104 protein-coding genes and 1 tRNA gene are annotated in these 113,225 nt (G+C 44.1%); 22 read left to right on the forward strand and 83 right to left on the reverse strand.

Going from position 1 to position 113,225, the window contains the following annotated elements; all coding sequences use genetic code 11:
- Positions 1–335 precede the first annotated feature (335 nt).
- Positions 336–719 (reverse strand): CvfD/Ygs/GSP13 family RNA-binding post-transcriptional regulator, encoded by a 384-nt coding sequence (locus CES82_RS09220; protein ID WP_098825640.1) that lies wholly within the window; start codon positions 717–719, stop codon positions 336–338.
- Between the two features lie 77 nt (positions 720–796).
- Complete coding sequence (locus tag CES82_RS09225; protein WP_098825642.1) at positions 797–1,381, reverse strand: peptidylprolyl isomerase; 585 nt, start codon at positions 1,379–1,381, stop codon at positions 797–799.
- Positions 1,382–1,678: 297 nt separating this feature from the next.
- Between CES82_RS09225 and CES82_RS09230 the strand changes: the two genes are divergently transcribed.
- Entirely contained in the window at positions 1,679–2,326 is a 648-nt protein-coding gene (locus tag CES82_RS09230) for a VTT domain-containing protein (RefSeq protein ID WP_098825644.1), read from the forward strand.
- 45 nt (positions 2,327–2,371) lie between these two features.
- Here the strand turns inward: CES82_RS09230 and CES82_RS09235 are convergent, their stop codons facing one another.
- From CES82_RS09235 to ccpA, 18 genes are all read right to left on the reverse strand, one after another.
- The gene (locus CES82_RS09235) at positions 2,372–3,007 is read right to left on the reverse strand and encodes a TIGR01906 family membrane protein (RefSeq protein ID WP_098825646.1); all 636 of its coding nucleotides are present in this window, start codon (positions 3,005–3,007) and stop codon (positions 2,372–2,374) included.
- A complete protein-coding gene (locus CES82_RS09240) occupies positions 3,000–3,785 on the reverse strand; it encodes a TIGR01457 family HAD-type hydrolase (protein ID WP_098825648.1) in 786 nt (261 codons plus the stop codon). The genes CES82_RS09235 and CES82_RS09240 overlap by 8 nt, the downstream gene beginning before the upstream one ends.
- Before the next feature lie 6 nt (positions 3,786–3,791).
- Positions 3,792–4,514: a YutD family protein gene (locus tag CES82_RS09245; protein ID WP_180245716.1), complete on the reverse strand. Its 723-nt coding sequence runs from the start codon at positions 4,512–4,514 to the stop codon at positions 3,792–3,794.
- Positions 4,507–5,907: a bifunctional metallophosphatase/5'-nucleotidase gene (locus tag CES82_RS09250; protein ID WP_098825652.1), complete on the reverse strand. Its 1,401-nt coding sequence runs from the start codon at positions 5,905–5,907 to the stop codon at positions 4,507–4,509. The genes CES82_RS09245 and CES82_RS09250 overlap by 8 nt, the downstream gene beginning before the upstream one ends.
- 20 nt (positions 5,908–5,927) lie before the next feature.
- Positions 5,928–6,560: a metallophosphoesterase gene (locus tag CES82_RS09255; RefSeq protein ID WP_225364885.1), complete on the reverse strand. Its 633-nt coding sequence runs from the start codon at positions 6,558–6,560 to the stop codon at positions 5,928–5,930.
- Positions 6,561–6,702: 142 nt separating this feature from the next.
- Positions 6,703–8,091, reverse strand: coding sequence for an amino acid permease (locus CES82_RS09260; protein ID WP_098825654.1), 1,389 nt, complete (start codon positions 8,089–8,091; stop codon positions 6,703–6,705).
- Between the two features lie 278 nt (positions 8,092–8,369).
- On the reverse strand, positions 8,370–9,560 hold the full coding sequence (locus tag CES82_RS09265) for an acetate kinase (RefSeq protein ID WP_098825656.1): 1,191 nt from the start codon (positions 9,558–9,560) through the stop codon (positions 8,370–8,372).
- 17 nt (positions 9,561–9,577) lie between these two features.
- Entirely contained in the window at positions 9,578–10,600 is a 1,023-nt protein-coding gene (locus CES82_RS09270; protein WP_225364886.1) for a class I SAM-dependent methyltransferase, read from the reverse strand.
- 94 nt (positions 10,601–10,694) lie between these two features.
- Positions 10,695–10,853 (reverse strand): hypothetical protein, encoded by a 159-nt coding sequence (locus tag CES82_RS12505; protein WP_180245717.1) that lies wholly within the window; start codon positions 10,851–10,853, stop codon positions 10,695–10,697.
- Positions 10,843–11,265, reverse strand: coding sequence for a prepilin-type N-terminal cleavage/methylation domain-containing protein (locus CES82_RS09275; RefSeq protein ID WP_098825658.1), 423 nt, complete (start codon positions 11,263–11,265; stop codon positions 10,843–10,845). The genes CES82_RS12505 and CES82_RS09275 overlap by 11 nt, the downstream gene beginning before the upstream one ends.
- The gene (locus CES82_RS09280) at positions 11,262–11,465 is read right to left on the reverse strand and encodes a hypothetical protein (protein ID WP_098825660.1); all 204 of its coding nucleotides are present in this window, start codon (positions 11,463–11,465) and stop codon (positions 11,262–11,264) included. Before CES82_RS09280 ends, CES82_RS09275 begins: the two co-directional genes overlap by 4 nt.
- The gene (locus tag CES82_RS09285) at positions 11,443–11,889 is read right to left on the reverse strand and encodes a type II secretion system protein (protein WP_098825662.1); all 447 of its coding nucleotides are present in this window, start codon (positions 11,887–11,889) and stop codon (positions 11,443–11,445) included. Before CES82_RS09285 ends, CES82_RS09280 begins: the two co-directional genes overlap by 23 nt.
- Complete coding sequence (comGC, locus tag CES82_RS09290) at positions 11,861–12,166, reverse strand: competence type IV pilus major pilin ComGC (protein WP_098825664.1); 306 nt, start codon at positions 12,164–12,166, stop codon at positions 11,861–11,863. Before comGC ends, CES82_RS09285 begins: the two co-directional genes overlap by 29 nt.
- The gene (locus tag CES82_RS09295) at positions 12,166–13,200 is read right to left on the reverse strand and encodes a type II secretion system F family protein (protein WP_098825666.1); all 1,035 of its coding nucleotides are present in this window, start codon (positions 13,198–13,200) and stop codon (positions 12,166–12,168) included. The genes comGC and CES82_RS09295 overlap by 1 nt, the downstream gene beginning before the upstream one ends.
- Positions 13,142–14,113 (reverse strand): competence type IV pilus ATPase ComGA, encoded by a 972-nt coding sequence (comGA, locus tag CES82_RS09300; protein WP_098825668.1) that lies wholly within the window; start codon positions 14,111–14,113, stop codon positions 13,142–13,144. The genes CES82_RS09295 and comGA overlap by 59 nt, the downstream gene beginning before the upstream one ends.
- Before the next feature lie 106 nt (positions 14,114–14,219).
- Positions 14,220–14,954, reverse strand: a complete 735-nt coding sequence (locus CES82_RS09305) for a YebC/PmpR family DNA-binding transcriptional regulator (RefSeq protein ID WP_098825670.1) — start codon at positions 14,952–14,954, stop codon at positions 14,220–14,222.
- 107 nt (positions 14,955–15,061) lie between these two features.
- A complete protein-coding gene (locus tag CES82_RS09310; protein WP_098825672.1) occupies positions 15,062–16,543 on the reverse strand; it encodes a CPBP family intramembrane glutamic endopeptidase in 1,482 nt (493 codons plus the stop codon).
- A gap of 98 nt (positions 16,544–16,641) precedes the next feature.
- Entirely contained in the window at positions 16,642–17,643 is a 1,002-nt protein-coding gene (gene ccpA / locus CES82_RS09315; RefSeq protein ID WP_098825674.1) for a catabolite control protein A, read from the reverse strand.
- A gap of 464 nt (positions 17,644–18,107) precedes the next feature.
- Between ccpA and CES82_RS09320 the strand changes: the two genes are divergently transcribed.
- Positions 18,108–19,208 carry a M24 family metallopeptidase gene (locus CES82_RS09320; protein ID WP_098825676.1) on the forward strand — a complete coding sequence of 367 codons (1,101 nt, stop codon included), beginning with the start codon at positions 18,108–18,110 and terminating at the stop codon, positions 19,206–19,208.
- An 88-nt stretch (positions 19,209–19,296) separates the two neighbouring features.
- Here CES82_RS09320 and CES82_RS09325 read toward each other — a convergent pair whose 3' ends face one another.
- Both CES82_RS09325 and CES82_RS09330 read right to left on the reverse strand, forming a co-directional pair.
- Positions 19,297–19,785, reverse strand: a complete 489-nt coding sequence (locus tag CES82_RS09325) for a YtxH domain-containing protein (RefSeq protein ID WP_098825678.1) — start codon at positions 19,783–19,785, stop codon at positions 19,297–19,299.
- 23 nt (positions 19,786–19,808) lie between these two features.
- Complete coding sequence (locus CES82_RS09330; protein WP_098825680.1) at positions 19,809–20,213, reverse strand: DUF948 domain-containing protein; 405 nt, start codon at positions 20,211–20,213, stop codon at positions 19,809–19,811.
- A gap of 142 nt (positions 20,214–20,355) precedes the next feature.
- Here CES82_RS09330 and CES82_RS09335 point away from each other — a divergent pair, with 142 nt between their 5' ends.
- On the forward strand, positions 20,356–21,207 hold the full coding sequence (locus tag CES82_RS09335) for a mechanosensitive ion channel family protein (protein ID WP_225364887.1): 852 nt from the start codon (positions 20,356–20,358) through the stop codon (positions 21,205–21,207).
- 134 nt (positions 21,208–21,341) lie between these two features.
- On the opposite strand, the gene cbpB is transcribed toward CES82_RS09335, so the two are convergent.
- Genes cbpB through racE form a run of 4 tightly spaced genes read right to left on the reverse strand, consistent with a single transcriptional unit; the run spans position 21,342 to position 23,822 of the window.
- Positions 21,342–21,836 (reverse strand): cyclic-di-AMP-binding protein CbpB, encoded by a 495-nt coding sequence (cbpB, locus tag CES82_RS09340; protein WP_098825682.1) that lies wholly within the window; start codon positions 21,834–21,836, stop codon positions 21,342–21,344.
- A 22-nt stretch (positions 21,837–21,858) separates the two neighbouring features.
- On the reverse strand, positions 21,859–22,377 hold the full coding sequence (locus CES82_RS09345; RefSeq protein ID WP_098825684.1) for a metallophosphoesterase: 519 nt from the start codon (positions 22,375–22,377) through the stop codon (positions 21,859–21,861).
- A 1-nt stretch (position 22,378) separates the two neighbouring features.
- A complete protein-coding gene (locus CES82_RS09350; RefSeq protein WP_098825686.1) occupies positions 22,379–22,981 on the reverse strand; it encodes an XTP/dITP diphosphatase in 603 nt (200 codons plus the stop codon).
- Complete coding sequence (racE, locus tag CES82_RS09355; RefSeq protein ID WP_098825687.1) at positions 22,971–23,822, reverse strand: glutamate racemase; 852 nt, start codon at positions 23,820–23,822, stop codon at positions 22,971–22,973. Before racE ends, CES82_RS09350 begins: the two co-directional genes overlap by 11 nt.
- Before the next feature lie 161 nt (positions 23,823–23,983).
- Between racE and CES82_RS09360 the strand changes: the two genes are divergently transcribed.
- Entirely contained in the window at positions 23,984–24,469 is a 486-nt protein-coding gene (locus tag CES82_RS09360) for a DUF2507 domain-containing protein (RefSeq protein WP_098825689.1), read from the forward strand.
- Between the two features lie 81 nt (positions 24,470–24,550).
- On the opposite strand, the gene trxA is transcribed toward CES82_RS09360, so the two are convergent.
- From trxA to ykzS, 20 genes are all read right to left on the reverse strand, one after another.
- Entirely contained in the window at positions 24,551–24,868 is a 318-nt protein-coding gene (gene trxA / locus CES82_RS09365) for a thioredoxin (RefSeq protein ID WP_098825691.1), read from the reverse strand.
- A 74-nt stretch (positions 24,869–24,942) separates the two neighbouring features.
- Positions 24,943–27,300: an endonuclease MutS2 gene (locus tag CES82_RS09370; RefSeq protein WP_098825693.1), complete on the reverse strand. Its 2,358-nt coding sequence runs from the start codon at positions 27,298–27,300 to the stop codon at positions 24,943–24,945.
- A 71-nt stretch (positions 27,301–27,371) separates the two neighbouring features.
- Positions 27,372–27,665: a cell division protein ZapA gene (zapA, locus tag CES82_RS09375; RefSeq protein ID WP_225364888.1), complete on the reverse strand. Its 294-nt coding sequence runs from the start codon at positions 27,663–27,665 to the stop codon at positions 27,372–27,374.
- A gap of 120 nt (positions 27,666–27,785) precedes the next feature.
- Positions 27,786–28,118 (reverse strand): DUF1292 domain-containing protein, encoded by a 333-nt coding sequence (locus tag CES82_RS09380; protein ID WP_098825697.1) that lies wholly within the window; start codon positions 28,116–28,118, stop codon positions 27,786–27,788.
- 11 nt (positions 28,119–28,129) lie between these two features.
- Positions 28,130–28,567 (reverse strand): Holliday junction resolvase RuvX, encoded by a 438-nt coding sequence (ruvX, locus tag CES82_RS09385; protein ID WP_098825823.1) that lies wholly within the window; start codon positions 28,565–28,567, stop codon positions 28,130–28,132.
- Positions 28,567–28,836: an IreB family regulatory phosphoprotein gene (locus CES82_RS09390; protein ID WP_089088721.1), complete on the reverse strand. Its 270-nt coding sequence runs from the start codon at positions 28,834–28,836 to the stop codon at positions 28,567–28,569. Before CES82_RS09390 ends, ruvX begins: the two co-directional genes overlap by 1 nt.
- A 144-nt stretch (positions 28,837–28,980) precedes the next feature.
- Positions 28,981–31,626 carry an alanine--tRNA ligase gene (alaS, locus tag CES82_RS09395; protein WP_098825699.1) on the reverse strand — a complete coding sequence of 882 codons (2,646 nt, stop codon included), beginning with the start codon at positions 31,624–31,626 and terminating at the stop codon, positions 28,981–28,983.
- A gap of 301 nt (positions 31,627–31,927) precedes the next feature.
- Entirely contained in the window at positions 31,928–33,289 is a 1,362-nt protein-coding gene (locus tag CES82_RS09400; protein WP_098825701.1) for a DEAD/DEAH box helicase, read from the reverse strand.
- Position 33,290: 1 nt separating this feature from the next.
- Positions 33,291–34,250, reverse strand: coding sequence for a DHH family phosphoesterase (locus tag CES82_RS09405; protein WP_098825702.1), 960 nt, complete (start codon positions 34,248–34,250; stop codon positions 33,291–33,293).
- Positions 34,251–34,382: 132 nt separating this feature from the next.
- On the reverse strand, positions 34,383–35,516 hold the full coding sequence (dinB, locus tag CES82_RS09410) for a DNA polymerase IV (protein ID WP_098825704.1): 1,134 nt from the start codon (positions 35,514–35,516) through the stop codon (positions 34,383–34,385).
- Between the two features lie 58 nt (positions 35,517–35,574).
- Positions 35,575–35,964, reverse strand: a complete 390-nt coding sequence (yajC, locus tag CES82_RS09415) for a preprotein translocase subunit YajC (RefSeq protein ID WP_180245719.1) — start codon at positions 35,962–35,964, stop codon at positions 35,575–35,577.
- Between the two features lie 107 nt (positions 35,965–36,071).
- The gene (tgt, locus tag CES82_RS09420) at positions 36,072–37,214 is read right to left on the reverse strand and encodes a tRNA guanosine(34) transglycosylase Tgt (RefSeq protein ID WP_098825706.1); all 1,143 of its coding nucleotides are present in this window, start codon (positions 37,212–37,214) and stop codon (positions 36,072–36,074) included.
- Positions 37,215–37,285: 71 nt separating this feature from the next.
- Positions 37,286–38,320 carry a tRNA preQ1(34) S-adenosylmethionine ribosyltransferase-isomerase QueA gene (gene queA, locus CES82_RS09425; protein WP_098825708.1) on the reverse strand — a complete coding sequence of 345 codons (1,035 nt, stop codon included), beginning with the start codon at positions 38,318–38,320 and terminating at the stop codon, positions 37,286–37,288.
- Positions 38,321–38,333: 13 nt separating this feature from the next.
- Entirely contained in the window at positions 38,334–39,347 is a 1,014-nt protein-coding gene (ruvB, locus tag CES82_RS09430) for a Holliday junction branch migration DNA helicase RuvB (protein ID WP_098825710.1), read from the reverse strand.
- Positions 39,348–39,377: 30 nt separating this feature from the next.
- A complete protein-coding gene (gene ruvA, locus CES82_RS09435) occupies positions 39,378–39,977 on the reverse strand; it encodes a Holliday junction branch migration protein RuvA (protein ID WP_098825711.1) in 600 nt (199 codons plus the stop codon).
- A 180-nt stretch (positions 39,978–40,157) separates the two neighbouring features.
- Positions 40,158–41,177 carry a lysylphosphatidylglycerol synthase transmembrane domain-containing protein gene (locus CES82_RS09440; RefSeq protein WP_098825713.1) on the reverse strand — a complete coding sequence of 340 codons (1,020 nt, stop codon included), beginning with the start codon at positions 41,175–41,177 and terminating at the stop codon, positions 40,158–40,160.
- Positions 41,178–41,183: 6 nt separating this feature from the next.
- Positions 41,184–42,203 (reverse strand): glycosyltransferase family 4 protein, encoded by a 1,020-nt coding sequence (locus tag CES82_RS09445; RefSeq protein WP_098825715.1) that lies wholly within the window; start codon positions 42,201–42,203, stop codon positions 41,184–41,186.
- Between the two features lie 29 nt (positions 42,204–42,232).
- The gene (locus tag CES82_RS09450; RefSeq protein ID WP_098825717.1) at positions 42,233–43,411 is read right to left on the reverse strand and encodes a glycosyltransferase family 4 protein; all 1,179 of its coding nucleotides are present in this window, start codon (positions 43,409–43,411) and stop codon (positions 42,233–42,235) included.
- A 304-nt stretch (positions 43,412–43,715) separates the two neighbouring features.
- Positions 43,716–43,982: a phosphocarrier protein HPr gene (locus CES82_RS09455; protein WP_098825719.1), complete on the reverse strand. Its 267-nt coding sequence runs from the start codon at positions 43,980–43,982 to the stop codon at positions 43,716–43,718.
- A 170-nt stretch (positions 43,983–44,152) separates the two neighbouring features.
- A complete protein-coding gene (ykzS, locus tag CES82_RS09460) occupies positions 44,153–44,344 on the reverse strand; it encodes a protein YkzS (RefSeq protein WP_098825721.1) in 192 nt (63 codons plus the stop codon).
- A gap of 329 nt (positions 44,345–44,673) precedes the next feature.
- Here ykzS and CES82_RS09465 point away from each other — a divergent pair, with 329 nt between their 5' ends.
- Positions 44,674–46,926, forward strand: coding sequence for an ATP-dependent Clp protease ATP-binding subunit (locus tag CES82_RS09465; protein ID WP_098825723.1), 2,253 nt, complete (start codon positions 44,674–44,676; stop codon positions 46,924–46,926).
- Positions 46,927–47,069: 143 nt separating this feature from the next.
- Positions 47,070–48,164 (forward strand): MucBP domain-containing protein, encoded by a 1,095-nt coding sequence (locus tag CES82_RS09470; RefSeq protein ID WP_098825725.1) that lies wholly within the window; start codon positions 47,070–47,072, stop codon positions 48,162–48,164.
- 53 nt (positions 48,165–48,217) lie between these two features.
- Here CES82_RS09470 and CES82_RS09475 read toward each other — a convergent pair whose 3' ends face one another.
- The gene (locus CES82_RS09475) at positions 48,218–50,857 is read right to left on the reverse strand and encodes a cation-translocating P-type ATPase (protein WP_180245723.1); all 2,640 of its coding nucleotides are present in this window, start codon (positions 50,855–50,857) and stop codon (positions 48,218–48,220) included.
- 363 nt (positions 50,858–51,220) lie between these two features.
- The gene (locus CES82_RS09480) at positions 51,221–52,642 is read right to left on the reverse strand and encodes a C69 family dipeptidase (protein WP_098825729.1); all 1,422 of its coding nucleotides are present in this window, start codon (positions 52,640–52,642) and stop codon (positions 51,221–51,223) included.
- A 175-nt stretch (positions 52,643–52,817) separates the two neighbouring features.
- On the opposite strand from CES82_RS09480, the gene CES82_RS09485 reads away from it, so the two are divergent.
- Complete coding sequence (locus CES82_RS09485) at positions 52,818–54,167, forward strand: FAD-dependent oxidoreductase (protein ID WP_098825731.1); 1,350 nt, start codon at positions 52,818–52,820, stop codon at positions 54,165–54,167.
- A gap of 71 nt (positions 54,168–54,238) precedes the next feature.
- On the opposite strand, the gene CES82_RS09490 is transcribed toward CES82_RS09485, so the two are convergent.
- The 7 genes from CES82_RS09490 to recX form a co-directional block, all read right to left on the reverse strand.
- A complete protein-coding gene (locus CES82_RS09490; RefSeq protein ID WP_098825827.1) occupies positions 54,239–55,807 on the reverse strand; it encodes a peptide chain release factor 3 in 1,569 nt (522 codons plus the stop codon).
- Positions 55,808–55,833: 26 nt separating this feature from the next.
- Positions 55,834–57,858: a CDP-glycerol glycerophosphotransferase family protein gene (locus CES82_RS09495; protein ID WP_098825733.1), complete on the reverse strand. Its 2,025-nt coding sequence runs from the start codon at positions 57,856–57,858 to the stop codon at positions 55,834–55,836.
- 15 nt (positions 57,859–57,873) lie between these two features.
- The gene (locus CES82_RS09500; protein WP_098825735.1) at positions 57,874–58,710 is read right to left on the reverse strand and encodes a hypothetical protein; all 837 of its coding nucleotides are present in this window, start codon (positions 58,708–58,710) and stop codon (positions 57,874–57,876) included.
- Positions 58,711–58,789: 79 nt separating this feature from the next.
- Entirely contained in the window at positions 58,790–59,200 is a 411-nt protein-coding gene (gene tagD, locus CES82_RS09505) for a glycerol-3-phosphate cytidylyltransferase (RefSeq protein ID WP_098825736.1), read from the reverse strand.
- Between the two features lie 119 nt (positions 59,201–59,319).
- On the reverse strand, positions 59,320–60,471 hold the full coding sequence (locus CES82_RS09510; protein ID WP_098825738.1) for an AI-2E family transporter: 1,152 nt from the start codon (positions 60,469–60,471) through the stop codon (positions 59,320–59,322).
- 84 nt (positions 60,472–60,555) lie between these two features.
- Positions 60,556–61,104, reverse strand: coding sequence for a nucleoside tri-diphosphate phosphatase (gene ntdP / locus CES82_RS09515; protein WP_098825740.1), 549 nt, complete (start codon positions 61,102–61,104; stop codon positions 60,556–60,558).
- 93 nt (positions 61,105–61,197) lie between these two features.
- Positions 61,198–62,022 (reverse strand): recombination regulator RecX, encoded by an 825-nt coding sequence (gene recX, locus CES82_RS09520; protein ID WP_225364889.1) that lies wholly within the window; start codon positions 62,020–62,022, stop codon positions 61,198–61,200.
- A gap of 70 nt (positions 62,023–62,092) precedes the next feature.
- On the opposite strand from recX, the gene CES82_RS09525 reads away from it, so the two are divergent.
- Positions 62,093–62,539 carry a flavodoxin gene (locus CES82_RS09525; protein ID WP_098825742.1) on the forward strand — a complete coding sequence of 149 codons (447 nt, stop codon included), beginning with the start codon at positions 62,093–62,095 and terminating at the stop codon, positions 62,537–62,539.
- On the opposite strand, the gene CES82_RS09530 is transcribed toward CES82_RS09525, so the two are convergent.
- Together CES82_RS09530 and wecB are read right to left on the reverse strand one after the other, a co-directional pair.
- Positions 62,540–63,496, reverse strand: coding sequence for a YihY/virulence factor BrkB family protein (locus CES82_RS09530; RefSeq protein ID WP_098825743.1), 957 nt, complete (start codon positions 63,494–63,496; stop codon positions 62,540–62,542).
- 10 nt (positions 63,497–63,506) lie between these two features.
- Positions 63,507–64,628: a non-hydrolyzing UDP-N-acetylglucosamine 2-epimerase gene (gene wecB / locus CES82_RS09535; protein WP_098825745.1), complete on the reverse strand. Its 1,122-nt coding sequence runs from the start codon at positions 64,626–64,628 to the stop codon at positions 63,507–63,509.
- Positions 64,629–64,849: 221 nt separating this feature from the next.
- Between wecB and CES82_RS09540 the strand changes: the two genes are divergently transcribed.
- Both CES82_RS09540 and CES82_RS09545 read left to right on the forward strand, forming a co-directional pair.
- On the forward strand, positions 64,850–65,791 hold the full coding sequence (locus CES82_RS09540) for a glycosyltransferase family 2 protein (protein WP_098825747.1): 942 nt from the start codon (positions 64,850–64,852) through the stop codon (positions 65,789–65,791).
- Positions 65,792–65,806: 15 nt separating this feature from the next.
- Complete coding sequence (locus CES82_RS09545) at positions 65,807–66,211, forward strand: GtrA family protein (RefSeq protein WP_098825749.1); 405 nt, start codon at positions 65,807–65,809, stop codon at positions 66,209–66,211.
- 57 nt (positions 66,212–66,268) lie between these two features.
- Here the strand turns inward: CES82_RS09545 and CES82_RS09550 are convergent, their stop codons facing one another.
- The gene (locus CES82_RS09550) at positions 66,269–66,742 is read right to left on the reverse strand and encodes a hypothetical protein (protein WP_098825751.1); all 474 of its coding nucleotides are present in this window, start codon (positions 66,740–66,742) and stop codon (positions 66,269–66,271) included.
- A 194-nt stretch (positions 66,743–66,936) separates the two neighbouring features.
- Here CES82_RS09550 and CES82_RS09555 point away from each other — a divergent pair, with 194 nt between their 5' ends.
- The 3 genes from CES82_RS09555 to CES82_RS09565 all read left to right on the forward strand — a co-directional run bounded on the left by CES82_RS09555 (position 66,937) and on the right by CES82_RS09565 (position 68,104).
- Entirely contained in the window at positions 66,937–67,389 is a 453-nt protein-coding gene (locus tag CES82_RS09555; RefSeq protein ID WP_098825753.1) for a universal stress protein, read from the forward strand.
- A 57-nt stretch (positions 67,390–67,446) separates the two neighbouring features.
- Positions 67,447–67,519, forward strand: a tRNA-Arg gene (locus tag CES82_RS09560).
- Positions 67,520–67,693: 174 nt separating this feature from the next.
- Positions 67,694–68,104, forward strand: coding sequence for a hypothetical protein (locus CES82_RS09565; protein ID WP_098825755.1), 411 nt, complete (start codon positions 67,694–67,696; stop codon positions 68,102–68,104).
- A 156-nt stretch (positions 68,105–68,260) separates the two neighbouring features.
- Here CES82_RS09565 and CES82_RS09570 read toward each other — a convergent pair whose 3' ends face one another.
- Both CES82_RS09570 and CES82_RS09575 read right to left on the reverse strand, forming a co-directional pair.
- The gene (locus CES82_RS09570; RefSeq protein WP_098825757.1) at positions 68,261–69,577 is read right to left on the reverse strand and encodes a DEAD/DEAH box helicase; all 1,317 of its coding nucleotides are present in this window, start codon (positions 69,575–69,577) and stop codon (positions 68,261–68,263) included.
- Positions 69,578–69,599: 22 nt separating this feature from the next.
- Positions 69,600–70,604 carry a Gfo/Idh/MocA family protein gene (locus CES82_RS09575; protein ID WP_098825759.1) on the reverse strand — a complete coding sequence of 335 codons (1,005 nt, stop codon included), beginning with the start codon at positions 70,602–70,604 and terminating at the stop codon, positions 69,600–69,602.
- 157 nt (positions 70,605–70,761) lie between these two features.
- On the opposite strand from CES82_RS09575, the gene CES82_RS09580 reads away from it, so the two are divergent.
- The gene (locus CES82_RS09580; protein ID WP_180245720.1) at positions 70,762–71,130 is read left to right on the forward strand and encodes a DUF4828 domain-containing protein; all 369 of its coding nucleotides are present in this window, start codon (positions 70,762–70,764) and stop codon (positions 71,128–71,130) included.
- 68 nt (positions 71,131–71,198) lie between these two features.
- Here the strand turns inward: CES82_RS09580 and CES82_RS09585 are convergent, their stop codons facing one another.
- Together CES82_RS09585 and CES82_RS09590 are read right to left on the reverse strand one after the other, a co-directional pair.
- Positions 71,199–71,966 (reverse strand): GH25 family lysozyme, encoded by a 768-nt coding sequence (locus tag CES82_RS09585; RefSeq protein ID WP_098825763.1) that lies wholly within the window; start codon positions 71,964–71,966, stop codon positions 71,199–71,201.
- Positions 71,967–72,047: 81 nt separating this feature from the next.
- A complete protein-coding gene (locus tag CES82_RS09590; protein WP_225364890.1) occupies positions 72,048–72,896 on the reverse strand; it encodes a MurR/RpiR family transcriptional regulator in 849 nt (282 codons plus the stop codon).
- Between the two features lie 354 nt (positions 72,897–73,250).
- Here CES82_RS09590 and gntK point away from each other — a divergent pair, with 354 nt between their 5' ends.
- The 4 genes from gntK (at position 73,251) to CES82_RS09610 (ending at position 78,447) form a co-directional block, all read left to right on the forward strand.
- The gene (gene gntK, locus CES82_RS09595) at positions 73,251–74,813 is read left to right on the forward strand and encodes a gluconokinase (RefSeq protein ID WP_098825765.1); all 1,563 of its coding nucleotides are present in this window, start codon (positions 73,251–73,253) and stop codon (positions 74,811–74,813) included.
- Between the two features lie 111 nt (positions 74,814–74,924).
- The gene (locus CES82_RS09600) at positions 74,925–76,283 is read left to right on the forward strand and encodes a gluconate:H+ symporter (RefSeq protein ID WP_098825767.1); all 1,359 of its coding nucleotides are present in this window, start codon (positions 74,925–74,927) and stop codon (positions 76,281–76,283) included.
- 120 nt (positions 76,284–76,403) lie between these two features.
- Positions 76,404–77,738: an APC family permease gene (locus tag CES82_RS09605; protein WP_098825769.1), complete on the forward strand. Its 1,335-nt coding sequence runs from the start codon at positions 76,404–76,406 to the stop codon at positions 77,736–77,738.
- 115 nt (positions 77,739–77,853) lie between these two features.
- Positions 77,854–78,447: a sugar O-acetyltransferase gene (locus CES82_RS09610; protein ID WP_098825771.1), complete on the forward strand. Its 594-nt coding sequence runs from the start codon at positions 77,854–77,856 to the stop codon at positions 78,445–78,447.
- A gap of 58 nt (positions 78,448–78,505) precedes the next feature.
- Here the strand turns inward: CES82_RS09610 and CES82_RS09615 are convergent, their stop codons facing one another.
- The 13 genes from CES82_RS09615 to CES82_RS09675 form a co-directional block, all read right to left on the reverse strand.
- Positions 78,506–80,044 carry a gamma-glutamylcysteine synthetase gene (locus CES82_RS09615; protein WP_098825773.1) on the reverse strand — a complete coding sequence of 513 codons (1,539 nt, stop codon included), beginning with the start codon at positions 80,042–80,044 and terminating at the stop codon, positions 78,506–78,508.
- 134 nt (positions 80,045–80,178) lie between these two features.
- Positions 80,179–81,552, reverse strand: coding sequence for a 23S rRNA (uracil(1939)-C(5))-methyltransferase RlmD (rlmD, locus tag CES82_RS09620; protein ID WP_098825775.1), 1,374 nt, complete (start codon positions 81,550–81,552; stop codon positions 80,179–80,181).
- Positions 81,553–81,637: 85 nt separating this feature from the next.
- Positions 81,638–82,651: a diacylglycerol kinase gene (locus CES82_RS09625; protein ID WP_098825776.1), complete on the reverse strand. Its 1,014-nt coding sequence runs from the start codon at positions 82,649–82,651 to the stop codon at positions 81,638–81,640.
- A gap of 33 nt (positions 82,652–82,684) precedes the next feature.
- A complete protein-coding gene (gene gatB / locus CES82_RS09630) occupies positions 82,685–84,106 on the reverse strand; it encodes an Asp-tRNA(Asn)/Glu-tRNA(Gln) amidotransferase subunit GatB (RefSeq protein WP_098825778.1) in 1,422 nt (473 codons plus the stop codon).
- Entirely contained in the window at positions 84,106–85,575 is a 1,470-nt protein-coding gene (gatA, locus tag CES82_RS09635) for an Asp-tRNA(Asn)/Glu-tRNA(Gln) amidotransferase subunit GatA (RefSeq protein WP_098825780.1), read from the reverse strand. The genes gatB and gatA overlap by 1 nt, the downstream gene beginning before the upstream one ends.
- 5 nt (positions 85,576–85,580) lie before the next feature.
- On the reverse strand, positions 85,581–85,889 hold the full coding sequence (gatC, locus tag CES82_RS09640; RefSeq protein WP_098825781.1) for an Asp-tRNA(Asn)/Glu-tRNA(Gln) amidotransferase subunit GatC: 309 nt from the start codon (positions 85,887–85,889) through the stop codon (positions 85,581–85,583).
- Between the two features lie 131 nt (positions 85,890–86,020).
- Complete coding sequence (locus tag CES82_RS09645; protein ID WP_098825783.1) at positions 86,021–87,181, reverse strand: CamS family sex pheromone protein; 1,161 nt, start codon at positions 87,179–87,181, stop codon at positions 86,021–86,023.
- Positions 87,181–89,223, reverse strand: a complete 2,043-nt coding sequence (gene ligA, locus CES82_RS09650) for an NAD-dependent DNA ligase LigA (protein ID WP_098825784.1) — start codon at positions 89,221–89,223, stop codon at positions 87,181–87,183. The genes CES82_RS09645 and ligA overlap by 1 nt, the downstream gene beginning before the upstream one ends.
- A 13-nt stretch (positions 89,224–89,236) precedes the next feature.
- A complete protein-coding gene (pcrA, locus tag CES82_RS09655; protein ID WP_098825786.1) occupies positions 89,237–91,489 on the reverse strand; it encodes a DNA helicase PcrA in 2,253 nt (750 codons plus the stop codon).
- A gap of 181 nt (positions 91,490–91,670) precedes the next feature.
- On the reverse strand, positions 91,671–92,828 hold the full coding sequence (locus tag CES82_RS09660) for an ATP-grasp domain-containing protein (RefSeq protein ID WP_098825788.1): 1,158 nt from the start codon (positions 92,826–92,828) through the stop codon (positions 91,671–91,673).
- A 112-nt stretch (positions 92,829–92,940) separates the two neighbouring features.
- On the reverse strand, positions 92,941–93,468 hold the full coding sequence (locus CES82_RS09665) for a DUF2179 domain-containing protein (RefSeq protein ID WP_098825790.1): 528 nt from the start codon (positions 93,466–93,468) through the stop codon (positions 92,941–92,943).
- A 57-nt stretch (positions 93,469–93,525) separates the two neighbouring features.
- A complete protein-coding gene (locus CES82_RS09670; protein WP_098825792.1) occupies positions 93,526–94,110 on the reverse strand; it encodes a xanthine phosphoribosyltransferase in 585 nt (194 codons plus the stop codon).
- A gap of 93 nt (positions 94,111–94,203) precedes the next feature.
- Complete coding sequence (locus CES82_RS09675) at positions 94,204–95,115, reverse strand: 1,4-dihydroxy-2-naphthoate polyprenyltransferase (protein ID WP_098825794.1); 912 nt, start codon at positions 95,113–95,115, stop codon at positions 94,204–94,206.
- A 91-nt stretch (positions 95,116–95,206) separates the two neighbouring features.
- Here CES82_RS09675 and CES82_RS09680 point away from each other — a divergent pair, with 91 nt between their 5' ends.
- Complete coding sequence (locus CES82_RS09680) at positions 95,207–96,130, forward strand: polyprenyl synthetase family protein (protein WP_098825796.1); 924 nt, start codon at positions 95,207–95,209, stop codon at positions 96,128–96,130.
- Positions 96,131–96,380: 250 nt separating this feature from the next.
- On the opposite strand, the gene cydC is transcribed toward CES82_RS09680, so the two are convergent.
- From cydC to CES82_RS09700, 4 genes are all read right to left on the reverse strand, one after another.
- Positions 96,381–98,123 (reverse strand): thiol reductant ABC exporter subunit CydC, encoded by a 1,743-nt coding sequence (gene cydC, locus CES82_RS09685; protein ID WP_098825798.1) that lies wholly within the window; start codon positions 98,121–98,123, stop codon positions 96,381–96,383.
- Positions 98,110–99,846, reverse strand: a complete 1,737-nt coding sequence (gene cydD / locus CES82_RS09690) for a thiol reductant ABC exporter subunit CydD (RefSeq protein WP_098825800.1) — start codon at positions 99,844–99,846, stop codon at positions 98,110–98,112. Before cydD ends, cydC begins: the two co-directional genes overlap by 14 nt.
- A gap of 161 nt (positions 99,847–100,007) precedes the next feature.
- Complete coding sequence (gene cydB / locus CES82_RS09695; protein ID WP_098825801.1) at positions 100,008–101,015, reverse strand: cytochrome d ubiquinol oxidase subunit II; 1,008 nt, start codon at positions 101,013–101,015, stop codon at positions 100,008–100,010.
- A complete protein-coding gene (locus CES82_RS09700; RefSeq protein WP_098825803.1) occupies positions 101,008–102,468 on the reverse strand; it encodes a cytochrome ubiquinol oxidase subunit I in 1,461 nt (486 codons plus the stop codon). The genes cydB and CES82_RS09700 overlap by 8 nt, the downstream gene beginning before the upstream one ends.
- Positions 102,469–102,742: 274 nt before the next feature.
- Here CES82_RS09700 and CES82_RS09705 point away from each other — a divergent pair, with 274 nt between their 5' ends.
- Complete coding sequence (locus CES82_RS09705; RefSeq protein ID WP_098825805.1) at positions 102,743–102,961, forward strand: DUF2187 family protein; 219 nt, start codon at positions 102,743–102,745, stop codon at positions 102,959–102,961.
- Between the two features lie 221 nt (positions 102,962–103,182).
- Complete coding sequence (locus tag CES82_RS09710) at positions 103,183–104,286, forward strand: GGDEF domain-containing protein (protein WP_180245721.1); 1,104 nt, start codon at positions 103,183–103,185, stop codon at positions 104,284–104,286.
- Between the two features lie 79 nt (positions 104,287–104,365).
- On the opposite strand, the gene CES82_RS09715 is transcribed toward CES82_RS09710, so the two are convergent.
- From CES82_RS09715 to CES82_RS09725, 3 genes are all read right to left on the reverse strand, one after another.
- The gene (locus tag CES82_RS09715) at positions 104,366–105,418 is read right to left on the reverse strand and encodes a D-alanine--D-alanine ligase family protein (protein ID WP_098825809.1); all 1,053 of its coding nucleotides are present in this window, start codon (positions 105,416–105,418) and stop codon (positions 104,366–104,368) included.
- A 90-nt stretch (positions 105,419–105,508) separates the two neighbouring features.
- Positions 105,509–106,024, reverse strand: coding sequence for an ECF transporter S component (locus CES82_RS09720; protein WP_439959062.1), 516 nt, complete (start codon positions 106,022–106,024; stop codon positions 105,509–105,511).
- Positions 106,025–106,297: 273 nt separating this feature from the next.
- A complete protein-coding gene (locus CES82_RS09725; protein WP_098825813.1) occupies positions 106,298–107,404 on the reverse strand; it encodes a glycerol dehydrogenase in 1,107 nt (368 codons plus the stop codon).
- A 185-nt stretch (positions 107,405–107,589) separates the two neighbouring features.
- On the opposite strand from CES82_RS09725, the gene CES82_RS09730 reads away from it, so the two are divergent.
- A complete protein-coding gene (locus CES82_RS09730; RefSeq protein ID WP_098825815.1) occupies positions 107,590–108,342 on the forward strand; it encodes an NUDIX domain-containing protein in 753 nt (250 codons plus the stop codon).
- Positions 108,343–108,669: 327 nt separating this feature from the next.
- Here CES82_RS09730 and CES82_RS09735 read toward each other — a convergent pair.
- Positions 108,670–113,225, reverse strand: a 4,556-nt coding sequence (locus CES82_RS09735; protein WP_143466304.1) for an LPXTG cell wall anchor domain-containing protein, incomplete at its 5' end; no start/stop codon positions are given.

The following is a 113,225-nucleotide window of genomic DNA, read 5'->3' on the forward strand; positions in this document are numbered from 1 at the left end:
TAGCGAAATTGACTTCGCAAATTACATTTGATATCAACCGAAATTGATATACCCTGCACATTTGTGAAACAAAACTTTGTTCAGTTTTCAAAGGTCTACTTCTTTACTCGACTTAATTAGTATAACCAAGTTGTAAATCAATGTCAACGATTTTTTGAATCTTTATTCATTCACATCAACGACTCAATTATGATACCAATTGCCGAATGTTAGAACGATTGAATATTAAATGTCTGAATATAAATTCAAATAATTAATAATGTGTTCTTTAACAACAGGTAAAATAATACCAGCTATTGGCGACAGGGTCAAGCACAAATAATAAAATATCCAAATTATTTTGCAACAAACTCTTTTAGAGCTTCCTGAGCCCATGCCTGTCTTCTCTTTTGAATAGGCTTAAATCCCTCATGAACATTACGACTTGTCCAATAATGCCGGTGTCGATTCTCATTCTGTGGTGCTACCGGTGCAAGGGGCACCTGAGTTTCTTCCAAACATCTCAACGATAGCGAAATTTTGCCAGTGAATTCATCAATATCTAAGACAACAACATCAATCTCATCACCAACTGATAAGTAATCATGGATATCTTTGACAAAGCCATAATGGCATTCAGAAATATGAATCAACCCTTGAACATCATTGCCAAGATTAACAAACGCACCATAGGGTTGAATGCCAGTAACCGTACCATGTACGTGATCACCTATACGCATTACTAAAACCTCTTTTCTACATATAGTATACAAAAAGCTTGAGGCTAACCTGCCCCAAGCCCTATTATCAGTCCAGCCTAATCTTCGATGGAGACAGATTCAATCACGATATCTTCCAAAGGTTTGTCAGACTCATCCGTTTTCACCGTAGCCATTTGATCAACGACATCCATGCCATCGACTACCTGACCAAAAACAGTATGTCTAAAATCAAGCCAAGGTGTACCGCCATTCTGGTAAGCGGTCACGATCTCTTCTGGAAAATGAGCATCCTTCATCTGCTGTGTCAGCTGCTGAGACATATGCTGATTCTGAACAATAAAGAACTGACTGCCATTAGTATTAGGACCACTGTTAGCCATTGAAACTGCGCCACGAAGATTATAAAGTTCCTTTGAAAACTCATCTTCGAACGGTTCATCCCAAATGCTTGAGCCACCCATACCTGTACCTGTTGGGTCACCGCCCTGAACCATAAAATCGTTAATTACACGGTGGAAAATAACTTCATCATAATATTTTTTCTTGGCAAGTGTCACAAAATTTTCCACTGCTTTAGGTGCTTGCTCTGGGAACAATTGAATCACGACATCACCCATTGACGTATGGATGGTTGCCCGGGGGCCTTCAGCCTTATCGGGTTGTAACTGTGGATAGTTCACATTTATACCTCCAAGTTTTCTTTCATATCTATTATCCATGAAATAAGACGAAAAGCAAGCCTCAGACACTGGATAGTATCGGGCTTGCTCCCGTCTAAACCGGTTATTGAGTCATAAGGAATTGTAACACAATCCCAGTACTATTACAGATAACTACCCTAAATAAGTTGTTCAAAGCGCCCTAATTAAGCACATCTAAAGTTATGATTCACTTAAATCCGTCAGATGGGCTTTTACAAGCACGAATTCTCTGATACAATATCAGCAACTTACATGTGAAAGGAAACATTCTAAATTATGGGCCAATTGATTGATTTTGTGCTCCACATTGACAGCCACATGATCACTATTGTAAACACATTCGGTGGCTGGTCGTATGGCATACTTTTTCTCATTATCTTTGTTGAAACCGGAGTTGTAATTCTACCATTCTTACCTGGTGATTCTCTCCTCTTCGCAGCTGCTGCCTTAGCAGCTAATCCTGACTACCATCTCAGTATCGTTGCATTCACAGCCATCTTCCTAGTGGCTTCCATCGGTGGTGATTCATCGAACTTCTTTATTGGGCGTCGCGCGGGTATTGCAATTACACATCACCCATTCTTCAGCCGATTCATTAAAGAAGAAAATTTAACTTCAGCCAGAAAATTCTTTGAAAAACATGGTAAAATTGCTATCTTCTTAGCTCGCTTCATGCCAATCATCCGTACCTTTGTCCCGTTTGTGGCTGCAACCTCAGACTACAAATACCGTTCATTCTTACGCTATAACATTCCTGCCTGCATTTGCTGGGTACTGTTATGTTGCGGTGGTGGCTACTTCTTCGGTAATATCGATTTTGTTAAAGCCCACTTCTCGCTGGTTGTCATCGGCATCATCGTCGTTTCAATGATTCCAGCATTTGTTGGCCTACTTAAGAGTCGTGGTCAAGTCAGCAAAGATTAACAAATAAAAAACTCTAGTCGGTTATCAAACCGCACTAGAGTTTTTTTATTTGCCTAGAAAGCTACGTCTACCCCGCCAGACCCCCCACAGCATGATTAGTTCAAACAAGCCAAACGCTAATAAGAAACACTGCGAAAAGAAGCTTTCAGGTAAAACGAGGATCACCGGGTCAAACCGGGGATCAAATAACCAATCAGAATTACGGAACAGCACTTTGTGAAAATCAATAAAAAACTGGTTAAAGTTGACCAACATCAGCAGTGCTGCTAACACTGGTACAACAGCTGCTATCTGAAATGGCCGGATCAGCTTCCAGAGCATTTTCTTCACGGACAATGACCGTAAGAAGTGAATTGCTGGCCATATGGTCACAATCAGTACGCCATTATTCAATAAAAACAAGTGTTTAACATCAATAAAATGTTGCAATCCACTAGGGGAAGTTGGAAAGTCCATCATATCCAGCCTGGTAATCCAGGGTAACTGCAAATATCCCAGTAACTGTAAATAATTTTGAACAATTCGACCCGTGGATACTTGAACAATTTTTGATAGATGCCCTAATTTAACGTTCAGCCAATAAAGCCACACACTATTGATCGTCAAGAATATAACCAGCGAAATAATCGCTAAAAAAAGGGCTATCCATTCAAGTGTCACTTTTAATCTTGTTTTAAGCATCCTCAACCGACCATTCATCTAAATTATTGATTTCGTACGTGGGTGCGATCTTTTGCTGTGCTACCTGCTCGCGTGTAGATAAGCCAGTGTACACCAACAACGTATCCATACCGAAGCGAATACCCGCAGTAATGTCAGTCTTGTAGTTATCACCAACCATCACAACCTGCGATTTTTTTAAGCCAATCTTTTTCAAAGCATTTGCCATGATAATCGTTTCCGGCTTGCCAATATAAATCGGTCGCTGCTGAGTTGTGTAGGCTACCATCTCAACCAACGACCCTGCGCCAGGCAGCATTCCCCGTTCGTTTGGAATGTTAGAATCCGGATTGGTCCCAATAAACTTAGCCCCAGCACGAATGGCCAACGTTGCAATTTCAAACTTATGGTAAGTCACATCTGAGTCTAGACCCACGACCACAAAATCCGGCTGTCGTTCGCTCAGCTCAAATCCCTTATCCAAAAAGGCCTGAATAAGCCCAATTTCGCCAATAATATAAACCTTATTTTGCCCTGCTTTGGCAATTCCAGCAACGTAGTCAGCAGTGGCTAAACCGGCCGTATAGACGTTGTCTGGCTGAACATGAATATCGTGATTAGTTGCTAAATTGTCGACCACGTCAACGGGTAATTTGGTGGTGTTATTAGTCACAAATAAAAAATCCTTATCCGCTGCTTGTAACCGTTCAACAAATCGCTTTGCGGCGGGAATTCGACGTTTACCAGCGTAAACCGTTCCGTCGAGATCGATAAAGTAACCATCATAATGTTTTTGCATGAAACCCTAGTCCTCTTTTTCTCGAATTGTGAATTTGCGGTGCTGACTGTGTCCAACCGTCTTGATAGCGCCATGCCGTTGACTGACAGGCGTCTTCTTGATGGGTTTAACTTTTTCCACCGTATAGGCCTTTTGCTGTCCATTATTTGATCGACTTGGCCGCTTGGTGTGTTGTCGTCGGGTTGCGTTTGGCCGTTCAGACTTATTTTCAGTCTGCTGTACATTCTTTGCCCGGTTAGCGTTACGATTGCGGTTTTGCTGTTTACCACTATTAGTTTGATTTTTATTAGTTTGGTTCTTATTAGCCTGATTTCTATTCGAACGATGGCTACTTTCGCGAGGCTTAGAACTGCGCTTAGGTGTTACCACCTTGGCATCGGCATTATGCATAACAAAATAAGGGCAGCCTGTATTGCAGGCTTCGTCCAGATAATCTTGCAGCGCGCTAATCTTCAGCTCGCCAGCCACGTTTCGCTTATCATCATAAAAACCGCGTAAACGTAACTGACCAAAACCCCAGTCGCCAACTAAATAATCGTATCGAGAAAAATACGTGTTAAACCGGTCACTCAATTCAACCCGGTCAAAAGCATCGCGGTAGTTTACTACCAGCTCATAAGGGTGCTCATTGATCTGGTAATGCGTTTCATCAACAGCTACGATAACGCCACCCGGTTCTCTACTGGCACGTGCGTCATCAATTAAAGTTTGCATTGATTTCTTATCCATGGTCATCCTCCTTTCTAATCGGATATTGTTTAGCGAGATAGTCGCCATAAACTGTTCTTAAAAGCTTACCATATAAAATTTCATTTTGCCCAACAATTGAAATTGTGGGGAAAAACGGAATGAAGAGGTAGTGGTCTGGCATGGCCACGGTATAAGTGCGCAACGGTGACAACGGCTCACCACGAAAAAGAACCGAACCATCATGATCATTGTAGGTAATCCCGGAATAATTCAGTGCACCGAACACCTTACCGCGAAAACCCATTCCCTTAATTGGGAAACGCAACAAAAAACGCCGATTCTTCTCCATTTCTTGGATCAGCCGCCACAGGTTATCCCCACTTAAGGTCACCCTCATCACGTGCATAGCGTGCGGTAACATCTGATGCAGATGATTTCGAGAAATAATTCCTGCAGGCAAGTCTTGCAAGAACAAGCCGCCATTTAAGATAGCAGCATCCGTCCCCGCGTAATCTTCCAACGCAGCTAATCCTTCACTGATCAGCCGTGAATGTCCCTGCCAATTCTTTTCCATCTTTACCGGTAAATCAGCCACTTTCTGCGCGCCTAACAGTTGTTCACCGTGATTTTCGTAACCTTCGATTTCTTGTCGGTCACTTGTGGCTGCCTGAAGATTAGCCGTTTGCACGACTGAAGCCGACGACTTTACAATCTGATGATTGGACAATTCCAACTGAATCGTACCAACATACTCACCATATTTTCCAGCCGCTCCCAGTAAAGCTGATTGATCATGCTCACCGTGTGGCAGTAAATGATGCGTATGCGCACCTAAAATCACGTCAATATCAGGAAAACGTTTAGCAATGGCACGATCCACATCCAGCCCAAGGTGTGACAGTAAAATGGTGCAGTCATACTGGCCTTTAAATCGCTTCAGCAAATATGGCAGCATCCGCTCCACCGAAATGGGTTCCCAACCCAGCAAAGGATATGTCAGCGTATAGGGAGCAGTTAATCCTAATACTAGTACTCTGGTCCCCGCCTTTGTCTTGATCACTTTTCCGGGCAACGCCCACTTAGGTTGCATAATCTTCGGTGCGTTCAGTAAATTACCCAAAATAATGTCAAAATTGGCGTGGTCGTACAAATGTACCAGTTGTTCTTTAGAATTACCTAAACCTTCATTGTTGCCAATTGTCACACCATCATAATGAATCTGATTCATCAGGGTAACGTTAAACTGACCATCAGTCGCTTCCGTTAACGGATGTGCGCGATCCATTGCATCACCAATATCAAAAGTCAGTACTTGATTGCCAGCTGCTTCGTAGCGCTGCCGTTCTTCAAGTAAATAACGACGAATCTTAGGCCAATTTTCAAAGTGCGAATGCAGGTCGTTAGTGTGTAAAATTGTAATTTTCTCAGTCATACCCCACTCCTCTGCCAATCTTATCTTCTTTTCTGAAAATCGTTATATTTACCGGCGACCATTTCTTCAATCTCAGCCATGGAAAATGGCGTTCCAAACGGTGGCTTTTCCTTTAAGTAATCCGTTTCAGGGGTATCAACACCAACGTTGATATCCTCTTTAATATTGACTGAATAATGATGAATATGACCGTGTAAATTAATGATCTGCTTAACGATGCCCATCATCATCGGATAATGCGTCATATAATACTGCCGATGATTAACTTTGATAATGGCGCCAACATCGTGAAATTCAAATTTAGGTTTACCACCGTAAGTATAATTATGCTGAGCCAAATATTTAAACAATGCACGATTATCGTGATTGCCTTTAATGAGCACCAAATGGCCATTTAACTGATTCAGAACATCCAAAATAGCGGCCTCAGCTGCCCGTTCTGGTCGAATGAAGTACAACGCGATATCGCCTAGGTGATACACCGTATCTTCCGGTGTTACCCGAGCATTCCAATGATCAATAATCGTCTGATTCATTTCTGCTACCGATTTAAATGGCCTTGGCGCAAAATCTGAATTACCGAGTAAGTCTTTATGAAAAAAATGCGTATCTGCGGTGAAATACAGTTGCACGCTGACCCCTTCTTTGTTCAAAATGATTTTAATTTTAAAAAAACACCATGCTTTAAGTCTACCATGTTACCCCTCGGATAGGAAAGTAACTAAGTTGAATCTGCCAGCTGAAATGTGAAACGTAGCCACAAAAAAACCGGAACTCCAAGTCCCGGTTTTAAACCTATTTCAAACGGTGCGACTTATCTGCTTCTGCTCGATTGATTCCACTCTTAAACAGCCAGAGGGCAAAGAGCCAAATCACGGAGCCAATCAGAGCAACCAATGTTTCAAACCTAAACATTAGAACGACTGCAACCATGATCAGAAACAGCAACACGAAATAGTCTGAATACGGTGCAAACGGCATTTTAAAGCTGACTTCTTTTTGCTTTCCAGCAGTAGCTTCCCGCTTATATTTAATATGAGCTAGAATAATGGAACCCCAGATGAACAGGAAACAAGTCGTGGCGATACTGGAAATCAAGGTGAATACCTTACCAGGAATAAAGAAGTTCAGTAATACCACAACAGCAATGATTACTGCCGAAAAGAGCATTGCGTTAACGGGTACTTGCGCTTTTGACCGTTTAGTTAACCGTTTTGACAACTTGGTTTTACCACCATACGAAAGTGAAAATAACATTCGTCCGGTCGTAAACAAAGCACTGTTACATGCTGAAGCCGCAGCAGTTAGCACCACAAAGTTAATAATTGCGGCCGCCGATTTGATTCCAATTGCCGCAAAAACTTCCACGAAGGGACTCTGATTTGGTGAAATATAGTGCCAAGGATAAATACACATCAAGGCCATCAAGGAACCTAAATAAAACAAGATCACTCGCATAGGAATTTCATTAATCGCTTTAGGAATAATAATTTTCGGATCATTAGTTTCAGATGCGGTCATCCCAACCATTTCAATACCAATAAAACCAAATAAAACCATCTGAAATGATAGGAAGAACCCTTTCGCACCGTGGGCAAAGAAACTGCCACGCGCTAAATTCATCACTGAAGCATGGCCTACAGGTGTTTTAAATTGAATCACCACTAAAACAACGCCAACTGCAATCAACGCAATAATCGCTGCCACCTTCACGATTGCAAACCAAAATTCAGTTTCTCCAAAAGCTTCCACGGTGACGGCATTAATCAAAACTAGGATCAGTAAAAACGTTAAACCGGTCACCCACTGCGGCAAGTGTGGAAACCAAAATTTCATGTATAGCCCTGATGCAGTTAAGTCAGCCATGGCAATGCTCAACCAACAGACCCAATAAGTCCAACCGGCGATAAAGCTCCAGCGTTCACCAAGATATTTTCTAATAAAATCAATGAAAGAATGGGCACTTAAATCAGTTAATAAAAGCTCACCAAGTGCTCGCATGAGTAAAAAGCACGCGATACCGGCAATTAAATACGCCAATAAAATTGAAGGTCCTGTTAAATGAATTGATTGTCCGGCACCTAGAAATAGCCCAGTACCAATCGTACCGCCCAAAGCAATCATTTGAACGTGACGATTTTTTAAACCTCTTGACTGCTGTTTGACGGGTTGTGTTTTTGCCATAATACTCTCATCACTCCTTCATAGAAGTTCATTATACACGTGAAAAGTATTGGTTTGTTGACGAATCAACTCAAAAACCAGAATTATGGCAATTATTACCCCACGTATTCGCGGTATTATCCTTATTATCGCCTTGATGATGTTTCTTCACTTATAGGTGAACAAAATGCACGTTTATGACTTATGGTTGAAGAAAAGTGAAACATCTTGATTTTTCAATGCGACAAAAAGGACTCGATTCAAATAAATCGAGTCCTTTTTTGCAAAATCAATGAGCTTTATTTAGTTAAACGTTCAACGTCACGAACGATCATCAATTCCTCATCAGTAGGAATCAACAACGTCTTAACCGTTGCATCCGCTGTTGATAAATCACGTTCAACACCGCGAATATGATTCTTTTCAGGATCAACTGCAATGCCAAAGTAGCTTAATTTATCCGCAACTTCTTGGCGAATTGGAATATCGTTTTCACCAACACCGGCCGTAAAGACAATAGCATCAACACCGTTCATCTCAGCGATGTATTGACCAATGTAACGAACGATCCGGTTGATGTACATGTCACGAGCTAAGTGAGCTTTGTCGTTGTGATCCTGAACCTTTTCCAAGTCACGCATGTCAGCTGAGTATTCTGAAACACCCAGTAAACCTGACTTTTTGTTCAAGATGTTGATCATGTCGTTAGGATCCTTAATGTTTAATTTCTCCATTAAGAAGGTTACCAATGAAACATCAATATCTCCTGAACGAGTAGCCATCATGATACCAGCTAAAGGCGTGAAGCCCATAGAAGTATCAAAAGACTTGCCGTTCTTAACAGCTGTAATCGAAGCACCAGCACCAATATGCAAGGTGATCAACTTCAAGTCTTCTAGAGGCTTACCTAACATGTCAGCAGCGCGGCTGGCAACGTAACGGTGACTAGTCCCATGGGCGCCGTACTTACGAGCACCATACTTTTCGTAGTATTCGTAAGGAATCGCGTACATGTAGTTAGTCTTTGGCATCGTGGTATGGAATGATGTATCAAATACCGCCACGTTAGGAACATCTGGTAAAATCTTTCTGAATGCCCGAATACCCATAGCTTCAGATGGGTTGTGCAATGGTGCGTATTCAGCTAGATCTTCAATCTTCTTCAAAACGTCATCGTCCACTAAGACTGAATCCGTGAAGAATTCACCACCAGCAACGACCCGGTGACCAACACCGGTAATTTCGTTATAGTTAGCAATGATCTTTAATTCGATCAATTTATCAAGCATCAAGTTGATAGCTTGTTCGTGATCATCAACGTCTTGGACGTTTTCAAACTTCTTCCCATCACCGTATTTGATGGTAACGATTGAATCCTTCAAACCGATTCGTTCAATCACACCACTGGTGATGACCTTTTCTGATGGTACTTCGAATAATTTAAACTTTAATGTTGAGCTTCCTGCATTGACGGCAAGTGTTTTTCCCATGTGATAATCTCCTTATGTTAACGCTTTAGTAAATCATTAAGTTCCCAATCAACCATTTCTGCAATGAACTTTGAAAATGCGGTTTGATCTTTAAATGACGGAAATTCGCCGATCATTACCTTATCAGCTTGCTTGACATCCTTACCATGCCGCTGCAACAGCATAATTGATTTTGCTGATTGCTGAGCAGTAAAGAGATCCTTTGGCAAGGCCAACAATCCTTGCAGATAAGCAGCATCTTGAAGCCACGATAAAAGACCCTTAGATTCTGTGGTTGAAAACAACTGACTCGGAACTAAAAAGACACCATAGCCACCCGGCTTTACATAGCGCATTGCTTGTTCCAACAGTAGATGATGGACGAAGGAATGGCCTGACTGGGCATGTGTCTTAAAATTTGTTACCTTTTCATCGAGTGGATAATAACCAATCGGCAAATCAGACACGACCAAATCAGCCTCTGGAATCTGCAATTCGCCCAGTGCGTCTTGGTGCATCAACGTCACTGAAGCATGCTGTAAAGTCGTACTAATATCGGCCACTGACAGTAGTGATTCGTCGTTGTCGATTCCAATTGCGGCAACCTTTTCATGGGTCGCATCTTTCAACTGATTAATAATCGTCGTCAATAAATTGGCGGTGCCAACGGCTGGATCAAGGATCGTCAGTTGGTTTTGCTTTTCAACCAGCCGAATGACTAAATAACCCATGACCATCCCGATACTATCAGGGGTCATTTGATGATTACCCTGAATGTCATCTTCACGCATGGCCTTCAACATTGATAACTGAATGCCCTGACGTACCGTTTCTGGATTCAGTTGACCGCGATCAACAGAGTCATAAAGACCCTGAAGCTGCTGCACAACCTTATCGTCCGGTCGACCGTCTTCGACCTGAACGTGTCCGTCAATCAGATTATCACCAGATTCAATAAAGGCGTCTAAATACGACGTCGAGAGCGCATCTTTCAGTAACTCACTCGATTCATCGAGCACTTTAAAAAACGCCTCTGTTTCTTTAATAGCCAGAATTGTCAACCTCCTGTCCTATTGGTTTTTCCGCACAAATATAAGTTTACAAATATTCGTCCGTTAATTCAAGCGAACAGAAGAAATTTAACTGCGTCTTCAGTTATTTAGCTCGTAATTGCTGTTCATAATACTGAATTAAAATATGATAGGCTTCCGCTTGATGCTGATAACCTTGTAACTGGAAGAGTAAAATACCACTCAAAAAAATTAAAAACAGCAAAGCAAGAATGGTAACGAATCCCTGGCGACTATTCATCATGTTCTCCAATGGCAGTGGTTGCCGAAAAATGTTGCAATTTGGTATTGACCTCGATTTTTAAGTGACGATGGTCGACCCCGAGCTGATAATCGGTCATCCCTGTGAAAAGTGGCATATATCCCCCCTTATCCGTCGTCAAGATAAGATTGTCATCATGCCCCCTCAACAAATAAGCGCGTTCCTTATTCGTATGAGGTTCAAGATGTGCTTCATACGAATTAACCTTGTCTAAAGTAAACCGGTACTGATTGCCTTCCAATTCTCCCAGCATATGGTACCAAGCCAATTGCTCATCATGTTTTTGCTGAGAACGCACTGCTAACATTTGAAAGCCGAATTGCAAGCTTAATAGGGCTAATGCCGTTACTACCAATGCGATTAGCGTTTCAATCAATGTAAAGCCAGCTTTCATTTCATCACCCGTTTTTCTTGCTTTAACTGAGCCTCATATTGATGTCGCAACTGTTGAACACGCTCCTGCCGCTGCTCCAATTGGTTTTCCATGGTTGTTTGAGCCTGAACGTAAAGAATCAACCCAGCACTAATCAATACTAATCCCATTAAAGCATCACTCAGGACAAACGCCCGCTTATGCTTTTTCGCGATCAACATGATAGACCCCCCAACCCATTTGAATCACTAGCCGGTAAATCCGCTGATCAATATCCGATTTAAAGATGACCGTTCGTGGTGAAGTGGTCCCGTCAGAACGAATCGATAACTTTTCAGACTGGTCCGGATGTATGCTTCTCGGTAGTGCCAACGATTTCTCTTTTTGTGCCGTTCGAAAAACGATTGGTGACCCCTTTTCAATACTAATATCAGTGCTACGACCATGGTATTGAGCCTCATAAAGCGCCTGCTTCCAATAACCATCAAAGCTTTCCCAGAACGCGCGCTCGGTTTGCAATGACGACCGGGAAAATCGCTGGCTACCAACCATAACGAGGACCAAAATACTGCTCACAATTAGTAAGGTTATCAGCATCTCAATCATTGTGAACCCTTCACGAACCGGCTTTAACTTCGTCGCCATTGATTTTGATCCCCTCTTTAACCGCGATTTTAACTTGCTTATCGGTTAGGTAACCAGCTTTTTGCAACTCATCCAAGCTCGCTGTCTTCTTTTCGGTTGTGTCTAGATAGGTGTCCAATTGGGTCTGAACCACAGTCGTCATTGCGCCAGTGTGAACCGTGTTCGCCCGGTTCTTTTGGTGGCTAATATTAGGAACGATGATTAAGATAAGCAGGCCTATGATAAAAAGTACGATTGTCATTTCAATTAAAGTAAAGCCCTTCTTTTTTCGCTGCATTATAGTCCTCCAATGGTATGGTACATGGGCAAGAATAAGCTGGCATAAGCACCAATGATAACTCCGCCAATCAAAATAAATGATAATGGCTGAATCCAGGTCATCATGACTTCTAAACGATTAGTAAGCCGCTGATAATAAAGTTCGGTCAGTGCGGTGAGTTCTTTAACCAACTCTGCCTGTGGTTTACCGCTTTGAAATAGTAACTGCAGTTCGTTTGGTAAGAAATGAAATTGCATTAAGACTTCAGAAAGTGGTAAACCAGCAGCTAGCGCAGTTTCTAATTTACCGCCTAGCTGATATAAAAGCGTCGTCGTCTTAGCTTTACGAAGTGTCAGTAAAATCTCTTGAAATCCCAGTCCACCCTGAAACATAATCGTCAGAGTTGCCAGAAAATAATACCCATAATAGCCTTTAACAATTGGTCCAAGGATTGGTAGCCGGGCGGTTTGTTCCACCCGTTTTAAGATGGGCTGTTGTTTGATTGCTTGGTATGCACAGAAAAGAAGCAGTATCACCGGCAAGATCACAATACCCCACCACCAGTTTGTCGGATGCGCCTGATCAGAAGCTGCTAGCGCCTCAATTTGAGGTAGGATAACTAACTTCATCCCGGTGATGATGATCACTAATACGACTGCCAAGATCAGTGGGTACTGCAGCAACCGTTTAATTTTTTGATGACGCTGATGAGCTGTCTGCAGTAAACGACTTACCTGCCCCAAACTCCGTGTTAACTGACCATGTTCTTCCGCCAGACGCAACTGCAACCCGATTTGATCATCCACGAAGGGTTCAAAGGTTTGACTCACGGTATAGCCGGCATGGAGGTGTTCGTTGATCCAACGTAAATCGGCCATTTGCGGTTTATACAAGACTTCACAAAACCGAATTGCGTGTCTAACAGAAAAGCCCACCCGTAATAGGTCACTGATTGTTTGAAAAATTTTGGCCTGAGTACTGATTGACCAAGGTTTAACCTGCTTTAAATCGTCGATAGACTGCTGTGGAAATTTGGTCGTTATCTCTTGCATGTCTTAGATTCTCCTCCCACTGAGGTGTCATTGCGGTGGTTTGCTCCCATTTATCTACTGGGCCACTAGCGAGATCAAGTAGCGCGCTCATTTCACCAGTATTAGTCGGTAATAGCCGTTGATAAGCCACACCCACCACTGCCTGAGTAATGGCCGCTGAATCGATTCCTAACTGTCTCAAACGCGTAACGATGCCCTTGGCTGTCTGGGCATGGACGCTGCTTAACACTAGGTGACCGCTTAATGCAGCGTCAATCGCAGCTTGAGCCGTTTCATGATCCCGAATCTCGCCGATGATCAATACCTCTGGTCGGTGTCTTAACGCCACTTTGATCAAGGCCTGATAACTCATATCGGCTGCCGGATTTACCTGTAACTGCAAGAAATCCGGTGCGACGATTTCAGTGGGATCTTCAACTGAAAGCACAGACAGTGATTCACTCAACTTTTTGGCTAAATGGTAGATCGTACTGGTTTTCCCTGAACCTGTGGGACCAGCAAATAGTAGCAATCCCCGCAACAAACTCCATTCGTGTAAGGTTGCCAACTGTTCTGGCATTAAGTAGGCTAAGCGCTGCTCTTCCAGAGGAAGTAACAGCCGAATCACAAGTGACTCTTGATTGATAAAATTACCGACACTGGATAATCTTAAATGAACCGTTTGACCAGCTACCGTCAGGGTTAATGCTCCTAACTGCGGTCGCCTAGTTTCAGTGATTGCCATGTTTGCTCGGTACTTAAAGTGAGCAATCAATTGCTGACCCTCATTAATTGTTAATTCTCTGACCAACGACAACCCATTACCCTGATGTTCAAACACCTTATAAGTATCATGAACGGGTTGAATGTAGAGATCTGAACTACCGGATGCAACTGCAGCGCTCAACAGCGTTTGGCCTAATTGTTCTATCATTGCTTTTATCCTCCTGTGCCTAACTACGCTGATTGCATAACAGTAGTTTGGTGAGAGAACAAAAAAAGCCGTCCCTTTTACAGGAACGACTTTTTAAGCAGTTTAATTATTCAACGCCTTCAGGCAACGTAGCTGCTTCATAAACATCAGAAACATCATCGTTTGCTTCAAGTTCATCAATTAAACCTTGGTATTGAGAAACTTTATCTTCAGGAACTTCAGTAGTGTTCTCTGGGAACATCCGAACTTCTGCAGTATCCAAGTTGTACTTTTCCTGCAGGGCATCACGAGCTGCAGTCAAACTCGATGGATCTGTGAAGATTTCAAATTGATCATCGCTGGTCTTCATGTCATCCGCACCAGCGTCAAGTGCATCCATCAAAACCGTATCTTCATCGGCATCTAGGCCATCACGTAAGATAACGATGTAGCCCTTACGATCAAACATATAAGAAACTGAACCAGCAGCACCTAAGGCTCCACCATGATGTGTAAAGGCGGAACGAACAGCGGCGGCAGTTCGGTTCTTGTTATCGGTCAAAGCGGCCACCATGATAGCAGTCCCACCAGGACCGTAGCCTTCATAAGTGATTTCTTCGAACTTGGCACCGCCAACACCAGATGCCTTATCGATAGCACGTTGAACGTTATCCTTAGGCATGTTAGCAGCACGAGCCTTATCCATCACCAAACGAAGTTGAGGGTTGTTTGCTGGATCAGGATCACCTGCTTTAGCGGCTTGATATAAGTCACGTGAGATTTTTTGGAAAATTTTTCCACGCTTAGCATCTTGGGCGTTTTTACGTCCTTGGATGTTATGCCATTTTGAATGTCCTGACATTTCACGACTCCTCTTTTCTTATAATATATTCGTTTACACAGACCTTATTATAATATCACGCGGTGAATTTCAATACAACCTGTCTGCAATGAAACCGGTAAAGTTTTCTATCCCCGTTGAACGATTGCTACAATAAACATTGCAACAACGGCAATCACCTGAATAATATCAAATAAGAAATGGGTCAAAATGACTTGCCAAATATTTCTTGAAAAATAATAAATCAAACCAAACAAAGCGCCAACACACATGTACGGAATCATTTGAATCAGCTGACCATGAAAATTATTCCAGTGCACCAGACCAAATGCAACGGAAGAAACGATCAGCATCAGCCAAGTCAATACGCCACGCCCACGCCACTGATAAAACAGCGCATGGCGAAAAACAATCTCTTCCGCAAATGGTGCCATCAGCGTGGTCAAACTAGCCACCAGTGCCATTCCAGCCGATTGAATACTCAAAACGTTCATAGCGCCAGAACTAGCAACACCCATATATTGTAACGTTTGCCGAACAGCCGCCAAAACAAGGTAAGCCAGCAAAACACCACCAATTGCAACGAGTAGCCCCATCCCTACGTGAGTCTTAAATCGCTGCCAATGACTGACTAATACGTCACGGTATAAATACACAGCAAGGCACAGGCCCGCGAAGAAGATGACATCGACTAAAATAACTCGTACCCATTTATTAGTAACGTTATCCGCGACAACTGCACCCAATCCGAGTTCTGCTAACGGAATGGCAATTGCAACTAGGGTTTTAACGCTTGAAATAGACTGCCGCTGAATTGCTGGGCGTGTTTCAGTTGGCCGGCGCTTAAAGTCTAAGTTGGAATGACCATTGGTTGAAATGACAACGTTAAACCGTTTCGTATTAAGCAACCAGTATGCTGCCACACCGAAAACCACCGTGTACACCAGACTGGTCCAAATACTCATTCCTGCAGTGTTGCTTAACGTACCAAAGGCCAACGCATCAAACCCATCAATTATGCCATGCGCAATAATTGGTAACCAAAGGCTGCCTGTCACTAAGTAAACCGCCGCAAAAAACGAGCCCAGTCCAATGGCTTCAAGCATTTGGACCAGTGTCATGGTTAAACTGCCGCCAGTGGCATTAACCAAATGAACCAAACTAAACATCAGACCACTTAAAAAGACGGTCATTAACGGTCCCACGTGGTAGCGCTGGCGCAGCGTAGTGACTAAAATACCTCGAAAAACGTACTCTTCAAACAGACCAACTGACAGCCCTACAAAAACAGCCATGATAACGTAGCCCAACGTAAATTGAAATTGCGGATTCAGCGTTGAATCCCCCAATAAAACAACGATTACGGGTAAAACTAGCAGCCATTGATGATGTTCGCTGCTACGCCACCAGCTAACCTTAGCCTTGGGATACCAGTGGTTGAGTCCCCACCAGCAACCTAGAGCCAGTACTTCAGTAATTACCTGTGTCCCCATTTGAGAAATTACCGGCAATCCTGCTGATATCAGTCGCGCAACGATTGACGTCAGCGTCAAAATGACAATCGTTGCCAAAACTGACTCGACCGATAATAGCGCTGCTCCTCGCTTCATATGTCACCCCTCCAGTAAATTTGACAAAAATAAGCAGGCCTACGCTACCTTCATTTAGAAGATCGTGTCAAGCCTGCCTATTCAGCATCCACCAATGACTAGTGAGTTGATGCGCGTTTCATTAAGCCATATGGCAATAAGACAGTCTTATTTTCCACTGGTTCGTTATTCATCAATTTAGTCAGTAACCGCATAGCAACGGCCCCAATATCATACAGCGGTTGAGTAATTGACGACATCTTTGGCCGAACCATTTCGGTTAGCTTAGTATCGTTACTCGTGATAATCTCAAAGTCTTCAGGAACGTTCAAGCCCGCGTCCGTCACACCATTCATCACACCAGCAGCTAATTCATCGTCACCAATGACTGCAGCCGTTGCGTTAACTGATTGCAGTGCTGGTTGCAATAGTTGGCCGGCTTTATAAGAATAATCGGTTTCAAAAACCAGTTTCTCATCATACCGTAAGCCCGCTTTTTTCAGCGCCTGCTTGTAACCTTTCAGCCGATAGTCCCGGTTAATTGGGTAATCTAAGCTACCAGAAACAAAAGCAACCCGTTCATTACCATGATCGATCAGGTTCTTAGTGGCTTCCTCTACGGCAGCTGTATAGTCGATGTTAACACTCGGCATTTTATCCTGATCATCGACACAACCTGCAAGGACGATTGGCGTTTTAGAGCGTTCAAATTCTTTACGAACTTCATCGCTGATGTCGTTGCCCATAAAGACAATGCCATCAACTTGTTTTGCCATTAAAGTGTTAAGTACCTGCACTTCTTTACGGCCATTTTCATCAGAATTGGTTAAAATAATATTGTATTTATACATCATGGCAATATCATCAATTCCCCGTGCCAGTGCTGAAAAGTAGATGTTCGTCACATCCGGGATGATGACACCGACAGTCGTGGTCTTCTTACTGGCTAATCCACGTGCTACAGCGTTCGGACGATAATCCAAACGTTCAATTACATCTAAGACTTTTTTCCGAGTCGCCGGTTTGACGTTGGGATTCCCGTTAACCACTCTTGATACAGTGGCCATCGACACATCGGCTTCACGGGCGACGTCATAAATTGTTACGGTCTGTTTATCCATTGCGATAGCCCTTTCTTTATTGGTTTAATTTGTTTTCATTGATTTTCAGTAACTCGTTAAATATATCAGATATATTTTCAGAAATCAAATTGAAAACGTTTTCAACTCGATAATACACTCTTCTAAATGACTTTTCAAGACCATAGTGGGAGTTCTAACTCTACTAGCAATGACCAAAAATCAAGTCAATCACACCTTGACTACTCAATTAGTTTCTGAAAGTGCTTGTTATAACTGGTTTCATACCCATTTTATGTATCAATAAGAATCACCCATTTTCGTGACTTAGATTAGAATAATTCTGTTTTGCAAAATATTTAGTCACCTAGACCATTCTTCTTTTTTTGCGTGTTTCAGGGTAAATAGCGTCCACTTCCGTTCAATAACTGATGCCCTACAATGATTTCACCGAATGGTTTCCTAAACATGCTATAATAATTGCATCCTAATTCGAGGTGATTTCTTTGTCAAAATTACAACAGGTCCAACAATGGACTGAGCAGCATCACGCTGATTTTACCTATATCAGTGATCCAAGAACCATTCAGTACCTCACCGGCTTTTACAGTGACCCCATCGAACGGGTCCTGGCACTGATCGTGTTTCCCGATCAGGATTCCTTTATGTTTGCACCTGCCTTAGAGGTTGAAGCCATCAAAGACACCGGTTTTTCATTTCCTGTATACGGTTACTTAGATCATGAAAATCCTTGGCAGATGATTGCAGACAACGTGAAAAAGCGTGTGACGCGCCCCACTGAAATTGCTTTAGAAAAAACGCAACTTTCAGTAGACCGACTTGAACATCTGCAGCAAGTCTTTCCCGACGCCCATTTTAATCAGGATATGACACCTTTCATCAATCAGTTGCGAGTGATTAAAACGGCTGATGAAATTGAAAAATTAAAGATTGCTGGCAAGTGGGCCGACTTTGCTTTTGAGAAGGGCTTTGCCGCTGTTAAAGCAGGACGCACCGAACAACAGGTCGTAGCTGAATTACAGTACGCCTTAATGAAAGAAGGTATCATGCAAATGAGTTTTGATACCCTAGTTCAAGCCGGTGCACACGCAGCCGAACCACATGGGGCTACTAACGCCACTAAGTTTAAAAACAATGAATTGATTTTGTTCGATCTAGGCACAATTTGGCAAGGTTACATTTCTGATGCATCCAGAACCGTTGCGCTCGGCAAACCAACCGCAAAACAACTTGACATCTATCAAGTCTGCCTAGAAGCACAATTAACTGCACAGGCAGCTGCTAAGCCCGGTATTACAGCTGCTGAACTAGATAAAGTTGCCCGAGATATTATTACTAAAGCCGGCTATGGCGAGTACTTCATTCATCGTCTCGGCCACGGTATGGGGATGAGCGAACACGAATTCCCATCTATCATGGAGGGTAACGACATGGTCCTTCAGCCTGGCATGTGCTTCTCAATTGAACCCGGTATTTACATTCCTGGTGTGGCTGGCGTTCGAATTGAGGATTGTGTCCATATCACTGCAGATGGTTGCGAGCCATTCACGCACACCTCAAAAGAATTAACCTATGTTGGTGAATAATGAAAACATCACTGAATAACTAGTAAAAGACAGCCTACCATCAATTTAATGGTTAGGCTGTCTTTTTTGATCAATCATATTTGTTAAATTACTCTTGGTTAGTATCATCAGTACTATCTTTGGCGTTATCGTCATTCTGTTGGTCATCTACTGGTGTCGTCGGTTCATCAGCAACATCAGCACCGCCAAAGGTATCTTCACTGTTTAAGACAATATCATCCGAATCATCATCCGCAGAGGTGGAAACATCCGCCAATTCATCACGTAATGAATCATCTGAGTCTTCATCTGAATCCGTCTTTGGCTTTAGCTGTGGATCGGCAGCAAACCTGCTGGCAGCGTCCTTTACCCGATCACTAACAGTCTGAGTTTGATCAGAGAAAGTTTCCTTAAAGTCGTCCCAAGCATCACTGGCATAAAAAGCGTAGTCCACAGCCCGATCTTTAGCAACGTCCATTTTTTCTTGCAAATCTGCTTTTAGTTCTGCTTTATCCTCGTCACTCAAACGATGGTAGGCAACGTGTGCTGCAGCAGCCCCAGCAGCTAACCCAACTAAAAAGCCAAACTTCTTTCCCATAAGTCAAAAACTCCTTTCAATCATCAATCCTTATTTTTTCGGCCACGATAAGCGTTAAAAATCGACTCACCAAGTTTAGCAAATAAACTGGTTGTTGCGGTCTTCTTAGCCGTTGACTTGACTTTACCCGTTAAATCATGCGTAGCTGAATTTAATTCAGAAACACTCGTCCCCAAATCTGCAGCCGCTTTAAACACCGGATCAATTGTTGCTACTTTATGGTTCACATCATCCAATAAACTATTGGCATTCGCTAAAATATCTTCAGCGTGCTTACTGATCACGTCCAAATCTTCAGTCATCGTTTTCACACTCTTGTTGACCTCACTGAGGGTTCGCACCATCTTCATTAAGAAGGTCCCGATAAATAATACCAAAATTAAAAATGCGATGGCCGCAATCAAACCTGCCACTTGTCCTGCTGTCACTGTACCCCTCCTTACTTTTTACTGTTAGGTTAAGAATAGCATTGCGAATACTTCGACGCAATATAAACCCACCGGAACAACTGCTTTTTTTGAGCCGAATCTGTTACACTAATTGATGAAACTATTTCAAGGAGCGATCGTTATGATATTGACCAGCAACCTCACCCGCTTCATCCAGCACTTCAACTGGCAGCACATTGGCGAACAGATTGCCACAACAGTCTTTCAGCTTTTGCTTGTCACCATCGGACTACTGCTGGTTGACTGGATTGGTAAAAAAATTATTCGGCATTTATTTAAACGTTACCGAAAAAACAAGTTCGTTGAAGGTTCATCAAACCGTGTAGATACTATGTTTACCTTAGTGATGAACATTTTCCAATATACGATTATTTTCTTTTGGATTTATGCGCTGCTATCATTCATGGGCGTCCCCGTTGGTACGTTGATTGCCGGGGCTGGTATCTTTAGTCTAGCTTTAGGTCTTGGCGCACAGGGCTTTGTTTCGGATATTGTCACCGGTGCGTTTATTTTGATGGAAGACCAAATCAACGTTGGTGATTCAGTCAAAATTGGTACGGTGGAAGGTACCGTATCCGCCGTTGGTATCCGGACTACCCAAGTCATCAGTGCGGACGGTACTTTAAACTTCATTCCCAACCGTAATATTACCATCGTCAGCAATAAATCCCGTCATGAGATGCGAGCCATGGTGCAGATCCCCATTTTTCCTGACTCGCCCATTGACCAGATCAACGACATCATTGAAAAAGTGAACCAAACCGTACCAGCACAGTTTCCAACAATCACTCAAGCACCCACAAATATGGGGACGGTGCCCTTAACAAACGGTCAAGTGGTCATTCAAGTTGTCACCTTTACGCAGCCGGGTGAACAGTTTGACGTTCAGCACAAACTGCTGTCTGCTTACTTAAAGGCCATCAATGACGCCAATATTGAACTGCCAACAATTTACCATAACGATGCCAAGTAATGAACAATTTAACTCGACAAATCACAAAAAACAGTAACGACGAATATCCCTAAACTAAGGGGATATCCATCGCTACTGTTTTTGTATACCTATAATGATTAAGCACAATTCATAGCGTAAACTCGTGCATGATCTTAACGGCCACTATTATTTTCCACCGACTTCAGTAACGGTTGAACATCATACTGTTCGGAAAAATTATGGGCTAAATAATTCATCCGCTTCAATAGCTCACGACGGGTAATAATGCCAGTAAAGGTTTTTTCATCTGAAACTACTGGTACAAAATTATCGTCGATCAGTAAATGCATAATCTCTTCTAAATCAGTTGGATCCTCAATCGAACGAAAATCAGTTTGCATCACGTCGGCCACTGTCAGTCGACGTAAGTTTTCTGACGCCACGTGATCCGTGTCCAGCATGTGCTCCGTAATCATTGACAGCGAAACTAACCCGCAGAGGTGCTGGTCATTGTCTAAAACTGGTACTTTAGAGTAACCGACCTTCGTCAGCACCAAAAAGGCGTGGTAACAATCATTTTTTACCATGACATTGGCAACGAGATTAGCTGGAATAATTAAATGATCATGGTCAGCCATAATCATTTTTTTAATTGGTTCATCAATCATTCTTGGAATTCACTTTACCTTTCTAGCGTTGGAATTGCTGATGAAGCTGAGCAACTTTCTTCAATTCACGATCATAAAAATCAACGCGCATTTGATCAGGCAAAACCTCGATGATGGCAAAAGTACCGCCAATCGATGCATATTCACCCCGTGGCAGGGAAATACTGCCGGGATTAACATAGAGACGCCCTTGCGACATTTCAGCTGCTAACCGATGAGTATGCCCGAACAGCACTACCGATGCGCCGATCTCGCGAGCTTTAAGATCTAATCTGGTCAAACTCATGCTAACGTCGTATAAATGCCCATGCGTCATAAAAATCTTTGTGCCGTCAACCATCTGCTGAACTTCATTGGGAAAATCCGTACCGAAATCGTTATTGCCTTTAACAACCTGGACACCCTTGAACAGTGGATCATCCTGCGTCATTTCCGAATCACCGCAATGGAAAATAGCATCCACTTGATGACCATAAGCTTCAAAAATGGTCTGCAGAATTTCCCGGTCACCATGATTATCACTAACAGCTAACAGTTTCATGCTACTTCTCCCACCAATCATCAAACTGAATCATCATTTTTTGCGTAGCCCGGCCTCGATGACTGATGGCATTTTTTTCAGCGTCACTCATTTCTGCCATGGTTTTTCCTTTTGACGGAACGTAAAACAACGGATCATAGCCAAAGCCGTTCTCACCGCGAGACGCAATTAAAATTTCACCATGTACTTCACCGTCTACTACTAACTTTAAACCATTGGGCTTAAGCAAAACTAAAGTGGTGTGGAAAGTTGCCTGTCGTTTATCAGCAGGTACGTTCTTCAGGTTATTCAATAATTTAGCATTGTTAGCAGCATCATCGTGATCACCGGCATATCGTGCTGAGTATATCCCAGGTTCGCCATTTAAAGCAGCCACTTCTAGTCCTGAATCATCAGCTAGAACTGGCAACTGTGTGTGATCAGCAATAGCTTTGGCTTTGATGGTGGCATTCTCTTCAAAAGTAGCCCCGGTTTCTGCAATCTCACCCACGTCGGGATAATCCGCTAAGGTTTTAATCGTAATTCCCTTCGGTGCAAGCATCTCGGAGAATTCCCGTGCTTTACCTTGATTACGAGTAGCAATCACTAATGTATTAGGCTTCATGACTGGACTCCTTTAGTTTCAAATCGCCGTATTCCTCCAGCTGTTCAACTGGAACGTGGCTAACATTCAGTTCAGATAGTTGTAACCAGTCCTTAGCAATGGCACTGAAACTGTTAACATCACCCGTAGTATAAAACTTAGGACGCTCAGACTGGCTGCTAGTATTCAACAGGCCTTCATCAGCCAAAAGTTGTTTGACAACGCCTACCGTCTCCATCCCAGAATCAACTAACGTCACATCTGCCCCCATCGCTGAACGAATTGAGTCGATAAGTAACGGAAAATGCGTGCACCCTAAAATCAAAGTATCTACTGGATGCGCTTTAAAATACTGTAATTGATCAGCAACAAGCTGATTTGTTTGTGGATCATGATACTTATCTGCTTCCACCGCTGTCACGAAGTCGGGACAAGCTAGACCCTCAATCGAAGCATTTGGGGCTAAGTGACTAATGGCGCTCTGATAAGCGTGGCTCTTGATCGTTCCCTCAGTAGCAATCACACCAATGTGCTGGCCAGTTGAAACCTTAACTGCGGTCTGACTGCCAGAATCGATGACGCCAACTACGGGAATCGATAGCTTAGCCTGTAAAATCGGTAACGCTGCTGCGGTAGCAGTATTACAAGCAAGTACCAGCGCCTTAATGTGCTGGTCTAATAAGAAGCCCGCAATTTGCTGAACAAAGTGGGCAACTTCTTCAGTTGGGCGAGGGCCATAAGGTAACCGTGCCTGATCGCCTAAAAAGACAATTGATTCGTTTGGAAGTTGTTTGAGAGCTTCTTTAATAACGGTTAGACCGCCAACACCGGAATCTAAAAAACCAATCGGTTGAGATGTCATCACAATCTCCCTTTCAAATATATCTTGAAACTACATTATTATCCTTTTTAACACCGGAAGCAAGAAATCTCAGTTTTTTTTAAGTTCCGTTAATTATCTTGCAATTTAAGCACATTCCATTGTAATCTTAACGTAATAGAAAAGTGAATGGAGAACACCTCATGAATAATCAGATTTACGCACATTATCTTTCAGATCCCGAAAGCACCCCACTTTTTGGTAAAGCTCTCTTTCGAGACGTTGTTTTAAACGATCTATTGGGCGCCGATGCAGGTAGTATTGCTTACTGGGAAGGCAAGCAGCTGGCAAGAAGGTTCATCCTAGGAAGTATCCAAGATCTCGTTTTATTTTTCCAGCAAGCTGAACTCGGTGATCTGATGCTACAAAAACAAACGGCTAAGGAATGGCAGTTTACACTTAGTGGAAAGCCCGTTACCAGCCGGCTTTCTTTACAGCCAGATGCCACTTTTTCACTGGAAGCCGGTTTTTTGGCACAAACTGCTCAACAAATGGTTGGCGTCATCGCCGAAACCGAAATGGGTGAAAAGCCAAAGCGAGCTGAAGGCATCAGCCTGATCGTTCACTTAGATCCTAAAGACGCGATTTCAGATCCGCAAGAATTAGACGCAATGAAAATCATCGATTAACAAGTATGAAACTAAAAAAATGGTCCCCTTATCAGCATACCAACTGATAATGGAACCATTTTTTTGATGCCTCACTGCGCTTTAAGCTTCAACGTATTGTGACAGTAATTGCTTTAATTGATCCTTGCTGTGATAGCCAACGATCGTATCCACTACTTGACCGTCCTTTTTCACAAGAAGGGTTGGGATACTCATAATACCGAATTTTTGTGGTGTATCTGGATTAGCATCAACATCCATCTTGTTGAATGTTACGTCATCCATTTCACTAGATAGTTGTTCAACTACGGGTGATTGCATCCGGCAAGGACCACACCAAGTTGCCCAAAAATCAGTAAGTGTAACACCCTTCGATGTATCGTCTTCAAAAGTTTTATCAGTCGTTTCTGCAACAGCCATAAAACAATCCCTCCTTTATTTGTTTACCTTTAGTAAGTGTATCAGATTTTCTCAAAAGAACAAGTATTTAGCGTTTAAAGCTTAACGATGGTCGACCCATCACCACCAGCATTAGCCGGTGAAAAACCAAAGGACTTGATCCTTGGATTAGACTGCAGGTATTCAGTAACACCCTTTCGCAGTGCACCAGTCCCTTTTCCGTGAATGATGGTGACTGACGGATAGCCTGCCAAAAGAGCTGAATCAATGAACCGATCAACCTCTGCCATGGCCTCTTCGTAGCGGTGTCCCCGTAAATCTAAGGTCGGTGATACACCATTAGAACGAGTTCGGGTAACCGTTGCTCGCGGTTTCGGTGCTTGCTTTTCAGGTGCTGCCCGTTCCAGATCAGTATCCTCAATCTTCATCTTCAAGATGCCCATTTGGACTTCAAAGTGATGATTATCGATTTTATCCATAATCACACCTCGTTGACCATAGGACCGCACCACGACTTCATCACCAATTTTGAAGTTGTGCCGCTTCTTTTCACGGTTTAAGACCCGGTTCTTCTTCAGGCGCTGATCCTGCTGTAAGGCGTTAATTTGGCCTTTAGCATCAATTAACTGGTCTTCCTTAATTACTGTCTTGCCCGCTTTAAGTTGCTTCTTACGGATATCTTTGATGATCTCATCCGCACGCAACCGCGTCTTTTCCACCAGCTTATTGGCATCGTCTTTAGCCTGCTCCATCAGCTGATCTTTTTGTTTCAGATAACCGTCAAACTTATCTTTCAAATCTTTTTCTAGCTGCTCTGCTTCCGCCAAGTTTTTGGCAGCTGCTGTAGCATCTAAATCAGCCTGCCGCTTTTGAGCCGTTAAATCAGCAATCATATTATTCAAATCTTGACTGTCATCATCAGTCAGACTACGAGCTTCATCGATAATGGTCGATTCAAGTCCCAAACGTGTCGCAATTTCCAAAGCATTACTGCGTCCCGGAATACCAATTAGCAATCGATACGTTGGTTTCAAAGTTTCAGTATCGAACTCCATGCTGGCATTGATTGTTTCCGGTCGATTATACCCATAGGCTTTTAATTCAGGATAGTGGGTCGTTGCAATGACTTCGCTGCCCATAGCGCCGATTTTATCCAAAATAGCCATTGCCAGTGCTGCCCCTTCTTGCGGATCAGTCCCAGCGCCCAGTTCATCCACCAAGATCAAACTGTGATCACTGGCAGCGCCTAATATTGACACGATATTTTCAATATGGGACGAGAAGGTACTTAAATTTTGTTCAATCGACTGATCATCACCGATATCAGCAAACACTTCGTCAAATAAACCAACTTGTGAATGCTCATCCGCAGAAATAAAAAGACCGGACTGGGCCATCAACTGAGTGAGACCAACCGTTTTAAGCGTAATGGTTTTCCCACCAGTGTTTGGTCCAGTGACAATAATTGCCTTGTAATCCTTACCTAAAGCAATATCATTGGCAACAACTCTTTTAGGATCGATCAAGGGATGACGCGCTTGACGTAGCGCAATCTGGTTTTCCGGTGACAAGATTGGCTCCGTCGCTTTTAAATCGTGCGCATAACGCGCCTTTGCGTTAACAAAGTCTAAATGTCCCAGAATTGTTGCGTTATTCTGAATATCTTCTTGATAAGGTCGAAGTAAATTGGACAATTCCAATAAAATTCGCCGTTCTTCTTGCCGCTCAGCGATTTGTGATTCACGTAGCTGATTATTCTTACTAACCACTGATTCTGGCTCAATGTAGAGTGTTTGACCACTGGCACTTTGGTCGTGGACAATACCGCCGAAATGCTGCTTATACTCTGCCTTGACTGGCAAAACGTACCGATCATCACGGATCGTCACCAAAGTATCACTCAAATACTTGGCGTTTTTACCCCGGGTATAGCCCGCCATCTGATCACGAATCGTGCCTTCAAAATTATTGATCTGGCGCCTAATTCGGCGTAATTCCGGTGAAGCTTCATCGGTTAGACGACCATTATCTTCCAATGACACACTTAACCGCCGACTCACATCGGGTAAATGAACTAACTGTCCGACCACGTCGTACAAGCGACGCAGTTCAACCGGACGCTGGTTTAAATCATCAAAGAACCCAATTACCGACTGAACCGTTTTTAGGACCTGGCTGATTTGCGCCAACTCAGTCCCGCTTAACGTCCCTTCAATCGCCAATCGTTTTAAGTGCGGACTGACATCGGCCAACTTAGGAATCGGAATACCACTTTCTAGCCGGTAAATATCTGCCCCATCTTTAGTTTCGTCAATCTGTTCTTGAACCCAGTCGAGATTACTGCTGGGCTCCAATTTTTTTAACTCGGCATCACCCGCAGCAGAAACTAGATACTGTCTTAACTGCTGTTTGATTTGGTCATAGGCCATCGTTTTATAAATTTTGTTATTCATCGTTAACTCCCATAACTCAAATGCTGTTGTGACTCATGATGCTTACTGAAATCCGTTAAACCGTTTTAAAGCTAGGACTCAGGAGAACTTGTGTGATCATCATCCTGATCCTGCTTTTTTAAGCGATCATAAGCTTCGGTCTTTTCTAATTGATCGGATATCGCGTTAAAAGCTAATAAAATCGAGGCTTCTTCCTTACTCATATCAGGTGCCAATTTTTTTAACTGCGCAAGCTGTTTATTCATCAAATCGGTAACAGCTTGCATATGAGCTTCGGTTCGATTGCCGACAATCGTATAACTTTGACCGTCAATTACCGCTTTAAAGCGTCTGCGAGCTGGTTGTGGTTTTTTAGCGTTGTCCAAATGATTCACCTCCAGAGTCTCTATTAAACTCATTTAGCCGCTGACCCAAACGGACCAGCGGCTAAATGAACGAGGATGATATCAGACTTAAAGCTGGCATACCACCTCACTAATACTCATCTACTTAGGATCTGGTACTCCCCAGTCTTGATCGGAAGCATCAGTACCGCCACCATTTAAGAAGGTGTTCAGCATTGACTCAACCATATCCCATTCATCATCGTTTTCGATTGGAATCAAATCGCCGCCTTGTGGATCGGCAGGATCATCACCGTCTGCAAGTTGGTAAGCTTGAATGTCCACTTCTTCATCGTCAGCTTTACCAGCTGGATAAAGTAAAATGTAAGATTTGTTGTAGTCTGGTGATTTAAACGTAAACAGAACGTTATATAATTCCTCGTTGCCGTTTTCATCCACCATTGTAATTTGTTGTTCGTCGTTGTTTTCACTCATGTTAGTCTGCCTCACTTTTCTTTTGTTAAAGGGCCTTTGCGATCCAAGTAGTTCTGAAGAATCAAGCTGGCTGCTAGCTTATCGATCACTTTTTTGCGCTTTTTACGCGAAGTGTCTGCTTCTTCCACTAACATCCGTTCAGCCTCGACGGTGGTTAACCGTTCATCCTCAAAATCGACTGGTAAATCAAATGTTTGTTTCAATAATTCTCCATAATCTTGAGAAGCCTGGGCTCTAGGTCCCAGCGTGTTGTTCATGTTCTTCGGTAATCCTAAGACGAAACCGGTCACTTCATAATGTTCAACCAGTTCCTTCACTCGGTCAATGCCAAACTGTTTTTCTTCTTCATTGATTCGAATGATCTCAATACCCTGCGCAGTCCAGCCGAGCATGTCACTCACCGCAACTCCGACAGTTCTTGAACCTACATCTAATCCCATTAATCTTATCACTTAGTAGCCGTCCCATTCTCATTTAGGTAGAAGCGAACCAATTCTTCAATGATTTCGTCGCGCTCATGCTTACGAATCAAATTCCGGGCGTCGTTAATACGAGGAATGTAAGCCGGATCTCCGGATAACAGGTACCCGACGATCTGATTAATTGGATTATATCCCTTTTCCTCCAACGCTTGGTACACAGTCACCAATGTCTCATGAACATCTTTCGGCTTCTTATCACCGAAATCAAAATACATGGTTTTATCTAACGTACTCATGATCACACCTCCACCAATGCTATTTGTTCTTATTTTACCTAATATGGTCAAGAACGACAATGGTTGTGGAGCGTTGTAATTGGAATGAAATATATTAAACAGCAATTGAACGCTTTTTCAACCTAGTAAGTAAAGTCTAACACGTTAGCCTAAATTTGACAGCCATTTTGCAGCTTCGGTCATGGCATCCTGCAAACCTGCTGGGTTCTTACCACCCGCCTGTGCGAGGTTTGGCCGGCCACCGCCGCCACCATTAATTTTTGGTGAAATCGCTTTGATTAAGTCACCGGCTTTAACACCGGCCTTAATAGTATCGTCATTGACGGCCACGATCAAGTTAGCCTTTTCGCCCACTTCAGCACCTAATACTAACACGTCGGATAATTCCTTTTGACGCCAAGTATCAGCCAGCTGACGCAACTGATCCATAGAGGAAACTTGAACCACACCGGTGATCAACTTTTTACCGTTAACATCTTGAACGTTATCAAAAATGGCACCGGCTTGTTGACTAGCAAGTTTCGCTTCCAAACTGTCCGCTTTATTCGACAACGTCTTAATTTGTTCTTGCAGTTGCTGAATCTTTACGGGAACATCTTCAACTTTTTGTGACTTCAATGTAGCAGCCGCATTCGTCAAGATTTGGTCGTGCTTTTCAAGGTATTCGTAAGCATCACCCGCAGTGACGGCTTCGATTCGTCGAGTACCAGCACCGATACCCGTTTCCGAGGTGATCTTAAATAGACCCAGTTCGTTGGTATTCTTGACGTGAGTCCCACCACAAAATTCGATGGAGAAGTCGCCAACTGAAACCACCCGGACTTTGTCGCCATACTTGTCGCTAAATAGTGCAATGGCGCCCATTTTCTTACCGGTTTCTTGGTCAGTCACCGTAGTTGTCACAGGGATTTCTTCAAAAATCTTCTCATTAACGATGGCTTCTACCTTGGCGAGATCTTCTTCAGTAACTTGACCAAAGTGGGTAAAATCAAACCGCAAATAGTTTGGTTCAACCAGTGAACCTGCTTGCTGCGTATGACCACCGAACACGTTTCTCAATGCTTGATCCAACAGGTGAGTTGCCGTATGGTTTTTCTCAACTTTACTGTGAAAATGAGCATCGACTTTAAGCGTCATTTGGTCGCCAACTTTAATACCGCGGTGCAGCTTCAAAGTGTGCAGGTTTTGACCATTTGGTGCATGTTGCACGTCTTCAACGGTGGCAATTAAATTGCCGTTTTCGTCTAAAACATCACCCTTATCAGCAACTTGACCGCCCATTTCAGCATAGAACGGTGTCTTGTCAAAAATGACTTGGGCAACTTCGCCTTCAGTAGCATCCGTTAACTTTCCGTCAGCCACGATGTCCGTTATTTTAGCATTTTTAACTTCTAACTGCGTGTAACCAACGTATTCACTTGGTGATTTAACGCCAACTAAAACATCGGATTGCACACCCATTGAGTTATCGGTATTACGGGCTTTACGGGCGCGATCCCGTTGCTTCTTCATTTCAGCCTTAAAACCGTCCTCATCAACTGTAATATGATCGTCAAAAGCGTATTCCCGGGTAAGTTCAACTGGGAACCCATAAGTATCGTAAAGTTTGAAGGCTTCTGCACCATCGATTTCAGACTTGCCGCTCTTCTTGGTTTCAGCAATCAATGAGTTCAGTAAATTCAACCCATCAGACAAGGTTTCGTTAAAGCGATCTTCTTCAGACTTCACAACTTGAGCGATATAATCACTGTTTTGCAGCACTTCAGGATAGTAAGCCTTCATTGCTTCACCAACGACGGGAACCAGTTTGTAAAGGAAAGCACCTTGAATACCAAGTTTTTGGCCATTGACAACGGCCCGTCTGATCAAGCGACGAATAACGTAGCCACGGCCTTCATTAGAAGGTAAGGCACCGTCCCCGATAGCAAACGTAATGGCTCTAGAGTGGTCAGCAATCACCTTGAACGAAATATCTAGTTTAGGATCCTGACCATACTTTTTACCGTCACTGTATGATTCAGTAGCGTGAATCATTGGTAAGAAGAGGTCAGTTTCAAAGTTCGTTTTGGCATTTTGGAAAACGGAAACCACTCGTTCCAGCCCCATCCCAGTATCAATGTTTTTACGTGGTAATGGCTTGTACGAGCCATCTGGTTCATGGTTGAACTGTGAGAACACAATGTTCCAGATTTCCAAGTAACGTTCGTTTTCACCGCCAGGATAGTTTTCTGGATCATCTTCAGCCAAGTTATTAAAAGATTGGCCACGATCGTAGAAAATTTCACTATCTGGACCTGAAGGACCCTCACCGATGTCCCAGAAGTTATCTTCTTGCTCCACAATATGATCTGGTGCCACGCCTACTTCTTCCCAGCGCTTCTTAGCAGCATCATCTTCTGGATAAACGGTAATGTACAATTTTTCTGGATCCCAGCCAAACCAGTCATCGGAAGTTAACAGTTCCCAAGCCCAGGCAATAGCTTCATCCTTGAAATAATCACCAACTGAAAAATTACCGAGCATTTCAAATAAGGTATGGTGTCGAGCAGTCCGGCCAACGTTTTCAATATCGTTAGTCCGAATAGACTTTTGAGAACTGGTCATCCGTGGGTTCTTTGGCACAACGGAACCGTTAAAATAGTTCTTCATGGTGGCAACACCTGAGTTGATCCATAGCAAAGTTGGATCATCAACTGGCACTAGTGAAGCACTAGGCATGATTGTGTGACCCTTGCTCTTAAAGAAATCCAGATACATCTGGCGAATTTCACTGCTGCTTAATTTTTTCAATATCTTTCTCCTTTTTAAAATAATAAAACACCGCTGCTAGTAAAGACGCCATAGACGCGGTACCACTTTACTTGCAACGATGTTTGATCGTTTACCTCTTAAGGCTCAATGCGCTGAGCAACGGTTATTTAATTCTTTACAAGGGAGCACTCAGCATGGGAATCGTTTTTCACATCAGCCAAAACGTTTCTTAAAAGTCCGGCCGCTAAGCATATCCTCGCAATTAATACGCATATTAGTATACATTTTTTACAAAATTCATGCAACCTGCTTTACCATATCGATTAAGCAAGTTCGCAGATTATTTGTAACGCTGTGATGAAGCTTTTTTGTTCTTTCGATTGGTTCGGTTCTTTTGACGCATTTCAACACGGTGTTCAAACCATTGTTCCTTAGAAATCGCCTTTTTGATGTTCTTCTTGTAGCCTGGTTTGACAGTCCTCTTTTTCTTCTGAATTCTACCCGCCAATGAGCCAGAAATCTTCTTTGCTCGAGGGCCACGCTTCTTACGCCGGTTACGGTCAAAGGAATCAACAACTTCGCCATTCTTGATCTGCTTGGGTTTAAACACGATCCCCATATCTTCAAGTTCCTGAATCTGTTCTTCTTGATCAGGCGTGTAAAAAGTAATGGCTGTTCCTGGCAAGCCTTTCCGACCCGTCCGGCCGACCCGGTGAATAAAGTAATCGAGGTCGTCAGGAATACCATCGTTGATCACGTGGGAAACGCCATCGATATCAATGCCTCGAGCGGCTAAATCAGTAGCCACCACAAATTGGAAGTCCAGGTTTTGAATCTCACGCATCACCCGTTTACGCTGCCGGGCTGGAACGTCACCGTGGATCACAGCAACCTTTAAGCCTTGTGCTTTAAGGTAATCGGCAATTTCTACTACTCGTTGCTTGGTGTTAGCAAAAACCAAAGCTAAATAGGGTTCACCCATGGTCAGCAACTGATAGATCAACTCGTTCTTCGAGTGACCCTTCGTTGGTAGCAACCAGTTATCAATGGTCGGACTGATCACTGACTTAACTGGGATTTCTTCTACCACTGGATTGTCCATGTATTTCTTCAAAAATGGCCGTAACTTGGCAGGAATCGTTGCTGAAAAGACCATCATTTGCAAGCGTTCAGGCATTCTTGCAGCAATTTGATCAACGTCAGCTAAGAAACCTAAATCAAGGGTCATATCCGCTTCATCCACAACAAATTGCGCAGCCGTATGCACGTCGAGCGCACCGTTTTTAATTAAATCACGAATTCGTCCTGGTGTGCCAATGACTAATTCGGGCTGTTCACGTTCCAATTTTTCAATTTGACGTTTCTTATCCGTACCACCGACGTAGTTACCGATCCGAATGGGCTGAGGACTGTGCTTAGCCAATTGCTTCGCATCCCCATAAATTTGATAAGCCAATTCACGGCTAGGTGTTGTAATGACTGCTTGAACTTCGTGGGTCTCTGGGTCTAACGCATCGAAAATTGGTAGCAAAAAGGCGTGGGTCTTCCCGCTACCTGTTTCTGACTGACCAATCACACTCTTTCCGGCGCGGATCACGGGAATCAATTTTTCTTGAATCCCGGTTGGTTCTGTGAAACCGAGTTCTGCCACTGCCTCGTTTAAAAAGGGCTTTAAACCGAACTCTTCAAAAGTTTGACTCATGTTATTCTCCTTGTTTTGACAATAGGGCGTCTAGTTCTTTAACGACTTGCTTGATTTCATCATCGTCGTGAGCCACGGCACCGCTGGCTAAAGCGTGTCCGCCGCCACCGTGTCGCTTCGCTAATTCATTAATGGCTGGACCCTTTGACCGTAACCGAATCCGGTAAGTGTGGTCTTTAGATTCCACGAAAATTGCCCAAGCAGAAACTTCCTTCAGCCGGCCTGGTAATGGCACAACTGAACTGGTAGATTCATCCCCGAGTTTGAAGGGTTCCAATACCTCATCACTCAGTTTGATATACGCTGCACCACTGGGTAAAATGGTTAAGTTTTCGTAGACGTAAGCTGATAGTCGCGCTAACGGAATTGAAATTTCGTCTTCTTTTTGATTAACATCACTGGCAGAAAAATCGAACTGCATTAACTCACCAGCTACTTTCATAGTGTGGGTTGAGGTTGATGGATACATGAATCGGCCTGTATCACCGACGATACCAGCATACAGCACCCTGGCAGCTTCAGCCGTGCAAGTCAATTCTGGCTGCATCGCAGTATAAAAATCGAAGACTAACTCTGACGTGCTGGAAGCCTCTGGTGATACCCACATTGGATCGCCAAACTGGTCATCGTTAGGATGATGATCAATTTTAATCAGCTGGTCACCCTTGCTGTAGCGGTCATCGTCAATTCGCGGCTGATTAGCCGTATCCAAAACAAGTACCAACGCGTCCTTATACACATCATCTTCGATCGTATCCGTTTTGCCTAACCAATCGAAACCAGGGTATTGTTTACCAACCGCATAGATTTTTTTATCAGGAAAACTGGCTTTTAAAATCCCTGCTAACCCCATCTGAGAACCGATTGCGTCTGGGTCTGGCCGTTGGTGTCTATGAATAATAATCGTTTGATGTTGTTTGATTGCCTTTAATATTTCAGTCTGTGTTTCTTTTAATGTCATGCTGAGTATCACCTTTCAACTCGCTTAGTCGTCCTATCAGTATAAGTTGTCTAGTCACCGAAAGCAAGAAGCCATAACGAATGACTTAAAAATTATTTACCTGTAAATCATAACTCAAATCTGCCATTTTTGTTAACTCTCATGATACTTTCGGCGCTGTTCATGCTCGAATAGGTCTAACGCAATGTTTTCAAACGTGATCGGTGCTAACCCAGTTAAGGTAATACCAAGCAACCGAACCCCTTCTGGATTATCTGGCAACGTGTTCATAATGTCTTTAGCCATTTGCGCATACAGTTGGGGATCATTAGCTAAAAAATCGGGCTGCGTAGTCCGTTTAGTTTTGGTTTTAAAATCACCATAGCGGACTTTTAATACTAGGGTACGGCCGTGCATTTGCTGTTTCTTTACCGTTTCAGCTAACATCGATGCCAGCTTATCTAACTGCGTATCGACTTCACTGCGATTGGTCAAAAACGGCCAGTAAGTCGTTTCGTTACCAATGGATTTGCGTTCCCGCTGGTATTCCACGGGGCGATCGTCTGCACCACGAACACGTTGATACAAGATTTCGCCAAAGCGACCAAACTTGTTGATTAAGTCTAGTTCATCCCAAGCGTACAGGTCTTGCCCAGTAAGAATGTTTAAATCATGCATTTTAGGGACCGTTTTCTTACCTACTCCGCGGAACCGCTCAATTGGCAGCTGCATTAAAAAGTCGTGAGCATCTTCAGCGTGAATAATGGTAATGCCCACCGGTTTGCGGTAATCAGACGCTTCCTTAGCAAGAAACTTACTATAAGAAATACCGATTGAACTAGTTAAATGAGTCTGATCCCAAATTTCGGCTTGTAAGCGAACAGCCAGTTCAACCGGATCTTCGATTTTCAATTTATTTTGAGTCACATCCAGATATGCTTCATCGAATGCGACAGTTTCAATAATATCGGTGTATTCATGAAAAATGCGGTGAATGTGATCAGAAATGGCCCGGTAATGGTGAAAATTTGGTGTCACAAACACCGCTTTTGGACACAGTTTTAATGCCTGCTGAGCCGGCATTGCCGAATGAATGCCAAACTTTCTGGCCACATAGTTGGCGGTAGTCACAACTCCTCGACCACCTGTTTGCCGCGGATCACGAGAAATTACTAAGGGCTGTTTCTTATAGGCGGGTGTATCGCGCTGCTCGATGGAGGCGTAAAAGGCATCCATATCGACATGCAAGATTTGACGACTATCATCAACATGCACTGGATTATCCAAACTGACGCCCCCTCTTTACAAAATAAAAAATCTCCCTTGATAAAAAGGGAGATAAAAGCTACTTTTCAGCTTTGGTATCATCTGTCGAATCATCAGTTGCTGCGTCTGAAGGCGTTGCTTCAGCCGTTTCAGCTTTGTCATCTTCAGTTGGTTCAGCTGGTTTTTCTTCAGCTGCTGCGGCGCTAGTAACTTCACTAGCGGCAGAACGTTGGGTCACTGATGCGATGGCATTTAAGTCAAAGACCAAATAAATCCCGTCACAATCAAGTGTCACTGTCTTAGCTTCCATGTTGATCTCATCGATCACACCGTGAAGTCGACCAATGGTAACAACGTGATCGCCCTTTTTCAGTTGGTTCAACGTATCTTGATGCTTCTTTTGTTGCTTACGTTGTGGCCGGATCATCAAGAAGTACATTGCAACGATCATCACCACAATCAACAACATGCTGGAGTAACCCCCAGCGTTCGAGCTTGCTAAAACGTTCAAATTCTTTCACCCACCTTTGTCTACTCTATAATTTAACAAAAATTCGGCTATCAGTCTATCAAATATTAGAAATTTTTAGGATTTGGCTGATTATATCCGTATTCTTCGAAGAAATTAGCCCGAAAATCCAGTAAATTATCCGCCATGATAGCTTCACGCACTTTTTGCATCAGATGCAACAAAAAATATAAATTATGATAACTCGTTAATCGCAGGCCGAAACTTTCATCCGCTTTGAATAAGTGGCGAATATAGGCACGGGTGTAATTACGACACGTGTAACAGTCACACTGATCATCAATGGGTGAAAAATCACGGGCGTACTTAGCGTTTTTCACTGTCAGGCGACCATGACTCGTCATGCAGGTACCGCGACGAGCAATTCGGGTCGGCAGCACGCAGTCAAACATATCAATGCCGCGCATCACACCATCAATCAGCGAATCCGGTGACCCAACACCCATTAAATAACGTGGCTTATTAGTTGGTAGCATGGGCGCCGTAAAATCAAGCACCCGATTCATCTCAGCCTTGGATTCACCCACTGAAAGTCCACCGATGGAATAACCAGGGAAATCCATGCTGACAAGATCGTGGGCGGACTGACGACGTAAATCCTCATATCCGGCCCCTTGAACAATTCCGAACAGCCCTTGCCAGTCAGGATTAGCGTGGGCCTTTAAGCCCCGTTCTGCCCACCGCGAAGTCCGCTCAACTGAATGCTTAATGTAGTCATAACTCTCAAAAAACGGCGGGCATTCATCCAAACTCATCATAATGTCGGGTCCCAGGTCGTTTTCAATCTGCATCGCTTTTTCGGGTGATAGGAACATCCGATCACCGTTAGAAGGATTCCTGAAGTGAACCCCTTCTTCCGTAATATTACGGTTCTCTGCTAAAGAAAAGACTTGAAAGCCACCAGAATCAGTTAAGATTGGCTTGTGCCAATTCATGAATTTATGCAGTCCACCAGCTTCTTTAACTAAATCTTCCCCTGGCTGAAGCCATAGATGATAAGTATTCGCTAAGATCACACCAGCACCCATCTCATCTAACTCTTCGGGGGCCAGTGATTTAACGGTGGCTTGTGTCCCCACCGGCATAAACATCGGTGTTGGAAAAGTGCCGTGGGGCGTAATTAGTTCACCTAGCCGCGCACCAGTATCTTTTTCAGTTTTGATAAGGCGATATTTAATCGCTGGTTCCATTGCTATTCCTCCGTATTTAACTAACAACGGCCCTTTGCCATTATCAGCAGCAAAAGGTCGTCATACAATTACTATTTAATGAACATGGCATCACCGAAGCTAAAGAAACGATAGCGTTCTTCGATGGCATGCTGATAAGCATTTAAAATATTGTCGCGACCAGTGAAAGCGGCCACTAACATCACCAATGTCGATTTAGGCAAATGGAAGTTAGTAATAAAGGCATCAACGACTTGCCACTTGTAACCCGGTTTAATGAAGATATCGGTCCAGCCAGAATCAGCTTTGATTTCACCATTGAACTTAGTCCCAATTGTTTCTAACGTCCGAATGGAAGTGGTCCCGGTAGCGACGATGCGCCCACCGTTTTCACGAACTTCATTCAAGGTCTTAGCTGATTCTTCCGACAGTTGGTAAAATTCCGAATGCATCTTGTGATCTTCGATATTCTTTTCGTCCACTGGCCGGAAAGTTCCCAAGCCTACGTGAAGTGTCAGATAAACCAACTTAATGCCCTTGTCCTGCACCTTTTGTAACAACTCTTTAGTCCAGTGCAGACCAGCTGTAGGGGCAGCCGCAGAACCCGGCGTTTTGGCATAAACCGTTTGATACCGTTCCGGATCATCGAGCTTTTCTTTAATATAAGGTGGTAATGGCGTCTCACCAAGTTTTTCAAGGATCTCCATGAAGATGCCGTCGTAATGAAATTCGATCATCCGACCGCCATGTTCCAGTTCCTTAGTTACTGTCGCGGTTAACAAACCATCACCAAAGCTAATAACGGAACCGACTCTGATCCGTTTAGCTGGCTTCATCAGTGTCTCCCATTCGTCACCCTTGGTATTATGCAGTAACAGTACCTCTGCATGTCCGCCAGTATCTGGCTTAACACCATAGATTCGCGCTGGCATTACTCGAGAATTATTCATTACCACAGCATCGCCGGGATTCAAATAATCGATAATGTCGTAAAAATGTTTGTCAGCCATTTCACCGGTTTCGTGATCTAAAACAAGTAATCGGGAGGCATCCCGTTTTTCAATCGGTGTCTGGGCAATCAGTTCGTGTGGTAAATCGTAATCAAAATCTTCAGTTGTTAGTGTCATTATGAAGGTCCTTTCACTTGTTGTCAGGCGTTATTCCAAGATGTTCATAGGCCAGTGGTGTCACCATTCGTCCACGAGCCGTTCGTTTAATAAAACCCTTTTGCAATAGAAATGGTTCGTACATTTCTGCTACCGTATCGGTTTCTTCACCAATATTTGCAGCTAATGTATTCAAGCCAACCGGCCCGCCATTATAAAAGCGAATCATGGTCTCCAGTAGTTTAATATCAGTCTGATCCAACCCTTCGTCATCAACCTGCAGCATTTGTAAGGCATGCTGAACAATGGTCCGATCGATGGAGTCGTGGTGTTCCGAAACTTCAGCAAAATCACGAATTCGTTTTAATAAACGGTTAGCGATTCGTGGCGTCCCCCTTGAACGACGGGCAATCTCGTGTGCCCCTTCTTCCTGGATCGGTGAGTTTAAAATTTTAGCAGAACGCTTCACGATTTGTTCTAATTCAGTCGTATTGTAATAAGCCATATGGCCCACAATACCGAAACGATCTCGTAAAGGTGCTGATAAAAGCCCCGCCCGGGTAGTCGCCCCAATCAACGTAAAGGGTGGCAGTGGAAAATGGATTGGGTGGGCTGTCGGTCCCTGCCCCACAACAATATCAATGAAGAAATCTTCCATTGCCGAATACAGCATTTCTTCCACTACTTTTGGTAGCCGATGAATTTCGTCAATAAATAAGACGTCACCAGGATTAAGCTCATTTAGCAGTGCCACTAGGTCACCCGTTTTTTCAATGGCCGGGCCACTAGTCGTCTTGATACCCACTTGCATTTCACTAGCAATAATCATGGCTAAGGTTGTTTTCCCAAGTCCAGGAGGCCCATATAAAAGAACGTGGTCCAATGCTTCCTCGCGCTTTTTAGCAGCACGAATATAAACACTCAGTTCCCGTTTTAAGCCGGTCTGACCGATGTACGTCGATAAACTGCTAGGGCGAAGCGACTGTTCAATGGATGTTTCTGCTTCGTCTTGTTTATCACCGGCAACTATTCGGTTATCTTCGGTCATCTGCTCGCCCCCTTGACTTCATCCTTGTTACTAATTCGTTAATAGTTTCAGTGCAGCACTTAAATAAGCATCCGTGGTTTGTTCGGGTTCACTTTGCAACGTCTTTTCTACCCGCTTAATATCACGGTCTTTATACCCTAGTGCAGTTAAGGCTTCTAGTGCGTCAGCTAAAGCAGCGTTGTCAGTTGATGAAATTGAAGGATGTGGTTTATCAAATAAACTATTTGCCGAAAACTCGTCTAACTTATCCTTCAAATCCAGCACAATTTGTTGAGCGGTTTTCTTCCCAATCCCAGGAAACTTCGTCAAATAACTCACGTTGTCTTGGCTGATGGCTTCTACGATTGCCTGTTGGTCACCGTTTGCTAGAATTGCCAAGGCGCTTTTAGCGCCAATACCGGACACTGCCAGTAATTTCTCAAATAACTGTTTTTCCTTTAGTGAACTGAATCCGTATAACGTCTGAGCAGTATCACTAATCGTCTGATGAATATAAACTTTGGTAAGGTCGTCACCGACTTCAAACCGAAACGGATTAGCCACCCGAACCAGGTAACCCACTCCGTTAACATCAAGCACAATGTAAGCAGGCTGAATGTCGACAACTTGACCATTTAAATACTCATACATTTCTACGATAGCTCCAGTTCTATAATTTAAGTAAACGTATGTTTGCTTATGAGATTGTAACATGAATAACGGCCGACAGGCAAGGTAGTCTCGTAAACTAATAAAACCCGATTTATCGGCTTTGTAGACCAATAATCAGGTTATTTTTAACGTCTAGCATGGGCTTAAATGCCGCACTTTTCAAGACTTAAGTTTAATTTTATCCGGTTTCACTGCTAACGCAATTATACCTGCAACAATGCCTAGATAATAGGTCAGCAGCCGCCAAAGCAGCATTGCAAGCACTAACTTACTAGAATTCGTGATATACGAACTAAAAAGTACCGTAAAGGCATATTCAGCCCCACCGGACCCACCAGGAATTGGAAAAATGGAAATCACCATGACGATCAAAACGTGTAAAGAAGTGATCATTACAATATTGGCCTGAGTGTATCCCAGCGAAAGCATAATAAAATACGGCACTAAGTAGTAAAACATCAACTGGAAGAAGGTAATCACGATCACCTTCAGCAATAACTTCCATTGACCAATGAGCTGAACACTTTCCTGATAAAATAAATCGATCTTCGTATCCAGCCTAACGATCCAGGCGTTAGTCTTTTCTGCACTAGTAAACCAGCGAACGGGAATCATCACAATACGCATGGCCTTCTTGGTGAACTGCGGCCAAAACATCACTAAAAACAAGCCGATGATCACGGCGAAGTGAATGACAAACCCAAACACCACGAACAACGATAAGTAACTCATCTTACTGACCATATAATGAAAGCCAATAATCAAGGCAATCAAGAAGTTGATGACGATCATGGCCTGGTAAACGATGAATTTCATCAACAAAATTGAGCTGGCTTTGCCACCATCAATACCACTTTGCAGCATGGCAATTAATTGAGCTGGCTGTCCACCGGATGAAAAGGGTGTGATACCGTTGAACAGCTGCTCGATCAACGGAATTCGCAGCGCACTTTTAAACGAATATTGTCCCAGCCGTTCATCCGCAAAAACCTTCACCACTAGTCCTTCCAACAAGAAGTACAGTAGCATACAGGCCACCGCAACTAACAGCCAGCCTTGGTGAATCGTCGTAAAATCACGGATTAAAATATTGAGTTTAATGTCCCGTAATGAGTAACCGAAGATTGAAACACCCAGTAGTATGATTAGGAACAATGCAATTTTATTACGTCTCGACATAGTAATCTATCCTCTTTTTGCCTGTTCAGTATAGAATTGCAGCCAGATTTTGGCTAATCGTTCCTCTGAGTAGTAGTCTGCACCCTGTTCGGCTTTCTTTTCAAGCGCCAGAAGGGCATCTGAGTTTGAACTAAGATTAGAAATGATTTGATCCATTTCCTCCACGTCTTTAGCCGCGGCATAGTCCCCCTCGATGATGGCATGATATAAATCTAAATCCCGGAGCAACACGGGAGTATGGGTACTAAACGCCTCCAGTACGGACATTGGGAATAGCTCGTTATAAGATGGCAGTAAAAATAAATCTGCCATGTTGTAGTAATCCACCAACTTGTCGCGATCAATAATACCTGGGAAACTCAAATTGGCAGGCGGATTATCCACTACCTGCTTCAGTTTCTCATACCCATCAGTAATGCGACCAAAAGAAAATCCCCCGGTCCAGATAAACTGGATTTCGGGATGCCGTTTTGCTAATTCGATAAAATCAAAAACGCCCTTACGAACCTGAACCTGTCCCGAACCCAAAATGGTAAATTTATCAGGGTAGCCGTACTGTTTTCGCAGTGTCTGCCGTTGCTGATCATCGGCAGGGTGAAACTCTTCCGCACTAACAAAATTAGGAATGTAAGTCACCTTATCTTTACTGATGCCATACGCTTCCAGCTTAGGAATAAACGACGGATTGACCACCACTAACTGATCCATCCGTTTATAAAACGCAATCACATAACGATAAAAAACGGCCTTCGCAATTTTAGGTAACTTCAAACTACCTTCCAACGTTTCGGGCAGAAAATGTACAAAGCCGACTTTACGCCCCCGTCCAGGCATAAAAGTCGACAAGTAATACGGAAAGTTAACTGTATGATAATGGCTGATGTCACAGCGACCATATTTATTGATTTTAAGTGTAATCTGGTCAGCTTCACGAGTTCTCAACAATCGAACCAACTCCGTGTAGACACTGCCCACACCCTGACCTTTAACTGAATCTGCCGCCGAAAACATTGTGATATTTAACATACATAGCTCCGTTTCTTATTTCATTATTCTTAATTACCAACGTCCGCTGAACTTTCGTGAGCCTCTTCATAGTTAAGCTGAGCATCACGGTAAAAGGCAACGATTTGTTCACCAAATGTTTCGCTTGAGACCTGCTTTAAAGTTTGATTTAAAACGGTATGATCAGCAATTTTATCATGCTTAAGATAATAAATCATCTTCTCAATCATTTCATTATGCGTCTTAAAAGTTGCACCTAATTCTGGATCCTGCAACAGGTCATCCGTATAAGGGCTGCTTTTAACCACAATTTTTTTATCAGAGGCTAAAGCTTCAATGTAGGTCAGCCCCTGTGATTCTGAATCAGAAGCCGAAACAAACAAATTAGTGGCATGATAAAAGGCCGAAACTTCATTATTATTAATCTCACCGGTAAAAATGACATGGTCATCCAACCCAAGATCATGGCTTTGCTGCTCAAGGTCTTCCTTAGCGGGACCGTCACCGACGATCATCAAATACGCGTTGGGAATCGTTTCTAAAATGGTAGCGAAACCATCGACAATCTCTTTGATATTTTTCTCATACGCCACTCGGCTTAACGATAACATCATGGGTGCGTCAGCCGGAATATGGTACTTTTCCCGGACATTAAGTTCGTTTTCGTCCGGCTCATACTGTTCCAAATCGATCCCAGTCGGAATCACTCGAATTGGCGCTTTAACACCGTAATCGCTGAGTTTATCGATTACCCGTTCACTAGGCGCAACGACACCATCTAAATGGCTGCAGAAAGCTAACGTCATCTGCTTAACGTGCACTGGCTTCAAAATCTTACCGTTAGCAACGTAGTGCAAATAGTCCTCATACATGGTGTGATACGTGTGGATACACGGGATTTTCATCGCTCGGGCAACAAACTTACCGATCATGCCCATGGAAAACTCAGTCTGGGTGTGGACAATGTCCAAATTCAACTCTTTAGCCAGCTGATAGGCATGCAAAAGGCCCCGAAAAGCGATTCGCCGATCGGTAAATGAAACGAATGGCACACTGGGAAAACGAAAGATGTTGCGTTCGTAAACATCCTTCTCCACGTGTGGATCAGTTGTGGTAAAGATATACACCTGATGCCCTTGTTTTTCCAGCTCATGCCGTAGTGTTTTGATTGAAGTTGCCACACCACTCACTTGAGGGAAGTATGTGTCAGTAAATAACCCTATGTTCACGACAAAATCCCCCCTATCATTAAATCCGTCTTCTTGTTGTTGATAATTATATTGGTTAGGTATGTTGATTGCAAGAATAGAAAACCACATTTGGTCAACGGTTTCAGCCTTGCATGAATGCGTTTATTCAATTAATAACGATAACTTATCACCCACTAAGGTGCAAGCCACTTTGACGTTTCTTAATTTAAACATAAAAACGGCTCACCAGAAATAAAATATTCCGAGTGAACCGTAATTGATGTCATTAGCTTGCCAAATTGCGGCAAGCCATTATTGATCAGTAAGTATAATTGCGAGTCCCTTAGTCAGTAAGGCCTTCAGCCTTCATCGTCTTAGCGACTTCTTCCATAGCTTCAGTCTCATCGTCGCCATCAGCAGAGATGGTAACATCGGTGTTTTGACCAACACCTAATGACATAACACCCATGATGGACTTCAAGTTGATAGACTTCCCATCATACTCTAAGTTAATGTCTGAGTTAAACTTGCTGGCTGCTTGTACTAACAAGGTTGCAGGACGGGCATGAATACCAGCTTCTGCGGTAATCCGAAAGTTGCGCTTTTCCATAATATATCGATCTCCTTTATCTGCTAGAAACAAATTGGGCTATTTTTCATTAGTTTCATAACTACATCTTTTATGAAATAAATAGAAAAACACCTTTACTCTAAGAGTATCAATTTATTCAAGAAAATACAAGCAGTTGGGGAAAATAATCAACCGCTTACATTGTCTATTTACTGTGTTTGGTCATGGTCATAGTGATAAATGATCTTACCGTTTTTCTCAGCTTTACCCACAATCCGTTTACGCGACTCAAACTGCATGTAGGCTGTTTGAAACGCCATGAAATCTGCTGGTTCAACTGTAAATTCATCTAATTCACCCGATTTGAGTTGCGCCATCAAATTGGCATAGTCTTCAGCCAAAACCGTCACCTCCACAGCACGAAAAATTTAATTCAATACATTGTACCATAACTTCCAGTCAGAAGTCCGTTATCACAGCATGGATAAACGACTTATTTACCTAGAAAATACCGATTATTCAGTCAAACTGCTTGCAACATCTGCCAAAATGAAGTAAAACATTACTTGAGTTAGCACTCGAGTAGTGATGGTGCTAATTTTAACTGATAAGTGCGAGCAAATGACTTGCGAAACCACTTGAATATTGTATAATGTGTTTAAAGGTCAAGATTGGTCAAACATTTGATCAGTGACTGACTTGACTACTTTAATAAGAGAGGAGTCAAGATATGCTGTGTCAGAATTGTCATCAACGTGAAGCGACGATTCATTTGTACCTGAATGTGAATGGTCAGCGACAGCAAGTTGATCTTTGTCAAAATTGCTATCAACTTCTTAAAAATCAGCAGAATAACTCTAATCCTGGAAATGGAGGCGCACAAATGGCACAAGATCCATTTGGTTTTGGTAACCTAGATGATATTTTCCGCGCCATGCAGGGCGGTAACCCTAATGGCAATCCTCAAGGCTATCAGCAACAGGTACCGCCTACCCAACCAAGCGGTCCCCGTAACGGTGGTGGCCAAAATGGTAACGGCAACGGTGGCCTACTAGGACAATACGGGTTAGACCTCACCCAATTAGCGAGTGAAGGCAAGATCGACCCCGTCATTGGCCGTGATCGTGAAATTTCTCGCGTTATCGAAATTTTAAATCGACGAACGAAGAACAATCCCGTTTTAATCGGTGAAGCCGGTGTTGGTAAAACGGCGGTAGTTGAAGGGTTAGCTCAAAAAATCGTTTCCGGCGACGTTCCGCAGAAACTGCAAAACAAGAAGATTATTCGTTTTGACGTGGTTTCCCTTGTCCAAGGAACTGGTATCCGTGGTCAATTTGAGCAACGGATGCAACAGTTAATGAAGGAAGTTACCGATAATCCTAACGTGATCCTCTTTATTGACGAAATCCACGAAATCGTGGGTGCTGGTAACGCTGAGGGCGGCATGGACGCTGGTAACGTCTTAAAACCAGCCCTTGCTCGTGGCGAATTCCAGTTAGTCGGTGCGACAACTTTAAATGAATACCGTGATATTGAAAAGGATCAAGCACTGGCTCGTCGTTTGCAGCCTGTTACTGTAAACGAACCATCTCCTGAGGAAGCCGTTAAGATTTTAAAGGGTATCCAAAAGAAGTACGAAGATTATCACCACGTCCACTATACGGACGGTGCCCTAGAAGCAGCGGTCAAATTATCCGACCGTTACATCCAAGACCGTTTCTTACCTGATAAGGCGATCGACCTGCTTGATGAATCAGGTTCCAAGAAGAACTTAACCATTAACGTTGTTGATCCAAAGACCATCGATGATAAGATTAAGTCGGCTGAAGATCAGAAACAAGCCGCTTTGAAACAGGAAGATTACGAAAAAGCCGCTTATTACCGCGATCAAGTTAACAAACTTGAAGACGCTAAAAAGTCACAGACCGGTACCACTTCTTCCGATGATGAACCGCAAGTTACTGAAGAAGACATGCAGCAAATTGTTGAAGAGAAGACCGGCATTCCAGTCGGTGAACTTCAAAACAAGGAACAGCAGCAGTTGCGTGACTTAGGAAGCTCATTGAAAGATCACGTGATTGGTCAAGACGATGCCGTAGATAAAGTATCACGTGCCATTCGGCGTAACCGAATCGGTCTCAATGGTACTGGCCGGCCAATTGGTTCATTTCTGTTCGTTGGCCCTACCGGTGTTGGTAAAACTGAATTAGCTAAGCAACTCGCTCGTGAACTATTTGGTTCAACCGAGGCCATGATTCGGTTTGACATGTCTGAGTACATGGAGCCGCATTCAGTGGCTAAGCTGATTGGTTCACCTCCTGGCTATGTTGGGTACGAAGAAGCTGGTCAATTAACTGAACAGGTTCGTCGCCACCCTTACAGCTTGATTTTGCTGGACGAAGTTGAGAAAGCCCACCCAGACGTTATGCACATGTTCCTGCAGATTTTGGATGATGGGCGCTTGACTGATTCACAAGGCCGGACCGTTTCCTTTAAGGATACGATCATCATCATGACCTCTAATGCAGGTTCTGGTGACGCCGAAGCCAGCGTTGGGTTTGGTGCTGAAGTTTCTGGCAAGACCCACTCCGTTCTCGATCAATTAACTAACTACTTCAAACCTGAATTCTTGAACCGATTTGACGACATTATCGAATTCAACTCCCTTACTAAGGAGAACTTGATGAAGATCGTTGACCTCATGATCACTGATGTCAATGGCATGCTTGCCAACCAAGGTTTGCACATTCACGTCACTGAACCGGTTGAAGCGAAACTTGTGGAACTGGGTTACGATCCTGCTATGGGGGCCCGTCCATTACGGCGTGTGATTCAGGAACAAATAGAAGACCGGATTGCGGACTTCTACTTGGAGCACAATGACGTTAAGAACTTAGTCGCTAAGATTGAAAATGGTGACATTACGCTTGCTGAAGAATCACCGGCTGCACCTGCAACTAGTGAAAACAAGACTAAGAAGTAATGTATGATGAGAGCCCGACTATCATTTATGTGGTAGCCGAGCTCTTTTTGTATTCTCAGCAACTAATATCTCCGCGAAACCGTTTCCGCAGCCTAATAGTTGGGGTATACTAGAGGTAACGTTACAGTGAGAGGGGGATCCGCATGGCTTTTTTTGATCGACTACGAAAATTAATGACTAAAAATCGACCACGAACCCCCTCTCACCGGAGAAAAATCGTTCCAACAGAAAAAACTGGTATACGAAACAGACATGCCGGTATTAAACCAGCTCGTCAGTTGACGATTCAAGCCAGCCCTGAAACTAAAACTTCAAAATTAGATTCCGCTACGAAAGTAACTTCCGAAAAAACCGTTGAAACTCAACCGGCATCCGCAGTGATGCTGGTTTTGTATCTGGATGATCAGAATCAGTCACTGGCAAAACCACAGTGGCTCAACGGTCAGTTGGGTGAAAAAATCCACTTTAGTCCTCGCCATATTGATAATTATCTACTGTTTCACATCATTGGTTTTACTACCGTATTTGCCAGTCCATACCGCATCATGACACTGCAGTACACGAAAAAATTAGGTCACCCAGTTATCATGTATTCCGTTGACTACGACACTCGGGAAATGATTGCGCCACCGGTTATCCAAACTGGCGCTGTCAATCAACCTTTCGCCTTTAGCACAGCAGTCATCGACGGCTTTCATTTGATTAAGGCCAGCCGTTCGCTAACTGGACATTTTACTGACCAGGCACAGACGATCATTGTCATGCTACGTCGTAATAGCTGGATGGCTGTTCAACGCATCAGTATCTTTGTTAAATTACTGGAGAGTACGCGGATTTTAAATCAACCCGATGGTGACCCGTATCGTTACGAATTTCCGAAAAATTCAGTTTGGCGCGCCTTTATTCGGGTTAATACTCAAAACGGTGAAACCTGGTTCAATTTGGGTGGTCCACAATGGATCAACGGCAAAAACATTACTCAGACTGACCGGCCAGAAAATCAACAAATCGCTCACCGTAAGCCCCTAACCTTTACACCAGTTAAACAAGTTGCCGTCATCGATTTTGTTGCCGGTCGCTCGTTACACACTTACGATCGGCCAAACGGTCAAGCAGTAAAGTTGATTGCCGATGGTACGAGGGTTCAAATTACCGGTGAATATACGGATATTCATCAGCTTAAATGGTACCGAATGGCCGATGATACGGTCATTCGAGCTCAGTACGTTAAATTATAATGGTATAAAATACACCACGATGCCAGCCAATACTGACACCGTGGTGTATTTAGTTACTCTTCATCTAAAACCATTGGTGATTTAACTTTAATCAGTTTCACCCGCTTGTTAATTTCAAGCACGCAGCTCGGAATGAAGATGGCGATGAGGATAACTAGCCAATTAATTGCCGGCAAAGCGGTTAACTGGAACGCATCCCGCAACCACGGGAAGATTGCTGTACAAGCAACAAAACTGGCTGCCAGTAGTACGCCAGCATTCAAAGCTGGATTGCGGCGAATCCCCTGCCATGATAAGGGAGAACGCTGCTTGATCGGATAAATATCAATCATGGAACCCAGTGCCAGAGTGAAGAACAGCATAGTCATCCCAACGGCAGGGTCATTATTAGCAAGTCCGAAGCGACCTAAACTGTATACCCCCAAAGTCAAAATGATAAACGTTGTGGTTCGAACAGCTACCCGCTGACCTAAACCATCCGCAAAAATGCTAGTCTTTCTGCTGATTGGCGGTCGTTTCATGTTTCGTACTTCGGCTGGTTCACGACTAAGATAGAACCCTGGAATTCCATCCGCCAATACGTTGATCAGCAACAGCTGTTCCGCAATCAGCGGTGCGCCCCAGCCAATACCTACCGCGAAAATCATCAGGAAAATCTGAGCGAAGTTAACACCGATCAAGAATTCAACCGCTTTTAAAATATTTTGATAAACCGCTCGACCCGTAGATACTGCGGCAACAATGGTTTCAAAATTGTCATCCGTCAAAATCATATCACTGGCGTTCTTGGACACTTCAGTCCCGGTAATGCCCATGGCAACACCTACATCAGCGGCCTTCAACGCAGGTGCATCATTGACCCCATCACCGGTCATAGCCACCGTCGCACCCTGTTGCTGCCAAGCTTTAACGATTCGAATCTTATCTTCGGGTGACACCCGCGCATAAACACTGATGGCTTCAATCTGTTCAGTGAGCTGCTGATCCGTGAGCTCCCGCAATGCCGCACCCGTTATGACCTGGTCACCGGCACGTAAAATACCGATTTGTTTGGCAATGGCTTTCGCGGTTTCCAGATGATCACCCGTGATCATCACGGTTCGGATCCCCGCTTCCGCAGCTTGTGCTACCGCGGCGATTGCCGTTTCTCTTGGCGGATCGATCATCCCAATCAACCCGGCAAAAATTAAATCATGCTGTAGGTCTTCAATCGGTGTATTAGGCATGGTATCAAAGTACTTGTACCCTACTGCCAGTACTCGCAGTGCATTGTGGGCAAAACGGTCGTGAATCTGGTTCATTTTGGCTTGCTCACTAGCTGATTGTTTAAGCGGTAAGCGATCAATTGCCCCCTTCACGATCAGTAATGCCCTGCCATCCGGTAATTGATGAAGCGTCGCCATAGTTTTCTTCGTTGAATTAAAGGGGTCTTCAGCCACTCGAAGCGCATCACGCTCAAAGTCGGCTCGGGTTAATCCTTCGGCCGCCAACCAGCGAACAATGGCTAACTCAGTGGAATCACCAATTTCCACCCATTCATCGTTCACTTTTTCACGGGTGGCATTGGTCGCCAGTCCCATTAACTGCATCAGCGTTTTGGTCTGCTCTTGAAGCGGACCATTACCCACCGTTGTTGGTTCCGAATCAAAAACCGACCAGACCTGTGTGACCGTCATCTGATTTTGGGTCAACGTCCCCGTCTTGTCGGAGGCAATCACGTTTACGCCACCAATCGTTTCAACGGCATCTACCCGACGCATAATGGCGTGCTGCTTAGCCATTGCTCCGACCCCGTGAGACAAACTAATGGTCACGATGATCGGCAAGGTTTCCGGCACTGCTGCCACGGCCAGCGAAACCCCGATCATCAAAGCATCCGTTAGCGTATCACCCTGGAAAAAGAGACCTAAAATGGTAATAATAATACCACCTACGACTGCAACTGCCGTCAGCCGACTAGAAAGCTGATTCAACCGTTTTTGTAATGGCGTTGTTCGTGTCTTTGTCCGGTTCAGCATACCTGCAATACTACCGATGGCCGTATTCATTCCAATAGCAGTGACTACCATCTGACCGGTTCCCTGCGTCACACCCGTCCCGGAAAAAGCTTCATTGACGCGATCACCGATTTCAGCTGCTTCTGCCACCGGTTCCGCCGTTTTCTTAACCGGTTCACTTTCTCCAGTCAAAATAGCCTCATCGATTCGTAAATCGGTTGCTTCAACTAATCGACCGTCTGCGGGGATCTGATTTCCCCCTGACAGTATAACCACGTCGCCAACGACCAGATCAGCGGCATCGATAACCTGTTGTTGGCCATCACGCATCACGGTCACTTCATGGACGTTCATCTTTTTTAAGGCGGCTAAGGATTTTTCGGCACTATGTTCTTGATACATGCCAATCAGCACGTTGATCACTAGAATACTACCAATCACAATGGTTTTCGTCCAGCCACCGTCTGCTGCAACAGCCAGATACGTCGACAACGCCACCGCAAATAATAGCACCAGTGACGCCACATCAGACAAATGGCGCCAAATCTTTTGAATAAGTGTTGGCGGCTTTTCTTCCTGCAACACGTTGCGACCATCATCTTGTCGCTGTGTCACCTGGACTTCAGTCAGCCCACTGGTCAAATTAGTTTTAAGTACCGTCTCCAGTTCTTGACGGTTCCTCTCAGCATTCGTCATTGTCATAGTCAGCAGTCCTTTCTATGGGCGCTAGCCAGTCTATATCTACTTTTAGTGTACAGAATGCGCTGCCGAGATACCATGAATTAATTATGATTAGTATTAGAATTCTTCATGAATTTAAAAAGAGGTTGTGCTATAAATCTATATTGGTAAGTATCTCAATTAATTTTTGGCCAGAATTAGTTTTTACTGTGCCTTGGAGCTATACAGAAATATAGCCTAATTACGCAACAAAACTCAAATTCCGGCCATTTAACGCAAATAATGCCTATTCCGCAAAAAGCACGGAATAGGCATTATTTGCGTTAAATTCTGGAATCTACCGAGTTTTGTCACAGCTTGTTTAGATAAGGATAATTTCTACAAATTAACGTCCATGTTAAACGTTAACTTAGACAGTTCCAAACCATGTTCAAACAAATCATTCATTAACTTAGTCGTTCTGGCCTTCATCTCAGAAACAATTAGATAGTTTTGCTGGGTAAGATACGTTGTCAATTCTTCACCGGACAGTTTGCTGGCGACTTCATCGGTCTTCCCAATATGCTGTGTAAACAATTCTTGACTAGCTGTTAGATAATCGCGGTCGTCCTGCACAAATTCTGCGTACCGTGATTCAACCAACACAGATAACTTGCGATACATCCAATAGGCACTTTCTTGGTCAGCGTGCACAGGGGTGTTCACGTAGGAAGGATCCGTATCGTTAGCGTTGGCAAAGAATGGCACGTAAGGACTAAAGGCTGGTACGCCCAGACAAAGCCACATGATGGCTGATTGTGCTTCAGGCACGTTATTTCTTAACTGCAGCACGTGAGAATTTTGCGTCCGGTTCATAGAAATGGGCCGAAACTTGGTCTTCAGTTTCTCAGGGCCATTTCCTAACGGATCATAGTCCGTCTCGTTGTAATGTGACCCCAGAATAAAGCTAATATCCGCCACGCTGATTTTACGGTTGGCATGGCAAATAAATGGTAGCTCTGATGAAGTTGGTGACTGTTCAACGTCTGGCATCAAATAACGTTGACCGTACCAAACGCGTGGTGTGTTGTAATGACGATCTTTCTCCGTACTGGTACCGAAAATATGACGAAAGTTCCAGTCAGATTGATCAGGATTTAAATGATGCTCGGACACAAAGTCTTGAATACCATCAGAGTACATAAAATTATCGGAATCATCAAAATCCACCGATTGAATGGCGACTTGATTAGCAGTAATCACAAAAGCATCGTCTGGGACGCGTTGGGCAACCCAGTGATGACCCGTCACGATTTCCATATACCAAGCTTCATCCTTATCAGCGAACAAGACACCGTTACCTTCTGGCGAACCATACTGTTTAATTAAATCGCCCAGTACCTTAACACCGTTACGAGCGCTAGTGATCACTGGTAATACCATCGTCTGCATGGTATCTTCAGCCATGCCGTCAGCAACTAACGGGTCAAAAGCTAGCGCGTTAGGATTACCATACACACTTTCCGTAGCGCTCATGGCAACGTTGTGAGCATTGATACCACTCTCCTCATAAAGGCCAACCTTATCGACCTCTACGTTTGGCGTCGCCTGATAGCGAACCGCGTTCTTAGGGAGTGGTGCTTCAAACCCGTTTTGGGTCGATTGTAAAATTTTGCCTTCATTTTCTTCTGGTTGATGCATGTAAAAACGTTGCGGCGTTAACGGCAAAAACGTATCGTCATTTCTAGCAATCATGACGGAACCGTCAATTGACGCGTTCTTACCAACTAAAACTGAGGTACAAGCTGAAAGATGTGTCATGGAAATTCTCCTTTAAATTTTGTCTGCTATTAGTATATCGCAATTTAATTATTCGAAAACACTGTAAGCGATTTCTTTTTTCTTGTGAAACTATTGACAACCACTTTCTCTCGTGTAAAATACAATTGTGAACAACTATACTTAATTAAATGTTTTAACATAGGAGGACATTTTGATGAAGGTCGCAGTGATTGGTTGTACCCATGCAGGTACGTTTGCAACAAAACAAATTTTAGCGGAGAATCCTGATGCTGAGGTAACAGTTTACGAAAAAAACGATGTGATTTCGTTTCTATCTTGCGGGATTGCGCTTTACTTAGGCGGACAAGTGAAGGATCCACAAGGACTTTTCTATTCAAATCCAGATGAATTATCAAAACTCGGGGCAACAGTTTTGATGAGACACAACGTAACAGCTATTGATAATCAGGCACACACCATTACCGTGGAGGACCTGGCAACCCACGAAGTCACCACCAGCTCATATGATAAATTAGTGATGACATCGGGCTCTTGGCCTATCATCCCACCAATTCCCGGTATTGATAGCGATAAGGTACTGCTGTGCAAAAACTGGGCTCATGCTCAAACGCTTTTCCAAAAAGCAGAAAATGCTAAGCGAATCGCCGTTATTGGTGCCGGCTACATTGGTGCTGAACTAGCTGAAGCCTATTCACTCAAGGGGCATGATGTCACATTGATTGATGCTCAAGATCGCGTTATGCCAAAATATTTTGATAGTGCGTTTACCGATAAAATCGAAGATGAATACCGTGCACACAACGTTCAGTTAGCCTTGAGTCAAAAAGTTCAGGGGTTTGAAACAACCGCTGATGGTGTCACGATCACCACGGATAAAGAAGCCATCGACGTTGATCTTGCAGTTTTATGCATTGGTTTCCGGCCAAACACCGACCTATTAGCAGGCAAAGTAGACATGGCCAAAAATGGTGCCATTCTAACCAACGACTACATGCAAACCAGTGACCCGGATATTTTTGCTGCCGGCGATAGTGCAGCGGTGCACTACAATCCAACGGGTAAGAATGCTTACATTCCATTAGCAACCAACGCGGTTCGTCAAGGAATCCTGGTTGGAAAAAACATCGTTAAACCAACGGTGAAATACATGGGAACACAATCATCATCTGGCTTGGCTCTCTACGGTACCTCGCTTTGCTCAACGGGATTAACCTATGAAGCTGCGAAGGCCCAAGGCATTAACGCTGAGCAGGTCATTATTACGGATAACTACCGGCCAGAATTCATGCCAACTACCCTTCCTGTCACCATGTCCTTGGTCTTTAATCCGGACACCCGTGAAATTCTCGGTGGTGCTCTGATGAGTAAATACGATATTTCACAATCTGCAAACTTACTATCCGTTTGCATCCAAAATCACAACACCATTGATGACCTCGCAATGGTCGACATGTTATTCCAACCCAACTTCGACCGGCCATTTAACTACCTAAACATTCTGGGTCAAGCTGCTCAAGAAAAATTAACCACGGTAAAAGCTTAATCATCATGTAAATCAAAAAATCCTGATACTCAGCGAAACGGCTGAACATCAGGATTTTTTTATATTTTCTATTACAGTTTCGATGTTAACTTAACGTCTGGATATTTGTCGGTGAACCAGCGCTCTGCAAACTGGTTTTCAAACAAGAACAGCGGCTCTCCCGCTAAATCTTTCACCAGCAAATTTCGGCTGGAAGACATGCGTTCATCCAACTGTTCTGGATCGATCCAGCGGGCAATTTTATGGCCCATGGGTTCCATCACAACGTCAGAATTATATTCGTTTTTCATCCGGAACTGAAAGACTTCAAACTGCAGTTGTCCAACAGCACCAAGGATATAGTCACCAGTTGTGTAAGAAGTGTATAGCTGAATGGCACCTTCTTGAACCAACTGCGAAATCCCCTTATGGAATGACTTTTGCTTCATGACGTTCTTAGCCGTTACCCGCACAAATAGTTCAGGCGTAAACTGCGGTAACTTCTCGAACTGCAGTTTCTTCTTACCCGTATAAACGGTATCACCGATTTGGTAATTTCCGGTATCGTAAAGACCAATAATGTCTCCAGCAACCGCCGTTTCCACATTCTCACGGGTATCAGCCATGAACTGCGTCACGTTTGAAAGCCGCATGGTCTTACCCGTACGCCCTAATGTGACGTCCATCCCACGTTGGAACAAACCGGAACAAACCCGCACAAAGGCGATCCGATCACGGTGTTTGGGATCCATGTTAGCTTGAATCTTAAAGACAAAGCCAGAGAATTCCTTGTCCGTTGGTTCTACGTCATCGCCCTCCTCAGTCCGGTGAGCTGCTGGTTGAGGAGCAAACTTCAGGTAGGTTTCCAAGAAAGTTTTGACCCCAAAGTTAGCAAGAGCTGACCCGAAGAAGACAGGGGTTTGATCACCACTGGCAATTTTAGCTTCATCGAACTGATTGCCGGCATCTTCAATTAATTCCATGTTTTCACGGGCATCTTCATACCACGAATTGCTTTTCAGTGGTTCTGAATCGTCAATATCACCATTTTCATCTAATGGTAAGTAGGTCGTGCCATCGCTTTCAGGTCGGAATAAAGCGACCCGATTATGATAACGGTCGTAAAGGCCCTTCAGTTCCTTCCCCATACCAATGGGCCAGTTCATAGGATAACCTTCAATACCCAGCACTTCTTCAAGTTCTGCAATCAGATCCATTGGGTCGCGACTATCACGATCCAATTTGTTCATGAAGGTAAAGATCGGGATCCCACGCATTTTACAAATCTTAAAGAGCTTTTTAGTTTGTGGTTCGATCCCTTTAGCCGAATCAATCACCATGACGGCAGAGTCCACCGCCATTAAAGTCCGGTAAGTATCTTCAGAAAAATCCTCATGTCCAGGGGTATCCAAAATGTTGATTCGTTTGCCTTCGTAGTCAAACTGCATTACTGAACTGGTAACGGAAATCCCACGTTTTTGTTCGATTTCCATCCAGTCTGATTTAGCAAAATTGCCACTTTTTTTAGCCTTAACCGTCCCAGCTTGACGCACAACACCACCGAACAGTAATAGTTGTTCGGTAATGGTCGTCTTACCCGCATCAGGGTGAGAGATAATGGCAAACGTGCGCCTGTTTGCCACGTCTTGTGATAATGTCATAGCACTATTCCTTTCCAGAATTGGCATTAACCGTTCTTTTCAATCTGATGTACCACGTAGTTAACCACTTTCAGTGAACTTAGACCATCATCAATGGAACAGAAACGGTTATAAAATTTCATAAACTTCGGATCTTCACTCATATCAGGGTGTTTGAGTCCATCGGCAATGCCGGAAAGCAACTCTTTTTCGTTATTGGCGATTTGTCCTGGCAGATCTTTTTCGTAATCCAGGTAGAAACCGCGTAATTCATCCTTGTACAAGTGATAATCGTACGGATAGAAGAGGATTGGCCGCTTCAAGTAGGCATAATCGAAGAAAACTGAGGAGTAGTCAGTGATCAGCATATCTGACACTAAGTATAAGTCAGAAATATTAGGATGGCTCGAGAAATCATAAACGAAATCCGTATAGTCACTAATATCCATGGCGTTAGCAATCAAATAATGCATCCGTAAGATCAAAACGGTATCTTCACCGAACTGTTTCTTGAAATCATCTAAACTAAATGGCAGTTCAAAGGTATACTTACCCTTTTCAGCGAATTGATTATCCCGATACGTAGGTGCATACAGAACCACTTTTTTGTCCAATGGAATGCCCATTGATTCCTTCAAGGCAGTAATCTCATCCGGTTCGGTATTGATTAACTCATCATTTCGAGGATAACCAACCTTCAAGATCTGATTATTAAAGCCGAAAGCTGAACGGAAGATCTGAGTTGAATAATCATTGGGTGAAACTAACGCATCCCAGCGATTGGCTTCCTTCACAAAATTATCGTGATACTTACTGGTCGTCGTCCCAGGCATAGACACATTTTCAATATCCAGACCTAGTTTCTTTAACGGCGTACCGTGCCAAGTTTGAATATAAGTCACGTAAGACGGCTTCTTCACCCAAGCTGGGAACCGCGCATTACTGATCCAGTAAGAACTCTTTTCCAGTGCCCGTACCCATTTGGAAGTTCGCCGAACAACGTAGGGAATCTGGTTTTGTTTACAGAATTTCTTCAACGAACGGTCGATTGACCAAACGAAAGTAAAACCAGGATAAAGTTCCGTAAATAATCGGTAAATGGCATACGGACTATCACTAACTTGTCGACCACCAAAACTTTCAAAGATAATGGTCGGTTGCTCATACGGCCGATGTCCAGACTTGAATAACCAGCGCATGCGCTGCAGATTGACCTTATCTTGGATCGTCCGGCCAAGGTTGGCCACTGCCTGTAATTTTTGTGGTAGTGCCGCAACCTTTTCACCAAGTGAAGGTGCCGGAAATTCTTTGATGACGATCCCGTTATTGATATTTTTCTCAATTAAAACCATCCGGCCACCTGGTAAAACGGACTGTGTCATCTGTCCTTCAAGTGAACGTGCCAGAATCACCCGCTGTTCAATTTGCTGGGTACCAACCGTGTATTGGACGAACAAATCTTCAATCGAGTTTGATGGTAAATCAGTCAATGGAACGCTAGCTGTAAACAGGGTCTTTAATGAGCCTGCCGCAGTTGGGTAAGCTAAGTGCGCACCTGATTCCCGAGTTTTTAAAATGATCTTTTGGTCCTTGATTGGCTGCCCATTAATCCGATTATAACCGGTAATATTAAGGGCATCCTCCGTTAAGTTGACAGAATTTATCGTGAATTCATCCTCGGGTTGCTGAGTATGAATGTTAAAAATCGCCATTCCCTCAGCATCCGAGTTAACTTGATAATAACTGGTTAGCGATAACTGGTGACGGTCACTCAGATATTCGGATTCAATCTGTAAAATAACCTGTTCATCTGCAGTATCAAACGCCAAGAATAATTGCCAAGCAAACTCACTTTGACCAAAGGCTTCAAACTGCAGCTGATCGGGATCGATTTGGATTCGAATTAAGTTATTGTCCACCACCCGTGGAACGGGAACCGTTACTGAAGCTAAACTATTCGTTTCTAAGAGCATGACTCTCAAATTATCCAGAGAGCCGGGAACATCAATTAATTCAAATTCTAATTCTTGATTTTTCTTTTTTTGGTGTAAACCTGATAATATTGCACGCACGACTAACGACCCTCCTTAGTAATTAAAAATCAACTGTTGCGGTAAATATGGGGTCAATTCGGGATTATCATTGAGATCAATAAATAAACCAGAATCAGCGGGAACAATTTTCTCCAACAAATTGGCGTAAAAAGAGTAAACGCTATCGAACCGGTCGTAGTTTTGATAGCCCACCACTTCATAGGATAATTGTTCTTCTGAATCACGATAGATGACACGGTGCTCATCGTCTTCTTCAGAAATTAATTCGGTAAACTTTAACTTCGAAGTCCGTCCCATAGTATAGGCAAAGTTGACGGTCCGAGCGTGCCGGATAAATCGGTAAACCACTTGCCCTTGTTGATTCAGCAATAGTGCCTGAGCTAATTTGCCATCACGGTAAGTTAAGAGTCCAAACTGGTTACCTGCTTCGTACACGGCAGCAGAAATGGGCTGATGGTCAGCGTAACGCATTTTTAGTAGTGGCTGCTGATTGCCGTCTTCTTTCACTTCGGCAACAATTTCACCATCTTTTACGTAGCGGACTGTTGGTCTCTCCAGCGCGTTGGTGGCTTCAAAGCGATGAAGTGGTAAGTCTTCGAAGTCAGCTTTGAACTGCTCCGACTCAGCAACGTCCACACCCGCTTCATCTGCCACTAAATCTGCCAACGACACCACGTTAAGCTGGGCCAGCCGTTTTGCTTTAAAAATTGACTGAACCAAACGACGGGCGATTTCGTAATCGTCAAACTGAATCATCGCTAAAAGAATGGTGACCTGAACCTGATCGTTCATTAGCGACTTCACTTTTTGTTTAAACGTCAGCTTCTTTAAGCCGGCTAAAGACGTCACCAAAAATATTGCTTGTTTCATTACGGCATTAACCTCACTTTAAATTGCAATAAAATATCCCTAGTCGCAACTGGGGATATTTGTCGTTACATTCAACTGATTATTCTTTCCAGTCAACTCCGGCTTTAAGGCCCAAATCTTCCTTGATTTTAGTGGTTGAAATGCCCTCTGTCCGAGGTAAGTAAATTACTTGACAATAGTCTTTCAAGAAATCAAACTTACCCTTCCAGTCATCGCCCATAACAAAGATATCAATGTCGTTTTCTTGAACGTCTTTGATCTTTTGATCCCAATTTTTTTCGGGAATGACTTCATCCACATACCGGATAGCTTCTAGAATATATTTACGATCTTCATATGATGTATATGCTTTTTTACCTTTAACCGCATTAAACTCGTCTGATGATAAACATACTGTTAAATGATCACCAAGAGCTGCTGCCCGCTTTAAGAGTCGTACATGTCCCTTATGCAATAAATCAAAGGTGCCATACGTAATTACTTTTTTCATTTAAATCTCCTGCTTAACTATGAATTTAAATCACTGTATCCTAACTCGACTATAATATCATAAATTCTAACACAACCCAACAGGCCTTCAACGAATTATCGCTTGATTTAACTAAACGTTTAAGTTCCGGATGGCGGTTGTCCTGAACTTTCATCCCGACGTTCGCTTTGCAGCTGCCAAATATGGTAAATGTTTTCGACGATCACTTTGACCACAGCGTATAGTGGCACCCCTAAGATCATGCCCATCAAACCGGCAATATTGCCAGCAACCATCAAAATAACAATAATCGTCAGCGGATGAATTTTGAGCGTACGGCCAATTACGTTGGGATAGACCAGATTACCATCAACCTGCTGAACGATAACGGTGACGACCAATACTGAGATCACTTCAACTAAACCAGAGCCAATGGCAACGATGACAGCAGGCAAAACACCAATATAGGGTCCAACGTACGGAATAATGTTGCACATACCAGCAAAAATACCAAGTAGTAAACCGTACTTAAGTCCCACTAGACTAAAACCGATGGAGGTAAACGTCATAACAAACAAGCATTCAATCACTTGTCCGCCGATATAGCGAGATAGTGTCTGACTCATTTGCGTCAAAATATCCATCGTTTGATCAGCGTGTTTATTAGGCAACATCCGTCTCAAAGCAGGCATCAATTTTTGACCGTCCTTCAACATATAAAACAGCATCACTGGCACGGTCACCGCTAAAATCGTCACACTGGTCGCCATGCCAATCACGGTACCAACACTGTTAGTTAACCCCGTCATAAAGGTTTTCGCGTAATTGGACAGACCGTGTTCCAACTGCGCAGCATAGGATTTAAAATCCACGTTTTTTAACCAGTCGTACTGACTTAAACGTCGATTCAAACCATTCAGCATGTCCTGGATAAGTTGCACGATGTGGGGCACGTTATTAACCAAGGTGGCAACTTGTTGAATCAGCTTTGGTACTAACCAGAATAACCCACCAGCTAAAATGCCAAACAACGCTAAGAACAAAACGGCAACCGACCACGTTCGGTTAAGACGGAAACGGCCAATTTTGACCTTTTGCAGCAGCTTAACGATTGGATTCAGCATGTAATAAAGAATTCCGGCGAGTAGGATCGGCATAAAAATAGTTCTAAAAAAAGTCCCAATGGGAGCAAACAGAAAGCCCAATTTGGTACAGACCCAAATTAAAGTAGCCACAATGAGAATTTCCAGTGACCAAAAGAGTAACTTAGACCGCTGTATTTGATTGAACATCCGAATACCCCCTTTCTTATATTACATATTCAAAAAGCGAGGTCAGCTTGTTCAGCTAACCTCGCTTTGATTTAAGCAGCCCCATTACTTGTGACGGGAAAGCTCGAGATAGCGTGAGTACCATAGATCAACGTATTCTTTCGAGAACGGACCCTTACGATTATTGATCCAGTCGACCAAAATCAAAACGTTCGCTTTCAAAATCTTGTCAATTTCAGGCGGATACTGCCAGCGACGACTGAACATCTCGTACTCGTCAATATCAAGCAACCGTTTTTCTCCATCAGGAAAAACCTTCACATCTAAATCATAATCTATATACTTTAATGCTTCCTTATCTAAGACATAGGGTGTTGCAAGATTGCAATAGTAAGAAACCCCATTATCCCGAATCATTGCGACAACATTAAACCAATAGTGCTTATGAAAAAAAACAATTGCTGGTTCACGAGTGACCCATCGTCGCCCATCGTCTTCAATCACCAATGTATGGTCATTGCAGCCAATCAGGGCATTTTCGCTTGTTTTAAGTACCATCGTATCGCGCCAAGTTCGATGCAAACTTCCGTCGTGCTTATAGCTTTTGATCGTAATGAAGTCGCCTTCTTTAGGTCCTCTAGCTTCGCGCGCCATATTAAACCCTACTTTCCAAAGTGTCGGGTATGATTAATTAAATTCGCTTATCATTATAGCAAACCCAATTCCTCAAAACAATGGCTAAACTCTCTAGGCCTCTTCTTCAATCTTTTGTTCAAGCCACTTGGCAATCAAATCACCATCGAAACCTTTCCGGTATAAAGCCTGCCGAAGTTTCATCTGCCGTTCCCGTTCAGGCTTGCTATGGTATCTGCGCCAAAGCTTTTCTGCTTGTACCGATAGCAGATCCAGCTCAGTTTCACTATCCATTTCAAAACTGGTTTCAGCCAGTGCTTGACCCACTAGATCAAAGGAAAACCCCTTCTCAACCAATCGCTGTTGGACTTTTTGCCGCTGAATTTTAGGGGTCAGTTTTTGGTATTGCCGCTTTAACTTTTCAACTAGTTCGTAAAGTCGATCTAGCTGTTCTTCGGGCTGGTAGTCTTCAGCTAAGGCATTATCAATCAGTTCGTCTTTCACGCCACGCTGTTTTAACTGCCGCCGAATTACGCTTGGTCCCTTGTCGCTAGTTCGCTTCATGGTTCGTACATAACTGTGGGCATAGTGACTGTCATCGAGCAGCTTATCGTCTATTAAACGTGCCATGACGGGAGCAATCGTAGTCTCCGGCACCTCTTTTTTAACTAAATAGTCGCTCAATTCTTTTTCTGTCCGCTGCTGGTAGGATAAATAGTTCAGCGCTAATTCATAAGCTTTGGATTGATCATCCGCTGACTGCAAGGTAGCAATCAGTTCATCGGTAAGTTCAGTCCCCTTTAATAATCGATAGCGAATCAGCACATCTTCACTAACTGGAAAAGCATAACGACCATTCACATAAATGTTATAACGACCAGCCCGCTGTTGGGCCTCAATTTTGGTAATTTGCAACTTAGGTGACGATTCATCTGTCAAGTCATTTCACACTCCCTCGCGATTTTGCTATACTGAAAGTAATTCATACTTAAGAATAGGGGCGACTTTAATGGCAACTGCACACGTTGTGTTTGCAACCATCACCGGGAATAACGAAGATATTGCCGATATTATTACTGAAAAATTAGAACAATTAGGTGTTGACGTCACGGAGTCTGAAATTTCGCAAACGGATGCTGATTCGTTTGAAGATGTCGATATCTGCGTGGTTTGTCCGTACACTTATGATGAAGGCGAACTGCCTGAAGAAGGGATGGACTTCTACGACGATCTGGACGATGTCGACTTGTCCGGTAAAGTTTACGGTGTAGCAGGCTCTGGTGACACCTTTTACGGTGATGACTTCTGCGTTGCCGTGGATGCTTTCGGTAAAAAACTCAAAGCTGCTGGCGCAACTCAAGGTGCAGACAACGTCAAAATTAACTTGGAACCTGAAGACGATGATATTGAAACTTTAGACGCCTTCGCTCAAAAGTTAGTCGATCAAGCAAAATAATTATTTTTTCTTGTTGGAAGGCCGCTTCTTTTTCCCGTTTGAAGCCAACCTTCTTTTTGTTTGCCGTTTATTCTGCCGTTTATGGTGAGTGGTTCGTGCCTGATCCACGATGTTCTGCATGATATCAAGCTCTTCGATTTCACCCTGCCGCCATTCTTGCACACTAGCATTAATCACACCGCCAGCTAACAGAATGAAACCGGAGATATTCATCCAAATCAGTAGGATAATAAACGTTCCAATGGTCTGATAACCAGTAATATTGCGGGCAAAATAACGAATATAAATTGAAAACCCTTGTGCCAGTAGTAACCAGCCAACAGTTGTCACAAACGCCCCAATCCAGACGTAGCGTAACTTTACCTTCGCTGACGGTACCACCATGTATAGCAGGCCACTCAGTAAGAAAATAAATAGAAAGGATATCGGCCATCGTAAGCTGCCAACAAAGTCCGTGAAATGGTTGGAAAGATTAAACCACGGCTTTAAATAGCTGCCAAGCCACTCACTTAAACTAAATAAAATGGCAATGATGACGATTGAAATAATGGCTAGTAATATCAAAATAAAGGAAAAAAACCGACTAATAATGGCGTTGGGCTGTTCAATCCCGTACGCCAAATTAATACTGCGCTGAAAAGCTGATACAGCGCGTCCTGCCGACCAAATCGTCACAACAATCCCTAACGACAGCGTCCCCGTACTGCCCTGTTCCAGGAAGGAACGAATAATCGGTGCCAACGTTTGAAATACTGGCTCTGGCAATACCGGTTCGATGTACCGCAGCACACTGTTGGTATTAAAGTGCAAAAAAGCAATCAAGTTCCCAGCAATCAGTAAAATCGGGAAAATAGATAAAAGCGTATAATACGACAATACCGCTGCTGAATCGTTGACATTTGCATTGGAAAAGCGCCGTATAAGCAGCTTTACAAAGCCTTTAAATCCAGTTTGCATGATCTTAACCTCACAGTTGTTGCTGATGTTCTTCGATAACTTTTAAGATTCGTTCTGAAGCATGACCATCACCGTACGGATTCTTGGCATCAGCCATCTGTCGGTAAGCCTGAGTATCCGTAAGCAAGGTTTCCATTGCCTCAGTCACTACCTCGGAATCAGTACCCACTAACTTTAACGTTCCTGCTTGAACACCTTCAGGGCGCTCCGTTTCGTCTCTGAGAACTAATACTGGTTTACCCAGTGAAGGTGCCTCTTCCTGTACCCCACCAGAATCCGTCATAATTAAGTAGCTACGGGCTGCTAGATTGTGGAAATCCACTACGTCCAGAGGCTCAATCAAATGAATCCGTTCAGTATCACCAAGTTCCGCCTTGGCAATTTTTTGAACAGCTGGGCTCAAATGGACTGGGTAAACCAATTCGACGTCCGGATGAGCAGCCACTACTTTACGGATGGCGCGGAAAACCCGTTGCATGGGTTCCCCCTGATTTTCACGACGATGCATGGTCAGCAAAATAATACGGTGCTGATCGTCAATCTGGTCCAGTACGGCGTGGTGATAGTTTTCATCAACCGTTTGCTGGAGCGCATCGATCGCCGTGTTACCAGTAATAAAGATACGGTCATCTGGGTGATTTTGTTTCAGCAAATTTTCCCGACTCAGAGACGTTGGCGCAAAGTAGTAATCACTCAAAATATCGGTCAGCTGACGGTTCATTTCCTCAGGATAAGGTGAATACTTGTCCCAAGTTCGTAAACCGGCTTCAACGTGCCCCAATGGCACCTGATGATAAAAAGCGCTGACGCTGGCAGCAAAAGTCGTTGTCGTGTCCCCGTGAACCAAGATGATGTCTGGCCTGACTTCATCGATGACGCTATCTAAGTGAATCAAAACCCGACTGGTGATCTGTGCCAACGTTTGGTTTGGTTTCATAATATTCAGGTCATAATCCGGTGTAATTTTAAAAATGTTTAAAACTTGGTCTAACATCTCCCTATGCTGGGCCGTCACAACCGTAATAGGTGTAAAATGGGTTGAATCTTGTTGCATCCTTAATACTATTGGTGCCATCTTAATGGCCTCTGGCCGGGTACCAAAAACTGTCATTACTTTAATTGGTTTCGTCATTTTAATACTCCCAGGTGATGAATTTAGGTTTCATTCAGTCTCAATTTTGAATTGAATCAACGCCTATAATTGTACCAGAACCCTTGTTCTAGAGATACAATTCTACACAATTTTACACGCTAAACACATTATTCACAGAAAATTAATCTTTTTTAACTTTGTTATTACACCTATTTGCCTTATGATAGAATTTAAGCCTAAGAAGGGAAGGTTGGATATCTATGCGTACCCTCAGCCTGATTGTGCCCTGTTATAACGAACAGGAATCGATCAACATTTTTTATGATGCTGTCGCTAAAGTATTTGACACCATCAACGAAACATCTGAGCGCTATCAGCCAGAATATTTATTTGTTAACGATGGCTCTAGCGACAAAACTTTGCCAATTTTAAAGGAATTACAAAAGCAACATCCTGATACTGTTCATTATTTATCGTTCTCCCGCAATTTTGGGAAAGAATCCGCTCTTGCTTGCGGACTAGATGCCTCAACTGGCGATTTAATTGCCGTAATGGACGTTGATTTACAAGATCCGCCCGAATTACTGCCAAAAATGATCGATTTGATTGAAAATGACGGTTACGATTGTGTCGGCACGATTCAAGAAGAACGTCGCGGACAAGGCCGGATTCGTGCCTATCTATCCACCAAATTCTACCACGTGATCGATGCCATTTCGCAGGTTCAGATCGAACCTAACGCGCGTGATTATCGTTTGATGACCCGTGAAATGGTTGATACGATCACTTCGTTACCCGAATATAACCGGTTCTCTAAGGGGATTTTTGCTTGGGTCGGTTTTAACACAACCTACCTTAAATACGAAAGCCAGCCCCGCGCAGCTGGTACCTCACACTGGTCATTTATGCAATTAGTCAACTACGCGATCGATGGGATCGTTGACTTTTCGGATGCACCACTAAAGATTGCTACCTGGGTTGGTGGTATTTCTTGTGTTTTAGCAGTCTGCGGTTTTATTTTCGTTATCGTGCGCGCACTCATGGTGGGTGACGCGGTTGCTGGCTGGCCATCAATGGTTTCCATTATCCTGTTACTTGGTGGTATTCAGCTATTCAGTTTGGGAATTTTGGGCGAGTATATCGGTAAAATATACCTCGAAACCAAACACCGGCCAAAGTATATCGTGCAAGAAAAAAAGTAGAACAAGGAAACTAATATGCATACCTTATGGCAATTATTTAAAAAATACGAGTCAGTAATCAGCTATTTATTTTTCGGTGGGTTAACCACTTTGATCAACATTGGCGTGTTTGACTGGCTGAACCATTCCATGAATTATCAAATTGCGAACGTGCTGGCTTGGCTAGCTTCCGTAATTTTCGCCTTCATCACTAATAAGTTATGGGTCTTCAACTCCAAGTCGATGGCTTGGAAGACCTTCTTATGGGAAACAGCGACCTTCTTTTTCTTCCGCCTGCTTTCACTGGCGGTGGATCAGTTGATCATGTATGTGGGAATCTCACTGCTTTCAGGAAATCCTCTAATTGTTAAAATTATTGATAACGTGATCGTGGTGATTCTGAACTACTTCTTCTCAAAGTGGATTATCTTTAAAAAATAAAAACAACCTGAGCAATCAGTCCTTTGACTGGTTACTCAGGTTGTTTTTACGTCTGCATTAATGGCTGTGTTGCAAATCTTGCAGAAACGTTGCAATCAAACTCAACTGATCAGGCGTATACCGATCAACTAATTCCTGATGCTGTTTATCCAGCAGTTCGTTCAGCTGATTTTGAACAGTAACCACCTTCGTACCGACTTTAGTTGGCTGATAAACTGCCTTACGCTGTTCTGGCGCTGATTTGGTGACAAAGCCCAACCGCGAAAGTTTATTCATATTTTTGGCAATCACCCCAAAACTCAGATCCATAGCCTCAACCAATTGATCTTCAGACACCGGTGCCAAGTCCACTACTTGTTGCAAAAGTTTCAGGCTCAGGGTCGATAATTGCGAGATGGCATATTGCAGATCCCGATTGGGAATATGCAGTTGAAGCCATTGCCGCTCGAAATTATTATCCTGAGCACGGGTATTCATAATGTCGATCAGTGAATTTTCGATGTGGCGTTTATAAAAATCTAATTTATCCAAAGTACATCCCTCGTTTTTCTGTCAAAAAAACTATATCATAATTTAGTGAACTGAGAAAGCGGTTTGACACTAACGTCACCCAATATTATGAGTTAAAATCCACGTGACAAAACAAGGCATAAAAGACTTGAAACCACTTTCAAAATGCTTCACAATGATGGTGAGCTAATAATTATCGAAAGAGAGCTGATAGTATGTACAATCACATTGTTGTACCACTTGATGGTAGTCATAATTCTAAATTAGCGTTGTCTGAAGCACTAAAATTGGTTAAGCAATTCAACGCTGAGCTGACCATTGTAAACGTTGCAGACGATAAACGCTTGATTTATACAGTTACGGGAACGGGTATTGCGAATACTGGCGGTTATTATAAAGAATTGAACGAACGTGCAACCGCGATTCTGGCTGAAGGTCAAAAACTGGCTGAAGATGCCGGTGTCACCCCTAAGACTGAAGTTCTCCATGGCAGTCCTAAACAAGTCATTGCCGTCGAATACCCAGAAACGCATGACGTTGATTTAATTGTGATGGGCAAATCGGGTACTGATGCCATTGATCGCTTGCTGGTTGGTTCTACCACGGCTGCAGTGGTTCGTAACGCCCTGACCAACGTGCTGGTTATCGCCGAGCCCACAAATAGCTAATAATAACTAGCCTTTACAACAACTCCAATCCATGAGAAGATATTCAGTGTGCTTTTTGGCCCCATAGCACAACTGGATAGGGCACCCGCCTCCTAAGCGGCTGATCCCGGTTCGAGTCCGGGTGGGGTCATTATTTTAATATCTGATTCATTCTAAATCCTTCTTAATCATTGATGTAGAAGGATTTTTTATTTCTCTTAAATGACGAAAAACGGCTAAAAATAATATTCCGTCTACGTCTCAGCGTATTTTAAGCAATAGTTCAATTATGATATAATTACACTATCCTAAGGGGGAAAATACAATGAAGAAACATTTGTCATTATTTGTTGCGTTAATTTTAGGGATAATTGGCATAGTGTCCGTTTCAACCACAACTGCGAGTGCTGCTAGTTGGCACAGTGGTACGCCTTCTGCTATCAGGCACCAATATAATTATAAGAAGGGGCAATATTGGGAATATTACGCTTTCAAGAAGAGCACATTCAGGTATCAAGGAATGGGAATGCCTTATTTTGATGCCTATAAACTTAAATATAAGACATTGAAACACCACGTTTACGAGATCACTGGAAAAGATAAGAGTCGCTACAGTGGTGGTCAACGAATAATTCGTGGTGGCGGTGCAGAAAAACTCAAAGTCACAATCAAAAGTTCACACCACATCTCGATTCATAACTACGTGACTGGGACAACCTATACTTACAAACGATAATTAAAGAAGGATGCCTGGCTATCTGCTAGGCATTTTTCATGAAAATTGATGTATTTTAGACAATTCGCATTATCCAATTATAGCGTTACAAAAAAAAGCATGGTTCTCAGCCTTACATTACAGCTGAGAACCATGCTTTTTTATTTCAACATTACCCTAATTATTTTCTTGCTCGCGCTTATGCCGCATTCCTTTACGCTTAGAATGCTTGTTATGCCCCTTCTTTTTCTTAGTGGGCTCTGGCAAAGCTGCCTTGACCCTTGGCTTTCGGCTAGCAGGTTGCATAGCGGTAGGATCTGTCTGCACTTCACCGGCAACCTTAGCTTCAGCGACAATCGTTTGGTCTGAATTGATCGATTGAGAAGGCTTTTTAAAGCTGGTACTCAATCGATGGTCTTGATAATAAACGGGCACTAACTGATAGTCAGTATCCTTTAATAACCGCTTTAAGTCCCTTAAATCATGGTCATCACCAAAGTTGACCACTTGACCTGGCTCACCCATCCGACCCGTTCGGCCGACCCGGTGGGTGTAGTCGATAGCGGTACTAGGTAAGTCAAAATTAACCACTGCAGGTAATTTGGCAATATCCAGTCCACGAGCCGCCACATCCGTAGATAACAGCAATTTAACCCGCCCTAATCGGAAATCAGTCAACGCTTTTTGCCGTTCCGTTTGACGCTGATTAGCTGATAACGTTGCAACGGGTACGTGATGGTGTGTCAACCAACTCTTAGTCTGCTGCAAGGAACCAACATGATTGAAGAACACGAGGGCTTTAAACTGTTTAACTGAGGTTAATTTCCCCAGCATACCGGCCTTTTTCAGGTTACCAACTTCTAGCAAGCCGTGACGAACCTCACCTTGTGTATGGTCAATATCGCGCACATCAATGCGTGTAACTGGTGTCCCAAACCACTTTTGCAGTTCGGCTAAAATTGGCGTCTCCGTTGCCGAGAAAAAGCCCAATTGAACTTCTGAAGGTACGTTTTGTAAAATCGTCCGAACCGTATCAAAAGTCTCACCATCCAGCAAATCATCCGCTTCATCAATGATCACGGTTTGAACGTCGTGGGTCTTAAGCTTTCGATCCTCGATTAAATTCAAAATTCGTCCAGGAGTACCAACCACGACTTCTGGATGCTTTTTCAGCTGCTCCAGTTGTCGCTTAACGTTAGCGCCACCCGTAATCGAAGTAACCTTTAAATCGACCAGCGTGGCGAAGCTTCTTGTGACGTTAGTTGATTGCATGGCCAATTCCTGTGAAGGTGCGATAATGATGGCTTGAATCCCTTGACCAGGTGCTAGCCGCTCTAAAACTGGTACAACAAAACCAAGCGTTTTACCTGACCCAGTTGGTGCCAGTCCAAGCACGCTGTCACCATTTTTCAGTGGCTCATAGACAGCGGATTGAATTGGTGATAATTCATCAAAACCTAATTTTTCGAATCGATTTTTAAACTGTGGAATCATAATAGGATCCCCTCATTTCTCATTAGTTGTCCCGTTCGTCGTAAAAAACAATTTTACCAGATTGACGTAGGTTAAACAGCATTTTATTGACCTGAACACTCAGATTCAGCCAACGTAGGTAGTCAGTCTGATTTTGAATATTACCAGGCTCGTTGATGACCCTAGCAAAATCCCGTACCTCAGGTAGCATCACGTTTTCAGTAACGGGTTCACTGATTAGCGTCTTTTTGCCTGAAGCATCAAAGTAATTCGCTTCTCCCAGTTCGCCAGCATCATCAATTTCGATGGTATCCTTCAGACCATAAATTTCAGACGCCATGTACGAGTTGGTGGTTTTACCAAAATTAAGTGTTACGTTAAATTCAGCGTACTGTAACACAGCAACACCTTTACCATCAACGCCAGTCTGAATAAACTCTGGGAAGTAGTTAAATTCGTTTGGCACACCAAACAACGCAATGGCATCATACAACGGATACACGCCTAGATCCTGCAGCGCACCACCAGCAAATTTCAAAGAGAACACGTTGGGTTCCTTACCTGCCAATACCTGGTCGTACCTGGAACTGTACTTCATGTAGGTAAAGTTAGCGCCTTGCACCACCGGCATCTTTTTTAATTGCGCTTCGATGGCGTGAAAGTTTGGCGTATGAATGTTTCTGGCCGCTTCGAAATAGTGCAGTTCACGATGTTGCCGCAAAAGTTCTTGAATTCGTTCCATCTGAGCCTGATTCTCGAAAGCTGGTTTTTCAACAATAATGTTTTTACCTGCTTCAATGGCCTGTTTTGCCTGTTGAAAATGCAAACTATTTGGTGAGGCAATATAAACCGTGTCAAAATGACCTTGGGTAAAGAATTTATCCAAATCGGTATAGGTCTCCGCGTCACCGTTTTTTTGACTAAATGCAGTTGCAGTATCCTGGTGTCTTGAATAGACTCCGGTTAACTGGTACAGCCCAGAGGTTTGAGCCGCCTCCACGAATTGCTGAGTAATCCAGTTAGTGCCGATGATGCCTAAGTTGATCATTAAAAACGCCCCTCTTTCTGCTGTTAACTCCATGATAGCAGTTCCAAACGCAAATGATAATTAGAAGTCGATTTTATTTTTTAATTTAAGGTAAAGAATAAGGAATCATTTGATAAACATGTTAAAATTAAATAAGAGAAAAGGAGGAGGCCTCACCATGAATGCAAAAGAATTCATCCATTCTAGCCGATCATTACTACAAAACTTCATTCGGCCTTCTCAGCGGTCATCTAAGCGAACTGCAAACCAAGTCGCTAATTCCCCCATGATTTTTATCGGTTCATGGAAACTGCGTCATTCCGAGACAGCCAGGACGCATTCTATAGTGATTGGTCCTGATTTAACCATCAGCATTGATCACCATACGATTCCCTGCAAAGTGGTTTCACTCACCACCGATACTTTGGTATTACTAGATCACTATGGCTATCACATCACCATTACAGCCAATAATAATATTCCGGTTAAAATGTTTGATGAAGCTGACGATGTGATTTACTATATCGTCTCAAACACAACTAACTGAACTAAAATAACCTGATTATTCACTGCTGATTAGTAACAAGGCAGTGAATAATCAGGTTATTTTAGTTTCTATTGTGTACTCCATGAGTGCCATTGACGCTGTGAACCGTTAAAAACCGATGCAGGCACCGTTTGCGACTGACCGTTCAATTTAACGGTTGCTTTTTCATCATAGGTAATGAAAACGACTTGGCCACTTTGATGCGATAGACTCGATGTCTGCAGCCACGTTTTATACCGAGCAAGTGATGTTTGGTTAACCGACTGCCAGATATTTGGTGTACACCAAATAATGATGCGTTTATCATAGTGTTGCTGCAGTAATGAAACAAGCTGCAACAACTTTTTTTGCGGCTCAGATTGCCGCAAATATCGTGCATTATATTTACCGTAAGTAGTAACTTGAACGGCAATCGGTAGCTGTCCTTCACGGTAGCCCACTTCACGTTCAAAGTTTTTAAATTGCGCTTTAGGTGAAGTGGTATAGCTATACACGTGATAAACGCCCATTTTAAGACTGCTGCCCTGTGAGCGATCATAATTACTTTGAAATTGATCATCGGTATAAGTCGCCCCTGAAGTCGCCCGCAAGTACGCAAACTGAAAACCCTGCTGCGAAAGTTGCTGAAAATCCACAAAACCATTTGCCTGGTCCAATGTCACTCCTCTAACGCGGTAATGACTCAGCTGCTGGTCGCGATAATGCCGATAGCCAAACCAGCCGCCAGCGATGATGATCAAAATCAGCAAGATTGAAAAGAAGCGTAATCGTCGTGAACGGTTACGCAACTGTCTATAAGTATTGGTATAGATTGGCTCAATCCGTCGTCGTTTCACACCTGCTCATCCCTTGTCTGGTTCATCATACTTCTTATTCTACCATGCTTTTCAACAATTGCAGATTTGCGAAAAAATAACTCAAGTTCTCGTCTGATTAATGGCTTCCTTGACCCGACTCATCACAGCTTCCGTCTTGTTGGACAGTTTAACGGCAACGATCGTGAACAGACTGTCGATCATGGCTAACTGAGCAATTAACGTATACATACTGTCAGAGGTCGTGGACATTTGGTCGGCCAATGAAAGCATGACCATGTCCGCCCTTTGCGCCAGCGAGGAACGGCCGTAACTGGTAATGGCAATCACAGGGACATGATTATTATGCAACTGCTTTAACACGGTCAGCGTCTGCTGGTTTTCACCGGAATGCGAGATCATAATGGCACAATCGTTCTCGTCCATTTTTGCTGCCTGCATCAGTTGCACGTCAAAATCCGGATAGTACTCGCTGTTAATAGAAGTTCTTAAAAACTTATGGTAACCGTCTAAGGCAGCTACGGAAGACCCTCCTAACCCGAAGAAAGCCAGTTGGTGACACTTTAAAATGTGATTTGAAATCGTTTCCAACTGGTCATTATGCAGTAGTGATCGTGTGGAAATTAAAGCGTCGATCATTGCTTGAAAAGTCTTCTCCGTCATTTCTTTAGGTGTATCGTTAGGGTCAATTTTTTTAAACAAACTACTGTGATTAACATCTGATGGCACATTAGCCAAATCAAGACTGAATTCACGGAAGTTGGAATAGCCAACAGCCTTAGCAAAACGGGATATTGAAGCTGTGGAAACGCCCACTTTCTCCGCCAATTCATTGATCGTTAAATCGCTGACCATTTGCGGCTGGGCAAAAATATAATCCGCAATTTTTTGGTGTAATTTACTCAAATTGGGATAGTAAGACCTGATACTGCTGATCGCTGATTGTGCCAAATTAGTTGCCTCCTACGTTGAAACCGACTAGGTAAATGACGTGTTATCCCTGAAATAACACTGTTTATATATGATACGAGTTAAAATTCCATTTAAAAGCTTTCAAACCTATTTTAACACCCAGTATTAACAATTGGTATGGACACCTTGTTCACTTTATATCAAGTATTTTAGCGATTACTCACCAATTTGTAAATAATTTTCTAACTAATACTTGAATTGTGAAATCTTTTTTCATATAATGAACAGGTTGCTTCACAAAAGAACTTATTTGAGACATTTATTCTTGTAAACGGTTTAAAAGTCATTTACACTCACATTGCAAGTTCAAATCAGAAAGGGAGTCGTAGAAAAATGGACTATATGATCGGTGTTGATATAGGAACAACCAGTGTTAAAACTGTGCTGTTTGACAATGTCGGCAAAGTACAAGGTTACTCCAACAATTTGTATCCGCTTTATCAAGATGTACCGGATATGGCTGAAGAAGATCCAGATGAGATCTTTTCCGCCATCGTTGATGGTTTAACCACGGTTTTACGTAAGGCAAACTTAAGCGAGGGTGAGTTGAAGGGTGTATCATTTTCAGCTGCCATGCACAGTCTGATCTTGTTGGACGACAACCATAAACCGATGACTCGCGCCATTACTTGGGCTGACAATCGTGCTGTTAAGTACGCGGATCAGTTACGCGAAAACGGTATTGGTAAACAAATTTACGAGAAAACGGGTACGCCGATTCACCCAATGACTCCCTTCACTAAACTTATTTGGCTCCGTAACGAACACAAAGATTTATTTGACAAAGCCCGCTGGTTTGTGGGAATTAAAGAATATGTTATCTACAAACTATTCGGTGTCCTAAAAGAAGACTACTCCATCGCTAATGCCACTGGGATGTTCAACATCTTCAAGATGGACTGGGATGACCAGGCACTTGAACTAGCTGGCGTGACTCGCGATAAGTTACCAGAGTTAGTTGATACCACTGATACAGTTTCTGGTATGAACGAAGACTACGCTAAGGTGATTGGCATTGATCCTAACGTGCCATTCGTTATGGGTGCTTCAGATGGTCCTCTAGCTAACCTCGGTGTGAACGCCATTGACCCCGGTGTTGTTGCCGTTACGATCGGTACTTCTGGTGCCGTTCGGGTGGTCACTGACAAACCGAAGATTGACCCTAAAGGCCGGGTATTCTGTTACTACCTTGCACCAAATAAGTGGGTTGTTGGCGGACCGGTTAACAACGGCGGAATCGTCTTCCGTTGGGTTCGCGATCAGTTATTCGCACCAGAAAAGATTACTGCTGAACAGATGAAAGTCGACAGTTACGACCTCCTGACTGAGATTGCTTCTAAGATTCCAGCTGGTTCAGACGGCTTGATCTTCCACCCCTTCCTTGGCGGCGAACGTGCCCCAATCTGGGATGCTAACGCCCGTGGTTCCTTCTTCGGGTTAACTCGCAAGCATACCCGTGCTCACATGGTTCGGGCTGCACTTGAAGGCATCGTCTACAACCTTTACACCGTGCTGATTGCCTTAGAAGAAGTTGTTGGCAAACCCGTCAGCATCCAAGCTACCGGTGGTTTTGCCCGCTCAGCTCTCTGGCGTCAAATGTTAGCTGATATCTTTGAACAAGACGTCACCATTCCTGAAAGTGTCGAAGGAACTGCCTTAGGAGCTGCTGTGCTGGGAATGTATAGTCTCGGTTTGATCGATGACCTCAGCGAAGTGAAGAAGTTTGTGGGTGTCACAAATGTGCACCATCCAAACCCAGAAACTTACGACGCTTATCGCGCACTTGTCCCAATCTACATCCGTTTGAGTCGGCAATTACAGACTGAGTATAAAGCGATTGCTGATTTCCAACGTAGCCAAGATGCTAAGAAAAAGGCATCTGACAACGATCTTTAATTTATTATGGGTATCATCATTTAACTTCAAAAAGGGTTTCTTATTGTCCGTTGCTGTGAAACGTCACGAGGGGCGTTTCACAAAACTGATTTCTGAAAGGGTTTTCTAACTATGGAAATACTAGCGTTAGTTATCGGGATTTTATTCCTGTTAGTTTTGATTATTCAATTCAAAATGAACACCTTTGTCTCGTTGATTTTAACTTCTGTTTTGACTGCCATTCTCCTTGGCATGCCACTCACCAAGATTGCTGCCAGCATCGAAACTGGTATTGGTAGTCAATTAGGTGAATTATCACTGGTCTTTGGTTTTGGTGCCATGCTGGGTCGGTTAGTTGCCGACGCTGGTGGTGCTCACAAGATTGCCACGACTTTAATCAATAAATTTGGTCGGAAACGGCTTCAATTAGCTATCATGCTCGCGTCATTCATTATTGGTATTGCGCTATTCTTCGAAGTTGGTATGGTTCTGTTAGTTCCTATCGTCTTTGCAATCGCCGTTGAAGCTGAAGTCCCAATTCTTTACTTGGGTATTCCAATGGCAGCTGCTTTGTCAGTTACCCACGGCTTCTTACCACCTCACCCAGCACCAACTGCCATTGCCGCAGCTTTGGGTGCCAGTGATGGTAAGGTTCTGCTGTTTGGTATTATCGTTGCCATTCCTGCCGCCTACATTGCCGGCCCGCTGTTCACTAAGTTAGCCGAAAAGTTTGCCCCTTCTGCCTTCAAGCAAAAGGGTAACTTGAGTTCATTAGGTGAAGTCAAAGAAATGGCCCCAGAAGATGAACCAAGCTTTGGCATTTCTGTTTTAACTTCATTATTCCCCGTTATCTTGATGGCCATTACTACCATCTACAAGATGACCGTTGATGGCGGTACAACGCCAACTAAGAACCCAACGATGCTGGATCAAATTGTTGCCTTCATCGGTGACCCTGCCATTGCAATGCTGATTTCATTACTGTTTGCCATGTGGTCAATGGGTTGGGCTCGTAAACGGGCAACTAAAGACATCATGGAAACCGTTGAAAATGCCGTTAAATCAATTGCTATGCTGCTATTAGTTATTGGTGGTGGTGGTGCCTTCAAGCAAGTGCTGATTGACGGTGGTGTTGGTAATGAAGTTGCCAAGATCTTCACTCACTCAAGTATCAGTCCATTGATTCTTGGTTGGTTAGTCGCCGTTGTTCTCCGTGTTGCTTTAGGTTCTGCAACCGTTGCTGCTTTAACTGCAGCTGGTATTGTTGCTCCATTGATGTCAGCTGCTGGCGTTGACCCTGCCTTGATGGTACTTGCCATTGGTGCCGGTTCATTAGCCGCTTCTCACGTTAACGATGCTGGATTCTGGATGTTTAGAGAATACTTTGATTTGACGGTTAAACAAACACTTTCGATTTGGACGGTGCTTGAAACGGTTATCTCAGTTGTCGGGATCTGCATGGTTATGATTCTTAACATGTTCTTCCACTAATAATTTTTCACTAATAATTATCATGAATTTCTAATGTGAAACCCTTCCCCGGTGCGTTGTCACCGGGGTTTTTCTTTGCTATAATTGGTTGCTATTGAATTGGGAAGGACGGAAGTTATTTTGAGTGAACCAAAATTAAAACGTGAAATCGGTTTATTTACCGCCCTATCAACTGTGATGGGAACCGTTATTGGCGCAGGTGTCTTCTTCAAAGTCGCTAGTGTTGTTGAAGTTACAGGCTCCGCCAGCATGACCTTAGCCGCTTGGATCTTAGGTGGGCTGCTCACTATCTGTGCCGGATTAACCGTTGCAGAATTAGCTGCGGCAATCCCACGAACCGGTGGTGCAATCAAGTACATTGAATATACGTATGGCAAGCTACCCGGCTTTTTAATGGGCTGGGCACTGATCTTAATCTACTATCCCGCAAACATTGCAGCGTTGTCGATCATCTTCTCCACTCAGGTATTGAATTTATTCAGTCTGCCGCTGATTTGGCATCTACCGATCGCCATTGCCTGCGGACTGAGTATTACGCTCATCAACTTCTTAGGAGCGCGAGTCGGTGGGGCGTTACAATCAATCACACTCATTTTCAAGCTGATTCCAATCTTCATTATTGCCATCTTTGGTCTTTTCTCAAAGGCCCATGTCGCAGTATCACTGGTACCAATCACTGCTGGTCCGCACCTCAACTTTTGGACCGCTTTCAGCAGTGGTCTACTTGCCACCATGTTTGCTTATGATGGCTGGATCAGTATTGGCAACGTGGCGGGTGAAATGAAGCATCCTGAAAAAGACCTCCCTCGAGCAATCGTTTTAGGGTTAGTCTTCATTACCGTTATTTACGCCACCATTAACTTTGTTTTCCTGAAGAGTATGCCGGTGAGCCAAATTGCGGGTAACTTAAATACAGCTTCAGAGTCGGCTGAAATGATTTTTGGCCCAATGGGTGGCAAACTGGTCACCATCGGTATCTTGGTTTCCGTGTACGGTGCCATCAACGGCTATACCTTAACCGGGATGAGAGTACCACTTGCCATGGCCACCGAAGATTCATTGCCTTTCAGCAAGCAATTACGAAAAATTTCTCGTAAGACCTACGTTCCTTATTATGCAGGTTTCGCTGAATTGGGTATCGCCATCATCATGATGTTTATGGGCTCTTTTGATACACTGACGGACATGCTGGTCTTTGTGATGTGGATCTTTAACATCTTGCTGTTCATCGCTTTATTTATCTTAAGAAAACGAGAACCTAAACTTCGTCGGCCGTACCGAGTCCCTGGTTACCCAGTGATTCCAATTATTGCTATTCTGGGTGGCTTGTTTATTCTAATCATCACCATTTGGACTCAAACAGGTTTAGCCGTAACGGGTCTCATTTTAACGGGTATCGGCATTCCTGTTTACTATTACCATCAGCATAAACGCGACAAAACCAAAACAAAATAAATCAAGTCCTCTTTGTGAGGGCTTTTTATTTTGCAGAATTTGAGAACGATTTTGGTCAGTGCTAAACTGAAACCGGTTACTAAATTTAATGTAATGATGGGCAGATGTAATAACAATGACAACTGAATTGGAAAAACAGCAAAATGGTGAGTTGTATGATGCACACGATCCAATTTTTAAACAGTATAAGGATGAAGCTAATCAATTCTTGATGGCATACAACCAAACTCCCTATGATCAAGCAGCCAAACGCAGACAGCTTTTAGAGCATTCCCTTGGTAGTATCGGCAAAAACGTTACGGTGGGGACACCTTTTCTGTGTGATTTTGCTCGTAACATTCACTTAGGGGATAAAATCTCAATCAACATGAACTGTTCATTCATGGACTCCGGTGAAATCTGGATCGACGGTGAAACCATGATCGCACCAAACGTCCAAATCTATACGGGAACCCATCCAGTTCCGCTTTCACAGCGTTTGAATGAACAATGGGATGAACACCCTGAACAGCATTTCGTGAAAACCCGCTCCCTACCCGTCCACATCAAGCATGGCTGCTGGATTGGTGGTGGCGTCATTATTCTTCCCGGTGTCACTATCGGTGAAGGTACGGTTATTGGCGCTGGCAGTGTGGTGACCAAGGATATTCCTGATTATGTGGTTGCCGTGGGTAATCCTTGTCACGTGTTAAGAAAGATTAAGGAATAATAAAACTGCTCCCAAGCGATGACCACTTAGGAGCAGTTTTATTATGCACAATTAAGCTTTACATTGCCTCATCATCATCTGTATCCGGCAATGGTAAATCTGGAAACATATGCTTCAAGTATTCCGTAGCAGGTTCATCGGGTACCCGATCAGCCTCAACCACTTGCGTAATCGAGTTAAACGTCAGCATCAGCATGATTGCACCGTTTTCGTCGCGAACGGCATAGTATCTGATACCCAACTGAATGGCGCGGAAAACGAGCTCTTGAGCATGAATGTTCAATCGAGACATTCTTGGCAGCAACTGTTCCGTGCCAACGCGTTCCGCCTTCCACGCTGAAGCCCTTTGGTTAGCAAAGGTCATTAAACTGCCGCTGTCGTCTAAATGACTCACTAGCTTAGCAGATGGCGTGAGTTCTGGATGTGACATCACTTCAGCAAAGTCATCAATCGCGTTAATTAGCTCGGTGTGTGCCTTTAGTTGAACTGCTAGTTCACGTAACTGACGGAAGAACTGCTGCCCTTCAGCAGCCTTGAATGTTGCTTGAGTAGGTTCCTCAAGCGCTACCTGTTCATTATCTGCTTCAGCCTGCTTTAGCTGATCGATAATCTTATCGTCATCCACCGGTGTCACTAAAGCATAAATAAATAGTAGTTTCATCAAGTAAAGCGCGTGCCGACTAATCCCGTTTGACCGGAATGGTGTCGTGTCTAAACAACGAAACTCAAGGTACCGAACACCCTTAGTGGACATCTGGCTCAGTTCATCTACTCCGCGCAAACGAACTGGACCGTAAAATTCAGCCTGACTGTATAACTTTTTACTCTCAATTAAACTGGAAAGTCGGTCAACGAAGTGTGGTAACGATTGGTAAACAGTTGCATCAACGCCATCCGCAGGTAGATTAGCATAGCCAAAATGACTATTTCGAATACTTCTTACTGGATGTGATAAGCTTGCCGGTTGTTGCTTAAAGAAGCCGTCCTCAGCAACTGGTGAAGCCCCAAACAAATAAGTAATTAACCACCGATTCAAGACTAGATTTTGTGCCATTCTGAAATAGAGTGCGTTTCGAAAATCAGTGACTCGCTGAAATTCGCCTTCATAATGGGCGTAAAGTCGGTTGATCACCGGATCTGGGATGCTGTAGTTCAAGTGAACACCCGTCATAATTTTGGAAGCCACACCATATTTTTCAGTGAGATAATCACGGTAATCCTTGAAAGCAGGCCGTTCGAAGTGTGCTTTGATAAAGTCCGTGTCATCAGCGGTGAGCCGTGGTGGCATGCTCAAAGGCCAGATGCGGTCCCCACCCTGCATCGAGCGATAGAAAACCGTCTGCAGCGTGTCTAGCTGATCCAATACCCCACCAATATTTGGGTTGGGATCTGTAATAAGCTCGGCTTGTGTCTCTGCAAAATCCGTTTGCAAATAAGGATGGAAGGTCCGCGAACCCAGCATTTGTGGATGCGGTTCACGACTGAGCTGTCCCTGCATATTGACCCGATTTTCCTCAATTTCCAGTCCTACTAACCCATGATACAGTTGTTCACTGACACCTTCTGCTTTAATGACGCTCAATAGATTGTCTAACATCCGAGATCCCCCGCTTATGTGTGCTTACGTTGAATCGATTATAAATTAAAACACAGTGAGTAATCAAGGGCTTAAAGCATAAAAAAAGAACTACGGAGACTGAAATCTCCGTAGTTCCATTCATTAAATAAATTTTAATCCTTTTCCAATAACGTAACGGATTCGATATGCGGCGTTTGTGGAAATTGGTCTACGGGCTGAATTGGTTCAGTCACGTGGTAGCCTTCTTCAGCAAAACGTTGAATATCACGAACCAGCGTTGATGGGTTACAGCTGACATAAACAATCTTCTTAGGTGCCATTGCTGCTGCACTATGGATTAACGTTTCATCCAGCCCTTTACGTGGCGGATCAACAACGATCACATCCGGCTTTAGGCCCTGTTTCTGCCATTCAGCCATTTGGTATTCAGCCTTATTGGTGGCGAAATGCAAATTCGTCAAACCGTTTAACTTGGCGTTCTTCTTAGCATCTTCCACGGCAGTTGAAACAACTTCAACACCGTAGACATCCTTGGCATGGCGTGCCATGGCTAAGGAAATCGTCCCGATACCACAATAGGCATCGATCACAGTTTCGTTGCCAGTTAAGCCAGCTCGGTCAATGGCTAACTGATACAATTTTTCAGTTTGTACCGGATTAACTTGATAGAAAGACTGGGCTGAAATCTCAAAGCGGTTGCCTAACAGTGAATCGTGGATCACAGGTTCGCCATATAAGACGTTTGTGATTGGTCCAAGAATTACGTTAGTAGGCCGGTTATTGACGTTTTGAATAATGCTGGTCACTTCTGGTAACTGCTCAGAAATTTGTTCCACAATGGCCTTTGCACGAGGCAAAGTGTGGCTATTGGTAATCAGGCCAATCATCATTTCTTTTTCGTAGTAACTCTGACGAACCATCACGTTACGAATGATTCCCTTATGCGTTTTCTCATCATAAGCTGGCACGTTTTCGGCACGTAAAATGTCTCGAACGATCACAATCGCTTTATCGATCCGTGGATCTTGAATATAGAAATCAGTCAATGGTACCAAATCGTGGGAATGCTGACGGTAAAAGCCAGTTTCCAACTGTCCCTTAACCATTCGAACTGGAATCTGTGCTTTATTCCGGTAATGATAAGGTGTTTCCATCCCAATGGTTTCAGAAACACTGAGGTCAAGTTTATTCTTGGCCAGTAATGATTCGATTTGGTGCTGTTTAAAACGAAGCTGTGCTGGGTAGACCATATGTTGTAAAGGCGCGATTCCTGCCTGGGCAAGCTTACGGTCCTTCTCATCGATCTCAGCCCGATCTGGTGAAGTGGTCAAATGTTCCAAAACCCGGCCAAAGCCAAAGCTTTTACCGACTTTTGTCACCACAAACTTAATCTCTTCGCCTGGTAAAGCGTTGGCGATAAACAACGAATAATTGTCAATCTTAACCACGCCGTTACCTTCATAGGTCAGGTCCATTACGGTACCCGTGTACGTTTCGTTTTTTGCTACTGGTGCTTGTATTTTCATTAAAATCTCCTTGTTTTAACCAAAAGAAAGGTTTTGCTGCCTTACGTATCATACAGCAAAACCCTCCCAATTAATACCTAAAAAATTATTTCTTTGATTCTTCGCTCTCTGGCAGTTCTTGAACCCCAGCCAAGAATTTACGCTCAGCTTCAAGAATTTCAGGCGTTTCGGTTTCCACAGCAGCATCTGGAATATCATCCAGATTAGCATAGGTTTCGATGTGCTGCTTCAAATTAACGAAGGTCATTGGAGCATCGCCACCATATTCACCATCTAAGTTGATCATGATTTTGGAATCGCCCTTCGGTTTAGCTTCAACCTTGTGCACTTTACGATAAATAATCCGCGGATCGTTAATGTGCTTACCGCCGTTTAACACAAGGGTCAACAGACGCAAAATTTCAGCTAAATTACTGGTTTTAACAATGATCATGGTAAACTTACCGTCATTTAACGAAGCATCCGGCACGATCTGTTCAAAGCCACCGACCGAATTGGTCAATGCCAGAAAGAACATGGAAGCTTCACCGTCGTATTCTTCACCATCATATTTAAGATCCACCTTAAATGGTCGAATCCGGGGTAGTAATTCCGCTCCCTTAACCAAGTAAGCTAAGTAACCAAACAACGTTTTTAAGTTGGATGGTACTTCATAGGTCAACTCAGTTAAGCGACCCCCACCGGCAATGTTGACAAAGTACTTCTTACCTGCTAACCCAATGTCCATTTTAATCGTTTGATTCTTTAAAACGACCTTGGCAGCAGCTAATGGATCCTCACGTGGAATTCGCAGTGCACGAGCGTAATCATTCGTGGTACCAGCTGGAATAATGGCCATCTTAGGCCGTTTCTTCAAGCCAGCAATCCCGTTGACGACCTCGTTAATGGTGCCATCGCCACCGGCTGCCACAACTAAATCAAAGCCTTCGCGACTTACCCGTTCGGCTTCGTCACGTGCCGAATTAGGAGCTGGGGTAGTAGCAAACGCACTCGTCTCGTACCCCGCCTGTTCGAAGACTCCTAAAATATCGATCATATCCTTCTTCAAAGCCTCCCGGCCGGAAGAAGGATTATATATCACTCGCGCACGTTTCCGCATAAGTGTTTCCCTCCAATATTAAACAACTAACGTTTACTTTTTAAGTGAAGCAATCAGCAGCTTGTTAACCACTTGAGGGTTAGCCTTACCGTGAGTTTGCTTCATGATTTGACCCACAAGGTAACCAACGGCACGGTCTTTACCATTGTTGTAGTCATCAATAGATTGCTGATTATCAGCCAGAACTGAGTCGATGATGGGTTGCAGTTGAGCTGGGTCAGATAACTGAACCAGACCCTTTTCTTCAACGAAGGCCTTAGGTTCTTTGCCTTGGGTGATCGCTTTAAAGACTTTCTTAGCCATCTTAGATGAAATGGTCCCATCCGTGATCAAGTTGATCATACCGGCTAAGTTAGCTGGTGTCAGCTTAGTGTCTTGCAAATCGGCATGCTGTTCGTTCAAGAAGGCGTTAACGTCACCTTGAAGGTAGTTAGCAGCTGACTTAGGATCAGCACCAAGTTTAACCGTTTCGTCGAAGAAATCGGCCATTTCCTTAGTTTGCGTCAGAACCATGGCATCGTAGTCAGTTAAGCCAAGTTCCTTGACGTAACGCTGACGACGACTACCTGGCATTTCGGGCATTTCAGCACCAATCTCGTTGACCCATTCATCACTGATGTTCAGTGCTGGCAGATCTGGTTCTGGGAAGTAACGATAATCATCGGAACCTTCCTTGACACGCATCAAAATAGTCTGACCAGTGGTCTCGTCAAAACGACGGGTTTCTTGTTGAATCTGGCCGCCAGACATCAGGACACGTTGCTGACGCTGTTCCTCAAACGCTAGGCCCTTGCGAACGTAGTTAAAGGAGTTCAGGTTCTTCAGCTCAGTCTTTGTCCCGTATTCCTTTTGACCCTCAGGCCGAATGGAAATGTTGACATCGACACGCATGGAACCTTCTTCCATCTTCACGTCGGAAATCCCGGTAAATTGAATTCGTTGACGAAGTGCTTCAAGGTACGCATAAGCTTCGTCAGGAGAAGCGATTTCTGGCTTCGACACGATTTCAATCAATGGTGTGCCTTGACGGTTCAAGTCAACGTATGAATAATCGCGTTCATGGGTGTTCTTACCAGCATCTTCTTCAATATGCATTTCGGCGATCCCGATGCGCTTCTTTTCACCGTCAACCTCAATTTCAATCCAGCCATCATGCGCAATTGGCTTGTCAGATTGGGTAATTTGGTAAGCTTTCGGGTTATCAGGATAAAAGTAGTTCTTCCGGTCGAAGTGGGTATGTGGTTCAACTTGAGCATGGAGTGCTAAAGCAGCCATGATACCGGACTTCACAACACCTTTATTGGTGGTTGGTAATACCCCAGGATAGCCCCAATCAATGACGTTGGTGTTAGCGTTAGGTTCATCACCAAACTCTACGGGAGATGGACTAAAGATCTTTGAATTGGTTTTTAATTCAACGTGGACTTCAAGTCCGATAGTTGTTTTAAAATTCATTAGTTATTACCCCCTTGCTTAGGTGTTTGTTTGTGAAAATCGGTAGCTTGTTCAAAGACGTAACCGGCTTTATAAAGCGTCGATTCGTCAAATGGCCGACCGATGAGTTGCATTCCAACTGGCATGCCTTTAGCAAAACCAGCAGGAATCGACATCCCTGGCAATCCAGCAAGGTTAACGGGGATCGTCAAAATATCGTTCATGTACATCGTCATTGGGTCAGAAACTTCTTCACCGATCTTGTAAGCTGGCGTTGGCGCAACTGGACCCATGATGAAGTCATGATCTTTCAAAACGGCTTGGAAGTCGTTAATGATCAGCGTCCGTACTTGAGCGGCCTTCTTGAAGTAGGCATCGTAGAAACCAGCTGAAAGTGAGAATGTCCCCAGCATGATCCGACGCTTAACTTCATCACCAAAGCCTTCGCTACGGGAGTTCACGTAAACGTCTTCTAGGTTCTTAACGTCTTTAGAACGGTGACCGTAACGAATCCCATCAAACCGTTGTAAGTTAGATGAAGCTTCTGAACTAGCGATAATGTAGTAAGCAGCAACACCATACTTGTTGTGAGGTAATGACACCTCGTCAACCGTTGCACCCAGTTCACGGTATTTATCAGCTGCAGCCAAAATCGCATCTTTAACTTCTTGGTCAACACCTTCGCCTAAGAATTCCTTAGGTAAACCAATTTTCATACCCTTAACACTGGTTTGATCGTTCAATTCAGCAGCAAAGTCTGGCACTTCTTTAGTTGAAGTGGTCAGATCATGGTCATCGTGACCAGCAACTGCGGATAGCAAAATAGCGTTATCCTTCACTGTTCGAGTCATTGGACCAATCTCATCAAGACTTGAAGCAAAGGCAATCAAGCCCCAACGAGAAATGCGGCCATAAGTTGGTTTCATCCCAACAATTCCGTTAAATGATGATGGCTGACGAATCGAACCACCAGTATCGGAACCAAATGCGGCAACCACTTCGCCAGAAGCAACGGCAGCTGCTGAACCACCTGATGAACCACCAGGTACGCGGGTGTAATCCCAAGCGTTTTTAGTGGTTTTAAAAGCAGAGTTTTCAGTGGAACCACCCATGGCAAATTCATCCATGTTGGTCTTACCCACGTTAATCACACCCTTATCGTTTAGGGTGCTAACAACCGTTGCATCGTAGACTGGCACAAAGTTCTCCAGCATCTTTGAAGCAGCCGTTGTGGTTAATCCCTTGGTGACAATGTTGTCCTTGATTGCTAGTGGAATACCAGCAAGAATGTTATCTGGGTCAACACCCTTTTCATCCATTTCGGCAGCCTTCTTCAAAGCTGCATCCTTGTTCAAAGCCAAAAAGGCGTTCAAGTCAGGGTCAGTAGCTGCAATGTTATCAAAAGTAGCCTTAACCAAATCAGTCACACTGATCCGCTTAGCCACTAAATCATCATGCAGCGATGTGAGATCTTTTTCGAAATAGTTCATCGTTTCTACTCATCCTCACTTTCATCAATAATCGTTGGTACTCGAATGTAGCCTTTTTCAGATTCTGGTGCGTTAGCCAGTAAGGCATCGCGCTGTCCCCAGTTGTCGGCAACGTCTTCTCTCATAACGTTGATCTGGTCGCTGACACTTGAAGTGGGTTCAATCCCTTCAGTATCGACTTCGTTTAAGGTTTCAAATAACCCAATAATTTCATCTAATTGGGTGGTAAAGTACTTCAGTTGATCGTCGTTCAGACTTAACTTCGCTAACGAGGCAACGTGTTGTACCTGGTCTTGATCAATTCGACTTGCCATCAAGTTTCCCTCTTTCACAAGAATTCTGCGTAAATTACGCTACACATCAAATATACTACCACAATATGACTCAAAATAGCACTGGTTTTAAGGTCCAAACCAGTGCTATTTTTGATTGACACAAATTTTAATCAATAACTATTAAAGACGTGAGAAGTAAACTTCTTCGCGCCGTTGTCACGACTCAGGAACGATTGAACCCCTTCCGTGGAACTGACAGTGATGTCAATTGGCGCGTTAGAAGGCAAGTATTTTTGCGCAGCCTGTTGCAGATACTGCGTAAAACTAATAATTTCAGTTTGACTATAGAATTGCGTTGTAATGTTAACGTTCATCCCCGTCAGCTGTTTATTAGTGTAATGCGCCTGAGCAGTAACTCCACTCAAATTAGGGAAGTAGTTTTGAATTTGGCTCTTAAAGTTTTCAAAGGAAGCTTCATCGTTTGAATTACCGCTACCTGAGTTACCGTTAGTAGCTTTAGAAGACGTTGTTGGATAAACGTAATTCTGTTCGCTGATTGGCTTCCATGAGCTAACTGTCGTTGCCCCAGCTTTATTGTTTGAATAAGAGAAGAAACTGCCCCCAACTAAGCTATCCGTTGGTGCCTGTCGATAAAGTGCAATCGTGATCGGCACGTTCTTCAACGCTGGTTTTTGACGTAGACGGGCAAGCACTTGATTGGCAATCTGACGACCTTCACGCTGGGCTTCTGCCTTGCTGATCTTGGTTTGATAAGTTGAACCAAAGTTCTTCTTTTCGTAATAATCAACGGAGTTCATACCCAGACCAATGGTAACGCCGGACAGCGTCAATTTCTTGCCGTTTTGCTTCATAAAGTCTTGTTCTTCCATCTGTTGCAGGTAGATTGGGTTTCGAGTATTCGGATCAGTTTTACCGTTATTGACAGGGTTTAACCCATCTGGATTAGACTTCGATTTACGCCCCAACCAATTTTGAACGGTACTGGTATTCAAATACTGTCCCTCTTCAAAAATGTATTTGCTTGGTGAATAAACCTTTTTAGAAACGGTTAACAGACCACTTTCAAAACTCTTCAGGTTAAACTGATTATCGTTTTGAGAAACATTGACGCCACGAGACTTGCTCGTTACATACCGGCCGTTTTTGATGACACTTTGGTAGTCGCCGGCAGCTGCCTGTCCAGTAAGCTGAGTACCCTTATTGCTACTATTGCCACTGGTGCTGGCACCGTTAGAACTCCCTAAATTACCACAGGCGCTTAAAAAGAGTCCGCAGATTGCCATCACAAATAAGGCTTTAAATCGTTTCATTACTTCTTTCCTCCATCTTCAGACTGGCCCGACATCTCGGCTGCAAACCGTTCTTCGTTCCAGACTGGTACGTCGAGAGCTTCTGCCTTGGTTAACTTACTGCCGGCATCCGTTCCCGCGATCACAAGATCCGTCTTTTTTGAAACACTGCTCGTCACATCTGCACCCTGCGCTTCTAGCCAAGCACTGGCATCACCGCGTGTCATACTGGTCAACTTTCCGGTCAGCACAACGCGCTTACCGCTAAAGAAGCCATCAGCCGGTGCAGTTTGTTCAGTACCTGACGTGTAAGTCATATTGACACCACGTTCTTCAAGTTCGTGAACCAGTTGACGGGCACCCTCATTGCTAAAATAAGTCACCAAACTGTCCGCAATCGTATCGCCGACTGAGTCGATCTCCGCGATTTCTTCTTGACTGGCAGCCATCACATTGGCCATGTTATTAAAGTGAGCAGCAATGAGTCGAGCAGCTTTATTACCCACGTGACGAATCCCTAATCCAAATAATAAGCGTTCTAGCGAATTATTGCGACTGTTATCCAGTGCATTTAATAAATTATTAGCAGATTTCTCACCAAACTTATCTAAAGTCACTAATTGATCAAAGGTCAGGTCATATAAATCGGCAACGTCTTCAACGTATTTCTTCTCAAATAACTGACTGATGATCCGTGGACCGAGACCGTCGATATTCATGGCATTCCGTGAAGCAAAGTGCGTCATCTGTTCCGTCAATTGTTTTGGACAGCGCGGATTAATGCAACGTAGTGCCACTTCACCGTCTAAATGGACCAGAGTAGCACCACAGGATGGACACTGCGTCGGAATCACGTAAGGTTCGCTGTCGGCCGGCCGTTTGCTAGGAATATAGTTCGAAATTTCAGGAATAATATCGCCAGCTTTGTGCAACATCACAGTGTCGTTAATGCGAATGTCTTTTTCGGTCAGGTAATCCGGGTTATGCAAAGTCGCCCGAGCCACCGTTGTGCCTGCCAATTGCACTGGATCCATGATCGCTGTTGGAGTGACCACGCCGGTACGGCCAACCGTCCATTCAATATCGTGAACAATAGTTGCGGCTTCTTCTGGCGGAAATTTATACGCAATTGCCCAGCGAGGCACCTTAACCGTGGCACCCATTGACCGCTGTACGGGCAGTGAGTTGACCTTCACCACAATCCCATCAATGCCGTACGATAAATCATCACGTTGCTGCGTGTATTCATCAATATAAGCGTTGACCTCGTCCATATTATGAGCCACCCGATAATTCGGGTTAGTGGTAAACCCAAGTTCAGCGAGTTCATCGATGAGACCGCTCTGGGTCCGCGTATTCAACGGTTCATAATCAGCCACGTTATACATAAACGTACTGAGTTTTCGTTCTGCCGTTATCTTGGTATTTAACTGCCGTAAGCTACCAGCAGCAGCGTTTCTCGGATTAGCAAATACTGACTTACCTTCAGCGTCCCGCTTCTTATTCAGTTCAATAAAGGACGCCTTGGGCATATAGCACTCCCCGCGCACTTCAATGGTCAAAGGTCGGCTCAACTGAGTGGGAATCGACGGGATCGTCTTCAGGTTAGCCGTAATATCTTCACCGATCTGACCGTTACCACGAGTTGATCCTTGAACCAGCTTACCGTCTACATAACGCAACGAAATTGCCAGACCGTCAATTTTTAACTCACAGTTGTAAGTACCAGCCTCGTTTTCCGTAATGTGGTTCACAAAATCAGCCAATTCTTCCTTTGAGAAAACGTCGCCCAAAGACAGCATGGGAATGTCGTGAGTCACCTTGGAAAAATCAGTTGAAACGTTTCCGCCCACGTTTTGAGTCGGTGAATCCGGTGTAATCAAATCCGGGTACTTTGTTTCAATGGCCACTAATTGGGCGTATTTTTGATCATAAACGGAGTCTTCAACCGTTGGGGCGTCCTCACTGTAATAAGCCTCTCCCCAAGCACGCAGCTGCGGTCGAAGTTGTTTTGCTAAAGTCTCTGCTTCTGCTTTTGTTAGAGAATCAAGTGATGGTTCCATTTCAACACCCCTGTTATTCTTCTACCTTTGTAATTGGCGCAAAGGCAGCTAATAGTCTTTTGACACCTTCTTGCGGAAAGGCAATATCCAGTTCCATATCTTCGCCAGTACCGTTGATCTTAACCACGGTACCAGTTCCCCACTTCTTATGGGTGACTTTATCGCCAGTTCGCCAAGCTTGTTTGTCAGCACCAGTGCCGTTGTTTACGGTCACTGAACTAGAGCGCTTCTGGTGATAAGTCGTGGCTGTGGCTGATGCTGTTCGTCGGTCAAATGGTGTCCGCAGTGAGGTAGCGCCAGTTTCGCCTGGCGTCGTTCGGTTATCCATTTGCAGTAAATCCGGTTCAATTTCTTCAATAAAACGGGATTGCGGATTTCGTTGCGGACGACCATACAGCATCCGTGAAAAGGCGTTGGTAATAAAGAGCCGCTGCTTAGCACGGGTAATTCCCACGTAAGCCAATCGGCGCTCTTCTTCCAGCTGATCATGGTCTTCCATGGCACGGCTCAATGGGAAAATACCGTCTTCCATCCCAATGAGGAAGACAACGGGAAATTCCAGTCCCTTAGCGGCATGCAGCGTCATTAAGGTCACTTGGGCGGGTTCTTCATCCACATCATCCTGGTCGGAAACCAGTGCCAATTCCGCTAAAAAGTCAACGATCCGGTCACCCGAGTCGCTCTCGTCGGCATCGTAACTTTCATCAAATTTCTGTGTAACGGACAAAAATTCCTGAATGTTTTCCAGACGGGTTTCAGACTCCAAACTGCGAGATGCTTGCAACGCCGCTTTATAGCCGGTAGTGTCCAAAATTTGTTCAGTTAATTCCGTGACGGTACTGTCTTTAACAATGGCCTGCAACTTTTGAATCGTGGTTGCGAAACCGCCAATGGCACCCCGAGCACGGCTGGAAATACCATTGGCCACATCAACGTTCATGGCCGCTTCCAACTCTGACCAGCCGTTATCCTGCGCAAATGCCCGTAACTTGGTCAATGAACCAGTACCAATCCCACGTTTAGGTTCATTAATCACTCGCTCCAAGCTGAGGGTATCCGCACCGTTTGCCACTAACGTCAGATAAGCCAGCATGTCCTTGATTTCTTTACGATCATAGAACTTGTGCCCACCAACAATGGTATATGGCACATTGGCCTTGACTAGCGTTTCTTCCATCACACGAGACTGAGCGTTAGTACGGTATAGAACCGCAAAGTCACCATATTGATAATGCTGTTCACGCATTAAGTCCTGGATTTGAGAAACAACGTATCGGGCTTCATCGTTTTCACTTTGGCCACGATAATAATGAATCTTTTCACCCTGTTCGTTTTCAGTCCAGAGGTTTTTATCTTTCCGGTAACCGTTGTTTTTGATAACTTGGTTAGCGGCATCCAAAATGGTTTTGGTTGACCGGTAATTTTGCTCAAGCATAGTGACGTGAGCATCCGGATAATCCTTTTCAAAATTCATGATGTTTTCAATGTTAGCACCGCGCCAACCATAAATACTTTGGTCGGAGTCACCCACAACACACAGGTTATGGTGCTCACGTGCCAGCATATTCACTAACGTATATTGCGCATCGTTGGTATCTTGGTATTCGTCCACGTGAATGTACTGAAACTTCTTTTGGTATTCTGCCAGTACATCCTTATTTTCATTAAATAACTGGATGGTCAACATGATCAAATCATCAAAATCCATAGCTTGATTACGCTGCAACCCGTTTTGATAAGCGTCGTAAGCTCGTGCAGTGACCTCATCCATGCGGTTACCGGCTTCCTGAGCTAACTGCTTAGGGGTTTTAAGTTCGTTTTTAGCGTTGGAAATTTTGCCTAAGATTGCTCGTGGATCAAACTGTTTCGTGTCCACGTTCATATCAGCTAATACCCGCTTCATTAACGTCCGCTGATCACCAGTATCAGCAATTGAAAACGCTCTGTTATATCCTAGCTTATCCGCGTGACGGCGCAAAATTCGCACACACAGCGCATGGAAAGTCGAGGCCCAGACATCGTTGCCTTCTGGCCCCAACAGCTTGACGATTCGTTCGCGCATCTCACGAGCCGCCTTGTTGGTAAAGGTAATGGCCAGCACGTGCCAAGGCATCACGCCCTTTTCAATCAAGTAAGCGATCCGGTGGGTCAAGACCCGCGTCTTACCACTACCGGCACCGGCCATGATCAACAGCGGCCCCTCAGTATGTTCAACAGCTTCTCGTTGTTCCTTATTCAGTTTTGCTAACAATGCAGATTCAGCCACAATATTATTCCTCTCCTGTTTGTACGGTTACTTCGCGCTGATGATTTAGCCATCAGTGCGCATCTTAACAAATTCACTAGTAAAATTGTCGCCTATCTTGACTGATAAAGCAACACTTTTATCGGAAAAATTAAACATACGTTCGCATTAAAAAAGGCACCCTCGTGAGAGTACCTCTTGATTATTCAATTTCAGAATCTGTGGAACCCTGTGACCAGATCTCGGTATCTTCCAATTGCTCCAGCAGTTTGTTGATATCGTCGCCCTGAACCAGAACGTGACCCGCTAGTTTTTGACCGTCAAAATCTTGATGCCCTTGGCGGTAGAACGAGAAGTGCCAGTTGGGTTTCAACGTCCACTGTGTTCGCATGGCGTTGGCCTGATGCTGTGTAAAGGCCGCCATCACCGTGGGTTTCAAAACCTGGACGTCGCTTAACGGCATCCCAGCGATAGCCCGTAAATGCTGCTCAAATTGACTAACCGTTGTGGCTCGGTCAAAGATTCGGCCAGCTTCGCCAAAGGTTGGAATGATCTGCTTAACGTAGATCGAACCGTTCTCGTTGATCATAAAATCAACTTCAAACACGCCGACGTACTTCACGTTAGCCACGATTTCGTGACAGATTCGGTCCATTTCTGCTTGGACATCCGGATCGATGGATACCGGTAAATAAGCCCAAGCCATGATGCCGTTTTGACGTTTGACCTCAACTGTTGGGAACAAACTAGCTTCCCCGTTTGCAGCGCGCGCAACGGTCACGGTAAACTCCCGTGAATAGTCCACGGTGGACTCTAGAATATAAGTTCCCCAGTCCATTAAACCTGCCGCTTGCGCAATATCAGTCTGAGTCCGAATCGTCATTTCTTGGCCGTGAACCAGATCTTTTTGAATCGGCTTAAGAACGCTTGGGTAACCAATGGAATTAATCGATTGGTAAACATCATCAAGACTGACGATGGTGGCGTACGGTGGAATATTAACGTTTAGTTGTTCGTAGAATGCTCGCTCAAGTAAGCGGTCCTGCATCATCATCTGAAAATCAGAGCCTTGCGGTAACAGGGTTGATTCTTCAATCACCGAGAGAACGTCCGGACTAAGATGTTGAGAATCGTAAGTGACCAGATCACAACGTTCTGCGAAATCAGTCAACCGGTCATGGTCAGACAGTTCGCCAACGATTTTAAAATCAGCCAATTGCAGCATTTCGCTAGTTTCGTCAGGGCCATATGCGCCCACCTTAAAACCTGCTTGGCGTGCTGCGGACACAATCATTGGTCCATCTGTACTGTCGCCGATTACCCCAATGGTGCCTCCTGGATACAAAACATGATTGTCCAAATTTGTTCACTACCTTCTTATCAATAAAAGATGATCTTTTATTTTCATTATAACTTTACTTACAAATTGTACTACTAAATCGCTGAATCTTTAAAAAGTCTTATGCCCGAGTTTACTGCCGAAAACGACGGCGAACCTTTTTGACCCAGAAACCGCCAGAAATATATTTCGGCTCGTAGGTGATGATAAAGGCCTTGGGTTCGCGGTCATTAACAATGCCATAAAGTCGCTGTTCTTGATTTCTAGGTGTCAAAATATCTAACACCAAACGATCGCCTTCCAGACCTTCCGCGTGGCTCTGAGTCACCCCAAAACCGCTTGAACGAAGAATCTTCGGCAGTTCACTGTCCGTACTGGGGAGGATAACGGTTGCCATGATGTAGCCCAGCGCCAGCTTATCTTCAATCCAGATGCCGACTCGAACACCGACACCGTAACCCAAAGCATACGCGATAACATTCCAGACGTTATCCAACTGGTTCAAGACCATGGCCAAACCAACCACGTAAACTGTGATTTCTACCACACTCAAAATTGGGGCCAAATTACGGTAGCCTTTCATGGTGAGCATGAATCGAAGCGTGTTTAACGTGATGTAAACGAAACTAATGACGAAAATTGAAATAATAGTCCAAATCATGGTCCCGCCTCCAATCGTACAATACCAACTGACTAGCGAAATAGCAGTGATACAACTTTACTTCGTGTCAGGATCAGCAAAAGTGACCTGGTTATCGTCCAACGAAGCGATGCTTGCCAGAGCTTCCAAATGGATGCCTTGATCCAGCACCATTTTGTGACCCTTCTGGAACCGCTTTTCAATCACTACGCCAACACCTGCAACGTCCACTTGTGCGGCTTTACAAATTTCCAGCATACCTTGTACCGCTTGACCGTTAGCCAAGAAATCATCGATGATCAGCACTTTATCATCCGAATCAATAAACCGTTTGTCAATACTGATATCGTTGTTGACCTGCTTGGTGTACGAGTAGACCGTTGCCGTATAAAGGTTATCAGTCAATGTCAGTGACCGGTGTTTACGTGCAAATACCACCGGCACGTTCATCTGAAAGCCTGCCATCAAAGCGGGCGCGATTCCAGATGATTCAACCGTTAAGATCCGGGTAACCCCTTCATTTTCAAACAGCCGCTTAAATTCCGCGCCTATTTCATACATTAACTGGGGATCAACTTGATGATTCAAAAAGTTATCCACTTTTAACACTTCACCGGGTAAAACAGTGCCGTCGCGTTTGATTCGATCTTCTAGTAACTTCATCGCTGATTTCCTCCTAATAACGTCCAGTCGAACGTTTCTAACTTATGATTAGTGTACTCGAAAAATCACGGTTTTGCCAACCTGAAAGCGACCTTACCAGCCTAAAATAGTGCCTAAGCCAATCCATACGATGCAAAATAATGCCATAATCAAAGAATTTTGAACGGCGTACTTAAAGGTTTCCTTCTTCACTTGTTTAGCCAGAAAAGCACGGGTATTACGATAAATTAGGGGAATGCTGAGTAAGACTAACACGCTCATAATCGGCAAGTAGCCCAGAATGACGCTGATAATCAAACAGATATACCCGGCAACGTAATCACCGACGAAAACTTTTAACATGGTCGGCTTGCCAAAGTAATACACGATTGTTTTACGGTTCAGCGTCTTGTCTTCTTCCGCATCGCACAGGTTATTTGCCAGCATGATGTTAGCAATGGCAAACACCGCAATGCCAGACGTCAGCAGCACTTTAAAGAACAGTGACCAAGTTAACGACTGGACTGGATAAGTATTGATGTAAACGGAGATCAGGGTGATCACAAAGCCCATGGTCAGCCCGGAAAATGCCTCCCCGAAAGGCGTGGTAGAAATGGGCCGTGGACCAGCAGCATAGCAGTACCCCACTAAAAAGCAGAACACGCCCATTACTAATAACGGCCAACTCGTTTCAATGACCAGCAGAATCCCCAAAATAGTGGCGCTACCAGCCATTAAAATAATCAGGTTACGAATCAAGTTAACGGATAAATGGTGGACACCGATAATGTTGGTTTTCCGCTTCCACTCAGCAGCTTCAGCGGTTGCATGGCGGTAATCCGAATAGTTATCGTGGGCATCAACTGCCATGTTAAAGAGCAGCATGGCCACGAAAAACGTAATCGCCAACGGCCAGTTCACTTGACCAAACACATAGTAGGAAAAGAAGAGCCCCATGAAGAAAGGCCACACGGAAGCAATTTTTGCTTTAGCCTCCACTAGTTCCAAAAAAACATTTACAGACATAAAAAAACCTCCAAAAAATAATGATGCCAAAATTGACATTGGTGCGTGAGCTTTGTATCTTAAACATAGCGCTTTACAAAGGAGAATTTCGATGAACTTATCATTTTGGGCAGCGACCCCACAGGTGCAAGAGCAACTTAAACAGTTACAACGTTACCTGCTTAAGACCATTGACCTGCCAGACCAACCCATACATAGTAAAATACTAAAACTTCTTCAGTCGGGTGGCAAGTTCCTGCGGCCGGGCATTTTTTACCTGTTTGCCGAACTGGGTCCCAATCATGATCCAGATCAGCTATTAGCCGGTGCCAGTGCTCAGGAACTCTTACATCTGGCACTTAAATTTCACGACCAAATTTCCGATGACAAGCTGAAAATTCCCAATCCCGGTCACAATCAGCAACGCAATGCCATTTACGCCGGAGATTATTTGTTCACCCGCTACTTTGAGGAAATTTTGAAGACGGCGCCTTCCTCATCCGAATTTTCTGATCATTTAAAAGCCATGCAACGCATTCTTACCGGCCATTTAGATCAGTTGCAGCACCGTTTTGACTTCACCGAAACTGTAGCCGACTATTTTGCGGAAATTAATCAGCGAACTGGCGAAGCCTTTCAATTTAGCGCTGAGCAGGGTGCCAGAATTGCGGGTGCAACCCCTGAACTTGTTACGCTTAGCGCTGAACTGGGAACAACGATCGGTAATGCGTATCAAGTCAGTCAAGACATTCAGCTCGCTTTTAACGATCAACAGAATTTATTGGGTAGCCTCCAAAACGGTCAGTACCCGTTACCGCTCATTTTGAGTATGAACCAGCCCGAGATTCGCCAATTGCTTGAAAAGCGTCAGACTTTAACGCTAGAAGACGTTCAGTTAATCCAAAACCAACTTGATCAGCCAACAGTCGAAGCTCAGTATAAACAGCTAACTGATCACATTGATGACCTGCTAAATCAATTGCCAACTGGGAAAGCACAAACGGATTTGCGGCAGTTTGTTGGGCGATTGCTTTAAACGTGGTCAAGAGAGCAGAGACTTGCATCTAAGTCACTTCTAACAGAACCCACGTCAAAGTACGCCGTGCCTTCTGTTAGAAGCGTCTTAGACTCCAGTCTCTGAACGCTCTCTTTCACACTCTTACCTAGTCGAAACGTGTTCACGCAAGCAGAGAGTTGCAAATAAGGCGCAGGCGACAAAAATCCAAACCCGGGATTTCTGTCGCCTGCGCCTTATTCTCCACTCTCTAAACGCTTGCGTTCACACTCTAAACTTTCCCCTCATCCAACTCATACAACTTCCTAAACCGTGGCTCATCCTGATACAGCGCCCGCGGTGTCCCCTGCATATCAAAGCCGCCATCCTCCAGGAAACGTACCTGATCCACGTGGTTAATACCAGCCAGATGGTGCGTTACCCAAATAATCGTCTTATCGTGCAGAACTTTAAACACCGTATCCAATAACTCTCGTTCAGTGATGGGATCCAGACTGACCGTGGGTTCATCCAGCACAATGATCGGTGCGTCCTGTAAGAGAATCCTTGCCAACGACAGCCGTTGCCGTTCACCACCAGAGAACCGCGAGCCAGATTCCTGAACTTCTGTGTCGTACCCGTCCGGCAGAGATTCAATCAACGGCTTAAGTTCCACGGCTTCAACCGCAGCCTTGACTTGTTCATCCGTTGCGTTCAAATTACCGAGACGAATGTTATTCATCACTGACGTATCAAACAAGTAGGGTTGCTGATCCAGTACCCCAAAAAGCTGGGCACGCTGATCCTGCAGTTCACTGACCGGTGTCCCGTTAATCGTAACAGTCCCGGTTGTTGGCGCCTGATCACCCAACAGTAATTTCAGCAAGGTACTCTTCCCCGTTCCGCTTGGTCCTAACAGTGCGATCTTTTCACCCCGTTTGATCTGCAACGAAACGTTTTTAAGAATTTGCTTGTCATCACCCGGATAACTGAAAGTCACATGATCCACGCTAATTTCGTTAACCGGTTCGCTCAACTTTGTCTGCGCAATTTGTTTAGGCTGATCGTTGGATAGCTGATTGACCCGTTCAATGGACTGTTGATAGACTGGCCATTCACTGGCACCCTGACTGACTTCCAAGAATGGTTCAACAATCGGAAACAATGTTAGCGCAAACGCGGCTATCCAGTTAGCCATGCCCTTGCTGGCCGTGAAGAACGTTCCTGACCAGATCAATAACGTCAGTACCGCCAGCATGAAGAAGAACTGGACGCCAAAACCACGCCACCACTGGAAGAAATGGTCCTTGCGCCGCAGTGCGGCAATCTGCTTGATGGGTTTATTCTGCAACGCCATAAAATCATGGTAACGCCCAGAAATCACCCAATCAGTGAGCCCCAAAACTTCATCCGTTAAACTGGTATAGAAATTAGACTGAATCTGTTTTTGCTTAAACTCACGTGCACCGTTGACTGCTACAGAAAGCAGTGGCATCACCAGCACGATGACGCCAAGCAATAGTGCCATCAGTAAGGCTACCGGCCAACTGAAAACACCCACGCCAATTACAATAATCAGGTATAGTAACCAGCCGATGACGATAGGAAAGACCGTTCGCAGATACAAATTTTCAATGTGGTCAATGTCATCCGCTAGAATACTTAAAATATCCCCAGTTTGGTGGGTTTGCTTGATTGCGGAAGCCTTCACTTCCACGGCTTGATATAACTTCTTCCGGAAATCGGAAACGATCCGCAGTACCCAATTATGAGAAGTGAGCCGTTCTGAGTAACGGAAAACTGGTCGAGCAACCCCAAACGCCCGTGCCAAAACTACGGGCACATAGATATAAATAATTGAGTCTGGCCGCCGTGCCGCTTCACTGATCAAATAACCAGAATTAAACATTAGCGCCGCGGCGGAGAGAAAGGTCATCATGCCAAGAAATAACACCAGTATCAACAACCATTTATACTTGCGCAGGTATGGCATGACCCAAGTATCATGAGCAAATGTCTGTTTAATCGAGTGCATGTAATCCCCCCATTTCAGCACGCAATTTCGTGTATGGGCCATCATGCTTCGCTAATTCAGTAGGTGTCCCCTGTTCCACCAGCTTGCCGTGATCCATGACCAAGACATAGTCCATTTGGTTGATCCAATGCAACCGGTGGGTAGCGAAGAAGACTAGCCGGTTATCCAATAAAGGCAGCATATCTTCCTTCAAGGCGGCTTCAGTTTCGATGTCCAAGTGAGCCGTGGGTTCATCAAACAGCAAGATCTTCCGGCTGTCATCCAGAAAGGCCCGGGCTAACGCGATTCGTTGTGCCTGTCCGCCACTGACGCCACGAGAACCTTCTCCAATCATGGTGTCTAACCCTGCTGGCATTTCAGCGATCCAGTCTGACAGTCCTGCCTTATCACAAGCCGCTTTAATCGTCGCGTCATCAGCATCTGGCTGATAAAAACGAACGTTGTCACGCAGCGTTGCGTGGAACAGATAAGGTGCCTGCGGAATATAGATACTGTTATGCTGCCAAACTTCTTGACTTAAATGCGCTAACTTTTGACCATTTAAACTCACGTGATCTGGTTCATCTGGGGTCAAGAATCCGCCAATCAGATTGATCAACGTTGATTTCCCAGATCCTGATGCCCCAATGATACCCACTTTTTGAAAACCGTGAACGTCAAAAGAAATATGGCTTAGTGTTGGCTGATCCGCATCTTCATAAGTCAGCGAAACATCATCAAATTTAATCGCAGAATCATCGTGCCAAGTTAACTGTTTCAGTTCGTCACGCTGCTTAGTTTCAGGCGTCTCTAAAACATCTAACACGGCTTTCAATGCATTTTTACCATTCAAGGTCGCGTGATAGTCGTTGGCGAAGTTACGAACCGGCAAAAAGTAATCCGGTGCCAGCGTTAAAATGGTCAAAGCTGGTAGCAACATAATTTTGCCATCCATTAAATCAAAGCCTAAAAACACCGCTACCACGGCAACCGATAGTGTGGTAAAGAAGTCTAGTGCGAAGGTGGACGTCATAGCGATACGCAGCGTTGCCATGGTCTCCTTACGGTAATCTTCACTGACCGAATACACGTTGTTCGCGTAACGCTTGGATAACCCCAGCTGTTTCAGTGTGCCGAGCCCTCTTAAGGTATCTACAAAATTATTCGATAATCGCTGGTAACCCGCATACTGCCGGTCAGCTTTGCTCTGAGCTGCCAAGCCGAGAATGATCATGAACAGAATAATAACCGGATAAATGATCAGCAAAAAAGCAGCTTCTTTCCACTGCAAAAAGGCAATGTAGAGCAAAATGACCCACGGAGTGATCCCCATATCCATAATTTTGATGATAATCAGCATCAGATACGTCTGTACCTTGTCGATTCCCTCAAGGGCCATGGTGACCGTGTTGCCTGTACCATTTTTCTCAACTAGACTTGGCCCCAAGCGAAACAGTTTCGTCATTAACTGTTCACGCATCTCCCCAGTGGTCTTCTCCACAAAGGGATAAAACGTTCGGTTCTGAGCCACTGTAATGAGATGGCGACACAAAAAGCCCAGTGCAAAAACAGCGGTAGGCGTTACAATGGTTGCCAGTGGTTTCAGCTCCCATAACTGAACCACCGCAATCGACAGCGCCCGCGCCTGAATCACGATCATGACGGCCTGAATCAACGTCAAAATCGCAATCATAATGATTCGGGGTGTGATCCCCGGAATTTTAAATAAACGCTTATCTATCAAGTTACTCCCCTCCAATACTATACAAAGTATAGTGTATCATTAAACCGCTTTCATGTACTATGATTTGGACGTGAATCAATTGTACAAATGCCATTTTCAACAAAAAAGTTCCCGAGCTCTAAATTTGAACTCGGGAACTTTTTTTAAACACCTATTAAAATCTAAGCCGCTTTTGGACTCTTAAGCCGTTTATAAAAGACCCAGTAACTCCAAATGAAGTAAACTAAAACGATCGGCAGAATCGAGAAAGCAACAATGGTCATAATATGCAGTGTGTACGGTGAACTTGAAGCATCTTTAATCAAAATAGAATGGGCACTGTTCGTCGCAATCATGACCCGTGGGAATAACCCGTTAAAAATCAAGACCACGATGCTGATCAATGATAGCCCGCTGGCGATAAAGGCGGTCCAGTTGTGCGCTTTCAAAACACCCCACCATGCAATCAGGGTCAGCAGTACGAGCACAATCAAAATTGACCAAGTAGATGCCGGCTTCTTAGCGAAGAAATCAGTTGAGATGTACAGCAATACAACAAACAAAACCTCACCCACAATCAAAACGGGGTATAAAAGCTTGTTCCAGGCCTGCGCCCGGTCACGCAACGTCCCTAACGTCTTAAGCTGTAAGAAGTTCAGGCCGTGAATCAGGCACATCAGCGTAACCGCCACGCCACCGACCAGTGAGAACCAGTTGACGTACGTGGTAAAGCTGCCAAAGATGTTACCTTCAGCATCCATTGGCACTCCTTCAATCATACTGGTGAACATCATGCCGAATAAGAAAGCGGCGCAGAAACTACCAATAGTGGCAGCCCATTCCCAGAAATTCCGCCAAGTTTCAGTCTTCATGTTAGCACGGAATTCAAAGGACACGCCACGGAAAATCAAGGCCACCAAAATCAAAAACAAGACCAAGTAGTAGCCTGAGAATAACGATGCATACCACATTGGAAACGACGCGAACATGGCACCACCAGCCGTAATCAGCCAGACTTCATTGCCATCCCAATGAGGGCCAATCGTTTGGATAATGGTATCGCGTTCGGCAGTGTTGCGGCCAAAGAATCGAACCGCCATCCCAATCCCGAAATCAAAACCTTCGAGGAAGAAGAAACCGCTAAACAGCACACCAATTAGTAAAAACCAGAGAATTTGCGCACTAGTCATGGTTAAACGCCTCCGTTCCATAAGGATCTTCGACTTTACCCTCAGTGTCCTCCGATGAATAACCGTTCATTTGAACAGCATCCGGTCCTGCTTTGAGCGCCCGGTGTGAGAGAACAATCATGACCAGTCCTAATCCCGCAAAGAGTAAGAAGTAAACGATATTTGTAAATAGCAGCGATCCCACGGTAGACGTCGGCGAAACAGCGTCAGCGATGGTCAGCAAGCCATAAACGACCCATGGATAACGACCAAACTCAGTGATGAACCAGCCGGCCGTGTTAACCAAGAACGGTAACCAGATCATGAGTCCCATAATGTACAGGAACCAGCGCTGTTTCATGATGGTCTGGGATTTCTTTCGGTTGAAAAACAGACCAACGATGGCGACTAAGGCAAATAAGCCGCCAGCAACTGCCATTAAACGGAAGCTCCAAAACAGTGTCTTCGTCGGTACGTAGTAATTCATATTCTTCCCGAACTTCTTATCGTAAGTCGCGTGAAGTTCCTTATTAACGGTGTTTTGACCCTTAACCGTTCCTGAAAATTTGTGATAACTTAAAATATTCAAAACGTAAGGCACATCCAAAGAAGACGTGGTTTTATGCTGCTTCGTGTTGAAGCTGCTATAGATTGCCCACTCGCCCTTATTGGTAGAGTCCTTGTACAATCCTTCCATTGCGGCGAACTTCATCGGCTGTTCTTTGATCAGATACCGCGTCTGAAAGTCCCCTGAAGCAACGGAGCCTAAACTTGCAATCAACCCAATGACCAGTGCTACGTTCAATGACTTCCGGTAGAAGGAAACGTGATCCTTCTTTAACAGACGCCATGCTGAGCAACCCGCCACAACGAACGAAGCGGTGATGCCAGCCCCCATGAGAACGTGAGGTAATTCCAGCCATAACTGCGGGTTCTTCACAACGGCACTGAAACTGGTCATGACGACCCGGCCAGTGGATTTGTTGATGGCAAAGCCCACAGGATTTTGCATGAAACTGTTAGCTGCTAGGATCCACACCGCTGAAAGCGATGACCCAATAGCAACCAACCAAATAAACAGTGCGTGAATCCTCGGCTTGAAGCGTTCCCAAGTGAACATCCACAGACCAATAAAGGTTGACTCCAAGAAGAAAGCAGCCAACGCTTCAATGGCTAATGGCGCACCAAAGATATCACCCATGAACCGTGAGTATTCCGACCAGTTCATCCCAAATTGGAATTCTTGGATGATCCCTGTCACCACACCAACTGCGAAACTATATAGGAACATTTTACCCCAGAATTGGGCCATCTTCTTATACGTTTCGTCTTTTTTGGCCACGTACATTGTTTCCATGACGGCGACAACGAATGCTAAACCAATTGAAAATGGTACGAAGAAAAAGTGAAACACAGTCGTCATGGCAAACTGAAACCGCGATAGGCCTAAAACGGTTAAACCAGCATTTAACATGATACCCCCCCTAACAAAAGTTTCTAGACTAGTTACGAAATGCACATAAACGAACAGTCTAGTGAATTATTGCAAAAGCACCCCGCAATAATTCAGATATAATAATCCTATGTTACAAACCTAATTATATCGACTGATAATCGAATCTTCAACTGTAAGCCCTTACAAATATCCATTAAATTCCAAATTTTGCCTTAAAAAGTTGTCAATTCATTGACAAATCATCAATTTTCGAGTAACTTATATGAATGTTTAATTTTGGGAGATGAGTTCAATGAAAATTGGCGATCAAGTAAGTTTCAAGCTGGAAGGCCAAGACTTTACCGGGTTCATCGATAAAGCATACCAGAATTCCTTTATGGTTACGTTTAAAAGTGATGATACAGAAATTTTGGATAAGTATCACGATCGCGTTGTGATCAACAAGAAAAAGTTGAAATTAATCAAAGCAGCACCAGAGACGGATCCTGAATCCGATAACGATGAAGTTTAATCAGGTTATATAAAAGCACCCGACACCACCGATATTGATGATGTTGAGTGCTTTTATTTTGTCTAACAATAACGATCAAAAATAACTACCATAATATTTTAAAACTGATTGTCATTCTGCTATGATTGAAGTAAGTGATTTATCCGTATAGGGGGGCGTTTACCATAAAGACATCCGTTATTTGGGCATCATTTATCCTGTCCTTGATTACCAATATCATCGTGTTAAGTGGTACCATCTCCTTTTTGATCTGGCTAGAGCAACTGTCTAACACCTGGATCAACCGGTTCAGACCACAAGTGGAAACCGTTCTTTGTACGATATACTTCACCTATCTTTGGGGTGAATCGTGGCTCAATTCCTCAGTGGCACCAGCTGCATTTGGGATGCATTGGGCTTTTTTAAACATGCTCATTATCAGTTCCTTTCTGCTTAACGTCTACCTGAACCTGCCGTTTGCGACTGCCGCCCAGGTCGTGCTGATGATCGCCTATATTTGGCATTATTCGAAACAGATGAGCTTTTTTACGGTGATTTACAGTCTAGCCTTTATCGCTGTGGTTTTTGCTAGCTACCATTGGGGAACAAAACTACTCCAGCATCCAGTCATGATGTACCTTGGTATGGATACGATGGCTGTCGTTTCCTTCGCATTAATTATGAGTATCTTCTCCGTACCAACCGACCCTTATTTTTGGCTAAGGCAGCTTGCTTCACTAGAAATTCTCAGTGTCCTTGGGGTTGAATACACTTTAGCTTCCAACCGGCTCTTAGCACACACCAATCAAGTGACTGAACTAGCGAAATTGGACGGTCTTACTCAACTCTATAACTTCAGTAAATTCGATAAAGACCTCAACGCCGCCTACGAAAATTTTCAAACTAATCAGGAACCCTACGCTGTATTTGAATTTGATATCGATCATTTTAAACAAATCAATGATAGTTTTGGTCATCTAGCAGGTAATACCGTTCTTAAGGCAGTTGCACAGGAACTGGCCCATTTTGCTGCTAGTACCCCTTACCAATCAAACGCCTACCGAATCGGTGGTGAGGAGTTTTGCTTGATTGTTCGGGAGGACTGTTCAAGTTACGAATTTGCCACGGGGTTAGCAAACCATATCCGGCAACGAATTAGTCAGCTGGCTTTCAAATTTGGTAATTCATTCGTCCACGTCACCGTCTCTGTTGGTCAAGCGAATAGCAGGCCCGACCAATATAACGTACACGATATTTATAAGCTAGCTGATCGCAGTCTATACTTGTCAAAGCAGCGAGGGCGCGACCGAGTCACGTTAGAGGGCTGTACAGTGAATGGCAGATAGGAACCTAATAGTCATTAAAAAATAAGCGTTATCCCGACAAGAATCGGAATAACGCTTATTTTTTTATTTGCTTATTTAATTACGCATTTAAGCCTAAAGCCTTTACTTGACCCTGCACGATCTGATCACACAGATCATCGTAACGGATACCGTCCGCTTCAGCTTCTTGTGGCATTAGTGAAAGTGGCGTCATCCCTGGTAACGAGTTAGCTTCAATCACATACAAGCCATTGTCGTTCCAGAAAAAGTCGATTCGGCCGTAGTTACTTAAGCCTAACGCTTTGAAAGTCTTCAACGCGATTTGTTTCATCTCATCATGCACATCGTCTGGAATATCAGGAGGTGTCACAAACTTAGTGGTGTTACCCGTCACAAATTTGTGTTCGAAGTCGTACCAACCATCCGTAACGATGATTTCAATAGCGGACAACGCCTTGCCGTTGACCACTGCCATGGAGAACTCACGGCCATCAATGTATTCTTCTACCAGAATCTCATCGTCAAATTCAAAGGCTTCTTTTAAGTCCTTCTTGAATTCATCATCGTTCTTAGCGATATACATCCCAACACTGGAACCACCATTGGCAGGTTTGATTACTACTGGGAAACCAAACGGCAGTACAACCGTACCGGAATCCTCTTTACGGATATTGACAAACTTAGCGGTCTGGATACCGTTATACAGCATAATTTCCTTAGAAACACTCTTATCCATCGTGATGCCGGAAGCTAAGGCACCGCTACCAGTGTACGGAATATTATTTAAATCAAGGACAGCTTGAACCTTGCCGTTTTCACCATCGCCACCATGCAGACCGATCCACACAATGTCTGCCATGGCTAAAATGTCTAACACATGCGGGCCAAACAGCTGTGTCGACCCGTCTGGACGTAGAGCGTTGATCACGTCATCAGTCATAATCTCATCTGAGATATTGAGATCGATGTCTTGTTCCTCACTCATAAACAAGTTTGCCATTGACTGCTCGTCAGCATCTGGCAAGCCTAGAAATAAATCGACCAAAGCAACTTCATAGCCCTTGCGCCGTAGTGCATTCGCTACTTTAGCACTAGAAGATAGGGACACGTTGCGTTCCGTTGAGCGACCACCCGCTAATACCACGATCTTCATAATTTTTTCCTCCGCTTCTTTCTTAGAATCTTAAGTATAGCAGAAAAGAATTCACGGAGCTAGATTTTGGCAAACGGTCTCATTGAATTATTATTTTACAAATCGCAACAAGGGTTTACTGATCAACGGCACCAGAATACCTGACATAATCGCCTCAGGAATCCCGTTAGTCGCCATGATGCCAAGCAGCCATGGCATAAAGGCCTTAACGTTCAGTTTATCAAGGGGTAGCCAGCCCATATAGTACATGCCTGCCATGAAGCCCAGTACCAGCACTGTGTTAACCAACGATCCGATAATCCCGGTCAATGAAAGCTGCCACACCTTTGCCTCGTGGACGTTACGTACCATCTTCAGCAATGCCCAGCCACTGATGAGTCCCACCAACAGTCGTGGTAACACTGAGACTAGCGGATTAACCAAAACATAAATGGCCATGGGACTGGTTGGCCAAACAAACGCCCGAATCCAGTTGATAAATCCCCAGGTGAAACCGACCCAAACACCATCTTTGGGACCGAGTAAAACGGCGGCAATGACCACCGTCACTTGAATAATGACAATACTAAACGGTCCCACCGGAATATACCCTAAAAACGGGACCATACTTTGAATAAAAACAATTGCGATAAATAACGATAGGATTGAAATGCGGTAAGCGCGACTCTGCGTGTTGATGTTGTTCCCCTCCTCACATGGCTCATCTAATTTGCCTATTTAGAACGGCTATCATTTTACCGCGATTAGTTGCATTTAACAATCAATAAGCGACGAGTAATTAATTGTCCGAACATATCATCCGTAGATCATAAAAATACCATGATTTTCACCGTTTTTGACGGCCAGAAACCATGGTATCTAACAGTTATTTTAATATATTTAGGCTAAACCTTGAATTGCCCGACTATACGCGTTAGCACCCTTCATTGCGGCCACAACGTCCTCTGGGGTAACTTCAAATGGCATCTCAGACATGGTATCTGCTGGCGCGGTGGCAACTTGACCAACTTGCAGCAGCTCATCATCCGAAACATCAGCGATACCTAAGTCAGCAAAGGTGGTTGGCAGACCTAAGGCTAAATCAAATTCCAAATAAGAATTGATGTCGTCGGTGTCACGCCCTTCCAAGAAGAGCTGGGTCAACGTTCCGAAAGCCACTTTTTCACCGTGGGTCTTTTCGTGAAGTGCTTCATTAGATAGCGAAGTCAACCCGTTATGAATCGCGTGAGCAGCTGCTAAACCGCCACTTTCAAACCCAACGCCGCTCATTAAGGTATTGGCCTCAATGATTTTGTCTAATGCTGGGGTAACTGCATGAGCTTCCGCAGCATCCAATGCCTGGGTACCGTAAGCAAAGAGCGTTTCTTCACATTTCTCAGCAATAGCATTGCCAACCAGCGTCTGCTTAGCGTTCAGCATGGTCTGACCATTAGCCTTAGCCACCGCTTGTGCTTCAACGTTGGTGGCTAAAGCATCCGCGATTCCGGAAGCTAACAGGCGAGCCGGTGCGTTGGCGACTAGCTGAGTATCAACCAATACTAGGTCAGGATTTTTGCTGTAGAAACGATACTTTTCGAAACTGCCGTCTGGGGTATAAATCACCGACAATCTTGAGCATGGCGCATCCGTAGAAGCCAGGGTTGGTAAAATGGCCACTGGTAACTTGAGATTATCCGCAATGGCCTTAGCTGAATCCAGCGTCTTGCCACCGCCCAGACCAATGATCAAATCAGCACCGAAGTCTTTGCCAATTTCTGTGATCCGGTCGATTTCTTTTTCGGATGCCTCGCCTTTAAAGGTCACCTTGTGAACGTCAAACTTTTGCTGACCCAAATAATCGATAAAGTCTTTACCCACAATTTTGTAAACGGTGGCATCTGCCATTACAACTGGCTTTGAACCCAGTTTATGCAGCGCTTCAGCACTGTCGAATAACGCACCGCTACCTTGAACATACGTTGATGGACTACCAAAAATCTTTGTCATCGGTGATTACCTCCAATATTTTATTGACACTACCATTATAACCCATATATAAAGCCAATGTATGCGGTTTCATTGTTTCCAGCAAAAATCAGCAGTTAAATGGTTTTAAATACTTTATTTTTAAACTTTTTAAAGTAGAATGAATATAGAAGCAAAAAAGTAGCAATAACTTGGAGGGAACGCGTATGGCAAAGCAATTTACAATTAATATCACAAATATCATTTGGAGTTTTGACCGTGAAAATCACCAAGTTAATTTGCTACTGGTCAGGCGTACTGATCAACCTTTCGAACAATTTTGGGCACTGCCAGAGACCGAGATGCGAACAGACGAAAGCGCTGATGAAGCCGCGCTTCGCTTAGTTCGTGAAAAGATTGGCTTAAAACTGGCTAGCTTCCATACCGAACAATTAGCAACTTTCACTCACCCTGAACGAACACCAGGTCAACGGACCCTTTCACTCGCCTACATGACTTTTTTGCCGGAAATGCCCGACTTAGTCCCAGGTTACGGTGCCAGTGACGCACGCTGGTTCAGCATGGCATCAGAGGGTGATCAAAACACCTTTAACAATGGTCAATATCACTTTGCCACCACACCGATTACGGTTCAGACTGACTACTATGCCGCGCTGGCTGAGCGAAAGGCCGATCCGCAGACATCATTAGCTTTTGATCACGATTGGATTCTTAAAATTGCTTGCGACCGAATCACGAATAAATTGGATTATCAACCTAACATTCTGTTGATTTTAGGCTCCATGTTCACACTCAAACAAGCAAGACGGGTTTTTTCAATCTTCAAACACATTGAGCTGGAAGATATCGACAACTCCAACTTCAAAAAGAACCACCGTCATATCTTTGAAATGGTGGGAACGGCCGCTCAAACTCGTCCTGGTCGCCCCGCAAAGGTCTTTCGGCTTCGCTATCTCTAATAGACGGATTAAGTGGTTTAGAGCGTGTGGCACAATTCGGTAGATTCCAGAATTTAACGCAAAAAAACGTATTCCGATGAACTTTGTCGGCATACGTTTTTTGTGTTAAATGGCCGGAATCTGAGTTGTGGCGCAGGTTTAGACTAGATTAAAGTATTGAACAAAAGCAAACTTTAAGTTAAGAAACCAAATGAAATTTTTATCAATATAGACTTATGTCACCGCTTGTTTTATGTTTCAACAAAAAACGGCTTACCAACATCCTATTCAGGATATTGATAAGTCGTTTTTACGTGACTTAGTCCACGTTGCCAAACTCAATGATGATTACTCATCATCACGCTTCTTACGCTTGAAGCCAAGTGCAGCTAACAATCCGAGTAGGCTCAGGCCAATGGTTGCACCCGCAGCACTCTCATTTTCGCTTGTTTGTGGCAATTTGCCTTGAGCATCGGCCTGCTGAGTCTGGTCAGAAACATGACTGTTCGTGCCAGCTACAGTAGCTTGCTTGCCGCTCACGGCTTGACCTTGCGCAACAGTAGTATTAACAACACCGGTACTGCCAGTTGAACCTGTCGAAGAACCACCAGTCGTTGTTTGACCATGGGTTGATTCAGTTTCAGTTTCAGTTCCAGTTCCTTTGTCAACGCCTGTTGTGGTGTTGTCGCCACCATTAGTTGGTGTTTCTGGTGTTGTCGTGCCTGTTCCAGTACCAGCACCGGTATCAGTGGAAATTGAATTGTCACCGCCGTTGTTATTTGGCGTAACCACAACGTTCACTGAACCACCCTGATCGACGGTTTCCACAATCGTGCTGCCAGTTGTTTGATGGGTCAACTGAATGCCATTTGTCGGCTCATTATTGACCAGCGTTGTGCCACCAATTGTGGCTGTCCCACCTGGCGTAACCGTCTGACTAGGCAAGCTTGGTTGCCCATTTGGTGTTTCGGTAAAGACCGCATTACCAGTCTTATCAATGACAACCACAGTTTGATCACCATCCGGCCAAATCTTATCAACTTGAGTAACCGCTCCGCTGCCGTCAACAGTCGTCTTCGTTTGACCACCATCCACGTCAGTCGTCGTGGTTGTGACGTAATAGCCATCAGCTGGGGTTGAAACGCCACCGGTTACCTGCGTCTTGAAGTAAGTCCGAGTTCCATCTGGTGTGGTAACTGTTTCGCCAGTCGTGCCAGTAGTTGGGTTGCCGTCGGTATCAGTTCCAGTTGTGTCATGACCGAGAGTTACGCCATCTGGCTCATTATTAGTAACAGTCGTCTTACCAGTCTTGTCTGAATCACCTGGTTGAATCGTTACAGGAGTCAAGCTTGGTTGACCTTTTGGCGTTTCAGTGACTGTAACCACATTAGTATCAGTATCGATATCAACTACCGTCTTGTCACCATCTGGCCAATCTTTTTCAATTTGAACGATTGAACCAGAACCATCAGTCTTGGTGATGGTCTTGCCACCATTTGGATCTTCAGTCGTGGTGTTGGTGTAGTAATTATCCTTAGTAGTAGATACACCATCAGGTACCTGCGTCTTGAAGTAAGTCTTGGTGCCATCTGGGGTAATCACTTCACCGGTTGTACCAGTAGTAGGTGTCCCATCGGTAGTAGTACCCGGTGTTTCATGCGTCAAGGTAATGCCATCGTTTGGTTCGTTGTTGGCTACCGTCGTCTTACCAGCCTTGCCAGTTTGACCTGGTTGAACTGTGACAGGAGTCAAGCTTGGTTGACCTTTTGGCGTTTCAGTGACCGTAACCACGTTAGTATCAGTATTGATATCAACTACCGTCTTGTCACCATCTGGCCAATCTTTTTCAATTTGAACGATTGAGCCAGAACCGTCAGTCTTAGTGATGGTCTTGCCACCATTTGGATCTTCAGTCGTGGTGTTGGTGTAGTAATCATCCTTAGTAGTAGATACACCATCAGGTACCTGCGTCTTGAAGTAAGTCTTGGTGCCATCTGGGGTAATTACTTCACCGGTTGTGCCAGTAGTTGGGTTGCCGTTGGTATCAGTGCCAGTTGTATCATGGCCGAGAGTTACGCCATCTGGCTCATTATTAGTAACAGTCGTCTTACCAGTCTTGTCTGAATCACCTGGTTGAACCGTTACAGGAGTCAAACTTGGTTTACCACTTGGCGTTTCAGTGACTGTAACCACATTAGTATCAGTATCGATATCAACTACCGTCTTGTCACCATCTGGCCAATCTTTTTCAATCTGAACGATTGAACCAGAACCGTCAGTCTTGGTGATGGTTTTGCCACCATTTGGATCATCGGTAATGATGTTCGTGTAGTAATCATCCTTAGTAGTAGATACACCATCAGGTACCTGCGTCTTGAAGTAAGTCTTGGTGCCATCTGGGGTAATCACTTCACCAGTTGTACCAGTAGTCGGTGTCCCATCGGTAGCGGTACCCGGTGTTTCATGCGTCAAGGTAATACCATCGTTTGGTTCGTTGTTGGCTACCGTCGTCTTACCAGCCTTGCCAGTTTGACCTGGTTGAACTGTGACAGGAGTCAAGCTCGGTTGACCTTTTGGCGTTTCAGTGACCGTGACGACGTTAGTATCAGTATCGATATCAACTACCGTCTTGTCACCATCTGGCCAATCTTTTTCAATTTGAACGATTGAGCCAGAACCGTCAGTCTTAGTGATGGTCTTGCCACCATTTGGATCTTCAGTCGTGGTGTTGGTGTAGTAATTATCCTTGGTCGTCGATACGCCATCAGGTACCTGCGTCTTGAAGTAACTGTGCTTGCCATCTGGGGTGACCACTTCACCGACTGTACCAGTAGTAGGTGTCCCATCGGTAGCGGTACCCGGTGTTTCATGCGTCAAGGTAATGCCACCGTTTGGTTCATTGTTGTCAACCGTGGTCTTGCCTACAGTAATATCCTTACCTGGTGCCACTGAAACTGGCGTCAAGCTTGGTTGACCCTTTGGCGTTTCAGTCACTACAGCGTTGCCAGTAGTCTTGTCAATATCAACCACCGTCTTGTCACCATCTGGCCAATCCTTCTCAATTTGGATGATTGCACCAGAACCATCCGTCTTCGTAATCGTCTTACCACCAAATGGATCGTCAGTTGTCCCAGTAGTGTAGTATTTGTCAGGAGTAGTTGATACGCCTTCACCATTACTGCTCTTGAAGTAACTGTGCTTGCCATCTGGGGTGACTACTTCACCGATTGTACCGCCTGTTGGCGTCCCATCAGTAGAAGTTCCTGGTTCGTCATGAGTCAAGCTGACACCGTTATTTGGTTCATTATTCGTAACGGTGGTCTTGCCAGTCTTGACAGACTCACCTGGTTGAACAGTAACTGGGGTTAGGCTCGGCTTACCTTTTGGCGTTTCAGTGACCGTAACGACGTTAGTATCTGTATCAATGTCAACCACCGTCTTGTCACCATCTGGCCAGTCTTTCTCAATCTGAGTGATTGCACCTGAACCATCCGTCTTCGTGATTGTCTTACCACCAAATGGATCATCAGTGGTACCAGTAGTGTAGTAATCATCAGAAGTGGTCGATACACCTTCGCCATTACTGCTCTTGAAGTAAGTCCGAGTTCCATCAGGCGTTACAACTTCACCGGTGGTTCCAGTGGTTGGTGTGCCATCAGTGGCAGTACCTGGCGCATCATGAGTTAAGCTGACGCCATCGGTTGGTTCATTATTAGCAACCGTGGTCTTACCAGTCTTAACAGATTCGCCTGGCTGAACAGTAACTGGTGTCAAGCTTGGTTTACCGTTTGGTGTTTCGGTAACAACAATAATCCCAGTAGTGTTGTCGATATCAACTACAGTCTTATCGCCATCAGGCCAATCTTTTTCGATTTGAACAACTTTATCAGATTCATCCGTCTTCGTGATCGTCTTACCACCATCTGGATCCGGAGTAGAAGTTGAATTGAATGCGTAGTTAACAATCTGTTCTGTTTCTGCTTTGTACCCATCTTTATCAGGTGTTTGGGTACCAATTGCGGTATTAAAGTCATCACTAGTATAAGCATTGCCTTTGGTAATTGTGTCCGTGTAGCCTTTTACAGTGGCATCCGTAGCTGTTAGTTCAGGTACCAGAACATCGTTTGTTCCGTCAACTGTCCATGACGTGTATACCAACTGGCCAGTCCGATCTAGACTAACGCTTCGGCTAACACTCACCGTCTTGTCAGCGACAGTTGCGGTGTAGTCGCCGGTGTTTGTCCGTTTCACTGTAACTGTACCTGTCAAATATTGTGCCTGTGTGCCTGTTGGATCATCGTCACCACCTGGAGTACCTTGTGTATACGTCTTCTTGGTATAGGTAACCGTCCGCGTAATACTGTCAGTATAGCCGTCAGCGGTTGGCGTAGCTGTGTCAATCGCACTGTTGAAATTATCACTAGTGTACGCATCACCATCAGCAACTTCGTCAGTATAACCTGCTACAGCGGCATCGGCATTAGTTAATGCACCGACTAGAGTGGTATTTGTACCATCAATCGTCCAATCGCTGTAAATGACCTTGCCATTCTCGTCCAAGGTTGCGGTTCGGCTCACATTAACTTTCGTTGGGGTAACCTGAACATTGTAATCACCGGCGTTTACTCGATTTACTATAATCGTACCTTCCAGATACTTGGCTTGCGTCCCTTCGGGATCGTTCTTAGCAGGATCACCAGGATCGCCTTTCGTGTAACTAGCCTGGTTCTTCGTGTAGTGAACCGTCCGGGTGACCGTAGTGGTATAACCCTCATCACCTGGTTTGCCGGCATCTGTAACCGCCTTGAAGTCTGCACTGCTGTAAGCACCACCGTTATCTACCGTATTCTGGAAACCTTTAACAGCAGTTGCTGCGGCGGTTAATTCAGGCACTAATTCACTCC

Origin of the sequence: Secundilactobacillus silagincola (genome assembly GCF_002583405.1) — a bacterium.
Lineage (GTDB): Bacteria > Bacillota > Bacilli > Lactobacillales > Lactobacillaceae > Secundilactobacillus > Secundilactobacillus silagincola.

Coding starts and splice junctions, on each gene's coding strand:
- CES82_RS09220 (WP_098825640.1), bottom strand. CDS start 719: ATGCGTATAGGTGATCACGTACATGGTACGGTTACTGGCATTCAACCC.
- CES82_RS09230 (WP_098825644.1), top strand. CDS start 1,679: ATGGGCCAATTGATTGATTTTGTGCTCCACATTGACAGCCACATGATC.
- CES82_RS09235 (WP_098825646.1), bottom strand. CDS start 3,007: ATGCTTAAAACAAGATTAAAAGTGACACTTGAATGGATAGCCCTTTTT.
- CES82_RS09240 (WP_098825648.1), bottom strand. CDS start 3,785: ATGCAAAAACATTATGATGGTTACTTTATCGATCTCGACGGAACGGTT.
- CES82_RS09245 (WP_180245716.1), bottom strand. CDS start 4,514: ATGGATAAGAAATCAATGCAAACTTTAATTGATGACGCACGTGCCAGT.
- CES82_RS09250 (WP_098825652.1), bottom strand. CDS start 5,907: ATGACTGAGAAAATTACAATTTTACACACTAACGACCTGCATTCGCAC.
- CES82_RS09260 (WP_098825654.1), bottom strand. CDS start 8,091: ATGGCAAAAACACAACCCGTCAAACAGCAGTCAAGAGGTTTAAAAAAT.
- CES82_RS09265 (WP_098825656.1), bottom strand. CDS start 9,560: ATGGGAAAAACACTTGCCGTCAATGCAGGAAGCTCAACATTAAAGTTT.
- CES82_RS12505 (WP_180245717.1), bottom strand. CDS start 10,853: ATGATGAATAGTCGCCAGGGATTCGTTACCATTCTTGCTTTGCTGTTT.
- CES82_RS09275 (WP_098825658.1), bottom strand. CDS start 11,265: ATGAAAGCTGGCTTTACATTGATTGAAACGCTAATCGCATTGGTAGTA.
- CES82_RS09280 (WP_098825660.1), bottom strand. CDS start 11,465: ATGTTGATCGCGAAAAAGCATAAGCGGGCGTTTGTCCTGAGTGATGCT.
- CES82_RS09285 (WP_098825662.1), bottom strand. CDS start 11,889: ATGGCGACGAAGTTAAAGCCGGTTCGTGAAGGGTTCACAATGATTGAG.
- comGC (WP_098825664.1), bottom strand. CDS start 12,166: ATGCAGCGAAAAAAGAAGGGCTTTACTTTAATTGAAATGACAATCGTA.
- CES82_RS09295 (WP_098825666.1), bottom strand. CDS start 13,200: ATGCAAGAGATAACGACCAAATTTCCACAGCAGTCTATCGACGATTTA.
- comGA (WP_098825668.1), bottom strand. CDS start 14,113: ATGATAGAACAATTAGGCCAAACGCTGTTGAGCGCTGCAGTTGCATCC.
- CES82_RS09305 (WP_098825670.1), bottom strand. CDS start 14,954: ATGTCAGGACATTCAAAATGGCATAACATCCAAGGACGTAAAAACGCC.
- CES82_RS09310 (WP_098825672.1), bottom strand. CDS start 16,543: ATGAAGCGAGGAGCAGCGCTATTATCGGTCGAGTCAGTTTTGGCAACG.
- ccpA (WP_098825674.1), bottom strand. CDS start 17,643: ATGGATAAACAGACCGTAACAATTTATGACGTCGCCCGTGAAGCCGAT.
- CES82_RS09325 (WP_098825678.1), bottom strand. CDS start 19,785: ATGGGAAAGAAGTTTGGCTTTTTAGTTGGGTTAGCTGCTGGGGCTGCT.
- CES82_RS09335 (WP_225364887.1), top strand. CDS start 20,356: ATGATATTGACCAGCAACCTCACCCGCTTCATCCAGCACTTCAACTGG.
- cbpB (WP_098825682.1), bottom strand. CDS start 21,836: ATGATTGATGAACCAATTAAAAAAATGATTATGGCTGACCATGATCAT.
- CES82_RS09345 (WP_098825684.1), bottom strand. CDS start 22,377: ATGAAACTGTTAGCTGTTAGTGATAATCATGGTGACCGGGAAATTCTG.
- CES82_RS09350 (WP_098825686.1), bottom strand. CDS start 22,981: ATGAAGCCTAATACATTAGTGATTGCTACTCGTAATCAAGGTAAAGCA.
- racE (WP_098825687.1), bottom strand. CDS start 23,822: ATGACATCTCAACCGATTGGTTTTTTAGATTCCGGTGTTGGCGGTCTA.
- CES82_RS09360 (WP_098825689.1), top strand. CDS start 23,984: ATGAATAATCAGATTTACGCACATTATCTTTCAGATCCCGAAAGCACC.
- trxA (WP_098825691.1), bottom strand. CDS start 24,868: ATGGCTGTTGCAGAAACGACTGATAAAACTTTTGAAGACGATACATCG.
- CES82_RS09370 (WP_098825693.1), bottom strand. CDS start 27,300: ATGAATAACAAAATTTATAAAACGATGGCCTATGACCAAATCAAACAG.
- CES82_RS09380 (WP_098825697.1), bottom strand. CDS start 28,118: ATGAGTGAAAACAACGACGAACAACAAATTACAATGGTGGATGAAAAC.
- CES82_RS09390 (WP_089088721.1), bottom strand. CDS start 28,836: ATGAGTACGTTAGATAAAACCATGTATTTTGATTTCGGTGATAAGAAG.
- CES82_RS09400 (WP_098825701.1), bottom strand. CDS start 33,289: ATGAGTCAAACTTTTGAAGAGTTCGGTTTAAAGCCCTTTTTAAACGAG.
- CES82_RS09405 (WP_098825702.1), bottom strand. CDS start 34,250: ATGACATTAAAAGAAACACAGACTGAAATATTAAAGGCAATCAAACAA.
- yajC (WP_180245719.1), bottom strand. CDS start 35,964: ATGTTGTTGATTGTGGTGATGATCGTTGCAATGTACTTCTTGATGATC.
- tgt (WP_098825706.1), bottom strand. CDS start 37,214: ATGGAACCAGCGATTAAATATCGCCTTATCAAAACTGAAAAAGATACT.
- queA (WP_098825708.1), bottom strand. CDS start 38,320: ATGACACTAACAACTGAAGATTTTGATTACGATTTACCACACGAACTG.
- ruvB (WP_098825710.1), bottom strand. CDS start 39,347: ATGACCGAAGATAACCGAATAGTTGCCGGTGATAAACAAGACGAAGCA.
- ruvA (WP_098825711.1), bottom strand. CDS start 39,977: ATGTATGAGTATTTAAATGGTCAAGTTGTCGACATTCAGCCTGCTTAC.
- CES82_RS09440 (WP_098825713.1), bottom strand. CDS start 41,177: ATGTCGAGACGTAATAAAATTGCATTGTTCCTAATCATACTACTGGGT.
- CES82_RS09445 (WP_098825715.1), bottom strand. CDS start 42,203: ATGTTAAATATCACAATGTTTTCGGCGGCAGATTCAGTTAAAGGTCAG.
- CES82_RS09455 (WP_098825719.1), bottom strand. CDS start 43,982: ATGGAAAAGCGCAACTTTCGGATTACCGCAGAAGCTGGTATTCATGCC.
- CES82_RS09465 (WP_098825723.1), top strand. CDS start 44,674: ATGCTGTGTCAGAATTGTCATCAACGTGAAGCGACGATTCATTTGTAC.
- CES82_RS09470 (WP_098825725.1), top strand. CDS start 47,070: ATGGCTTTTTTTGATCGACTACGAAAATTAATGACTAAAAATCGACCA.
- CES82_RS09475 (WP_180245723.1), bottom strand. CDS start 50,857: ATGACGAATGCTGAGAGGAACCGTCAAGAACTGGAGACGGTACTTAAA.
- CES82_RS09480 (WP_098825729.1), bottom strand. CDS start 52,642: ATGACACATCTTTCAGCTTGTACCTCAGTTTTAGTTGGTAAGAACGCG.
- CES82_RS09485 (WP_098825731.1), top strand. CDS start 52,818: ATGAAGGTCGCAGTGATTGGTTGTACCCATGCAGGTACGTTTGCAACA.
- CES82_RS09490 (WP_098825827.1), bottom strand. CDS start 55,807: ATGACATTATCACAAGACGTGGCAAACAGGCGCACGTTTGCCATTATC.
- CES82_RS09500 (WP_098825735.1), bottom strand. CDS start 58,710: ATGAAACAAGCAATATTTTTGGTGACGTCTTTAGCCGGCTTAAAGAAG.
- tagD (WP_098825736.1), bottom strand. CDS start 59,200: ATGAAAAAAGTAATTACGTATGGCACCTTTGATTTATTGCATAAGGGA.
- CES82_RS09510 (WP_098825738.1), bottom strand. CDS start 60,471: ATGTTCAATCAAATACAGCGGTCTAAGTTACTCTTTTGGTCACTGGAA.
- ntdP (WP_098825740.1), bottom strand. CDS start 61,104: ATGGCGCGCGAAGCTAGAGGACCTAAAGAAGGCGACTTCATTACGATC.
- CES82_RS09525 (WP_098825742.1), top strand. CDS start 62,093: ATGGCAACTGCACACGTTGTGTTTGCAACCATCACCGGGAATAACGAA.
- CES82_RS09530 (WP_098825743.1), bottom strand. CDS start 63,496: ATGCAAACTGGATTTAAAGGCTTTGTAAAGCTGCTTATACGGCGCTTT.
- wecB (WP_098825745.1), bottom strand. CDS start 64,628: ATGACGAAACCAATTAAAGTAATGACAGTTTTTGGTACCCGGCCAGAG.
- CES82_RS09540 (WP_098825747.1), top strand. CDS start 64,850: ATGCGTACCCTCAGCCTGATTGTGCCCTGTTATAACGAACAGGAATCG.
- CES82_RS09545 (WP_098825749.1), top strand. CDS start 65,807: ATGCATACCTTATGGCAATTATTTAAAAAATACGAGTCAGTAATCAGC.
- CES82_RS09555 (WP_098825753.1), top strand. CDS start 66,937: ATGTACAATCACATTGTTGTACCACTTGATGGTAGTCATAATTCTAAA.
- CES82_RS09565 (WP_098825755.1), top strand. CDS start 67,694: ATGAAGAAACATTTGTCATTATTTGTTGCGTTAATTTTAGGGATAATT.
- CES82_RS09570 (WP_098825757.1), bottom strand. CDS start 69,577: ATGATTCCACAGTTTAAAAATCGATTCGAAAAATTAGGTTTTGATGAA.
- CES82_RS09575 (WP_098825759.1), bottom strand. CDS start 70,604: ATGATCAACTTAGGCATCATCGGCACTAACTGGATTACTCAGCAATTC.
- CES82_RS09580 (WP_180245720.1), top strand. CDS start 70,762: ATGAATGCAAAAGAATTCATCCATTCTAGCCGATCATTACTACAAAAC.
- gntK (WP_098825765.1), top strand. CDS start 73,251: ATGGACTATATGATCGGTGTTGATATAGGAACAACCAGTGTTAAAACT.
- CES82_RS09600 (WP_098825767.1), top strand. CDS start 74,925: ATGGAAATACTAGCGTTAGTTATCGGGATTTTATTCCTGTTAGTTTTG.
- CES82_RS09610 (WP_098825771.1), top strand. CDS start 77,854: ATGACAACTGAATTGGAAAAACAGCAAAATGGTGAGTTGTATGATGCA.
- CES82_RS09615 (WP_098825773.1), bottom strand. CDS start 80,044: ATGTTAGACAATCTATTGAGCGTCATTAAAGCAGAAGGTGTCAGTGAA.
- rlmD (WP_098825775.1), bottom strand. CDS start 81,552: ATGAAAATACAAGCACCAGTAGCAAAAAACGAAACGTACACGGGTACC.
- CES82_RS09625 (WP_098825776.1), bottom strand. CDS start 82,651: ATGCGGAAACGTGCGCGAGTGATATATAATCCTTCTTCCGGCCGGGAG.
- gatB (WP_098825778.1), bottom strand. CDS start 84,106: ATGAATTTTAAAACAACTATCGGACTTGAAGTCCACGTTGAATTAAAA.
- gatA (WP_098825780.1), bottom strand. CDS start 85,575: ATGAACTATTTCGAAAAAGATCTCACATCGCTGCATGATGATTTAGTG.
- gatC (WP_098825781.1), bottom strand. CDS start 85,889: ATGGCAAGTCGAATTGATCAAGACCAGGTACAACACGTTGCCTCGTTA.
- CES82_RS09645 (WP_098825783.1), bottom strand. CDS start 87,181: ATGAAACGATTTAAAGCCTTATTTGTGATGGCAATCTGCGGACTCTTT.
- ligA (WP_098825784.1), bottom strand. CDS start 89,223: ATGGAACCATCACTTGATTCTCTAACAAAAGCAGAAGCAGAGACTTTA.
- CES82_RS09665 (WP_098825790.1), bottom strand. CDS start 93,468: ATGATTTGGACTATTATTTCAATTTTCGTCATTAGTTTCGTTTACATC.
- CES82_RS09670 (WP_098825792.1), bottom strand. CDS start 94,110: ATGAAGTTACTAGAAGATCGAATCAAACGCGACGGCACTGTTTTACCC.
- CES82_RS09675 (WP_098825794.1), bottom strand. CDS start 95,115: ATGTCTGTAAATGTTTTTTTGGAACTAGTGGAGGCTAAAGCAAAAATT.
- CES82_RS09680 (WP_098825796.1), top strand. CDS start 95,207: ATGAACTTATCATTTTGGGCAGCGACCCCACAGGTGCAAGAGCAACTT.
- cydC (WP_098825798.1), bottom strand. CDS start 98,123: ATGCACTCGATTAAACAGACATTTGCTCATGATACTTGGGTCATGCCA.
- cydB (WP_098825801.1), bottom strand. CDS start 101,015: ATGACTAGTGCGCAAATTCTCTGGTTTTTACTAATTGGTGTGCTGTTT.
- CES82_RS09700 (WP_098825803.1), bottom strand. CDS start 102,468: ATGTTAAATGCTGGTTTAACCGTTTTAGGCCTATCGCGGTTTCAGTTT.
- CES82_RS09705 (WP_098825805.1), top strand. CDS start 102,743: ATGAAAATTGGCGATCAAGTAAGTTTCAAGCTGGAAGGCCAAGACTTT.
- CES82_RS09715 (WP_098825809.1), bottom strand. CDS start 105,418: ATGAAGATCGTGGTATTAGCGGGTGGTCGCTCAACGGAACGCAACGTG.
- CES82_RS09720 (WP_439959062.1), bottom strand. CDS start 106,024: ATGGTCCCGTTTTTAGGGTATATTCCGGTGGGACCGTTTAGTATTGTC.
- CES82_RS09725 (WP_098825813.1), bottom strand. CDS start 107,404: ATGACAAAGATTTTTGGTAGTCCATCAACGTATGTTCAAGGTAGCGGT.
- CES82_RS09730 (WP_098825815.1), top strand. CDS start 107,590: ATGGCAAAGCAATTTACAATTAATATCACAAATATCATTTGGAGTTTT.